The sequence below is a fragment of the Methylobacterium aerolatum genome (assembly GCF_022179085.1).
Taxonomy (GTDB): Bacteria; Pseudomonadota; Alphaproteobacteria; order Rhizobiales; family Beijerinckiaceae; genus Methylobacterium; species Methylobacterium aerolatum.
Map to the genome: position 1 here is coordinate 56,185 of NZ_BPQE01000017.1, position 113,893 is coordinate 170,077.

Sequence of the window (113,893 nt, forward strand, 5' to 3'; positions counted from 1 at the left end):
GACCGTGTCGCGCTCGGCGGAGTCGGCCTTGCCGGAGGAGGGCGCGCCGGGCCCACTCGGTCCGGCCACGGTCTGCGCATCGGCTGCCTGTGCGTCCCCGGCCGCGGCGGCTGTGCCGGCGCCCGGCCCGCCCGGGCCCGCTTCCCTCGGCGCGACGCGATCCTGCCCGCCCTTCTCCTGGCTACTCCCGGCGGCGCCGGTCCGGGCGTCCGCGCCCGTGGAGGCCGTGTCCTGGCTCGCCTGCGCTCCCGTCTTGGTGGGATCGGTCTTGGCGGGATCGGGCTTGGCGGGATCGGTCCTGGTGGAATCGGTCTCGGCAGCATCGGTCTTGGCGGGCGCGGTACCGCCATCGGCACGGGCGTCCTCGCGGGCCGCCGTGCCGGCGCGGTCGTCGGCCTTTCTCTCCGGCCGCTCGGGCCTTTCGCGGGATGTGCGCACGGCCGTGGTGCGGTCACGGGCGTCGTCGCGGCGGGCGGCGGTCGCGCTCGCCCGCTGCTCCGTGGCCCTCTGGTCCATCGCCCGCTGCTCCGCCCGCTGATCGGCGACCGGGCGCCTATCGGCGGCGGCCGCGGGCGGGGGCCGGGTGTCCTTCGCCTGGGACAGCATGGCGTCGAAGCGCGGCCGCGCCGCAACGGTCCCGCGCGGCGCATCCGCCAGCAGGCTGCGCGCGCTCCACGCCGCCGTCTTCACCTGATCCGTGCCGCCGAAAGCCATGCGAGCGCTCCTCGGCTTCGAGGGGAGCAAGGGACAAGCCACGGCGGAGCATGAATCAAGTATATGTAAGTAAATGTGTTTTTCGCTCGTAGGCTGCGGTCGCGGGGATCGCGGCGGGCGGATCCTGCCGTGCCCCCGGCAGGATCTGCCGGGTGACGGTTTCCACTGCGGCCCGCAACCGCTATAGACAGGCGCGCCGGTCCCGGCGGCCCCGATCCCGGTCGCTTGGCCCAGGCCGCCCGACGCTGCCCGCGATGAACGCCCTCGACCTTCCGAACCCTCCCCACCAGACGCGCGTCGTCGTCGCCATGTCCGGCGGCGTCGATTCCAGCGTGGTCGCCGGCCTCCTGAAGCGCCAGGGGTTCGACGTGGTCGGCGTGACCCTGCAGCTCTACGATCACGGCGCGGCGACGCACCGCCGGGGCGCCTGCTGCGCCGGCCAGGACATCAACGACGCCCGCGCCGCCGCCGACCACCTCGGCATCCCCCATTACGTCCTCGACTACGAGGACCGGTTCCGCGACGCGGTGATCGACAAGTTCGCCGAGAGCTACCTCGCGGGGGAGACCCCGATTCCCTGCGTCGAGTGCAATCGCACGGTGAAGTTCCGGGATCTCCTCGGCCTCGCCAGGGAACTCGGCGCCGACGCGCTCGCCACCGGGCACTACGTCGCCAGCCGCCCGCTTCCCGGCGGTGGCCGCGCCCTGCACCGGGCGAAGGACCCCGCCCGCGACCAGAGCTACTTCCTGTACGCGACGACCCCGGAGCAGCTCGCCTTCCTGCGCTTCCCCCTCGGCGAAATGGGCAAGGACGAGACGCGGGCGCTGGCCCGCGACCTCGGCCTCGCCATCTCCGAGAAGCCGGACAGCCAGGACATCTGCTTCGTGCCGCAGGGCCGCTACAGCGACGTGATCGCGCGGCTCCGCCCGGATGCCGCGAGGCCGGGGGAGATCGTGGACCTCGCGGGCCGGTCCCTGGGCCGCCACGAGGGGATCCTGCACTACACGGTCGGCCAGCGCCGGGGCCTCGGTCTGTCGGGCCGCGAGCCGCTCTACGTGGTGCGGCTCGAACCCGCCACCGCCCGGGTGGTCGTGGGTCCCCGCTCCGCCCTCGCCACGAGCCGGATCCGCCTCGACGGGTTGAACTGGCTCGGCGACGGCGCGCGCGGGGCCGTCCGCGACCTCCCGGTGGCGGTGCGCGTGCGCTCCACCCGCCCGCCGCGTCCGGCCCTGCTCACCCTCGACGCCGACGGCGCGGAGGTGGTCCTCGCAGAGGCTGAGGATGGTGTGTCCCCTGGTCAGGCCTGCGTCATCTACGAGGACGACGACCCCCGGTCGCGGGTGCTCGGCGGCGGCACCATCCGGCGCATCGACGCGTTGTCGGCCCGGCCCCCCGAAGCCGCCTAGCGTTCGCGTGTTCCTTCGCGTTCGCGTGTTCCTTGCCGCGCGGGGCGGCCTAGGTAAGCTGGGTGCCGCGCAAGGCGTGCGGCCCGAGCATCGAACTCCCTTCCCCCCTTCCAGGACCATCCCACAGCCATGTTGAGTGAGCCGCAGGTGGCCGGGCCGAGCACGGCCCTGATGCGCAAGGCCTATGCCCGCTGGGCCCCCGTCTACGACGTGGTCTACGACAAGCTCACCGAGCCCGCCGCGCGGGCGGCGGTGGAGGCGGCCTCGGTCCACGGACCGCGCATCCTAGAGGCCGGCGTCGGCACCGGGCTGGCGCTGGGCTACTACCCCAAGGGCAGCTTCGTCTGCGGGGTCGACCTGTCCGAGGACATGCTGAAGCGCGCCCGCGGCAAGGTTCACCGCAAGGGCCTGTCGCACGTGCGCGGCCTGCAGGTGATGGACGTCTGTCACCTCGGCTATGCCGATGCGAGCTTCGACGCGGTGGTGGCGCAGTTCCTCATCACCCTCGTGCCGGACCCTGAGGCGGCACTCTCCGAGTTCCTGCGGGTGGTGCGGCCGGGCGGCGGCATCGTGCTCGCCAACCATTTCGGGCAGGATTCGGGGCCGCTGGCCAAGGTGGAGGAGGTGGTCGCGCCCCTCTGTACCAAGATCGGCTGGTCCTCGGACTTCAAGGCCGCGCGGATCGAGGCCTGGGCCCGGCGTAACGGCGTCGAGGTCCAGGGGCTGAAGCCGACCTTCCCCGGCGGCTTCTTCAAGATCCTGCGGATGCGCAAGGCCGGGTGAGCGCGGCGGCGCCCCCGGAGAGCCGGTGGCGGCGCGTCCGGCGCTGGCTGCCCTTCCTCCTCCTGGCCACGATTACCGTGGCGGCCTTCGCCTCGGGGGCGGCGCACCTGTTCAGCATGGAGCGGCTCCTCGCCTCCCGGGCGTGGCTGCGCGCCTTCGTGGAGGAGGGCATGCTCCGGGCGATGGCGGCGGCCTTCCTCGTCTACCTCGCGGCGGTGATCGTCTCGCTGCCGGCGACCCTCATTCTGACGATGATCTGCGGCTTCCTGTTCGGCGTCGTGCCGGGGGCGCTGCTCGCCGTCTGCGCGGCGACGACGGGGGGCGCGCTGGTTTTCTCCGTGGGCCGTGGGCCGGGGGCGGACTTGGTCCGGCGCTTCGGGGGCGCACGGCTCGACCGGTTCGCCGCCGCCCTCCGGCGGAACGCCTTCGGCGTCATCGCGACCTTCCGGGTGGTGCCGCTGTTTCCCTTCGCGGTGACGAACCTCGTCCCGGCCGCCTGCGGCGTTCGCCTGCGGACCTTCGTGGCCGCCACCTTCCTCGGTCTCCTGCCGGGGGCCCTTGTCTACGCGACCGCCGGCGCCGGACTGGAGGACGTGGTCGCCGCCCACGAGGCGGCCCGCGCCGTCTGCGAGGCGGACGGCGGGGCCGCGTGCAGCCGCGCCCTCTCGCCCTCCGCCCTCCTCACGCCGAAGGCGCTCGCCGCCCTCGGGGCGCTCGGAGCCTTCGCGGTCCTCAGCCTCGCCCTCGGGCGCCGCCTGCGCCGGGATGCACCGGGGGTGGATTGATCGCCGGGTGCCGTCCACGACCCTCGACGCTGCCTATCCCCTTGGGCTATCGACCGGGGTTATGCCGACGGCACCGGGCCAACCCGCCCCGCGTGCGGGCTGAAGCCAGCCGAGGCGGTGCCGGAGTTGGAGGGGGAGAGCGAGTCGGGTGAGCGTCGTGACCGACAGGACGGTCGGAGTGGTTCGCGGGGCGCCGGACACGGCTGCGCGGACGGCCGCGCCCCGGCTCCGGGGTCTCGGCCTGTCCGGGCGGCTGTTCCTCGTCACGGTCGCCTTCGTGGTGGTGGCGGAGGTGCTGACCTTCGTGCCCGCGGTCGCGAACTACCGCCTCGAATGGATGGACGACCGCCTGGCTGCCGCACAGGTGGCCGCCCTCGTCCTCGACGGCCGCAGCGTCGAGCCCGTCTCGGAGGCTCTGGAGAGCCGCCTGCTCGCGGGGGTGAACGCCAGGGCCATCGCCGTGCGCGGCAACGGCGTGCAGCGCCTCCTGGCGATCGAGCCCACGCCCGAGGCCGTGGCCGACACCGTGGACCTCGCCCAGACCAGCACGTGGAACGCCCTGCGGGGCGCGTGGCGCACCCTGGTGGCGCCGGTCTCGGAGCCGATCCGCGTCACCGGCCGGGGCAAGGCGGGATTCTCGCAGGTCGAGATCCTCCTCGACGAGGCACCCCTGCGCACGGCGATGATCGACTATGCCCTGCGGCTCGCCGTCTCCTCGCTGATCATCGCCGCCGTCGCGGCCGGGCTGGTCTTCGTGGTGCTGCAGGTGCTGATCGTGCGGCCGGTCCGGCGGCTCGCCACCAACGTCACCGCCTTCGCGGACGCGCCTGAGGATGCCGGGCGGATCATCACGCCCACGGGCCGCACCGACGAGATCGGGCAGGCGGAGGAGGCGCTGGCGCGGATGCAGCGGGCGCTCGCCGACCAGCTCCGGCAGAAGCGGCGCCTCGCCGAACTCGGCCTCGCCGTCAGCAAGATCAGCCACGAGTTGCGCAACCTCCTCACGGGCGCGCAACTGCTCGGCGACAGGCTGGAGGCCACCGCCGACCCCTCGGTGCAGCGCATCGCGCCGCTCCTCGTCGGCACCCTGGCGCGGGCGATCCGCTTCTGCGAGGGCACGCTGGCCTATGGCCGGGCGACGGAGCCGGAGCCCGCCCTCGCCCCGACGCCGCTGCAACCGGTCTTCACCGACCTCGCCGACACGGCGGCGCTGGCGAGCCATCCGGTGCGGGTCGAGACGGAGGCGAGGGGGTTGTCGGTCCTCGCCGACGGCGAGCAGCTGTCGAGGGCGCTCGCCAACCTCGTGCGCAACGCCGTCCAGGCCCTCGACGGGGCGCAGGTGCCCGAGGGCGTGGTGCAGGTGAGCGCGCGGGCGGGGCCGGAGGAGAAGGTGACGATCCTCGTCTCCGACAACGGCCCCGGCCTGCCGCCGCGGGCACGGGACAACCTGTTCTCGCCCTTCCAGGGCTCGGGCAAGGCGGGCGGCACGGGCCTCGGCCTGCCGATCGCGGCGGAACTCGTTCAGATGAACGGCGGGACCCTCACCCTCGACGAGACGGCCATCGGCACCCGCTTCCGCATCGTGCTGCCGGCGGCGTAGGAGGTGTCCAAAGGACGCGTCCTTTGACGGGCGCGGGGGGAGCCTTTGCAGGGACCCAGGGGCCTTGCTCCTGGACCCCACCAAAGGGCTCGCCCTTTGGGATCCCCGTCTTACTCTGCCGCCGCCAGGACCGGCTCGGCCACGGGCACGCCGAGTTCGGCCAGCAGGGCCACGTCCGCGTCCTCGGCGGGGTTGGCGGTGGTGAGCAGGCGGTCGCCGTAGAAGATCGAGTTCGCCCCGGCGAGGAAGCACAGGGTCTGCGCCTCGCGGCTCAGGGCCCGGCGGCCGGCGCTGAGGCGCACCCGCGAGCGGGGCATCACGATGCGGGCGGTGGCGCACATGCGCACCATCTCGAAGGGATCGACCGGCGCGGCCGCGTCGCCGAGCGGGGTGCCCGCGACGGGGGCCAGCGCGTTGATCGGCACGCTCTCCGGGTGGGGGGCGTGGTTGGCGAGGACGTGCAGCATCGCCGCCCGGTCGTGGATCTCCTCGCCGAGCCCGATGATGCCGCCGCAGCACACGCCGATGCCGGCCGCGCGCACCCGGTCCAGGGTCGCCAGCCGGTCCTCGTAGGTCCGGGTCGAGACGACCTTGTCGTAGTAGCCGGGGCCGGTATCGAGGTTGTGGTTGTAGGCGGTGAGCCCAGCCTCGGCGAGGCGCCCGGCCTGGCTGTCGGTGAGCATCCCGAGGGTGACGCAGGCCTCCATGCCGAGACTGCGCACGCCGCGCACCATGGAGAGCACGGCGTCGAATTCCGGCCCATCCTTCGGCTGGCGCCACGCGGCGCCCATGCAGAAGCGGGTAGCCCCGGCGGCCTTGGCGGCGGCGGCCTCGTTCAGCACGGTCTCCACCGGCATCAGCCGCTGGCGGGCGAGGCCGGTCTCCTTGTGATGGGCGGATTGCGAGCAGTAGCCGCAATCCTCCGGGCAGCCGCCGGTCTTGATCGACAGCAGGGAGGCCCGCTGGATGTCGGCGGGGTCGTTGTAGCGGCGGTGGATCGTCGCCGCGCGGAATACGAGGTCCATCAGCGGCCCGTCGTGGATCGCGCGGATCTCCTCGACGGTCCAGTCGTGGCGGATGTCGTCTCGGGGGGGCATGGCGGCGTCGCTCATGGCTTTTCTTGCCGGGCTTGGCCGGAAAAAATCAAGCCCCGCCTCTCTGTCATTGCGAGCGGAGGGCTTCACGGGCCGCCCGGACCTTGCCGGGCAGGCTCTCAGGATGAGGACGGTTGAGGGGAGGAAGGGCTTTGAAGCCCGTCCCTTACGCCCGGGCCGCCGCCTGCGCCGTCCAGGCGTCGAAGGCGATGACCTTCTGGCGCTGCTCGCCCAGGCCCTCGATGCGCAGGACCATCTCGTCGCCCTCCTTGAGGTAGCGCGGCGGCTTCATGCCCAGGCCGACGCCTGGGGGCGTGCCGGTGGTGATGACGTCGCCGGGCTCCAGCAGCATGAAGTGCGAGCAATAGGCCACGATCTGCGGCACGTCGAAGATCATGGTCGCCGTCGAGCCGGTCTGGACGCGCTCGCCGTTCAGGTCGAGACTCATGGCCAGGGCCTTCAGGTCCTTGATCTCGTCGAGGGTCACGAGCCACGGGCCGAGGGGCCCGAAGGTCGGGGCGCTCTTGCCCTTGGTCCAGGTCGGCCCGCGGTTCATCTGCCAGTCCCGCTCGGAGACGTCGTTGCAGATGCAGGCGCCTGCCACGTAGTCGAGCGCCTCGTTGGCGTGGACGTAGCTCGCCGGGCGGCCGATCACGATAGCCAGCTCCACCTCCCAGTCGGTGCAGGAGGAACCCTTGGGCAGGATCACGGTGTCGTTCGGCCCGCACAGGCTGGAGGGGGCCTTGTTGAACACGATCGGCTCGGAGGGGATGGGCGAGCCGGTCTCGGCGGCGTGGTCGGCATAGTTGAGGCCGATGGCCACCACGTTGCGCGTGCCGCCGACGCAGGGGCCGAGCCGCGTGTCCGGCGGCAGCAGGGGTAGGGTCTCGGGATCGACGAGCTTCAGCCGGGCAAGGGATTCGGGCGACAGCGCCGGGCCGGTGATGTCCCGCACGAGGTGCGACAGGTTGCGGTAGCCGCCCTTGGCATCCACCAGGCCGGGTTTCTCGTCACCGGGTGCGCCGTGGCGGATCAGCTTCATCGTGCAACCTTTCGAGGGGCCCGTTCACAGCGCGCATCCTAGCGGCCCGGCGGGGAATGGGGGAGGGGTTCGGCGGCCCGCGACGGGCTTCCGTCCTTGCTTCGCTGGCGCTCGCGACGGCGGCGAGGGTGTCACGCCTCGCCGCGCCTCACGACGCTCAAGAGCGCATCCGCACGTAGGTCCCCGGCGCCGGGCCGAGGGAGGGCAGGGCGCCGCCGCCGGGCACGCGGGCCGGCACCCGCTCGGGCGCCTGCGATTCCAGCCAGTTGAGCCAGTACGGCCACCACGAGCCCGGATGCTCGGTCGCGGCGGCGACCCACTCCTCGAACTTTCCCTTCACCGGTCCCCCGGTCCAGAAACCGTATTTCGGCTTGGCGGGCGGGTTCACGACGCCGGCGATATGGCCGGAGCCGGCCATCACGTAATCGACCGGGCCGCCGAACCGCTTGGACCCCTTGTAGACGGAGACGGCGGGGGCGATGTGATCCTCGCGGGTGGCGAGGTTGAAGACCGGCACCTTCACCCGCTTCAGGTCGAGGCGCACGTTGCCGAGCACCATCTTCCCCTTGGCGAGGTTGTTCTCCAGGTAGCAGTTACGCAGGTAGTAGGAGTGGTTGGCCGCCGGCATCCGCGTGGCGTCCGAGTTCCAGTACAGCAGGTCGAAGGCCGAGGGCGCCTTGCCCTTGATGTAGTTGTTGACGACGTAGGGCCAGATCAGGTCGTTCGGCCGCAGCATGTTGAAGGCGTTGGCCATGCGCGCGCCCTCCAGGTAGCCGCGCTCCTGCATCCGGTCCTCGACCTGCCTGATCTGCTCCTCGTCCGCGAACACCTTCAGGTCGCCCGCATGGGTGAAGTCGACCTGCGTGGTCAGCAGGGTCGCGCTGGCGATCCGGCGGCGGCCGGTGGCGGCCTGCATCGCCAGGGTGACGGCGAGCAGCGTGCCGCCGACGCAGTAGCCCGCGGCGGCGACCTCGTTCTCGCCGGTGGCGGCGGCGATGGCGTCGATCGCCGCCTCGATCCCCTCGTTCATGTAGGACTCGAAGTCCTTGTCGGCGTGGCGCTCGTCCGGGTTCACCCACGAGATGCAGAACACCGTCAGGCCCTGCTCCACCATCCACTTGATGAAGCTCTTCTGCGGGTTGAGATCGAGGATGTAGAACTTGTTGATCCACGGGGGCACGATCAGGAGGGGGCGTTTGAACACCGTCTCCGTCGTCGGCGCGTACTGGATGAGCTCGATCAGGTCGTTGCGGAACACCACCTCGCCGGGCGACACCGCGATGTTGCGGCCGACCTCGAAGCCGCTCGGGTCGGTCTGGCGGACGCGCAGCGCCCCACCGCCGGCCTCCATGTCCTCCTCGTACATCTTGAGGCCGCGGACGAGGTTGGCGCCGTTCTCCGCCAGCGTGTGGCGGATCAGCTCCGGGTTCGTCGCCAGGAAGTTCGACGGCGAGAGCATGCTGGTCACCTGGCGCAGGTAGAACTGCGCCTTGTGCCGCGTGTGGTCGTCGATCCCGTCGGCCTCCTCCACGAGGTCCTCCGCCCACCGGGTGGCGATCAGGTAGCCCTGCTTCAGGAAGTCGAAATACGGGTTTTCCGACCAGTCGGGATGGGCGAAGCGGGTGTCGCGCTTCTCCGGGGCGGCCACCGGGGCGGCGGGCTGGCCCTGAAGCTTCAGGTAGGTCGAGCCCCACAGGTTCACGAATTCCTGGGACAGGCGCGTCTGCGCCTCCAGGGTGCGGTTGGGGTCGGAGAGCCAGGCTTCGGCCACGCGCCCGAGGGTGCGCACCATCTCGCCGACCTCCGTCGAGGGGCCGGGCGCGCCTTCGGGCTTGAGGTAGCGCGCGGCGCTCCTGCCCAGCGCCTCGACGAGCTGGCCGGCGTTGCGGGACATCGCCTCGATGTCGAGGGCGGCGGGTGCCGTCTCCGTCGGCGCGGCCTCGCGTGGGGCGGCGTCCGTCCTCGCTTGCCTCTGCTGCGGGCTCGTCAAAGCTGGCCTCCCTGTTCATGGCTGCCCGCTGCTGACGGCGAGCCTCGTTTCCGTCACATTAAGGAGCGAGCCGGAGGTTTCGCCACCCCGGGGCGGGTTTCCCCGCAACATCGGACCCATGTTCTCATCGCGTACCTACAACGCGCGCGGGCGGGTCGACCGTGCGCGGGAGTGCCTTCGGATGACGGTCGCCCTGCGCCGCTGCCTGCTGCCGAGCCTCGTGCTGATTCCCCTGGGTGGGTCCCTCGCGGCCTGCTCCGGCGATGCGGTGCGCACCCTCGCGACCAATTCCGGTTACGGCCCTCCGAAGGTGGAGGCGCCCGACTTCGTGACAAGTTCCCGCCCCAAGGAGGCGCCGGGTTACATGCCGGTGGGTGTCGATGCGCCGCGCCGCCCGAGCCGCCCCCGGTCGGAGGAGGGCCAGAAGGCCCTGGAGACGGAACTGGAGCAGGCCCGCGGCCGCAACACCGCCCGGGGCCATGCCGCCGAGAGCGCCGCCAAGGGCGTGGCGAAGGGCATGGCCCCCGCCGCCCCGGCGGCCGCGCCCTCGCCCAACTAGCCCTTTTTTCTGGGTCGGCGGACGCCGCGGCCTCTGCTATAGGTGGCGGTTCGCGCCCCTGAGGACCCTGACGGAGCGGGCGCGCCCATGGACATGCCGATGACCGACTTTCACCGCATCAAGCGCCTCCCGCCCTACGTGTTCGAGCAGGTGAACCGGATCAAGGCCGCGGCCCGAGCTAACGGCGCCGACATCATCGACCTCGGCATGGGCAACCCGGACCTCGACGCGCCCAGGCACGTCATCGCCAAGCTGGCCGAGACGGCGGGGCGCCCGCGGACCGACCGCTACTCCGCCTCCAAGGGCATCGCCGGCCTGCGCCGGGCCCAGGCCGGCTATTATGAGCGCCGCTTCGGCGTGAAGCTCAACCCCGACACGCAGGTCGTGGCGACGCTCGGCTCGAAGGAGGGTTTCGCCAACATGGCCCAGGCGATCACCGCCCCGGGCGATGTCGTGCTGGTGCCGAACCCGAGCTACCCGATCCACGCCTTCGGCTTCCTGATGGCGGGCGGCGTGATCCGCTCCGTGCCGGCCGAGCCGACGCCGGCCATGTTCCCCGCCCTGGAGCGGGCGATGCAGCACTCGATCCCGAAGCCGGTGGCGCTCGTGGTCTGCTACCCCTCGAACCCGACCGCCTACGTCGCCGGGCTCGACTTCTACCGGGACCTCGTGGCCTTCGCGAAGAAGCACGAGCTGATCCTGCTCTCCGACCTCGCCTATGCCGAGGTGTATTTCGACGGCGAGCCGCCGCCCTCGGTGCTGCAGGTGCCGGGCGCCATCGACTGCACGGTGGAGTTCACCTCCCTGTCGAAGACCTACTCCATGGCCGGCTGGCGCATGGGCTTCGCGGTGGGCAACGAGCGGCTGCTCGCGGCCCTTACGCGGGTGAAATCTTACCTCGATTACGGCGCCTTCACGCCGATCCAGGTGGCGGCCACCGCCGCGCTGAACGGGCCGGACGATTGCATCCACGAGATGCGGGCCGTCTACAAGAAGCGCCGGGACGCGCTGGTGGATTCGTTCGGCAAGGCGGGGTGGAAGATCCCGGCCCCGGCCGCCTCGATGTTCGCCTGGGTGCCGATCCCCGAGCGGTACCGCCCGCTGGGCAGCCTCGAATTCTCGAAGCTGCTGCTGGAGAAGTCCGACGTCGCGGTCGCCCCCGGCATCGGCTTCGGCGAGCACGGGGACGACTTCGTCCGCATCGCCCTCGTGGAGAACGAGCAGCGCATCCGGCAGGCCGCGCGCAACCTGCGCCGGTTCTTCGACGCGGCGGACAAGTCCCTGCACAACGTCGTGCCGATGGCCAAGGTCGGCTGAGCGATCGGCCGGGCCGGTCCCATCTCCTGTTGCCGCGAGGCGACAGGGCGCACGAAAGGGTTGTGGGCCGGTCCGGCGGCGCTTGCCAGGCGCCGCCGGGCTGCGCAGGGTTCCCACGGGGGTGTTCCGGTCCCCCTTGTGTCGAGAGCCGCATGCGCCGTCTGAAACTCATCGCCGCCCTGCTGCTCACCTCCGCGGCGGCGGCCTGTGCCCCGAATCCCATCATCGCGCGGGATCCCGTGCCCGCCCCCGGCCCGGCGGACGCCTATGCGTGCCAGTCCCGGCCGTTGCCGCTCAACGCCTTCACCACGGGCTGCCGCCCGATTCCGGCCGCCCCGCCGGTGGTGCTCCAGTCGCGCGGCTGACCCCGACAGGCCGGGTCGTCCCCGGAATCCTCCGCCGGACCGGGCACCGCCCGCCACCGGCGGATTTGCGGTAGGATGCCGGCGCCACCCGGCGATCCACAGTGACGGAGCCTCCCTTGCGCGTCTCGATCCTGCATACGGCGCTGATCGCCACCGGCGTCTCGGCCGTCCTGGCGGCCACCGGCGCCTCGGCCCAGTCCGTGCCGGTCCCGGTGCGGCCGGAGGGCTTCGTCTTCGCCGCGCCGGACGCGCTCTCGGTCCTCGACACCGCCGCGGTCAACCAGCCCGTCGCGCCGGCCTCCCGGCCCGACCTGCAGCGGCCCGCCGTGCCGGTCGCCCAGGTGATGAACGGCGGCGGCTTCGGCTACACCGGCTTCGACTATTTCCACGATCAGTATTCTGAGGGCCGCCTCGGCGACCGCCGCCGCCCGCGGGACTACGTGGTCGCCCCGGCCTACGTGACGCCGCCGCGCCGCTGATCGCGGGGCGTTTCGGGCGGGGAGGGGCGCCCCGTTCTCATGCCCGGCCGAAGGGCGGGCTTTTTCCGTGCCTGTCCTTATCCTCAGTGTCCGGCCGTAAAGGTCGTCGCTCCAGCCCCGCGCCCTCATCCCGAGGTGCGGCGTCAGCCGCCTCGACGGAGGGCTCCGGAAGGCTCCGCGATCCCAGAAGCCCTTCTTCGAGGCCTCCGCTGCACTCCGGCACCTCAGGATGAGGGCGCGGTGGGACAAGAAATGCCTTTCCGGCCAGACTCTCCGGATGGGGGGCGAGCTCCCTCAATCCTTGTGCGGATCGTGGCCCCAGTTCATCAGGGACAGGCGCCAGGGTGACTCGGGGTCCTTGCGGGCGTCGCCGCCCTGCTTGAGGTGGCGGTGGACGTAGCCGACGACCTTCTTCATCGCCGCGTAGTCGTCGTCGGTGAGGTCGGCCTTCTTCTTGTCCTTGATCTCCAGGATGCGGCGGCCCATCGCGTGGCCCGTGGACTCCCCACCGCCCTTCTTCTGGCCGACTTGCCTGCTCTCCTCGCTGTCGAGGTGCTTGCGCAGGGCCGCCGGGGTCATGTTGACCGCTTGCCTGAACTCGTCCCAGGTCGTCTCGTGATCGTCAGCCATTCGCGTCGCCCGTCAGCCTGCCGGATGTCGGCGGGCAACGTCCGGCAGGCGCAACGGTCGCCCGCGATAGGGCGACGCAGGGCCGGTCAGGCGGCCTCGCGGCGCTCTGGGTACAGGCCGAGCAGCCCCTCGGCGCTGGCTTCGCAGACCCCGCGCTCGGTGATGATGCCGGTGACGAGGCGCGAGGGCGTCACGTCGAAGGCCGGGTTGGCCACCGGACTGCCGGGGGAGACGACCTCGATCGTGGCGAAGCCCCCCTCCGCCGTGCGGCCGGTGAGGTGCGTCACCTCGCGGGCGTCGCGCTCCTCGATCGGGATCTCGGCGACGCCATCCCGCAGGGTCCAGTCGATCGTGGAGAAGGGCAGGGCGGCGTAGAAGGGCACGCCCGTGTCCCGGGCGGCCAGCGCCTTCAGGTAGGTGCCGATCTTGTTGCAGACGTCGCCCTCGGCGGTGGTGCGGTCCGAGCCGACGATGCAGAGGTCGACCTGCCCGTGCTGCATCAGATGGCCGCCGGCATTGTCGGCGATCACCGTATGGGGCACCCCGTGGCCGTTGAGTTCGAAGGCGGTGAGCGCCGCGCCCTGGTTGCGGGGCCTCGTCTCGTCCACCAGCACATGCACCGGCACGCCGCGCTCGTGGGCATCGTAGATCGGCGCCAGGGCGGTGCCCCAGTCGACGGTGGCGAGCCAGCCGGCATTGCAGTGGGTGAGGACGGTGACCGGACGGCCTGTCCGCTCATGAATGTCGGCGATGAGCCGGCCGCCATGGGCGCCGATCGCCCGGCAGCTCGCCACATCCTCCTCAGCGATCCGCCCGGCTTCCGCGAAGGCGCGGGCGAATCGCTCCTGCTGCGCGAGGGGACGGACGATGGCGGCCACCCGGTCCAGCGCCCAGCGCAGGTTGATCGCGGTGGGCCGCGTGGCGGCGAGCGTCGCGCAGGCCCGCTCCAGGCCCTCCGTCGAAGCATCCTCGCGCAGGCCCAGCGCCAGCCCGTAGGCGGCCGTGACACCGATCAGCGGGGCGCCGCGCACGATCATGGTGCGGATCGCCACCGCCGCATCGTCGAGGGTGGCCAGCCGCTTCAGGTCGAAGGCGAAGGGCAGCCGCGTCTGGTCGATCACCTGGACGCTGACGCCGTCGGCATCGGGGAAGATGGTGCGATAGGGCCGGCCGTCGATATTCATGGGCCGGATGTGCCACAACGGGACCGGGTTTGCACGCCCGGGGCCGTTCCGAAGCCCCGCCCCATCCCCGCAAGCCTTTCTCAACCTTAGCCGGTCGTTAAGGGCTGTCTGCCAGCGTCAGCGGCGAGTCCCTAGGTTTCGCGTCCGGTCCCGCATGCGCTCGCTCCGCCGTCCCGCATCGCCCTATGAGACCTTCGTCGACGGCGTGCGCCCGTTCCTGGGCAAGCGTCTGACGGAGCTCGGCGGCCTCGTGCTCTTTACGGCGGCCATCGCCCTGACGGTGGCGCTGGCCACGTGGTCGATCGACGATCCGAGCCTGAACCACGCCACCGAGCACCGGGCGCACAACGTCCTGGGGCAACCCGGCGCGGTGGTCTCCGACCTCGCCATGCAGATGCTCGGCCTCGGCTCCCTGGCCTTCGTGCTGCCGCCGGTCCTGTGGGGCGTGCGGCTGATGCGCGAGCGCGACCTGCCCGGCGGCGGGGCGCGGATCGCCCTGTGGATCATCGGGTTCTGTGCCGCGAGCGCGGTGGCGAGCGCCCTGCCGCCCACGGCCCGCTGGCCCCTGCCCACCGGCCTCGGCGGCGTCGCCGGGGACGGCCTCCTGTCCGTCGCAAAGGGGATGCTCGGTTCGGTGTTCTCCGGCCTCGCCCTCCTGGCGGGCCTCCTCTACGCGGCCATCGCCATCGTCTGCCTTACGGGCGCCTGCCGCTTCGCCGCCGTCGAGGAGGAGCTGCCCGAGGAGCCCTATCCGGCCCGGCGCCTGCCCGACCGGAGCCGGGACGAGCGCGAGGACGACGGCGGCGAGCCCGGCCTCGGCCTCGTCGGCATCGGCGCCGTGGCGCAGGGGTTGATGCGCGCCCGAGCCTCCGTGGCCGAGCGGGTGGAGACGTGGCGCGGCGGCAAGGCCGAGGAGTTCGATGGCGCCTCCCCGGCGCTCGCCGCCCGGCGGGCCTTCTCGGATGGCGACGTGCCGTGGGCGGATCATCGGCCCGCCGCAGAGCCGAACGCAGCGAAGCGGCGGGAACCGTCCTTCGATGCGCCACCCCGCACCGCGCCGGAGATGACATCGCCGATCCTGCACGACGAGGACGAGGGCGAGGCGTTCGACGATTCCGAGGTGTCCGCTCCGGCGGCGCCCTTCGTGGCCGCTCCCGCCCCGTCGCGGGTCGCCGCCCCGCCGGCGGGTCCGGCCCCCGCCCGTCGCCCGGCAGCCCCTTCGTCGCGCGAGCCGCACGCCTACGAGTTGCCCGCCCTCGACCTCCTGGCGGAGCCCCGCGGCCCGTCGCAGGCGAGCCAGATGTCGGCGGATGCCCTAGAGCAGAACGCCACCCTGCTTGAAGCGACGCTCGGCGATTTCGGCGTACGCGGCGACATCCTGGCCGTGCGGCCGGGCCCGGTCGTCACGCTCTACGAGCTGGAGCCCGCGCCGGGCACCAAGTCGAGCCGCGTCATCGCCCTGGCCGACGACATCGCCCGCTCCATGTCGGCGGTGTCGGCCCGCGTGGCCGTCGTGCCGGGGCGCAACGCCATCGGCATCGAATTGCCCAACACCCGCCGGGAGATGGTTTTCCTGCGCGAGCTCCTCGCCTCGGAGGACTTCGTCGACAGTAAGCACAAGCTGGCGCTGTGCCTCGGCAAGAACATCGGCGGCGAGCCGATCATCGCCGACCTCGCCCGGATGCCGCACCTGCTGGTGGCCGGCACCACCGGATCGGGCAAGTCGGTGGCCATCAACACGATGATCCTCAGCTTGCTCTACCGGCTGAAGCCGGAGGAGTGCCGCCTGATCATGGTCGATCCGAAGATGCTGGAACTGTCGGTCTACGACGGCATCCCGCACCTCCTCTCCCCCGTCGTGACGGACCCGAAGAAGGCGGTGATCGCCCTCAAGTGGGCCGTGCGCGAGATGGAGGAGCGCTACAAGAAGATGGCCAAGATCGCGGTCCGCAACATCGACGGCTACAACGCCCGCGTGGCCGAGGCGGCCGCCCGCGGCGAGGTGCTGACGCGGACCGTCCAGACCGGGTTCGACCGGCAGACGGGCGAGGCGGTCTACGAGGACGAGGAGATGGACCTTTCGGCCCTGCCCTACATCGTGATCGTGGTCGACGAGATGGCCGACCTGATGATGGTGGCGGGCAAGGACATCGAGGGCGCCATCCAGCGCCTCGCGCAGATGGCGCGGGCGGCGGGCATCCACCTGATCATGGCCACGCAGCGCCCGTCGGTGGACGTGATCACCGGCACGATCAAGGCGAACTTCCCGACCCGGATCAGCTTCCAGGTGACGAGCAAGATCGACAGCCGCACGATCCTCGGCGAGATGGGCGCGGAGCAACTGCTCGGCCAGGGCGACATGCTGTTCATGGCCGGCGGCGGGCGCACCACGCGCGTCCACGGCCCGTTCTGCTCCGACAGCGAGGTCGAGAGCGTGGTCGCCCACCTCAAGCGCCAGGGCCGCCCGAGCTACCTCGACGCCGTCACCGCCGACGACGAGGAGGGCGCGCCCGAGAAGGGGGCCAAGGGCAAGGGGGCGGCGGGCTCGGCCGACCTCGAGATCGACGGCGCGGTGTTCGATGCCGGGGCCTTCGGCGAGGCCGGCGGCGACCTGTACGATCAAGCCGTCCAGGTGGTGCTGCGGGACCAGAAGGCCTCCACCAGCTACATCCAGCGCCGCCTCCAGATCGGCTACAACCGCGCCGCCTCGCTCATGGAGCGCATGGAGACGGAGGGCCTCGTCGGCCCGGCCAACCATGCCGGCAAGCGCGAAATCCTGGTGGAAGGGGCGGCGGTATAGCGCCCCGACCGGCCGGGTCGGTTCGAGATGCCGCCTCCCCATCCTCCCTTGAGGCTACCGCTTCGCGGCGGCACCTGAGAAGCTGGCCGGAAAGCCCCTCCGTCCCCTCAAACCCCCTCATCCTGAGAGCCTGGCCGAGAAGGTCCTGGCGGCCCATGAAGCCTTCCTCGTCCTTGCGAGCGGAGCGAAGCAATCCAGGGCAGCGGGCCGATTCCGACCGTGGCGCATCCCTGGATTGCTTCGCTCCGCTCGCAAAGACGGAGGGGACAACGACCTTTCCGGCCAGACACTGAGGTGCGGCGGAGCAGCCTCGAAGGAGGGCTCCAGAAGGCTCCGCGATCCCTGGAGGGCTCCTTCGAGGCCTCCGCTGCGCTCCGGCGCCTCAGGATGAGGTCGCGATGAGGGAGGGCCATATTCCCGGCCAGACTTTCGGAATGACGGCGCGAGTGGGGGCGGCCTCCCTCGATTGACACCAACTCCCGATCACCCCGTCACGCGAACCCTCACCCGGTCTCCCCGCAGGCCGCCGCCACCGCGCGGAAGATGCGGTCGGGGGCGAAGGGCGTCGCCGTGAGCCGGGCGCCGGTGGCGTCGCGGATGGCGTTGCCGAGGGCCGCCGCCACCGGATTGAAGGGCGATTCGCTCATCGGCTTGGCGCCGAGCGGCCCGAACCGGTCGTGGGTGTCCGCGAAGAGCACCTGCGTGTCCGGCACGTCGGCGCAGGCGGGGATGTGGTAGTTGCGCAGGGTCTGCGTCTCGACCTCGCCCGTGGGGCCGATGCGGACATCCTCGTAGAGCGCGGCGCCGATGGCCTGGGCCACCCCGCCCTCCACCTGCCCCCGGCACTGTCCGGGATTGAGGACGGTGCCCGCGTCGGCGGCGTGGACGCTGCGCAGGATCCGCACCTCGCCGCTCACCGGATGGACCGCCACCCGGACGGCGTGGACGTTGAAGGCGACGGAGCGCGGGCTGCCCTCCGCCCGGCCCTCGGACGAGAGGGGGGCGAGCGCCGCGAGGGGCACGGGCCCGGCGGGGGTGTCCACCATGTCTCCCGCGAGGCGGCACATCTCGGGTGCCATACCTTGGCGTCCGGCCGCGAGGGCCAGGATCGTCCCGGCGAGGGCCTGGGCCGCCCGCAGGACGGCCATGCCCGCCACCACCGTCCCCGTGGAGCCGTAGGCGCCGGTATCGTGCCCGACCGCGTCCGTATCCGCGCCCGCGACCGACACGCGCTCCGGGGCGACGGCGAGGGTCTGCGCCGCGATCTGCCGGTGGACCGTGGCCGTGCCGTTGCCGAACTCGGCGGTGCCGACCTCGACGAGGTACGATCCGTCGGCCCGGAGGCTGACGCGTGCGTCGGCGAAGTGCCCGCCTGGCGGCGTCGTGTCGATCATGGCCATCGCCATGCCCGTTCCCGCCCGCCAGCCGGGCTCTGCGGCGGGGCCGGGATCGGCGGCGAGCGCGTCCTGGGCGAGGGTGAGGCACTGGTCGAGGCCGTAGCTGCCGAACTCCACGTCGTGCGGCGTCAGGCTGTGGGCGACCAGCGGGTCGCCGGGGCGCACCGCGTTCATCCGGCGGAGAGCGAAGGGATCGATGCCGAGGCGCCGGGCCACCTCGTCGAGGGCGGATTCGAGGGCGAAGATCGTCTGGCTGAGGCCGTAGCCGCGAAAGGCCCCCGCCGGGACGGTGTGGGTGAAGACGGCGCGGCCGTCGACCCGCTTGTTCGGGCAGGCATAGGCCGCCAGCACCTCGTTGCAGCCGTGGTGAAGCACGCCGCCCGCGTGGTTGCCGTAGGCGCCCGTCTCCGAGAGCACGTCGAGGGACAGCGCCGTGAGGCGCCCGTCGGCCTTGGCGCCCACCGTCACCCGCACCCGCATGGGATGGCGGGTGGTGGTGGCGATGAACTGCTCCTGGCGGGTCATCTCCCATTGCACCGGCCGGCCGGTCTTCAGAACGGCGAGCGCCACCAAATCCTCGGTCAGCATCTCCTGCTTGCCGCCGAATCCGCCGCCCACGCGCCCGCACAGCACCCTCACCTGGGCGCGGTCGAGGCCGAACAGGGTGCAGAGGGCATCCCGCGTGAGGAAGGGCACCTGGGTGCTGGAGCGGAGGGTGAGGCGGCCCGCCTCGTCCCGCCAGCCGAGGCAGCCGTGGGTCTCCAGGGCGACGTGCTGCAGGCGCTGCGAGCGAAACTCCTCCGTGTAGGTGAGGTCCGCCTGCCGCAGGCCGGCGGCCACGTCCCCGACCTCGCCGTGCACCTCCGCCGCGAGGTTGCCGCCCTCGTGGACCTGCGGCGCCTCCGGCTCCAGGGCGCGGTCGGCGTCCAGGAGGGCGGGGTGAACCTCGTAGGCCACGATGAGCGCCCGGGTGCCCGCCTCGGCGGCGGCCTCCGTCTCCGCCACCACCGCCGCCACCCGCTGGCCGACGAAGCGCAGCACCGGATCGAGCACCCGTGTGTCGGCGGCGTCGTCGCGCGGGTCCTCGTGCCGCCCTGTGGAGAAGCGCCCCGGCGGCGCGTCCGCGTGAGTCAGCACGGCGACGACGCCGGGGACCGCCAGGGCCGGGCCGGTGTCGATCGCCAGGATGTGGGCATGGGCGTGGGGCGAGCGCAGGACCTTGAGGTGCAGCAGCCCGGTCTCCGGCACGTCGAAGGTGAAGCGGGCCGCGCCCGCGACGACGAGGGGGGCGGCGGGGGCGGGCAGGCCGTCGTCGGCCGGGTCGCCGGATCCCGCCACCGCCTCGCGGATCGCCCGGTAGCCGGTGCAGCGGCACAGGTTGCCCTTGAGGGCCTCCCCGAGGTCGGCCCGGCGGCCCTGGTCGAGGGCGGCGGCGGTCATGATCTGGCCCGGCGTGCAGAAGCCGCACTGAAACCCGCGCGCGGCGAGGAAGGCCGCCTGCATCGGGTGCTCGGCGCGGGGGCCGTCGCCCGGGCGGCAGGGGCCGGACAGGCCCTCGATCGTCGTGACGCTGCGCCCCTCGGCCCGGAAGGCCGGGACGAGGCAGGAATGGACCGGCTCGCCGTCGAGGTGGACCGTGCAGGCGCCGCAATCGCCCGCGTCGCAGCCTTTCTTGACGCCGAACCAGCCGCCCGCCCGCAGGGCGGTGCGCAGGCATTGGCCGGGGCGGATCGCGATCTCCTGGGGCGAGCCGTTGACGGTGAGCCTCATGCGCCTGCCTCCGCCAGTTCGTGCCGGATCTCGTCCGCGAGATGCCGGGTCATGTGACGCCGCCAGTCCGGATGGCCGTGGACGTCGTCGTAGACGAGGCTGTCGGGGATCGCCGCGTCGAGGGCGCGGCGCAGGCCGTCCCGGTCGGGCAGGTCCGGAAAGTCGAGGTGGACCGGGCGCCGCACCGAGGCGGTCACGGTGAGGCGGAAGGCGCCGTCCCCGGCCAGCGTGCCGATGAGCAGGGCGCCGGAGCGCCCGCCGGGGCTGAGGCTCGCCCGGCGGAAGGCGGCCCGGCGGGCCAGGGCGGCGGCGGGCAGGTGCAGGCTGCGCAGGATCTCGCCGGGGGCCAGCGCCGTGCGCTGGGGGCCGAGGACGACCTCGCGGGCGGGCAGGGTCCGCTCGCCCCCGTCCGGGGTCCAGAGGAGGCAGGTTCCCTCCATCGCCACGGCGAGCGCGATCATCGGCCCCGCCGGCAGGGCGAGGCAGAGGTTGCCGCCCACCGTCGCGACGTGGCGGATCTTGAAGGAGCCGAGGAGCGCCCGGCAGCACAGCCCGACCACCGGGGCGGCGCGCCAGGCGGCGGGCCAATCGAGGGCCTCCAGCGTGCCGAGCGTGCAGGTGGCCGCGAGGGTGAGGCCGTCCTCCGCGAGGCGGTGCGGGGGCCAGCCGAGGGAGGCGAGGTCCACGAGCCGCCGCAGGTCCGGCTGCGGCTCCGAGAACAGCCACGTCCCGCCTCCGAGCCAGGCATCGCCCGCCCGCCAGGGCGGAAGATCCCCCCGGTCGCCGGGCCGCATCACCGTCTCGATCGTCGAAAGGTCCATCGCACCCCCAGGGACACCGTTGAGGGACCTGAGGCAAGTCGCTTGCCGGAGCGCGCGCGCGGCGGTGTTTTCGTCAGCCGCCCGTGAACAGGCGCACCAGCATCATGGTGAGCCCCGCCATGGAGACCACGTAGGCGAAGGTCCGCCAGCCCTTCACGCCGGTGAGGTAGAGGGGCAGGTAGACGATGCGTGCCGCGAGCCAGATCCAGGCCCCCGCCGCGCCGACGCCGCCCGTACGGCCGGTGGCGGCGAGCGCCAGGGCCAGGGCGATGAGGGCGGGCCATGTCTCCTTGTAGTTGTCGAGCGCCCGCTGCGCCCGCCCGGCGAGGGGGCCGAGCGGCGGCTCCTGCCCGTCGCGCGCGCCCATGTTCCATTCCCTGCCCCGCTCCTTCGTGACGGCGAAGGCCTGGATCTGGATGTGGACGACGAGCAGCACGATTGCGGCGGCGAGGACGACGATCTCGGTCGGCAGCACGGTGACTTCTTCTCCAGCGTGACCACGGCAAAGCACGCGGCCAACCTACAACGCCAAGACACGATCCGTCCCGGCAGGGTCAACCTGCGACGAGGCCGGACTTGCCCGGCGGCGGGCTCGTCCGGCATCCTGGCCGCGTGACCGGATCCGCCCGTCCGCTCCGCGCGAGCCGCGCCACGGAGAGAGGCGGACCGGTCCCGGAATCGGCCGGGGGGTACCCATGCGGCGGTTGCTCAAGTTCCTCCACACGATGGGCTCCATCGGCCTGATGGGAGCGATGGCCGCCCTTCTCGTGCTGTTCGCGAGCCTGCCGCCGCCCGCCTCGCTTCAGGGCTATGCCCTGATGCGCGGCGCGATGGGCGCCATCGCGACTTGGATCTTCCTGCCCTCCTTGGCCCTCGTGCTGGTGGCCGGGCTGCTCTCGATGGCGGTTCATCGGGGCTTCCGGGAGGCCGGCTGGGCCTGGATCAAGCTCGCCACCGGCGTGCTGATGTTCGAGGGCGGGTTCGTCTACATCCAGGGCCCGATGCAGCGGGAGGCCGAGCGAAGCGCCGCCGCGCTCGCCGGGCGCCTCGACCCGGCGACGCTGGCGACGACGATCGGGCCCGAGCGCAACACCCTGTGGCTCCTGCTCGCGGTGGCGGCGGTCAACGTCGCCCTCGGCATCTGGCGCCCGAAGATCCTGAGGCTGCCGACCACCTGACGATCGGGCTCCGCCATGGTGACCGGGCCGGCTCCCGTCGAGGGGACCGGCCCGTCGCCTCACGGGGCTGGGGTAGGGCGCTTCACCGGTTAATCGCCGACGGTTACTTGCCGCCGCCGCTGCTGCCCGAACCGATGCGGGAGGGCTGATCCTCGTTGCCGGCCGCCGCCGAGTCGGTGGCGATCCCGTCCGCGGCGCGGCCGGTCGGGGAGTAGGTCGCGGCGCCCGGAGCACCGGTGGAGCCGATCTGGCGCGTCTCGACGCCCGGTGCGCCGGGCGGCACCACGACCGTGGAGGACGTCGGGGTCTCGACCACCGTCGCTTGGGCGAAGGCCGGAGCGGACACGGCGGCGAGGAGGCCGGCGGCGAGGAGAAGTTGCTTCATGGGCGGGGATCCTGTCGGGGGCGGCGGTCATGCGCTGCCCTGGGACCCCGACAACTTGGGTTGTGCACCAATGATCCGCGCGCGGGACCATTTGTCCCGCTCATGTGCGCCATCACACCTTATCGGTGGGATGATCCCGGTTCGCTCAACGTGCTGTTACCAGCAGGCGCGGGGTAGGCGGGCCTTCCAGCGCTGACCAGCCGGCAGCGAGGCACGATTTCCCCGCTCCAGGCGCGACGTGGGCCGGGCCGCCGAGCCCGAGGGCAACTCGGTCCGCGCGGATTGCGCCGGCGCGGGGGTCGCCACCGGCGCAGGGGGCGGGGCGGCGGGCGGGAAGGCGATCGGGCTGGCCAGCGCGGGCTTCTGGATCGCCGCCGGGGCCGGGCTCGCTGCCCGCGGCTTTACCCGCCGCACGCGAGGCAGGCGCGTCTCTGCGGGGGGCGCCGTCTCGGCGTCGGCATCCACCGGTGCCGGCTCATCGGGCACGAGCAGGTTCGGCAGGATGCGCCGCGGGGCCGTGATCGGCTCCGGCGGCGCGGTCACCGCCGCCCAGGGATCGAAGAGGGGGGCGCTGGCCCGCGCGGCGGGCTTCGCCGCGGCATCGGAGGCCGGCTGGATCCGCTTGGGGATCGCGATGGAACCACCGTCGCGACCGGTTCCCCGGGACTCGACGATGAACGGACGCCGCACGCGAGGGTGGCGCATGGACAGGATGATCTCGAATGGTCGGAGTTGACAATCGCGCCGTGGCGGCGCGGGGCGCCGCGTTTCGAACCGGCGACCTAGTCAAACAGTGCAGTACTGTTATTGCGAAATCAAGTGGTATTTGCTCAAGGATTTCAAAACCCACCACTTTTGCACCGTTGCGGAAAGCCCGGCGCACATGTGGAGCCGTTCTTGCGAGCCGAAGCGAAGATTGTGTGGTGTCCCCCGGAGAGGTCCCGCCCGTCGACGGATCAGAAACGATGGGGCTTCGAGGGCGACTTGCGCGGCCCTTATAGCTTCGAGGGCGTGCGCGGGTCGGGGCATTTGCGCCGCAACACTTGTCGTTGCCTCGCGAAGCAGCAGCCACGTCGGCCGACGTCCTGTCTGGGCGGCCGGGGATTCCCCCGCCTCCGCATCCGGTGACTCAGTGCAGCGTGCCGTTGCCCGACCGGTCCGGCGGATCGGCGATCAGGGCTTCCGAGAGGGGAAATTCCAGGACGACATCCTGGGAGTCGTCGGTGACGTAGAGGACGGCCCGGATCAGGTCCGGATCGGCGTCGGCGCCCTGGAGGAGTTGCAGGGCCAGGGTCCGCGTCGCCTCCCACGCGGCGTCCGCATCGTCGAGTTCCCGGCCGTCGGGATCGAGGATCACGTCGTCGCCGATATGCGTGTGAAAGAAGTAGCGCGGCATTGGTCTACGCCCCCCGACGGTTCGTCCGATCCCGGCTGGCGCCGCTTTGTGTGTGAGACGTCGACCGGCGTGGCAGCCCTTGGTTCCCCGTGAACGCCGTGGCCCGGCCATCTCTTCCCGTCGCCCGCGGGCGCCGCGCGATCCCGGCGGACGAGCCGGCGACGTGGCCCGTGCGATGCCCCGCGGGCATCGTCGTCGCGCCACCGTTACATCGTGATGTTTGAGGCACGAACCGATCCCCCTCGTCGGGTCGGGATCAGGTTGGTGCGGCCAAGAGGACTCGAACCTCCACCCCTCGCGGGACTAGCACCTCAAGCTAGCGCGTCTACCAATTCCGCCATGGCCGCATTGGACGTCGTTGACGACGGTCCGAAACCGTCCCCGAGCGCCCCGTGGGGCGCCGTTTCGTCCGGCGCGGCAGGCGATAACAGATCGCTCCCGCGCCGACAAGCCACCCGTCGCCGTTTCCGTTCACGCCGACAGGGAGCCGGCATCCAGGATGGCGGCGGCTCCCTCGCCGATGGTGACGGTGGGATCGACGATGGAGGCTTCCTTGCGGATCAGCTCGGTCACCTCCACCGAGATGCGGTCGCCGGTGACGACGATCTGCCCCCGGGCGACGGGATGGTCGTTCGCCAGGATCTCGACCATGTCGGCCTCGGAGGCATCGAGCGCGATCACCGCGCCGCGGCCCATGCGCAGGAGCATGTGCAGCGGCATCCGGGTCCGCCCGAGAACCACCGTCAGATCGACCTTCAACGTCTCGAACACGCCCACCTGTGCGACCTGCCTTGCCAGCATCCCCCGGGATGGTCATGAGACCATCCTCGCTCGATGGTGAAGTCTTGGTAAACGCCACCCGCCTCGCGGTCTCGCCCGATGCCTTCCTGCCCCGGCCCGGCTCGCCGCCGGTGGCTTGGCGCGTAAGCGAGGGCCTCGTGGACTACGGGGAGGCGGTCGCCTGGATGGAGGCGCGGGCGGCGGAGATCGCCGCCGGGCGGGCGCCCGAATGCGTGTGGCTGCTGGAGCATCCGCCCCTCTACACGGCGGGCACCTCCGCCCGGGCGGAGGATCTCGTCGCGCCCGGGCGCTTTCCCGTCCACCCTTCGGGCCGGGGCGGGCAGTACACCTATCACGGCCCCGGCCAGCGGGTGGCCTACGTCCTGCTGGATCTCTCCCGCCGCCGGGCCGACCTGCGGGCCTACGTGGCGAGCCTGGAGGCATGGCTGATCGCGACCCTCGATGCCTTCAACGTCCGCGCCGAGCGGCGGGAGGACCGGGTCGGCGTCTGGGTGCGCCGCCCGGAGAAGGGCGGGGGCGCCGAGGACAAGATCGCCGCCATCGGCATCCGCGTGCGCCGCTGGGTGAGCTTCCACGGCATCAGCCTCAACGTGGACCCGGACCTCGCCCACTTCGCCGGCATCGTCCCCTGCGGCGTGCGCGACCATGGGGTCACGAGCCTCGTGGACCTCGGCCTGCCGGTGAGCCTCGCCGAGGTCGACATGCAGCTCCGCGCGGCGTTCGAGGAGGTTTTCGGGGGGACGGTTCCGGAGGTAGAGGATCGATAGACGGCTTAGCGAAGCAGTTCGATTTCGATACCGATCTCCCGCGGAAGGCGCGCCCAGGCCCTATCGGCGCTGAGTGCCGCCGTGCCCCGCAAGGCGGCGGTTGCAAGGCAGGCGCGGTCGCCGAGGGATAGGCCGACGGCACGGGTGACGGGACGAAGACGCGACGCCTTCTGAGCATGGGCCTCATCGAACGAAATGACGGCGAGTTGCAGGTCCTCGAGAATCGCCACGATCGTCGCCTCCGGCATTCCGAGGTCGAGGAGCTTGGCCAGGACTTCGGCCAGATTGACGGCTGAAATCCCGGCGCCTGGGATGTAGGCTGCAACGCGGTCGGCTCCGACCTCATCGAAGATGACGGCGAGCACGGCCGAGGCATCGAGCACGGGACCTGACACGGATCGTCCCCTACTCCTCGGCGGCCTCGGAGCGCCGCTCGGCGATGAAGTCGTCCACGACCGACCCCGATCTTCTCCGGAAGGGTGCGGCGAGCGCTCTCACACGCTGAAGCGTGTGCTCGGCGGTTGTCAGATGAATGCCGGTCTCGTCCTGCGTCAGGACGATCCGTCCGGCGCCACTCAGTCCGAGGAGGCGGCGAATATCGGCGGGAAGGCTCATCACCCCGTCCTCTGCCACCTGGATAGTTCGGCGCTGAGACATCGCCGCCCTCATCTCCCGACCGGTCACCCAGATCGTCATGATGACAGCGGATCCCGCTCCTGTCACGGCAGACGGAGTCCCGCGCAAGAAAGCGCGGTGCCCTCAGAAATCCGCGTGCAACCGCGACGCGAAGAAGTGCGCCGGCCCGCGGTCGCGGTTGTATCCGGGATTGTCGATGAACTGGTAGTCGAAGGTCAGGGTCACGAACTTCGTGAGGTTGAGGGCGTAGTAGGTCTCGACCGCCCGCTCGGTGCCGTAGCGGAGCTGCCCGTCCCCGATCAGCAGTCCGTAGTAGCCGTTGGCGAAGGCGGCGCGGTGGGAGGGCGAGAGCCCGTTGAGGGCGGCGCCCAGGCCCACCGTGTCGTCCGGCCTGTTCCAGGCGGCGCCCTTGAGGGAGAGGCCGCCGGAGAAGCTCCGGTCGATGTCGGTGAAGGAGATGTTCTCGGTGCGTCCGTCGCCCACGCTGGCGCGGGCGAAGAGGCCGAGTTCCGGCGTCAGGGCCTGTTCCAGGTTGATGTAGCCGCCGCTCTTGCGCCGGGGGCGGCGGGTGGCGGCCACGGCTTCGTTGATGTCGGCGAAGGCGCCCGCTTGCGTGAGCGTCACCACGTCCCGGTAGTTCGCGGACGTGCCCTCGTTCGAGAAGAAGCCGATGCGCACCTTGCCCGGCTGGTCGAGGACCGGGAGGACGTGCCGCTCCTCGAACTCGATGTTGAACCCGGCCCGGCGGAACACGCGCGGGTCGAGGACGTCGCTGGAGGGCTCCTTCGGCACCTGAGTGTAGGCGGCGCGGATGGCAAATTCCGGCCGGTTGTACTCGGCGTAGACGCCTTGCGTGAAGCCGGGGAGGTTCGCCGGGAAGTCCCAGGCCGAGGCGGCCCAGAGGGACCAGTTGAAGAAGTCCACCCGCGGGTCGTGGGCGTAGACGTTGCCGTCGAAGAAGTCGCCGAGCGCGAACTTGCCGGCGATGAGGGTGATCCGCTCCGCATCGTAGCGGGTCGCCACTTGGTTCGGCCCGTCCGGCACCTCGACGGTCTCGCCGCCGAGCCCGAAGGTCTGCTTGATGTAGTAGCGGTTGGAGCGCAGCTTCGGGAACGGGGCGCCGGCCTTCTGCGCCTCGCCGTTGACGAAGCCCGCGACGCCGAGCGTCCGCGACAGGCCGAAGCCCTGGCTGAATTCCGGGTTGTAGTAGAGTTCCGTCCCCTCCGCGAGCTTGAAGCCGAGGAAGATCGTCGCCGTCGTGGTCTGGCGGGCTTGGTGCGGAATCAGGCTCTGGTCGCCCTGATAGGGCGAGCGGAAGCCCGGCACGCCCTGGGCGATGAGGGTGGTCTGCCCGTGCAGGGAGAAGCGGTCCGACGTGGCGGTGTCGGGATCGTGCGGCGCGGCCTCCGCCGGGTCCGGCGGCACGCCCAGGCCGCCCGGAAACCACAGGAGCCGCAGGAACATCTGGTTGGAGGTGAAGCTCGCCCGGCTCACCGCCGGCCCGAGGCCCGGCACGGCGCCCAGCGAGAACCGGCGGCCTTCGCCGAGATCGCTGTAGCGGTAGTCGATCCCCAGGGCGAGGGAGTCGGTGAGCGCGTATTGCACGCCCGCGCCCAGGGTGAAGCCGAGATAGCCGAGGCTGGCCTTCGCGGTGGCGACGGCACCCGGGCCGGGATCGGGATAGGTGCCGATCACCCGCGCGTTGGCCCCGGCGAGGCCGAAGGTGGCGTAGACGAGGTAGCGCTCGAAGCTGTAGCCGAGCCGCGCCCTCAGGGTGCCGTAGACGTCGGTCTTGACGCGGATCAGGTCGAAGGCCGGATCGATGCCCTCGGTGCCGAAGCCGCCGATCGTCGAGGGGACCGGCCGCTTGAGGTTGGCGGCGTCGAGGGCGGCCTCCACCCCGTAGAGCCAGGGGCCCGTCTGCCAGTTCCAGCCGCCGGCCACCCCGCCCACCGCCGTGGTCGCGTCGCGGCCCCGGTCGCTCCGTCCCGTCGAATCGCCGCTCGTGAAATTCGGCACAGGGCGCCCGCCCACGGTGGACGGGCCGAACGTGTACTGCCCGTAGGATCCGCCGGCGCTGCCCTCCAGGACGAGATAGCCCCCGGACCAATCGGTGAAGGACAATGCGGGATCCGCGCTCCGCGTGGCCGGATCGCCGGCGGCGGCGGCCTCGGGCAGACCGGCGACGAGGAGGCTGGCGAGAATCAGGTCGCGGCACAGGCCGGCCGTCGCGTTCCTCTTTACCTTACGGGTCCGCACGATGCCCGCTCCCCCGACACACGATCGTCCACACGAATATAGCAACTGCTATATTCCTCATCCCTAGCCGCGACGGCGCCGCGCGGCAAGCGGCGCCCGCCGGTATCCCCAATCGGGGCCACCATCGTCGCATCGTCGCGACAGTCCCATGACGGTTCGAGGACACGACTGGCAGGCAGGCGGGGTCAGTGACCGCGTGCCACGGGCGTGCCGGCTTGGCTATTCACAGCTTCGCTAGACGGAAAGTATTGAGCAATTCCAATCTGTGCATGGGAACATCTTGCGCAGCGCTCTTCTTTAGAACTGTTATGATTTGATAGTGGCGCAGTGGGTCTTTGAAGTTCGGCTGAACCGGCTTATGTGGCGAAGCCATGCGCGCCACCGTTCCCCCACGTCTCGCTTTCGCCCTCGCCGTCCCGGCCCTGTCGCTGGGCGTCTCCCTGGCCGTGGCCAAGGAAGTGCCGATCGGGCCGCACGTGAACAAGAACGGCCTGGAGGTGGCGGCGGTCTACCTCCAGCCCATCGAGATGGACCCGCCGGACATGATGCGCCCGGCCGCCCAGTCGGACATCCACCTCGAAACCGATATTCGCGCCGCGAAGGACAACCGCAACGGTTTCGCCGAGGGCGACTTCGTGCCGTCCCTCGACGTGCGCTTCACCCTGGTGAAGCTCGACGGCGACAAGCCCACCGACCAGAAGGTCACCGGCATGTTGATGCCGATGGTCGCCAACGACGGGCCGCATTACGGCGATAACGTCAAGCTCTCGGGCCCCGGCCGCTACCGCATCACCGTCACGGTCGCGCCGCCGGGCAAGGGCAGCCATTTCGGCCGCCACGTCGACAAGGAGACCGGCGTCGGTCCCTGGTTCGAGCCCTTCGACGTGACCCAGGACTTCACCTTCGCCGGCACCGGCAAGAAGGGCTCCTACTGATCCCGCCTCCGCGAGGACCGCATCGCAACGAACGGACACCGCCCGTGATCTCGCGCCTCTCCCTCTCCGCCCTCCTCCTGCTCTCCCTCGGCGCGGTCGCGCGCGCCGACGACATGCCGGTGATCAAGGTGGAGATGCGGGACGGCGTCATCGTCCCGGCGGTGATCGAGGTCCCGGCCAACGCCCGCTTCAAGCTGGAGATCTCCAACACCGGCCAGTCGCCGGTGGAGTTCGAAAGCCTCGAACTGAAGCGGGAGAAGGCGCTCGCGGCCGGCTCCACGTCGGCGATCGTCTTCCGCACCGTCGATCCGGGCACCTACGACGTCTTCGACGACTTCCACCCGGAGGCGAAGGCCAAGATCGTCGCCAAATGACCGCCCGCGTGACCGGCCCATGAGCGGAGGCTCAACCCTGGCGACCCACGCCCCCGGCCTCGAGTCGGCCCTGCCGCGCCGTTCGGCCCTCGACGTGCGGGTGGCCCGCCTGGGGGATTGGCTGCGCGCCCATGCCGGCGCCATCCGCGCGGTGCAGTGGGCCGTGGTGGCGGTCTATGCCGTGCTCGTGGCGGTCCCGGCCTTCCTGCCCCTGCCCGACAACACGCAGCACCTCTGGACCAACCTGACGCTGGCCGCGCAATTCGCCTTCTGGGGCATCTGGTGGCCCTTCGTGCTGGTGAGCATGGTCCTCGTCGGCCGGGTGTGGTGCGGGGTGTTCTGCCCCGAGGGCGCGCTCACCGAGGCCGCCAGCCGCTGGAGCCGGGGCTACGCGGTGCCCCGCTGGATCACGTGGAGCGGCTGGCCCTTCCTCGCCTTCGCCGGCACCACGGTCTACGGGCAGATGACGAGCGTCTACGGCTATCCGAAGCCGGTGCTCGCGGTGCTCGGCGGCTCGACCCTCGCGGCCATCGTCGTCGGCCTGCTCTATGGCCGCAACAAGCGGGTGTGGTGCCGCTACCTCTGCCCGGTCAACGGCGTGTTCGCCGTGCTGTCGAAGCTCGCCCCGCTGAGCTTCCAGGTGGACCGTGGGGCCTGGGCCGCCTCGCCCAAGCCCGCCCAGGGCGCGGCCAGCTTCAACTGCGCGCCCCTCGTGCCGGTGAAGACCATGCGCGGCGCCGGGGCCTGCCACATGTGCGGGCGCTGCTCCGGCCACCGGGGCGCGGTCCGCCTCGCGCTGCGCTCGCCCAACAGCGAGATCGTCCACGTCGCGGGCGATCAGCCCTCCTGGGAGCAGACGAGCCTGATCCTGTTCGGGATGCTCGGGCTCGCGGTGGGCGCGTTTCAGTGGTCGTCGAGCCCATGGTTCCTCGACATGAAGCAGGCGGCGGCGACGTGGCTGATCGAGCGTGGCACCACGTGGCCGCTGGAAGCCTCGGCGCCCTGGTTCATCCTGACGAACTACCCCGACAAGAACGACGTGATGACCCTCCTCGATGGGGCCGTCCTGCTCGCTTATATCGGCGCCGCCACGGTGATCCTGGGGCTCGGCCTCGCCGCCCTCGTGGCCCTCGCGGCCCGGATGCTCGGCCCCTTCTCGCTGCGCCGCTTCCACCACCTCACCCAGACGCTGATCCCGATCGCCGGGTGCGGCGTCTTCCTCGGCCTGTCGGCCCTCACCGTCACCTTCCTGCGGGGGGACGGGTTCGTGGTGCCCTACGTCGCCGAGATCCGCGGCGCCCTCCTCGGCGGGGCCGCCCTGTGGAGCGCGTGGCTCGCGTGGCGGGTCGCCGGGCTCTCGGCGGGGGGGCTTCGCCGGGCGCTCGCCTGTGCCTGCATCGCCTGCGCGGCGGCGGTCTCCGTCGCCAACTGGGTGCTGCTGTTCTGGATCTGGTAGCGCGGGTTCCGCGCGACCGACGTCATCGACCGCCTGTTCCCCGCGCACGGCCGTGTCCGCTCCGCGCGGGGATGTTCTGAATTCGGGAAGACCGCAACATGATCGGTGCCTTCGTCATCGCCTTCCGCGAGGTCATCGAGGCGGGCCTCATCATCTCCATCGTCCTCGCGGCGACGCGGGGCATCCCCGGCCGGATGCGATGGGTGCTGCTGGGCGTGGCCGGTGGGCTGGCGGGGGCGACCGTGGTCGCCCTCTTCGCGGAGAGGATCTCCGACGCCTTCGAGGGCAGCGGGCAGGATATCCTCAACGCGGCGGTGCTGATCGTCGCGGTGCTGCTGCTGATCTGGCACAACACCTGGATGAGCAAGCACGGCCGCGAACTCGCGGGCGAGTTGAAGGCCGCCGGGGAGGCCGTGCGCAGCGGCCAGCGGGAGGCCGCCGCCCTCTCCATCGTCGTGGGCGCCGCGATCCTGCGGGAGGGCGCGGAGCTGGTGCTGTTCCTCTACGGCCTCGTCGCCTCGGGCACGTCGGGGGCCGACATCCAGTTCGGTGCCATGGCGGGCGTCGGCGCGGGCGTGCTCCTTTCGGCCGTGAGCTATCTCGGCCTCGCCTCGATCCCCTCGCGCTACGTCTTCAGCGTCACGAGCGTGCTGATCACTTTCCTGGCGGCGGGCCTCGCCGCGCAGGCGGCGCAGTTCCTGGCCAATGCGGGCGTCATCGACGTGCTTGGCCGGACCGTGTGGAACAGCTCCGCCCTGATCGCGGAATCCTCCTGGCCGGGCCGGGTGCTGCACGCCCTGGTCGGCTACACCGACCGCCCCACGGCTTTGCAACTCACGGTCTACGTCGGCACCGTCGTGGTGATGGTGGCCCTGATGCAGTGGGTCGCCGCCGACAAGCGGCGCGCTGTGCGGACGGCGTAAGCGGTCGTCCGACGGGATCCAGGGTCCTCTTGCCTTTCGAGCAGGCTTGTTTGCAAAATTATTGCAGGCAATTCGGCCTCGAAGGCACTAAGGCGTGGCAAAAATATTTGTCGGCATCGTTATTTATGAAAATTCAATATTTCAGATCGAGCGATTGATTAGATCAATCGCTTATCAGTCTGATTGTAATGACAGCGTAACGATCCAATTCCGAGCGAATGATTCGCGGGATTACACCGAAAGTTTAAATGCGATCGCGAAAAATATCAAAAGTTGCAATAATATACAGATCGCTTCACCGATTTCCGGGAAAAATATCGGTTTTGGCGCGGCGCACAACAATCTCGCCAGCATCGCCCTCTCTGCCGGGGCGGACCTCTATCTGGGGCTGAATCCGGACGGAATGCTCCATCATCGTGCGATCCACGAGTTGTTGCTAGCCTGGTCGGCCGCACCGTCCGACACACTTTTGGAGCTGCGACAGTTCCCTGAGGAGCATCCCAAGGTCTACGACTGTGTGACTGGAGAGACCGCGTGGTGCTCCGGTGCAGCCTTCGCGATGGCGCCGAACCGCTTCATCGATCTGGGAGGCTTCGACGAACGTCTCTTCATGTATTGCGAGGATGTCGATTTGTCCTGGCGGGTTCGGGCCTCCGGCGGGCATTGCCGCGTCGCGTATAGCTCCTTGTTCCTGCACGATCTTTCCGACGGCCGCACCTCCACCAAGACCAGGATCCAGATGCTCCGGAGCGGACGTTTTCTGGGATGGAAATGGAGGATCGGAGAGCTGGAGCGGTCCTGCGACGAACAGATGCGGACTCTGGGATTTCATGATCCGACGGCCTCGGACCTGTCTGACGAGACGTGGCGTGTCGGATACGAGCGGTCCGTTATCGACAGGGTCTGCAAGCATCGTTCGGCATTCGATTTTTCGGTCATGAGGTGGTGAGAGCCATGAGCGGGGACCTGAATGCCGTCACGGTGCTTACGCGCTTTCACACTATCCAAAGACTTGATCTCCTCGACGAGGCCCTGTTCTCCCTGCTTGGACAGAATGGTGTCCATGTCCGCTCCCGCATCCTGTGCCAGAGCCTTGAGGAGGGTGAGTTCGCGCGCGTCGTTGCGATGTGCCAAGTCTATGAAAAGCTTGGCTTGGATGTTTCGGCGACGAACGAGCACTTCGACGACGATGCCGATCATCGCTCCGAATTGCTCAATCGCGGCATGGCGCGCCTCGAGACGCGATATCTCGCGTTTCTCGATTGCGACGACGTGGTGTACCCATCCTGCTACATCCGTCTGATCGAGCGGATCGAAGCGACCGGTTCAGCGCTAGCTTTCACAGGTGTCAAAATTTGTGAATATTTCCGAGAATCCAAGAACGTATTTGCAAAGTCGAAATATTTAGGATTCGGTAATGCGCCGAAGGCCCAATTTTTTATTCAGAATCAGTATCCGATCCACTCATTTGTTGTCGATGTGTCGCGCGTCGATCCGGTGGATCTCTATTTTGATACGGACGCCGCGAGGAATGAAGATTACGCCTTTTTATTCAGGCTTCTCAGAAAATATCAATTCGACACAAACGAGTTTAATAGGCCAAACTGCGAGTACCGGCTAAATATTGATGGGGACAATACGGTTTCAGTCTTCGATGTCGCTAGCGACTCGAGTAAAAACGGCGTGACGCAGAAAAATATATGGATCGCGTCCGGTCGGAGCAACCCATCGCGATCGACTTCGAGGATCTCGCGGATCTCATCTCGTATCACGCGAATCTTTCCGCGCAGGAAGCGCAGACAAAGCTTGCCGAGGAAGAGGGCCGAATCGCGCAATACGCCCTGGTTCGCCGGATTGCGTCACCGGAAAACGGACGGCTGAAGTATCATCTTGACCGCATCATCAAGCGCGCCGACGGCGATTATATCGTCGATGGCTGGTGTGCCGGTGGACCGCATCGTCCGCTGGCGCTCGTCGTCTTCAACGCCTTCAAGGATCCTTCCGGCTTCCGTGCAAGCTTCAACGGGCGAGAGGATGTAGCCCGGATGCTGAAGAGCGACGAGCTGAATTTCGGCTTCTCCGTACCGGTGAAGGGCGCTGCAAGCATCGGCCTCATCGCTCTCTGCTCGGACGGAAACATCTATCAGTCCGACACCATCTCCCTCATCGACGACCCGCGGGCGCCTACGCCGCGTCCCGGCCTGCGGACCTCGCTCGGACGGACACTCCGCCGTCATTTACCAGTGTGAGGCAGGGGCTCGCGCCGCTCTCACCCCCTCTCCACCGGCCGGTCCGTGTCCGCGCCCCATTCCGCCCACGAGCCGTCGTAGAGGCTCCGCGCGGGATGGCCCATCGTCTCCAGGGCGAGGGAAATGATCGCCGCCGTTACGCCCGATCCGCAGGTGGTGACGACCGGGCGGCGGGGATCGACGCCCGCCGCGGCGAAGACCTCCGCCAACTCCTCCGGGCTCTTCAGGCGGCCGTCCCGCTGGAGCGCGGCGTAGTGCAGGTTCTTCGCCCCCGGCATGTGGCCAGGGCGCACGCCGGGGCGGGGCTCCTCCTCCTCGCCGCGGAAGCGGGGACCGGAACGGGCATCGACCACCTGCGTGCTCTCGCCCGCCAGGGCGCGGGCGACGTCGTCGGCATCCGCCACCGCCCCACGGTCGAGGCGCGCGGTGAAGTGGCGCCGCTCCCTCGTCCTCCCCTCGCCCTCCTCGGTCGGGTAGCCCGCCGCCACCCAGGCGGGCAGGCCACCGTCGAGGACGAGGGCGTCGCGCATCCCGAAGGTCTTCAGCATCCACCAGACGCGGGGGGCCGAGAACAGGCCCATGCCGTCGTAGACCACGACCTGCTGCCCGTCGCCGACGCCGAGCGCGCGCATCCGCGAGGCGAAGACCTCCGGCCGGGGCATCATGTGCGGCAGCGGGGACTCCGTGTCGCTCATCGCGTCGAGGTCGAACCGGATCGCCCCGGGGATGTGCGCCGCGCGGTATTCCGCCTCCGGCTCGCGCTTGGCGGCGGGCAGGTACCACGAGGCGTCGAGCACCACGATGTCCGGCGCCGAGAGGCGTTCGTGGAGCCAGGCGGGGGTGACGAGGGGCGAGTGCGCCATGATCCGATCCGTGTGAAGCCGCGCGCAGCAAATCACAGGGCGCCGCGCAATGCACGGGGGCAATGCCGAAGCGGCGACGGCGAGGGCAGCCCGGCCCATGGACCGGTCAGCTACGCATTTGCCACGTTGGTCAATTGCGCTGGGCGCAACCCGTACTTGTTTTCACGGCGCTGCACCCCAGCTACGACAGAACCATGACATCCCCGCGCCGGCGTGATTCCGGCCTCGTACGGTCTTCACCGGCCAGCGTCGCCTCCGCGTCGCCCAGTGTCGCTTTACGGTTTCGGGATATTCCTCACTCGTAGCCAACGGGGAGCCTGCGCGGCGACCTTCGGAATCCGACCCATGAACCAACTCGTCCGCATGTCGCAGGTCGGCGAAGCCGAGAGCATCAAGGAGCCCTCGCCCGAGTTCCGCGTGCCCTTCGCCCAGTCCGGCGCCTTCGTCTGCAAGTACATCATCGGTGAGCCGAGCGATCAGGCGATCTGCTGCGGCGCGCCCGTGTCCGACGGCAAGAGCTGGTGCGCCTTCCACCGCCGCATCGTCTTCGAGCCCGCCCGGCCCGGCCGCATCCGCTGAGCGCCGCGCGCGGGTTCCTGCCAAGGGCCCGTCGCACCGTTGCCAGCCCGTGCCGCGCCGCAGCATGATCGCGGGGCGCCCGGCCGCACCGAATCGGCGGCGGTCGCGAAGGAGATCGAGACGGTGACGTTGTCCAACCCCCGCAAAGCCGACCACGCGATCGATCCGCTCTTCCTCGAGCGGCACTCCCCCCGCGCCTTCACCGGCGAGGCCGTGCCGGAGGCGGAGCTGATGCGCATGATCGAGGCGGCGCGCTGGTCGCCCTCCGGCTACAATTCCCAGCCCTGGCGCTTCCTCTACGCCCTGAGGGACGACGCCCATTGGCAGACGTTCTTCGATCTGCTGGTGCCCGGCAACCAGAAGTGGGTGTCCGGTACCGGCGCGATCCTCTTCCTCGTCTCCAACGCGCGGATGCGGGTGGGTGACGAGCTGAAGCCCTCCTACAGCCACTCCTTCGATACCGGCGCCGCGTCCCTCGCCTTCCAGCTCCAGGCCGTCCGGCAAGGGTGGCATGCCCACGGCATGACCGGTTTCGACCATGCCCGGGCGCCCGAGGTGCTGCGCCTGCCGGAGCACCATCGGATCGAGGCCGCCTTCGCGGTGGGCCGCAAGGTGGCCGAGGCCGACCTCACCGAGGAGCAGCGCCCCAAGGAGACGCCGAACGGCCGCCGGCCGATCACCGATTTCGTGATCGCCGGGCCGTTCTCGCCGCAGGCGGAGTGAACCCGCCCGCGCCGCTTTTCCGTTCCACCCGCCCCGTCGGAGTGCCGCGATGATGCCGTTCGGTGAAACCGGAACGAGGGACGACGGCGAGGGGCCGGACGAAGCCTCCGGCTTGCAGAAGGTCGCCGAGCGGCACGAGGTGAGCCTGGAGGCGGTGCGACACGTCCTCCGGGCCCTGGAGCGCGGCTACGGCCGTATGGCGCAGTTCGATCACCCCGATCTCGGCGGGATGGGCCAGTGGAGTGCGGGCGGCATGACGATGGTCGGCCGCATGTTCGATGACGGGCTGCGCGCCCGGGTCGCCGCCCTGTGCACCGAGCTGGCGGCGCGCCTGCCGGCGGAGGGCTTTTCCGCTCCGGGCCACTCCGGCGGCGTCGAACCCTGGTGGCCGGGCGACCTCGGCCGCCCGTCCTCGACGGGGTCGCAGAACGGGATGCGCTACGCCTACTTCCCCGAGAGCCGCCGCCTCGCCATCGAGGAGGGCTCCGGCGTCTCGGTGTACGACACGGGCGATCACGCGATCTCCGGCGTTTCGCAGGCGAACGGCCTCCTGACCTTCACGGGGTCGGCGGGCGCCGTCGCCCTCGACCGCCTGCGGCGCGTCGAGGGTGGGGCCACCCCGTCCCCGGAGCCGGCCCGCGCCGCGCCGGCGGATCCGGCTCACGGTGCGCCGCCTCAAGCCGCGCCGGTGAAGGCCTTCGTCCCTCCGCCCGTGGCGCCGCCGAAGCCTTCGCACGCCCCGTCCCATGGGGCCGACGACGTGCTCACGACGATCGAGCGCTTGGCCGACCTGCACAAGCGCGGCGTGCTGACGGATCAGGAGTTTCAGGCCAAGAAAGCCGAGTTGCTGGCGCGGCTCTGAGCGCGCCACACCGCTGTCGTTGCGCGCGCAACGACAGCGTCGTCTCAGCGCGAACGGAGTGCCGCCTCAGGCGATCCCGGCCCGCAGCAGGTCGTGGACGTGGAGGATGCCGACCGGCTTGCCGTCCTGCACGGCGAAGACCGCCGTGATCAGCTTGCGGTTCATCAGCTCCAGGGCGGCGCTGGCGAACTTGTGCGGCTCCACGGTGATCGGGTCGCGGGTCATGACCCGGTGGACCGGCAGGTCGAGGATCTGCGGGCCCATGTGGCGGCGAAGGTCGCCGTCGGTGACGATGCCGACAAGGCGCCCGTCCGGGCCGGTGACGCCGACGCAGCCGTAGCGGCGGGCGGCCATCTCGATCAGCACCCCGGACATCAGCGCGTCCTCGGTCACGAGGGGCATCTCCGCGCCGCCGTGCATGAGGTGCTGCACGGTCTTCAGGCGGGCGGCCAGCGTCCCGCCGGGGTGGAGAGTGTGGAAGCGGGCGGAGGTGAAGCCCCGCCGCTCCAGCAGCGTCACCGCCAGGGCGTCGCCGAGGGCGAGCTGAATCAGGCTGGAGGAGGTCGGCGCGAGGTCGTGCGGGCAGGATTCGCGCACGCGGGGCAGTTCCAGCACCACGTCGGCGGCCTTGCCGAGCGTGCTCGCGGCGTTGCGCGTCACGCCGATCAGCGGAATGGAGTGGCGGCGGGAGAAGCCCACGAGGTCGGAGAGTTCCGCCGTCTCGCCCGACCAGGACAGGGCGAGGATCACGTCGTCCGGGGCGATCATGCCGAGGTCGCCGTGGCTCGCCTCGGTCGGGTGGACGAAGAAGGCATGGGTGCCGGTGGAGGCGAGCGTCGCCGCGAGCTTGCGCCCCACATGGCCGCTCTTGCCGATGCCGCTGACGATCACCCGGCCCTCGACCCCGAGGATCACGTCCACCGCCCGCTCGAAGGCGGTGCCCAGGGGCCCGTCGAAGGCGGCGATCACCTCCTGCAGGGCGCTGACGCCGAGGTTCAGGCTGCGCAGGCCGAGGTGCCGCACCGCGTCCGCGCGGGGGGCGATGGCCGGGGCGAAGGTCTCGTCGAGGAGGGCGGGCGCGGCCGAGGGGGTCATGGCGTTCCGTATCGCATCGGGGCGCTCTCCGGCGTCACGCACGATTGCCCCGTTGCCTGCGACGCTTAAGAGCGGGCCGTGGCCGGATTATGACCCGGTTCCCACCGTTGCCCCGCCCCCCGGACGGGGTGCATGATGGCGCCACGCCCGATCACCTCGCGCACCGAGGGACACCCATGACGATCCGCTTTCCCGATCCCGATCCCAAGATCCTCGCCCGCCGGGACGAGATCCTCGCCGGCCTCGCGCCCCTCGTGGCGGAGGAGGCGCTGATCGTCTCCGAGGACGAGCGCCGGGCCTTCGAGACGGACGGACTCACCGCCTACCGGCAGATGCCGCTCGCCGTCGTGCTGCCCTCCACCACCGAGGAGGTGTCGAAGGTCATGGCCTATTGCCACGCCCAGGGCGTGCGGGTGGTGCCGCGCGGCGCCGGCACGTCGCTGGCCGGCGGGGCGATCGCGCAGGGGGATGCGATCATCCTCGGCACCGCCAAGATGACGAAGATCCTCGACATCGACTTCGCCGACCGTGTGGCGCGGGTGCAGAGCGGCATCACCAACCTCGCCATCTCCGGCGCGGTGGCCCACGAGGGCTTCTTCTACGCGCCCGATCCGTCGAGTCAGCTCGCCTGCACCATCGCCGGCAATATCGCCATGAATTCCGGCGGCGCGCACTGCCTGAAATACGGCGTGACCACCAACAATCTGCTGGGCGTCACCCTGGTGATGAACGACGGGACCGTGGTCGAGCTCGGCGGCGACCACCTCGACGCGGCGGGCTACGACCTCCTCGGCCTCGTCTGCGGCTCGGAGGGCCAGCTTGGCATCGTCACCGAGGCGACGGTGCGCATCCTTCGGGCCGCCGAGGGGGCGCGGCCGGTGCTCGTCGGCTTCTCGAAGGTCGAGGATGCGGGCGATTGCGTCGCCGCGATCATCGCCGCCGGCATCATCCCCGTGGCGATCGAGTACATGGACCGCAACGCCATCCTCATCACCGAGGACTTCGCCAAGGCCGGCTATCCCCGCGACGCCGAGGCGATGCTGATCATCGAGGTCGAGGGCTCGCAGGCCGAGTGCGACGCCATGCTCGCCCGGATCGAGGCGATCGCCAAGGACTTCCGGCCGACCAGCATCCGCGTCTCGCGCTCCGAGGCGGAATCCGCCGCCATCTGGAAGGGCCGCAAATCCGCCTTCGGCGCCACCGGCCGCATCTCCGACTACATCTGCATGGACGGCACCATCCCCACCGGCCAGCTCGGGCCGGTGCTGGAGCGGATCGAGGCGATCTGCGCCGGCCACGGCCTTCGCGTCGCCAACGTCTTCCACGCGGGCGACGGCAACCTGCACCCGCTGATCCTGTTCGACATCAACACGCCCGGCGAGTTGCAGAAGGCGGAGGCTGCGGGCGACGAGATCCTCAAGCTCTGCGTCGAGGTCGGCGGCTGCCTCACCGGCGAGCACGGCGTCGGCATCGAGAAGCGCGACCTCATGCGCTTCCAGTACAATCAGGAGGATCTGGAGCAGCAGATGCGGGTAAAGGGCGTGTTCGATCCGGACTGGATGCTCAATCCCGCCAAGGTCTTCCCGCTGGACGGGCGGATCGCCGCCTGAGACGCGGCGGGATCCGCCCGCCACTTCAACCTCGAATTGTCTTCGCTGCGCCGGACCGGCCACGGTCCGAGTGGCACGCGACCCCCCCGCGATCCGCGCGGCAGAGGGGCTCCACTGTCGCACGAGAAGACGGGATCCGGTCCGCCATCGCCCCGGCGGGGCAGGCGGACGGATGATCGGTTCCGGTCCCGGCGAGCCTGCGGCGCCGGTCGCCATGGTGCGACCGGCGGGTTCTGCTTGCCTGAGCGGGGGGGCGGCGGCTGTTCGACTGCGAAAGACTGTTCCGCTGTCGGCGGGCGGCGGGAAAGCCTTCGCCTGATCTGGCGGTCGGCGGCCGGGGCTGACCCCGGCGTCCGCCGTCGTCTTACTCGGCGTCCGCCGTCTTGCGGCTGGAGCGGCCCTTGGCGGCGGAGGCGTCGGCCTTCCGGCGACCACCACGGGGGGCCGGAGCCTCGTCGTCCTCGACGTCGTCGATCGCGTCCGCGCCGGTTCCCGTGCGGCCCGGCTGACCGAGGCCCAGGCTCTTGGCGAGGGCGGAGCGCTGCGCGGAGTAGTTGGCGGAGGTCGTGGGATAGTCGGCGGGCAGGCCGTAGCGCTCACGGTAGGTGTGCGGATCCAGGCCGTGCTTCGTCAGGTGCCGCTTCAGGGTCTTGTACGACTTGCCGTCGATGAAGCTAATCAGGCCATCGGGGCGGATCGACTTGCGGATCTGCGCCGGCGAGGGCTTGTCGAAGGCTTCCGCGGTCTGGGCGACCGGGCCGGTGCCGACCCGGTTCAGGGCCTCGTGCACGCTGGCGATCAGCGCCGGAAGCTCGGTGATGGGCACCGAGTTGTTGGACACATAAGCCGCGACCACGTCGACGGTCCGTTCAATATATTCCAGTTGCGATGTCGGCGCGGTTTCAGACATCCAAGGTCCCTCGTTGCTTTCTTGTCAAAATGGCCCCTCGACGCGGAGTTATGGGTCTGAGGGAAAAATGCAAGGTGTTTTCTATTAATGTGAGATGGTCGGCTGATAGTTTACACACCGTTCATTGCCGCAACGGTGTCCCATCATAATGCCCGAAGGATCAGGGACGATATTTCCGTTTCCACGAGGAGGCGAATGCTCGCGCAGGATCGGATAAGGTTTTCCTTGAGAACTGAGACTGTTACCATTGCCGGATGCCGACACGCACAATGGTATCCGAAGCGTAAAATCCACTACAAGTTGCAACGTTGTGCTGGACAATCGCGCGCAACCGGATTGACCCCAGCGCGGGCCGCCGGCTGCGTCAATTCGGCTCGATTCGACGCGCGATCGTGACCGGCCGGCGCGCCTCGCGGCGTCAGGCGAAGGTCTTGCGGGGGTCGAAGGCGTCGCGCACGGCCTCGCCCGCGAAGACGAGGAGGCTCAGCATCGCGGCGATGACCACGAAGCCCGTGAGCCCGAGCCACGGCGCCGTCAGGTTGTCCTTCCCCTGGGCCAGCAACTCACCGAGGGAGGGCGAGCCGGGAGGCAGGCCGAAGCCGAGGAAGTCCAGGGAGGTGAGCGTGGTGATCGAGCCGTTGAGGATGAAGGGCAGGAAGGTCAGCGTCGCCACCATGGCGTTCGGCAGCAGATGGACCCGCATGATCCGGAAGTTCGAGAGGCCGAGCGCCCGGGCGGCGCGGACGTATTCGAAGTTCCGGGCGCGCAGGAACTCCGCCCGAACGACGCTGACCAGGGCGACCCACGAGAACAGCAGCATGATCCCGAGCAGCACGAAGAAGCCGGGGGCGATGAAGGCCGAGATGATGATGATCAGGTACAGGGTCGGGATGCCGCCCCAGACCTCGATGAAGCGCTGGAACGCGAGGTCCACCCAGCCGCCGAAATAGCCCTGCACGGCACCCGCGACGACGCCGATGGCGGAGGAGACCGCCGCCAGGATCAGCCCGAACAGCACGGAGATGCGGAAGCCGTAGATCACCCGCGCCAGCACGTCGCGCGTGGTGTTGTCGGTGCCGAGCCAGTGCCACGGAATGTCGGCGCAGCCCTTGCCGCCCAGCCGCTCGGCCACGGGCTGGCATTGGGCGTCGGTGAGCATCCAGGTCGGCGGGGACGGGGAGGGGGTCGGCAGGTTCTCGTTGATCGTGTCGTAGGAGAAGGGGATCGGCGGCCAGATCGCCCAGCCGTTCTCCGCGATCTCCTTGCGGATCTCCGGCGAGCGGTAATCCGTGACGGCGAGGAAGCCTCCGAACTTCTCCTCGGGGTAATCGACCAGCACCGGCACCAGCCATTCGCCCTTGTAGGAGACGAGGAGCGGCCGGTCGTTGGCGATGAACTCGGCGAAGAGGCTGACGACGAAGAGAAGGGCGAAGACCGCGAAGGACCAGTAGCCCAGCCGGTTGGCCCGGAAGTTGGCGAGCCGCCGCCGGTTGAGCGGCGACAGGCCGCCGCGGATGACCGGCGCTCCCGGCGGCACCGGCTCCGGCCCCGGCGAGGGCCGCTCGTCCGGGCGCAGCGGCATCGGCTGCGCCCCGGGCAGAGGCGTGGCGACGGTGGTGCCGTGCAGTGGCGGGGAGGCCTCGTTCATACCCTGGGACTTGCCGGGGCCGCGGTCGAAGTCAAGGGATCCCACAGGGCGAGCCCTTTGGCGGGGTCCAGGGGTAACGCCCCTGAGGATGCAGGGCTCGACCCTGCATCCGCCAGAGGGGTCGCCCTCCGGACACCCGCATTCACCCGGAGATGCGGGTGGCGGTGCCCTCGATCTCGGTGGGGCGGACGCTGCCGCTGCGCTCCAGCCAGCGGCGGAGCAGGCGGACATTGCGGCGGTTCGCCTTGAAGGCGGCGTCGAAGATGTCGCCCGCCAGCGGTACCGCGCCGACGAGGCCGTCGAAGGCAACGTTGAGCGCCATGCGGCCGATCAGCCAGCGTGGGGCTCCGAGGCGGCGCGCCTCGTAGACGATGAAGGACGAGATCACCATGCCGGCCACGTCTCCGATCACCGGCACGAGGCCGATCAGCGCGTCGAAGCCCACCCGCCGGTTGATGCCGGGGATGACGAAGGCGGTGTCCATCAGGTGCGCCAGCGTTTCGAGGCGCGCGAGGCTAGCCTCGCGGCCGAGGTCGAGGGCCGCGAAGGCCGCGTCGGCCGGACGGGGGCCGGCCTTGTGCGGGAAATCCCGCGGGGGAAAGGTCTCGAAGGTCATCGTCATGGACGACGATGTGGCCGCGCCCCTGGTTCCCCGCAAGGACCCCACAAACCCGGTTTCACGCGGCCTGCCGCGCGACCCCGGCCATCCGGTCGAGGGCCGCATCCAGGGTGCCGTCGGCCTTGGCGAAGCACAGGCGGACGAGGTGACGCATCCCTCCGTCCGGATAGAAGGCGCTCACCGGAATCGCCGCGACGCCGTGGCGGGTCACCAGCGCCTCGCAGAAGGCGACGTCGTCGGTGGCCCCGAGGGGCCGGATGTCGATGTTGAGGAACCACGTCGCCGCCGCGGGCAGCACTGTGAAGCCTCGCACGGCCAGCCCGGCGGCCAGCCGGTCGCGGGAGCGGGCATAGCCGGCGCGCATCGCCTCGAACCACGCTTCGTCCTTGGCGAGCCCGGAGGCCACGGCCGCCTGGAGGTTCGGCGGGGTGGTGAAGGTGAGGAACTGATGCGCCTTGGCGAGGACCCGCATCAGCCGGGCCTCGGCGGTGACGAAGCCGACCTTCCAGCCGGTCAGCGAGAAAATCTTGCCCGCCGAGCCGATCTTCACCGTGCGCTCGCGCATCCCGGGGAAGGCCATCAACGGTAGGTGCCGGGCGCCGTCGAACACCACGTGCTCCCACACCTCATCGCACAGGGCGATCACCTCGTGGCGGCAGCAGAACCGGGCGAGGAGGGCGAGGTCGTCCCGGCCGAACAGCGTCGCGCTCGGGTTGAGCGGATTGTTGAGGAGGACGAGCTTCGTCCGGTCGGAGAAGGCTTGGGCCAGCGCCGCCTCGTCCAGGCGGAAGGCGGGGGGCGCGAGGTTGACGATCCGCGGTACGCCGCCCGCCCGCCGCACCAGCGGCAGGTAGGCATCGTACATGGGCGCGAACAGCACCACCTCGTCGCCGGGTTCGATCAGCGCCAGCAGGGCGCCGGCCAGCGCCTCCGTGGCGCCCGAGGTCACCATCACCTCCGTGTCGGGGTCGAGGGCGAGGCCCTGATGGCGGGCGTAATGCGCGGCGATCGCGTGGCGCAGCGCCGGCAGGCCCATCATCGGCGGGTACTGGTTCGGCCCGTCCACGAGCGCGCGTGCCGCAGCCTCGCGGACGTCGGCGGGGCCGGGATCGTCGGGGAAGCCCTGGCCGAGATTGATCGCGCCGTGCGCCTGCGCGAGGCGCGACATCGTCTCGAAGACGGTGGTGGGGAGGGCGTCGAAGACCGGGTTCATGCCGGCACGCGTCGGGGGCTCACGAGCATCGGCGGCGTCTAGCACGAACGGGGAAAGCGACGGAATGTGCGGTCGCGCACAGTCCCGCGCCGCCGGCCGGGCCGAACGACTGACGATTGTTGACATTCATCACACGGGGAATAGGTTCGACCCATGGCCGGGACGCAGAACGCGGTTGGCGGGGCTCTGCCCCCTCGCTCCGCCCACGGCGTTCGCAGTCTCGGTCAAAGGTGAGGGCCACCGGCTGAAGAAGCCGGTGGCCCTTTCCCTGTCCGGCGGCTAGAGCGGCGTCCCATGCCCGGGAGACCCGGGGGAGGTCCGTTACCGTGACGCGCGCCGTGCTCCTCGCCGCCCTCTTCGCCGGTCTCGGCCTCGCGCTCCGGGTGGCCAATCCGCCGCTGCCGACGGATGAGGCGTTTCGCGACGTCCTGCGTTTCTACGGCGCCGAGGTCAGCAATACCCGCGAAACGTCCTCGCCCTAGAGGTGGCTCAATGGAAGCCTAGCTCTTTGGGCTTCGATCTTCGCCGCTGAGGGCGGCGCGGAATGAGGGACGGTCCACCGTCGTCGCGGCGTCGCTGCGGATGGGCGGAATGACCGGGATGTGCTTGAGTCTGGCATGAACGAGAGTTCGCCGATCCGAACCGACACCGCTCGCGCCTACGAGCCGGGGCCCGCCCCGTCTCCGGTGCGCACACGGCGTCGCTTCCGCCCGATTCGCTGGCTGATCCTGCTGGTCGCCCTCGCGGCGGTGGGCGCCGTGGCGCATCGCTGGTACGACGCCCGCAGCCAGAAGTCCGAGCAGCAGGCGGCCGGCCCCGGCGGCGGCCGCCACGGCGGCAAGCGCGGCGGGTTCGACATGCCCCAGGCGGTGGGCATCGCCACCGTCACGACCGGCGACATGCCGGTGGTGCTCCAGGGCCTCGGCACCGTGACGCCCTTGGCCACGGTCACGGTGAAGTCGCAGATCAGCGGCTACCTCACCGAGATCAAGTTCCGCGAGGGCCAGATGGTCAAGGCGGGCGATCCCCTCGTGCAGATCGACTCCCGCCCCTACGAGGCGCTGCTCGCCCAGTACCAGGGGCAGCTCGCCCGGGATCAGGCGCTGCTCCAGAACTCGAAGCTCGACCTCCAGCGCTACCAGACCCTGAACCGCCAGGATTCGATTTCGAAGCAGAACGTCGACACGCAGGCGGCCCTGGTGAAGCAGAACGAGGGGACCGTCGCCGCCGACCAGGCGCTGGTCGACCAGCAGAAGCTTAACATCGCCTACACCCGCATCACCTCGCCGGTGGACGGCCGGGTCGGCCTGCGTCAGGTGGACCAGGGCAACTACATCTCCGCCGCCTCCACGGCGATCGTGGTGGTGACGCAGCTGCACCCGATCTCGGTGGTGTTCACCCTGCCGGAGGACGACGTCGCCCGGGTCATGCGCCGGGTGCGGGCGGGGGCGAGCCTCGCGGTGAAGGCCTACGACCGGGGCGACGCCCACGAGATCGCCACCGGCAAGCTCGACACGGTGGACAACCAGATCGACACGACCACCGGCACGGTGAAGCTCCGCGCCCTGTTCGACAACGGCGACGAGGAGTTGTTTCCGAACCAGTTCGTCAACGCCAAGCTCACCGTCGACACGATCAGGGGCGCGACCCTGGTGCCGAACGGCGGCATCCTCCACGGCAGCCCCGGCGCCTACGTCTACCTGATGGACGGGGACGAGAAGGTTTCGGTCCGGCCGATCAAGACCGGCGAGACGGACGGCACCAGCACGGTGGTGCTCTCGGGCCTCAACCCCGGCGACCGGGTGGTGACGGACGGGACCGACCGGCTGAAGGACGGCGCCAAGGTGCGCGTCACGGAAGGGGCGCAGGCCGCCAACGCGGACGGCAAGGCGGCCCAGGCCGCGAGCCCCTCCGGACCCGGCTCCGAGGCGGCGGGCAAGGACGCGGCTCCCGAAGGCGCTTCGCAGCAGGGCGGGCGCAGGCGGCACCGGCAGTCGCAGTGATGGGCGGGTTTGGAACGCTCCATCAGCGCTCCCCGTCATTGCGAGCGGCAGCGAAGCAATCCTGGGCAGCACGCCGTTCGGTGATGTCCCGCGTCCCTGGATTGCTTCGCTTCGCTCGCAATGACGAGCTGGGGCCAGCGCGGGCGCGCCACCCATGAACCCCTCCCGTCTCTTCATCCTTCGCCCGGTCGCCACCACGCTCCTGATGCTGGCGATCCTGATCGTCGGCGGGGTGTCGTACCTGAACCTGCCGGTTTCGGCCCTGCCGTCGGTCGATTACCCGACGATCCAGATCCAGACCTTCTATCCGGGCGCCTCGCCGGAGGTGATGACCTCCTCGGTCACGGCGCCGCTGGAGCGGCAGTTCGGCCAGCTCGCCAACCTCAACCAGATGACCTCGCAATCCTCGGCGGGCGCCTCGGTCATCACCCTCCAGTTCAACCTGAACCTCCCCCTCGACATCGCCGAGCAGCAGGTCCAGGCCGCGATCAACGCGGCGGGCAACCTGCTGCCGTCCGACCTTCCGGCGCCCCCGGTCTACGCCAAGGTGAACCCCGCCGACGCGCCCGTGCTCACGCTGGCGCTCACCTCCAAGACCCTGCCGCTGACGCAGGTGCGCGACCTGTCCGAGACGCGCCTCGCCCAGAAGATCAGCCAGGTGGCGGGCGTCGGCCTCGTCAGCATCTCCGGCGGCCAGCGCCCGGCCGTGCGGGTGCGGTTCAACTCCCGCCAGCTCGCGGCCTACGGCCTCAACATCGACGACCTGCGCACGACGATCACCAACCTGAACGTCAACACGCCCAAGGGCACGATCGACGGGCCGAAGCAGTCCTACGCGATCAACGCCAACGACCAGATCCGCGACCCGAAGGCCTACGACCAGGCGATCATCGCCTACCGCAACGGCGCCCCCGTGCGCCTGTCCGACGTCGCGGACGTGGTGGACGCGCCCGAGAACACCAAGCTCGGCGCCTGGGCCGACGAGACGCCCGCCGTCATCCTCAACATCCAGCGCCAGCCGGGGGCGAACGTCATCGCCACCGTGGACAAGATCAAGCAATTGCTGCCGCAGTTGCAGGCGAGCCTGCCCCAGGCGGTGAGCGTCGTCCCGCTCACCGATCGCACCACCACCATCCGCGCCTCGGTGGAGGACGTGCAATTCGAACTCGGCCTCGCCATCGCGCTCGTCGTGCTCGTGATCTTCCTGTTCCTGCGCAGCCTCTCGGCGACGCTGATCCCGAGCCTGTCGGTGCCGCTCTCGCTGATCGGCGCCCTCTCGGTGATGGACCTCTACGGCTTCTCCCTCGACAACCTGTCCCTGATGGCGCTCACCATCGCCACGGGCTTCGTGGTGGACGACGCCATCGTAGTGATCGAGAACATCGCCCGCCACGTCGAGGACGGGGATTCACCCCTGGAGGCGGCCCTGAAGGGCTCCCGCGAGATCGGCTTCACCATCATCTCGCTCACCGTCTCGCTGATCGCGGTGCTGATCCCCTTGCTGTTCATGGGCGACGTGGTCGGCCGCCTGTTCCACGAATTCGCGATCACGCTCGCCGCCACCATCGTCATCTCGGCCGTGGTGTCGCTGACCCTGGTGCCGATGCTCTGCGCCCGGCTGCTGAAGCACGTCCCCGAGGCGGCACGCGGCGCGCGCCGGGAGGGGCCGCTGTCGCGGATGGGCCGCCGGGCCATCGAGGGCACGATCGAGGCCTACGGCCGGGCGCTGAACGTGGTGCTCGACCACCAGGGCCTGACGCTCCTCGTGACCCTCGGCACCGTGGCGCTCACCGCCTACCTGTTCGTCGTCATTCCGAAGGGGTTCTTCCCCGTGCAAGATACGGGGGTGATCCAGGGCATCACCCAGGCCGACCAGTCGGTCTCCTACGGGGCCATGGCCGAGCGGCAGCAGCGGCTCGCCGCGATCATCGTGAAGGACCCGGACGTGGCGAGCCTGTCCTCCTTCATCGGAGTCGACGGCCAGAACGTCACGCTGAATTCCGGCCGGATGCTCATCAACCTCAAGCCCCGGGCCGAGCGCACGGCCACGGCGAGCGAGATCATCCGGCGGATCGGCGCCGCGACCGCCTCCGAGCCGGGCATCCGGCTCTACATGCAGCCGGTCCAGGACCTGACCATCGACACCGCCGTCTCGGCGACGCAGTACCAGGTGATCCTGGAAAGCCCGAACCTCGAGGATTTCGAGACCTGGGTGCCGCGCTTCACGGCGGCGCTCGCCGCCTCTCCGGCGGTGGCCGACGTGACGAGCGACCACCAGGGCCAGGGGCTCGCCGCCTACGTCACCATCGACCGGCCGACGGCGGGCCGCTACGGCATCACGCCCGCCACCATCGACAACGCCCTCTACGACGCCTTCGGCCAGCGCATCATCTCGACGATCTTCACCCAGTCCAACCAGTACCGGGTGATCCTCGAAGCGGACCCCGACCTGCACAGGACGCTGGAGAGCCTGAACGGCATCTACCTGCCCTCCTCCACGGCGACGAACGGGCAGGTGCCGCTGGCCTCCGTCGCCCGGGTGACGGAGAGGCGGGCGCCGCTGCTCATCTCCCACCTCGGCCAGTTCCCGGCCACCACCGTGTCCTTCAACCTCGCCCCCGGCGCAGCCTTGGGCCAGGCGGTGGAGGCGATCGACGCCGCCAAGGCCGCGATCAACCTGCCGCCGTCGTTCCGGGTGGTGCCGCAGGGCTCGGTCTTCGCCTTCCAGTCGGCGCTGGGGAACGAGCTGTTCCTGGTGATGGCCGCCATCGTGACGGTCTACATCGTGCTCGGCGTGCTCTACGAGAGCTTCATCCACCCCATCACGATCCTCTCGACCCTGCCCTCGGCCGGGATCGGGGCGCTGCTCGGGCTGATGCTGTTCGGGCTGTCGCTGGACATCATCGCGATCATCGGCATCGTGCTGCTCATCGGCATCGTGAAGAAGAACGCGATCATGATGATCGACTTCGCGCTCCAGGCCGAGCGCGAGGACGGCATGGCGCCGCGCGAGGCGATCTTCCAGGCGTGCCTGCTCCGCTTCCGGCCGATCCTGATGACGACGCTGGCCGCCCTGTTCGCGGCGGTGCCGCTGATCGTCGGCACGGGGGTGGGCTCGGAACTGCGCCAGCCGCTCGGCATCTGCATCGCGGGAGGCCTGATCGTCAGTCAAGTGCTGACCCTGTTCACCACCCCGGTCATCTACCTCGCCTTCGACCGCCTGGAGCGCCGCCTCGCCGGGCGGGGGCGGGGGCGGGGGCGTGGGCTTGAGGGTGGGGAGGTGGTGCGGTGAGGGAGCACCACGCCCTCCCTCCCCCCTCTGCGGGGGAGGGTGGCCCCCGAAGGGGGGCGGGAGAGGGGAACCCGGTTTCCGGACCTGGCTCTGCCCGTCCTGCCGGACGCCGCTTCGAGCCCGTTTCGCCACGCCTGCGCGATTTTGCAAAGGCCCAGCGCCGGGAACGGACGAAGGCGGAAGATCTGTTCTGGCAGCAGGTCCGCGCCGGGCGGTTTCACGGGTTAAAGTTCCGCCGGCAGGCCCCGATCCCGCCGTTCATCGCGGATTTCCTGTGTCCCTCCGCGCGTCTGATCGTCGAACTCGACGGTGAGCCCCATGAGACGGAGGAGCGCCGTCGGCGTGATGCCAAGCGTGATGCGTGGCTGAAGGCTCAAGGGTTCGAAGTCCTGCGCTTTCCCAACGAGCAAGTGCTGATGAACCTCGGCGCTGTGCTCGATAGGGTCGGGAAGGCCGTCGATGCGCGGCTCGGCCGCGATCCTTCCGGCACCGTCGCTCCCCTCTCCCGACCCCTGCTGACGCAAGGGCCACCCTCCCCCGCAGAGGGGGGAGGGAAGGGAGGTCGCGTGTGAACATCTCGGCCCCCTTCATCCGCCGCCCCATCGCGACGACGCTGCTCACCATCGGCGTGCTGCTGGCCGGGATCTTCGCGTTCCTGCGGTTGCCGGTGGCGCCGCTGCCGCAGATCGACTTTCCGGTCATCCTCGTCCAGGCGCAGATGGCCGGGGCGTCGCCTGAGACCATGGCGCAGACGGTGGCCGCGCCGTTGGAGCGGCGGCTCGGCGTCATCGCCGACGTCAACGAGATGACGTCCACGAGTTCGCTCGGCACGGTGCGCATCGTCCTGCTGTTCGGCCTGAACCGCGACATCGACGGCGCCGCCCGCGACGTGCAGGCGGCGATCAATGCCGCCCGGGCCGACCTGCCCACCGCGCTCCGCCAGAACCCGACCTACCGGAAGTTCAACCCCGCCGAGACGCCGATCATCATCCTCGGCATGACCTCGGACACCCTGACCCGGGGGCAGGTCTACGATTCCGCCGCGACCGTGGTGCAGCAGAAGCTGTCGCAGCTGCCGGGCGTGGGCAACGTGGACGTCGGCGGCTCGTCCCTGCCGGCGGTGCGGGTGGAGCTCGATCCGACGGCCCTGTTCAACTACGGCATCGGCCTGGAGGGCATCCGCGCGGCGCTCGCCTCGGCCAACGCCAACTCGCCCAAGGGCGAGATCGACGTCGGGCCCCGGCGCTACCAGCTCTACGCCAACGACCAGGGCCGCAAGGCCGCCGACTACAAGGACATCGTGGTCGCCTACCGCAACGGCGCGGCGGTGAAGCTCACCGATGTCGGCCAAGTGCTCGACGGGGTGGAGGACAAGCGCAACCTCGGCATCGTCAACGGCAAGCCCGGCGTGCTGCTGTTCGTCTACAAGCAGCCCGGCGCCAACGTCATCGACACGATCAACGGGGTGAAGGCCGCCCTGCCGCAGATCACGGCGGCGCTGCCCGGCGGCATCGACATCAAGCTCACGGGCGACCGCAGCCGCACCATCCGCGCCTCGCTCGCGGCCACGGAGGAGACGCTCCTCGTCGCGGTGGGCCTCGTGATCCTCGTGGTCTACGGCTTCCTGCGCTCGGGCCGGGCGACGCTCATCCCCGCCGTGGCGGTGCCGATCTCCATCGTCGGCACCTTCTCGGTGATGTACCTCCTGAACTACTCCCTCAACATCCTGTCGCTGATGGCGCTCATCATCGGCACGGGCTTCGTGGTGGACGACGCCATCGTCGTGCTGGAGAACATCCAGCGCCATGTGGAGGAGGGCAAACCCCGGCTCCAGGCGGCGCTGATCGGCGCGCGGGAGGTGGGTTTCACCGTCATCTCCATGAGCCTGTCGCTCATCGCGGTGTTCCTGCCGATCCTGCTGATGGGCGGCCTCGTCGGGCGCATCTTCCAGGAATTCGCCGTCACCCTGTCGCTGGCGATCCTGATCTCGCTGGTCCTGTCGCTCACCACCACGCCGATGATGTGCGCGCGGCTCCTCAAGCGCGAGGGGCATGGCGCGGGCGGCGAGGCGAAGCGGCGCAACATCCTGGTGCGCGCCCTGGAGGGCGGGTTCGAGGCGATGCTCTCGGCCTATGCCCGCACGCTGGACATCGCCCTGCGCCACCCGCGCCTCGTGCTCCTGAGCCTCCTCGCGACGGTGGGGCTCAACGTCTACCTCTACATCATCGTACCCAAGGGCTTCTTCCCCGAGCAGGACACGGGGCAGATGATGGGCGGCATCCAGGCCGACCAGCGCATCTCCTTCCAGTCCATGGAGAAGAAGCTGACCGAGGCGACGCGGATCGTCGGCGCCGACCCGGCGGTGGAGAGCGTCGTCGGCTTCACCGGCGGGCGGGGGACCAACTCGGCCAACGTCTTCATCGGCCTCAAGCCCCTCGGGCAGCGGGATTCGATGAGCACGGTGACGGGCCGCCTGCGGCCGAAGCTCGCCCGGGTCGCCGGGGCGCGGCTCTACGTCTTCCCCCGGCAGGACCTGCAGATGGGCGGGCGCCAGAGCTTCGCGCAGTATCAATACACCTTGCAGGGCGACACCCCGGAGGAGCTGAACGCCGCCGCGCCGAAGCTGCTCGCGGCCCTGCAGAAGGACCCGACCTTCGCCGACGTCACCTCCGACCAGCAGGACGGGGGCCTGGAGAGCCGCATCGTCATCGACCGGGCGACGGCCTTCCGCTACGGCATCACCCCCGACAAGATCGACCAGACCCTCTACGACGCCTTCGGCCAGCGGCAGGTCTCGACCATCTACAACCCGCTCAACCAGTACCACGTCGTGATGGAGATCGCGCCGCGCTACCTGGAGACGCCGGAGACGATCAAGCGGATCTTCGTCTCGACCTCCGGGGGCAACGCCAAGGGCTCGGCCACCACCAACGCCGTGGCCGGGACGGTCTCGGCGGGCGGGACGGTCAACACCAACGCCGCCGCCGGCGGCACCGCCACGGCGGGCGCCGCCTCGGGGTCCGGCGCCGTCGGGAGCGGCACGGCGGGAGCGCTCGCGGCGGCCACCGCCGCCACCTCCACCGCCAGCACGGATGCCAGCGCGAACGCGGCGGCCATCGCCTCGGATTCCGCCCGCAACGCCTCCTCCAACGCGCTGGCCGCCTCCAAGGGCGGCGCCTCGTCGAGCGCGCCGGTCTCGTCGGCCAAGGAGACGATGGTTCCGCTTTCGGCCTTCGCCCGGTTCGAGACGGGCAGCGCCCCGGTGCAGATCAGCCACCAGGGCCTGTTCGTGGCCACCACGATCTCGTTCAACCTCGCCCCCGGCAAGAGCCTGTCCGACGCCACGGCGGCCATCGAGAAGGCCATGTCGGACCTGCGCTTGCCCGCGAGCGTCCACGGAGAGTATGCCGGCGCGGCCAAGAACTACGTGGCCTCCGCGTCGCGCCAGCCCCTCCTGATCCTCGCCGCGATCCTGGCGGTCTACGCGGTGCTCGGGATCCTCTACGAGAGCTTCGTGCACCCCCTCACCATCCTCTCGACCCTGCCGTCGGCCGGCGTCGGCGCGGTGCTCGCGCTCCTCGTCACGGGCACGGAGTTCACCATCATCGCCCTCATCGCCGTGTTCCTGCTCATCGGCATCGTGAAGAAGAACGCGATCATGATGGTCGACGTCGCCATCGACGCGCAGCGCACCCGCGCCGCGAATCCGGTGGATGCGATCCGCGAGGCCTGTCTCCTGCGCTTCCGGCCGATCATGATGACGACGCTCGCGGCCCTGCTCGGCGCCGTCCCGCTCATCGTCTCGACGGGGGAGGGGGCGGAGCTGCGCCAGCCGCTGGGCATCGCCATCGCCGGCGGCCTGATCGTGAGCCAGATCCTGACCCTCTACACCACCCCCGTCGTGTACCTCTCCCTCGACCGCCTGCGCCAACGGTGGCAGGCGCGCCGCGACCGGCGCGGGGGCGCCGTGGCGCTGCCGGCGGGCGAGTGATGCGGGTGGACATTTTGGACACGTTGATCGGTGCCGCCGCATCCCCCTCTCCCCGCTCGCGGGGAGAGGGGGATGCGTCCCGCCTGCCCGCCATCCTCTCCATCCTCGCCGTCGCCGCCACCCTCACCGGCTGCGTCGTCGGCCCCGACTATTCCCGTCCCTCGGTGGAAACGCCGCTCGCCTACAAGCAGGGCGGCGTGCGCGAGGACAGCCCCGGCTACGTCGCCGCCCGGAAGAAGGGCTGGCGCGAGGCGCGGCCCGCCGACGACGTCGAGCGGGGCGATTGGTGGCGGGTCTTCCGCGATCCGGCCCTCGACCGGCTGATCCGCCTCGTGGATGTGGACAACCAGTCGCTGCGGCAGGCGGTGGCGAACTATCGCCAGGCCCGCGCCCTGGTCGCCTCGGCGCAGGCGGCGCTCTATCCCACCGTGATCGGCGCGCCCTCGATCACCCGGGCCCGCACCGGCGGGGCCGAGCGGACCAGTATCTCCCTCCAGGGGCAGGCGAGCTGGGAGCTCGACCTGTTCGGCGGCACCCGCCGCAACATCGAGAGCGAGACGGCGCTCGCCCAATCGGACGCCGCGACCATCGCCCTGACCCGGCTCGCGATCCAGGCCGAGGTGGCGGCCAACTACTTCTCCGTGCGCTACGCCGACTCCCTTCAGAAGGTGCTCGACGAGAACGTCGAGAACTTCCGCAAGACCCTGAAGATCACCGAGAACCAGTACGCCGCCGGCGTCGCCGCGCGCTCCGACGTGATCACCGCGCAGACGCAGGTGGACACGATCCAGGCGCAGGCCATCTCCGTGCGCCTCACCCGCGTCCAGTTCGTGAACGCCCTCGCGACGCTGATCGGGCGCCCGCCCTCCGAGGTGGCCATCGCCATGGGCGGGCTGGCCCGGACCCCGCCGCAGGTGCCTGTCGGGATCCCCGCCGACCTGCTGGAGCGGCGGCCCGACATCGCCCAGGCCGAACGCCTCGTGCAGGCGCAGAGCGAGCGGATCGGCGTCGCGGTGGCGGCCTTCTTCCCCACCGTGACCATCTCGGCCTCCGGCGGCCTCTCCGGCCTCACGCGCAACGGCATCCTGTCGCCGCTCAACCAGGTCTGGGCGGTGACGGCGGCGGGCAGCGAGGTGCTGTTCGACGGCGGCGCCCGGATCGCGGCCGTGCGGGCGACCCAGGCCGCCTACGACGCAGCGGTGGCCAACTACCGGCAGGTGGTGCTGGCCGCCTTCGCGGAGGTCGAGACCCAGATGGCCGCCCAGCGCATCCTGCGCGAACAGCAGGGCGCCCAGGACGCCGCCGTGGCCTCGTCCCGCCGGGCCGTCGAGATCACCCTCAACGAGTACCGGGCCGGCACGCAGAACTTCACCACGGTGGTGACCGCCCAAGGCCTGCTCGTGAACAACGAGGTCGCCGCGCTCCAGGTGCTCCTGAACCGCTACACCGCCGCCATCACCCTGATCCGCGGCCTCGGCGGCGGCTGGGACGCCCGCTCCCTGCCGAGCGACTCCGAACTGAAGGGCCCGAGCCTGCCGATCGACACCCAGGGCCAGGCGGCGCGCCCCGACGAGTAGGGGCCGGGATCTGCGGCGGCGCGGACCTTGCGATGACGACGCGGTGATCGCCGGAACGCGCCCCCGCACACCGGGTTGACCCGCCGATTTCGCTGCGGTGCCGCAGCCGGAAGGGATCCCCGATGCCGCACACAACGCCCCTGAAGGACAAGGCCGCCTGCGGGACGAAGCCCGCCCCGCCCTGCACCCTCGTCATCTTCGGCGCGGGCGGCGACCTGACCAAGCGCCTGCTCATGCCCTCACTCTACAACCTCGCGGGCGCGGGGCTCCTGCCCGAGGGCTTCTCGATCCTCGGCGTCGATCACGGCGACGGCACGGACGAGACCCTGCGCGACGGCCTCACCCGGACGATGGAGGAGTTCAGCAAGGACCCGACCTCCGAGTTCCACGCGGCGAGCATCGACCGTAAGAGCTGGGGCTTCATCCGCGACCGGCTGCATTACCTGAAGGGCGACTTCGAGAAGCCCGAGACCTTCCAGGCGGTGAAGGAGGCCGTGAAGGGCAGCGCCGTGTTCTACTGCGCCGTGGCCGCCCGGTTCTTCGGCACCATCGTCGACGGGCTGGGCGAGGCGGGCCTCCTGAAACAGGAGGAGGGCACCTTCCGCCGGGTGGTGATCGAGAAGCCCTTCGGTTCCGATCTCGCCTCGGCGCGGGAGTTGAACGCCCGCATCCTCCGCCAAGCCGACGAGAGCCAGTTCTACCGGATCGATCACTTCCTGGGGAAGGACACGGTCCAGTCGATCATGGCCTTCCGCTTCGCCAACGGGCTCCTGGAGCCGGTCTGGCGGCGGGAATACATCGACAGCGTCCAGATCACCGCCGCCGAGACGGTGGGGGTGGAGGAGCGCGGCGGCTTCTACGAGCCCACTGGCGCACTCAGGGACATGGTGCCCAACCACATGTTCCAGCTGCTCTGCATGGTCGCCATGGAGCCGCCGAACTCCTTCGAGGCCGAGGCCGTGCGCTCGGAGAAGGCCAAGCTGGCCGAGGCCGTGACGCCGATCCCGCCGGAGGATGCGGTGCGGGGCCAATACACGGCGGGCACCTCCGAAGGGCGGCAGGTGCCCGGCTACCGGGACGAGCCGCACGTCGCCGAGGACTCGCGGACCGAGACTTACATCGCCCTCAAGCTCCACATCGAGAACTGGCGCTGGGCGGGCGTGCCCTTCTACATCCGCACCGGTAAGCGGATGACCGGGCGGCGCACGGAGATCGCGGTGCTGTTCAAGCCCGCGCCGTTCAAGCTGTTCGAGGAGACGCCTACCGACGACCTCCGTCCCACGGTGATGCGCATCACCATCGACCCCGAGCACGGGATCAGCACGGAGTACAACGTGAAGGTGCCGGGGCCGGAGATGAAGATCGGCCGGGTGCGAACGGCGTTCAAGTACAGCGACTTCTTCGCCGATACGCCGAATGTCGGCTACGAGACCCTGCTCTACGATTGCATGATCGGAGACGCGACGCTGTTCCAGCGCGCCGACAACATCGAGGCGGGCTGGGCGGCGGTGGACCCGCTGCTCTCGGGCTGGCCGCAGGCGACCCCCGCCCCCTACGCCGCCGGCAGCGCCGGCCCGAAGGAAGCCGACGACCTCCTGGCCCGCGACGGGCGCCACTGGCTCGGAATCGACGGGACGACGGATTGAGCGTCAGCGTCTCTGCGAGCGCGGCGACGCCGTCCCGGGCTGCGCCGGGTTCGGAGGCGCCCCCCGCCAACCCTGGGGCGCCTCGCTGCCGCTCGCAATGAGGGGGCGAGAGGGATCGGCCGTGCCGACCCTCCGCCCGCCGGCGGACTACTGCCCGCGGCTCGCGCCGGGGACGATGCTGGTGCCCGAGCCCGAGCCGAAGGGCTCGTAGCGGGTGAGGCCGCGGAAGAGCTGGCTGAGGAAGGCGCGATCCTGGCCGCTCGTCGGCGTCGTGCGCTCGATGAAGTCGAACACCCGCCCGTCCTGCAGGCCATAGAGCGCCACGCGCTCGACCTTGAAGCCGGTGGTGAAGTAGACGGCGATGACCTTTTGGTCCTGGACGGTCTCGCCGAGGAACATCACCGGGCGGGTGGTGTTCTGGGAGATGTAGTACCAGGACTTGTTGCCCACCGTGGAGACCGTGGAGGGCGTGCCGAGGATCTGGAGCACCTGCTCCGGCGCCATGCCGGGCCTGACCGTGGCCAGCGCCGCCTGATCCACCTGGTAGCCGTGGCGCAGCTCTTCGCCCATGCAGCCGGACAGCCCCGCGCCGACGAGGCCCACGAAGGCCAGGCGCGCGAAAGACGAGACGAGACGGCGCCGCATCGGCCCCCCAGGATCGTTGTTGACGGCCAGCGCGGCGCGGATCGACCACACGGAAATGCGGCCACGCTTGCGCCCTGGACGGCGATTGGCCTACCGCGAGGATATGGCTTTGACAAGGCAAGCGTGGCCACACTCCCGGTGTGACGTGAGGCCCGTGCAGCGGGAGGCGCGGCACTAATGTGGGGATTCTTCCGGCGCGGCGGGGCGCGCCGCCGCCTGATCGTGGGCCTGCACGGCGCGATCTCGGACGCCGCCCGGCATCCGGCCCTCTATACCGGACTGCACGTGCCGGACACGGTGGAGGGGCGTTTCGAGTCCCTCAGCCTCCACGTCTACCTCGTGCTGCGGCGCCTCGACCGGTTGCCCCCGCCGGCCGCCGATGTGGCCCAGGAACTCGTCGACTCGATCTTCGCGGAGCTCGATGCCAGCCTCAGGGAGCTCGGCGTGAGCGACATGGGCGTCGGCAAGCGGATGAAGAAGCTCGGCGCCTCCTTCTACGGGCGGGTTTCGGGCTACGACGAGGCCATGAAGGCGCAGGCCGGGGGCGACGCGGCGCTGCGCCACGCCCTCGCCCGCAACATCCTGGGCGCGGCCGGGGCGGGGGAGGAGGATCTGGCGGCGGCGCCGCTGGCCCGGTATGTGCGCGCAGCCGAGGCCGCGCTGGCACGGGCCGACCTCGACGCCCTGCTGACGGCCGGGCCGCCCTTCCCCGATCCGGGCGCCTTCGCGGGCGCCCCCCTGACCGAAGACCGACCGGCATGAGTCCTCGCCCCGCCTCCCCCCTGTCGCGCCCGGTGGATGTCGGACGCCTGCCCCGCGGCCGCGCCGAGGTGACCGTGGAGGCGACGCCGGAGGAATGCGCGACGCTGGCCGCGGATTTCGGCATCCCGGCGTTGCGCGACCTCGTGGGGCGCTTCGTCCTGTCGGGCACGACGACCCGCCTCACCGTCACCGGCACCGTGGAGGCGCGGGTGACGCAGGTCTGCACCGTGACCCTCGAACCCTTCGAGTCGTCGGTGCGCGAGCCGGTGGAGGTGGTCTACAGCGACGTGCCGCCCTCCGAGGAGCCGGAGGAGGACGCGGCCGAGAACGCCCCCGAGCCGCCCGACCCGATCGTGAACGGGCGGATCGACCTCGGCGCCCTCACCGCCGAGTTCCTCGCGCTCGGCCTCGATCCCTATCCGCGCAAGCCCGGCGTCGCCTTCGAGCCCGTCGCCTCCGGCGAGGAGAGCGGCGCCTTCGCGGCCCTCGGCCGCCTGCGGAACGGGCAGGACTGACGCGTCGTCCGGCACGCGACGAACCATTCGGCCGCCGATTTCGTTTGCCCGCGCGGCGGGCATCGCTATGGTCCGCCGCGCCCGGCCGCCCCTCGGTCGCCGGGTTCCTTCCCGCCGAGGCCGCGAACACCAAACCGATGTCCGACCGCGTCCGCATCTCGCTCGACGCCATGGGAGGCGATCACGGCCCCGCGACGGTGGTGCCCGCCGCCGCCCTGGCCCGTGAGCGCCACCCCGGCATGACCTTCCTGCTCTTCGGCGACGAGGCCGTGCTGGCGCCGCTGGTGGCGGCCGAGCCGCGTCTCAAGGATTGCGTCGAGATCCGCCACACCACGGTCTCCGTCGCCATGGACGACAAGCCGAGCCAGGCCGTGCGCCAGGGGCGCGGCAAGTCCTCCATGTGGCAGGCGATCCAGGCCGTGCGCGACGGCCAGGCCGCGGCCTGCGTCTCCGCCGGCAACACCGGCGCGCTGATGGCGATGTCCAAGATCTGCCTGAAGACCATGTCCGGCATCGAGCGCCCGGCCATCGCCTGCCTGTGGCCGACGGTGCGGGGCGAGAGCGTCGTCCTCGACGTCGGCGCCACCATCGGCACCGATGCCGAGCATCTGGTGGAGATGGCGGTGATGGGCTCGGCCATGGCCCGCATCGTCTTCGACCTCGACCGGCCGACGGTGGGCCTGCTCAACGTCGGCACCGAGGAGATGAAGGGCAACGAGGCGGTGAAGGAAGCCGCCCGGATGCTGCGCGAGATGGAGGCCGGGGGCCTGACCTACCACGGCTTCGTGGAGGGCACGGACCTCGGCAAGGGCACCGTGGACGTCGTCGTCACCGAAGGCTTCACCGGTAACATCGCCCTCAAGACGGCGGAGGGCACCGCCAAGCAGATCGGGGCCTACCTGCGGGCCGCGATGACCCGGACGCTGTCGGCCAAGATCGGCGCCTTCTTTGCCCGCCACGCCTTCAAGGCGCTGAAGGACAAGATGAATCCCAGCCGGTCCAACGGCGGCGTGTTCCTCGGCCTCGAGGGCATCGTCGTGAAGAGCCACGGCTCGGAGAACGCGGCCGGCTTCGCGGCGGCCATCGATCTCGCGCACGACATGGCCCGCCAGGACATGATCCGCACCATCCGCGAGATGCTGGACCAGACGCCCGCCCTGGCCCCGGCCTGAACGGCGCATCGGAGAGGGGCGGGCCGGACGAGGGGCCCGCCGAAAAAGGACCAAGCCATGTCAGCTCTGGCCAAGCCAGCCCTGCGTTCCGTCGTCGTCGGCACCGGATCCTGCCTTCCCGGCCGGGCGGTGACCAATGCGATGCTCGCCGAGCGGGTCGAGACCTCGGACGAGTGGATCGTCCAGCGCACCGGCATCCGCCAGCGGCACATCGCGGGGGAGGGCGAGACCACCGTCAGCCTCGGCACGCAGGCGGCCCGCGCCGCCCTCGACGCGGCGGGGCTCGGCCCCGAGGCGATCGACCTCGTGATCTGCGCCACCTCCACCCCGGACCACACTTTCCCCGCCGCCGCCACGGAGATCCAGGCGGCCCTGGGCATCGGCCGGGGCGCGGCCTTCGACCTCCAGGCGGTCTGCGCCGGCTTCGTCTTCGCGCTCACCACCGCCGACAAGTTCCTCTCCACCGGCGCCGCGAAGCGCGCGCTGGTGATCGGCGCCGAGACCTTCTCCCGCATCGTCGATTGGGAGGACCGCACGACCTGCGTGCTGTTCGGCGACGGGGCGGGCGCCGTGGTGCTCGAGGCCCGGGAGGAGGGTGAACGGGGGGTTCTGTCCTCCTCGCTCCGCTCGGACGGGCGGCACCGGGACAAGCTCTACGTCGATGGCGGCCCCGGCTCCACCGGCACCACGGGGCACCTGCGCATGGAGGGCAAGGACGTCTTCCGATTCGCCGTCGGCCAGGTGACCGACGTGATCGTGGACGCCTTCGAGAAGGCGGGCCTGACCGCCGACGACCTCGATTGGTTCGTGCCCCACCAAGCCAACCGCCGGATCATCGAAGCCTCCGCCGACAAGCTCGGCATCGCCCGCGAGAAGATCGTCATGACGGTGGACCGGCACGGCAACACCTCCGCCGCCTCGATCCCGCTCGCCCTCGACGTCGCCGCCCGGGACGGGCGCCTCAAGCCGGGCGACCTCGTGATGATCGAGGCGATCGGCGGCGGGTTCAGCTGGGGCGCGGCCCTGATCCGCTGGTGAGCCGGAGGGGAATGTTGGGCCCAGGCGCAGGCTGCGGTTGACCACGCAGACGCGGCGGATTAGCGTGCGGGATCATAGAGATAAACCCCGAACGGCGCGGCAGCCCAGGCTGCCCGCGGTCGTTTTTCGGGTGGATTCGAGCCGGTGAGGGGACGAGGCATGGCAGGCAAGACGGTGACGCGCGCCGATCTGAGCGAGGCCGTCTACCATCAGGTCGGGCTGTCGCGGACCGAGTCCGCCGCCCTCGTCGAGACCGTCCTGTCGGAGATCTGTACCTGCCTCGCCAACGGGGAGACGGTGAAGCTCTCCTCGTTCGGCTCCTTCGTGGTGCGCAGCAAGGGCCGCCGGGTCGGCCGCAACCCCAAAACCGGCGTGGAGGTGGCGATCGAGCCCCGGCAGGTCATGGTGTTCAAGCCCTCGAACGTCCTGAAGGCCCGGATCAACGGGCAGGCCGACGGCGCCCTCGACGACGACGAGTGAGGCCCCTGCCGCTGCGATGAGGCTTGAGCGGCGCCGGTCCTGACGCCAAGATCGACCGCGAACACGGATTTCAGCCGAATCACGATGCCCCACGCCCTCGCCGCCCTCGACGAACCCTCCGCGGCCCCGGAGAAGAGCGCGGGCGCCTTCCGCACGATCGGCGAGGTGGCCGAGACCCTGGACGTGCCGCAGCACGTCCTCCGCTTCTGGGAGAGCCGGTTCGGTCAGATCCGCCCCATGAAGCGGGCGGGCGGACGCCGCTACTACCGGCCCGACGACGTGGACCTCGTGGCCGGCATCCGGCACCTCCTCCACGTGCAGCGCTACACGATCAAGGGCGCGCAACGGGTCATCCGGGAGAACGGCGTCCGGTTCGTCCAGGCCGTGGGCCGGGGCGAGGTCGTCGCCGGCCCCCCGCTGGTGCAGGATCTCGACGCGGGCCAGGAGGCGGGGATCGACGCCCTGCCGCCCTACGACCCCGCCACGGCGCCCCTGCCCGCCACCGATCAGGCGGCCCTGGAGGACGCCCTCGGGGAACTGCGCGCCTGCCGCGCCCTGCTCGACGCGGTGCGATTTCCGCCGGAGTGACAGGTCCGGGCTGCTCGAGCCTGGGCCTCGGTCCCCGGCTTGGCGCTCGATCGCAGGCTTGGCCCTTGGTCGCGGTTCGTGCCCTGCGGAGGGTTCGTCCTGCCGTAGCCCTGAACTTCGCGGCGAGCCCGGCGTTAGAGGCCGCATGGCAGCGCCCCGCCCGAAGCTGACCCCGAGTCAGGAGTTGATGACCCGCCTGTTGCGGATCGTCCGCGCCTGCCCGGAGGCGGCCGCCGAGGTGCTCGAACTGATCACCCTGGTAAGCCAGGTCGAGGCGGCGACGGCGGTGGATCCCCGCTACCGCGACGCCCGCCGGGTCATTGCACGGCTGCGCACGCCCCTGTGGGACATGGGGCCGGCCGACCGGGAGACCCTGCGCGCCGCCGCCGAGACGATTCGCCGGGTCTGCCGGCTGAAGGAGGACGACATCCCGGCCTCCCCCACCGCCGATGCCGGAGAACGGGAGCGAATCAGCGAGCGCCTCGCGGCGGCGCTTGGCGGCGAACTCTCGCCGACGCAGCTCGCGCGGGTCACCGGGGTGGTGGCCGCCGCGCTGCAGGAGTGAGGGGCCACCGCCGTCGCGGGCATCCCTCCGTCCGCGCGGGCGGCGCGGGCCTCGGCCCGTTCGCCCCGAGGTGACGCGTCCCCCTCGACGCGGCCTTCCCACGTCCCCACATCACCCTCGTGCGTCCGCCCCGACGGACGCGACTGGAGAGATGACGCCGTGACGATCGCTTCCGCCCTTCCCTTCGGTCGCGCCGCGGCGCTCGCCGGGGCCCTGCTGATGGCCGGACCGGCCTCCGCCCAGACAACCGTGACCCGGTCCAAGTCGGTGGCGGCGGGCCAGACGGTGCGCCTTGAGATCGCCCCCAACCTCAAGAAGGATTGCAGCCCCGGCCCGATGCCGGAGTTCAAGGTGTCCGGCGCGCCCAAGAACGGCTCGGTGATCACCAAGGTGGGCAAGCTGAAGACCCCGGCGAGCTACCGCTGCCCGAACAAGGAGGCCGCTGTTCAGGCCTTGTTCTACCAAGCGAATTCCGGTTTTACCGGTACTGACGAGGTGACGTTCGAAGTCAAGACTTCCGACGGACAGGTGCAGACGCAGACGATCAAGATCACCGTCGGCGGCGCCAATGCCAAGCCGGGGACCGATGCCAAGAAAGAGGGCACCGATCTCTGAACGAGAGGCAATCGAAACCCTGCCATGCATCGTTTTTCGGCGACACACGCCGCGTTTAACGATGACAACCTGCGCGGTCGTTCCCCTAGCCTGATATTCAGGCCGAAGAGTGTTGCACGCAATCACCATGATTGCGGCGTCTTCGCCGCGCTGCGACAAATGGCGGGCGTGTCGGTTGCATCCGAGCCGGGACAGGATGAAGCTGTCCCGGTCTGAGAGGGTGACGCGAATGCCTATGCAAGCGACGAACGACCTCTTCCAGAGCTTCGCCCGCGGCTACGAAGCGCGCCGCGACACGGAGATGAGCCTCTCCGAGTTCCTCGAAGCCTGCCGCGACGAGCCCCTGATGTACGCGTCGGCGGCGGAGCGCATCCTGGCGGCGATCGGCGAGCCCGAGTTCGTGGACACCGCCAAGGATTCGCGGCTGGGCCGCATCTTCATGAACCGGACGATCCGGACCTACCCGGCCTTCCGGGAATTCTACGGCATGGAGGAGACGATCGAGCGGATCGTTTCCTTCTTCCGCCACGCGGCGCAGGGGTTGGAGGAGCGCAAGCAGATCCTCTACCTGCTCGGGCCCGTGGGCGGCGGCAAGTCCTCCCTCGCGGAGCGGCTGAAGCTGCTGATGGAGGTCCACCCCATCTACGTGCTCAAGGCGGGCGACGAGGTGTCCCCGGTCTTCGAGAGCCCCCTCGGCCTCTTCGACCCCGAGGTGATGGGCGAGGAGATCCAGCGCCGCTACGGCATCCCGCGCCGCCGCCTCACCGGCCTGATGAGCCCCTGGGCGCTGAAGCGCCTGGACGAGTTCGAGGGCGACATCTCCCGGTTCAAGGTCATCAAGGTGCGCCCCTCGCGCCTGCGGCAGATCGGCATCGCCAAGACGGAGCCGGGCGACGAGAACAACCAGGACATCTCCAGCCTCGTCGGCAAGGTCGATATCCGCCGCCTGGAGACCCTCTCCCAGGCGGACCCGGACGCCTACTCCTATTCCGGCGGCCTCAACCGGGCGAACCAGGGCGTCCTCGAATTCGTCGAGATGTTCAAGGCGCCGATCAAGATGCTCCACCCGCTGCTGACGGCGACGCAGGAGGGCAACTACGTCGGCACCGAGAACATCGGCGCGATCCCGTTTACGGGCGTGATCCTGGCCCACTCGAACGAGGCCGAGTGGCAGACCTTCAAGACGAACAAGAACAACGAAGCCTTCATCGACCGCATCTACGTCATCAAGGTGCCCTACTGCCTCCGCGTGACGGAGGAGCAGAAGATCTACGACAAGCTGATCTCCGGCTCGGAGCTCTCGACCGCGGCCTGCGCCCCGGGCACCCTGGAGATGCTGGCCCGGTTCGCGGTGCTCTCGCGCCTGCGCGACCACGCCAACTCGAACCTGTTCTCGAAGATGCGGGTCTACGACGGCGAGTCGCTCCGCGAGGTCGATCCCCGCGCCCGCTCCATGCAGGAATACAAGGACTCGGCGGGCGTCGACGAGGGCATGGACGGGATCTCGACCCGCTTCGCCTTCAAGGTGCTGGCCGCGACCTTCAACCACGACACCACCGAGGTGTCCGCCGACCCCGTGCACCTCATGTACGTGCTGGAGCAGTCGCTCCGCCGGGAGCAGCTGCCCCCGGAAACCGAGAAGAAGTACCTGGAATTCATCAAGACGGAGCTCGCGCCCCGTTACGCCGAGTTCATCGGCCACGAGATCCAGAAGGCCTACCTCGAATCGTATCACGATTACGGCCAGAACCTGTTCGACCGCTACATCGACTACGCCGACGCCTGGATCGAGGACCAGGACTTCAAGGATTCCGAGACCGGGCAGCTCATGAACCGGGAGCTCCTGAACCAGGAGCTGACCAAGATCGAGAAGCCGGCCGGGATCGCCAACCCCAAGGATTTCCGCAACGAGGTGGTGAAGTTCGCCCTGCGCTCCCGGGCGCAGCACGGCGGCCGCAACCCGAGTTGGACGAGCTACGAGAAGCTGCGCGAGGTGATCGAGCGCCGGATGTTCTCGCAGGTCGAGGAGTTGCTGCCGGTCATCTCCTTCGGCTCCAAGAAGGACGGCGAGACCGAGAAGAAGCACGGCGAGTTCGTCGATCGCATGGTCGATCGCGGCTACACCGAGCGGCAGGTCCGCCGCCTGGTGGAATGGTACATGCGGGTGAAGCAGGCAGGGTGAGGCGCGACGCGCCGAGCCCTCAGCCGCCACAGTTTCGGACGACCGGCAGGAGAGACTCCTCTCCGGCCGGACATGCGGGCGAGGGTTCAGGCACCTGATGCATATCGTCGACCGACGCCTCAATCCCGGGGGCAAGAGCCTCCCGAACCGTCAGCGCTTCCTGCGCCGCGTCAAGGACGTGGCGCAGCGGGCGGTGCGCGAATCGGCCCGGGAGAACGACATCAAGAACCTCGGCAAGGACGGCCGCGTCACGGTGCCGGCGGATGGGGTGCGCGAGCCGCGCTTCAGCCGCCAGCCGGGCAGCGGACGTCACGACCACATCCTGCCGGGCAACAAGACCTACGTGGAAGGCGACACGATCGAGCGCCCGCCGGGCGGCGGCGGGGGTGGCGGCGGCTCCGGCGAGGGGGGCGACGGCAGCGAGAACAGCGAGGACGCCTTCCAGTTCGTCCTGACCCGCGACGAGTTCCTGGAACTGTTCCTGGAGGATCTGGAACTGCCGGACCTCGCCAAGCGCCGCCTGTCCATCGTCGAGACGGAGGGAATGCGCCGGGCGGGCTACACCATTACCGGCTCGCCCGCGAACCTCGCGCTGACCCGCACGCTGCGCAACTCCATGTCCCGGCGCATCGCCCTCAAGCGGCCGAAGCCCGAGGAGGTCGAGGCCCTGGAGGCGCGCGTCGCCGCCCTCCACGAGGGGGACCCCGCCCGGGCCGACCTCGAGCAATCCCTGGCGATGCTGCGGGAGCGCTCCAAGCGAATCCCCTACGTCGATCCCATCGACCTGCGCTTCCGCCGGTTCGAGCCCTACCCGCGCCCCATCGCCCAGGCCGTGATGTTTTGCCTGATGGACGTCTCGGGCTCGATGACCGAGCACATGAAGGACCTCGCCAAGCGGTTCTACATCCTGCTTCACATCTTTCTCACCCGGCGCTACCGCCACGTGGAGATCGTGTTCATCCGCCACACCGACCGGGCGACGGAGGTGGACGAGGAGACCTTCTTCGGCTCCCGCGAAACCGGCGGCACGCTGGTCTCCTCGGCGCTGATCGAGATGAAGCGGGTCATCGCCGAGCGCTACGACCCGAACGATTGGAACATCTACGCGGCCCAGGCCTCCGACGGCGACAACGTGTCGAGCGACGGGCCCACCGCCACCGACCTGCTGCGCGCCGACATCCTGCCCGCCTGCCAGCACTTCGCCTATCTGGAGGTGGGCGACGAGAACGGCCCCCGGGCCGGCTTCGTGGAGCACCGCACCACCCTGTGGCGGACCTACGAGGCCATCGCCAAGGCGGGCGGCCCCATCGCCATGCGCAAGGTCAACCACCGCCGGGAGATCTACCCCGTGTTCCGGGAGCTGTTCAGCCGCAAGGACAAGGCGGAGGCGTGAAAGTCACGCCCCCTCCTCCCCCTTGTGGGGAGGAGCCGGAGGTGGGGGTGGTTCAGGAGGCACCGTTGCGGTCTTTCCGGCACCACCCCCACCCCTACCCCTCCCCACAAGGGGGAGGGTGACGCGTTGAGGAAGAGGGTGCCATGGTCGCCTCCACGATCGGATCGAAGACCAAGCCGGTGATCCGCGCCGACAAACCCCTGTTCACCGGCAACGACTGGGATTTCGACACCATCCGCCGCATCCACGATGCCTGCGAGGAGCAGGCCCGGCTGCTCGGACTGTCGTGGTATCCGAACCAGATCGAGATCATCACCGCCGAACAGATGCTGGATGCCTACGCGTCCATCGGCATGCCGCTGTTCTACAAGCACTGGTCCTTCGGCAAGCATTTCGCCCAGCATGAATCCGGCTATCGCCGGGGCCTGATGGGGCTCGCCTACGAGATCGTCATCAACTCCGACCCGTGCATCTCCTACGTGATGGAGGAGAACTCGGCGACCATGCAGACGCTCGTCATCGCGCACGCCGCCTTCGGGCATAACCACTTCTTCAAGAACAACTATCTGTTCCGGCAGTGGACCGACGCCGAGGGCATTCTCGACTATCTGGACTTCGCCAAGGGCTTCATCGCCCGCTGCGAGGAGCGCTACGGCCACCAGGCGGTGGAGCAGATGCTCGACGCCGCCCACGCCCTGATGAGCCAGGGCGTCCACCGCTACCCGCGCAAGAAGCGGCCCGATCTCGCCTCCGAGCAGCGCCGGGAGCGGGAGCGGGTGGAGCACGGCGAGCAGATCTACAACGACCTCTGGCGCACCCTGCCGACCAAGCCCGGCGCCGCGCCCTCCGACATGGCCGCCGAGCGCCGCAAGGCCCTCCTGGAACTGCCGCAGGAGAACATCCTCTACTTCCTGGAGAAGGTGGCGCCGCGCCTGCGGCCCTGGCAGCGGGAGATCCTGCGGATCGTGCGACTCGTGGCGCAGTATTTCTACCCGCAGCGCCAGACCAAGGTGATGAACGAGGGCTGCGCCACCTACGTCCACTACCGGATCATGAACGCCCTCTCCGAGACCGGCCAGATCACCGAGGCCGCCTATCTCGAATTCCTGCAATCCCACACCAACGTCATCCGTCAGCCCAACTACGACGACCGGTCCTATGGCGGGCACAACCCCTACGCGATCGGCTTCGCGATGATGCAGGACATCGCCCGCATCGCGGAATATCCCACGGCCGAGGACCGGGAGTGGTTCCCCGACATCGCCGGCCGGGGCGACGGCATGGAGATCCTGCGCGACTGCTGGGAGAACTACCGCGACGAGAGCTTCATCGCGCAGTTCCTCTCGCCGAAGCTGATGCGCGACCTGCGCCTGTTCCACGTGATCGACGATCCCGAGGAGGATGCCTTGCGGGTGGAATCGATCCACGACGAGCGCGGCTACCGGCGGCTGCGCCGCTCCTTCGCCCGGCAATACGACGTGGCGTGGCTCGACCCCGACATCGAGGTGGTGGACGTGGACCTCGAGGGCGACCGCCGCCTGATCCTGCACCACAAGACCCTGAACAAGATCACCCTGCAGAAGGATGACGCCAAGCGCGTGCTCCAGCACCTCGCCGACCTCTGGGGCTACGACGTGGTGCTGAAGGAGGTGGAGCCCGCCACCGGCACGGTGCTGAGCGAGATGAGCGCGAGCGCGCGGCCGATCTTTTTTTAGGGATGTCGACCGCGCGGGGAGAATCGGTCCACCGACGTCGAGTCCCTCCGTCATTGCGAGCGCAGCGCAGCAATTCAGGGACGGAGGACCGCTTCACGACGTTGGCGCATCCCTGGATTGCTTCGCTGCGCTCGCAATGACGGCGAGGGTGGCAATACCCATTGCCCCACCCTCCGCAACCGTGCTGCATGAGCCCATGACGACGCTCATGACGCTCACCGAGACCCAGGACTTCCTGGACCGCGAGTTTCCGCAGATGCAGGCGGGGGGGCGGGCCTATCACTTGGAGGCGGTGGGGCCGCTCAGCGCGCGGATGCGCCTCGAAGCCCATGAGCGCTTCCTGCGGCCGGGCGCCACCGTCTCGGGCCCTGCCATGATGGCGCTGGCCGATTACGCGCTCTATGCGGCGATCCTCGCCAATATCGGCCCCGTGGCGCTGGCGGTGACGACGAACCTCGCCTTCAACTTCCTGCGCAAGCCCGCCTCGGGCGACCTCGTGGCCGAGTGCCGTCTCCTCAAGCTCGGACGGCGGCTCGCCGTCGGCGAGGTGGCGATCACGGCCTTGGGCAACCCCGATCTCGTCTGCCACGCGACGGGGACCTATTCGATCCCGCCGCGATAGCCATCGTCATTGCGAGCGAACGCGAAGCCATCCAGCAGCGCCACGTCTTCAGGCGTCCCGCAGCCCTGGATTGCTTCGCTGCGCTCGCAAGGACGGGAGAGCTTAACCCCGCGCCTCGGAGAGTCGCGCGGCGTAGCGCGCGATCAGGTCCACCTCGAGATTCACCCGGTCCCCCGCCCGGCGGTCGCCCCACGTGGTGACCTGTAGCGTGTGCGGGATGAGCAGCACCGAGAACAGGTCGTCCGCGACGGTGTTGACGGTGAGCGAGGTGCCATCGAGGCAGACCGAACCCTTCTCGGCGATGAACCGGGCCAGCGCGGCGGGAGCCCGCAGGGTGAAGCGTTCGCTCGGACCCCAGGCCCCATCCGTGACGGTCTCGTGGGTGACGATCTCGGCCACCCCGTCCACATGGCCGGTGACGAGATGGCCGCCGAGTTCGTCGCCGATCTTCAGGGAGCGTTCGAGGTTGATGCGGCGGCCGGGGGCCCACTCCCCGACAGTGGTCCGCGCCAGGGTTTCGGCCGCCGCATCGACGTGGAAGACGCAGCCGCCCTCGGTCGGCGCGATGGCGACGGCCGTGAGGCACGGGCCGGAACAGGCGATGGAGGCACCGAGCGCGATGCCGGCGGGATCGTAGGCGCAGCGGATCGCGATGCGCCGGAGGTCTCCCTCCCCCTCCACCGAGAGAACCGTGCCGACGTCGCTGACGAGACCCGTGAACATGCCTCAAAGGCTCCGTTCGTAAGTGATGGCCCGGTCGCGGCCGAGGACCCGGTCCTCGGCGACGGCGAACCCGCCGATCCGGCGGGCCAGCGCGGCTCCCACGGCCGGCAGGCCGCCTGCCGGCCCGGCCGGGTCCGGCCCGGTCATGAGGGTGACCGTGTCGATCAGATCGGCCTCGGCCAGCGCCTCCGCAAGGCGGGGGCCGCCCTCGGTGCACAGGCGGGTCAGCCCGCGCTCACCGAGCCGGGCGAGGGCGGCGGGCAGATCGATGCGGCCGCTCGCCTCGGCGGGGACCGGCATCACCTCGACGCCCAGGGATTCCAGGGCCCGGCGGGCATGGGCCGGGGCCGAGCGGGTGGTGAGCACCAGCACCGGGACGTCCCGGGCGGTGCGGGCCAGCACGCTGGCGGGAGAGAGGCGCAGCGCCGAATCGAGGACGATCCTCAGGGGCGAGCGCCCGGCGAGCCCGGGCAGGCGCACCGTGAGCGAGGGGTCGTCCGCCCGCGCCGTGCCGATCCCGACGAGGATGGCGTCGGCATGAGCGCGCCAGAGGTGGACCGCCCCGTCCGCCACGGGGCCGGTGATGCGCAGCCGCTCCGTGCCGGCCCCGGCGGCGAAGCCATCGGACGTGCGCGCGAGCTTGAGGTGGACCATGGGCCGCCCGAGGGTCATTCGGGTGACGTGGCCGCGATGGTCGCGGGCCGCCTCCTCCCGGCGCAGCCCGGTCTCGACGGCCACGCCCGCCGCCCGGAGGTTCGCGTGGCCCCGCCCGGCGACGCGGGGATCCGGATCGTCCAGGGCGGTGACGACGCGGGCGATCCCGGCGGTGACGATGGCATCGCAACAGGGCGGCGTCCGGCCGTGATGCGAGCAGGGCTCCAGCGTGACGAAGAGCGTCGCGCCACGGGCCGCAGCCCCGGCCTGGGCGATGGCCTGGGGCTCGGCATGGGGACGCCCGCCCGGCGCGGTGGCGGCGGCGCCGAGGATGGTGCCGGTCTCCGGTGCGACGACCACTGCGCCGACGGCGGGGTTGGGCCACGTCGTGCCGAGCGCCCGGCGGCCGAGGGCGAGCGCGAGGCCCATCGTGTTCGCGTCGCGCGTCATGGTTTGCCCGTCCGGCGTTTCGGCGGCGGTGCCGGCTCGGGCGCGGGCGACTCCGGCGGCGGATCGGCGGAGCCTGCCAGCGTGCCGCCCAGCGTCCCGAGCAGATCCTCGAAGTCCTTGGCCTCGCGGAAGTTCTTGTAGACCGAGGCGAAGCGCACATAGGCGATGTCGTCGAGGCCCTTCAGCCCCGCCATCACCAGTTCGCCCACCGCCTCTGAGGAGACCTCCGCCTCGCCGGAACTCTCCAGTTGGCGGGTGATGCCGCTGACGAGCCGCTCGATCCGCTCCGGGTCAACGGCGCGCTTGCGCAGCGCCACGTCGATGGACCGCTGGAGCTTGTCCCGGTCGAACGGAACCCGCTTCCCCGAGCGCTTGACCACGGTGAGTTCGCGCAGTTGCACCCGCTCGAAGGTGGTGAAGCGCCCCGCGCAATCCGGGCAGACCCGGCGGCGCCGGATGGCCGCGCCGTCCTCGGAGGGGCGCGAATCCTTCACCTGGGTGTCGGACCCGCCGCAATAGGGACACCGCATCGGGCGGGTACTCTCGCGAAAAACGAAAACGGCCGCGGACCACAGCGATCCACGGCCGTCTCGTAACAAAGGGTCGGGGTGCCGGGAAGGGCGGCGCGATCCTGCTATCCACGCCGTCATCGCGAACGAAGTGGAGCGACCCAGGGCTGCGGGCCGCTACCATGAGTGGCGCCGCCCTGGATTGCTTCGCTCCGCTCGCAATGACGGCGGAGCGGTGGACGTTTAGCCGTAGATCGGGAAGCGGTCGGTCAGGGCGTGGACCTTCTGCTTCACGCTCTCCTCGACGGCGCTGTCACCGGCCTCGCCCTTGGCGGCGAGCCCGTCCAGCACCTCGACGATGAAGCCGCCGATCTGCTTGAACTCGGCGACGCCGAAGCCGCGCGAGGTGCCGGCCGGGGTGCCGAGGCGGATGCCCGACGTGATGGTCGGCTTCTGCGGATCGAAGGGAACGCCGTTCTTGTTGCAGGTGATATGCGCCCGCGACAGGGCCGCTTCCGCCGCCTTGCCGGTCAGGCCCTTCCGCTGGAGATCGACCAGCATCAGGTGATTGTCGGTGCCGCCCGACGTGATGTCGTAGCCGCCGGAGATCAGCGTGTCGGCGAGCGCCTTGGCGTTCTCGACGATCTGCCGGGCGTAGATCTTGAACTCGGGCTTCAGCGCCTCACCGAAGGCCACGGCCTTGCCGGCGATCACGTGCATCAGCGGGCCGCCCTGGATGCCCGGGAAGATCGCCGAGTTGAACTTCTTCGCCAGGGCCTCGTCGTTGGTGAGGATCATGCCGCCGCGCGGGCCGCGCAGGGTCTTGTGCGTGGTGGTGGTGGCGACGTGGGCGTGCGGGAACGGCGACGGATGGACGCCGGCCGCCACGAGGCCCGCGAAGTGGGCCATGTCCACCATGAAGTAGGCGCCCACGGAATCGGCGATCTCGCGGAACTTCGCGAAGTCCCAATGGCGCGGGTAGCCCGAGCCGCCGGCGATGATCACCTTCGGCTTGTGCTCCTGCGCGAGCTGGGCGACCTGCTCCATGTCGATGCGCTGGTCCTCGCGGCGCACGGTGTAGGACACCGGCTTGAACCACTTGCCCGAGACGTTCGGCGGGGCGCCGTGCGTCAGGTGGCCGCCGGCCGCGAGATCGAGGCCGAGGAAGGTATCGCCCGGCTGCATCAGCGCCAGGAACACGCCCTGGTTGGCCTGGGAGCCGGAATTCGGCTGAACGTTGGCGAAGCCGCAATCGAACAGGCGCTTGGCGCGGTCGATGGCGAGATCCTCGGCGATGTCCACGAACTGGCAGCCGCCATAGTAGCGGCGGCCCGGATAGCCCTCCGCGTACTTGTTGGTGAGCACCGACCCCTGGGCTTCCAGGACCGCGCGGGACACGATGTTCTCCGAGGCGATCAGCTCGATCTCGTGCTGCTGGCGGCCGAGCTCCTGCTCGATGGCGCGGGCGAGCTCCGGATCGGTCTCCGTCAGCGGCGCGGCGAAGAAGCTGTTCGACAGGTGATTGGTGGCGGCGGTGCCGGCGCTCATGGCGTGCCTCTGTGTCTCTTGGGATCCCCGCGTTCGTTGCGAGCACGGGCGGGCGTTTCTAACCGCGAGTCCTACACGCGGCGCCCGCCGAGGCCAAGCGCAGGCATTTTTCGGAACGGGTGAGAAAAATTGAAAGGGGCACCCCGGTCCACCGTGCGGGAGCGGCCTCGCCCCCGCCGGCCGGGTCGCGATGCCTCAGGCGCCCTCACCGGGACGTCCGCGCCTGGCGCGCGGGGCCGGGCGCGGCTCGCGGGGAGCGGGGCCGGGCCTCGGAGCGGCGCTGGCGCGGGCGCTCGCTTCGCCGGCGGGCGTGACGGGCTTCGCCCCCGCGCCCGGCCAGAACGCCTCGAACAGCTGTTGCATCGCCTTGAGGTTCTGTTCCTGCACCTCGGCGCCGGTGCGGAGCATCTGGCTGAGCATGTCGGCGCCACCCTCGGTGTCCGGCGCCTCGGGCTGCGGGGGCGGAGGCGCCGCCACCTGCGGGCGGCTCGGCGGCGGTGCGGCCTCCGGGCGGGGCGCGGGGGAGGCCGGGGCGGGCGGCGGCGTCATGAAGGCGCGGGCCATGTCGGTCCAGAGGGCGACGAAGGGCAGCGCCGACGCGGCGGCGGCCGGCGGGGGGGCGGGCGCCGCCGGGCGGGCCGGCTCGGCCTGCGGCTGATTCAGCACCACGTGGACGATGCTCGCCACCACCGCGCCCGCCATCATCGGCAGCATCTGCCGCAGCACCTGCGACTGCACGCCGCTCGCGGCGGAGGCCTGCTGAAGCACCGCCTGCATCAGTTGCGCGGAGCCGAACATCTGTCCGAGGGCATCGAGCCCCTGCGGCGCGGCGGCGCGGGCCATGTCGGGGGCCGTGAACATCCGAGCGAGGCCCGTGGGATCGAGCCCCGAGCCGCGCTGCAGCCCCAGCGTCAGGGCCGGCATCAACGCCTGGAAGGCCCGCTGCGTCTGCTCGACCGTCAGGCCGAACTGACGGGCCATGGCCTGCATCTCGGGCCCGCCCGCGGCCTGAACCATGTCGAGGGGAGTGAACATGACGCCTCGATCCTGCCGCCATCCGTCGGCGGCGGTCACATGCTGTCCGCCAAGGCCGAGTGCCGGGACGGCTGAGCTATCCGCGGGAGGAAGGCGAGGCCGCCCGCTCGGCCGCCCCGCTCATCCCTTGCGGGTATCGTGGCCCGCCCCGTGCGGAAACGCCAGTTCCCGGGTGACAATCCCTGTCGATCCCTTTCCCCCGGTACCCGTTTCCGGTGATCCCCGTCCGGGCGGCCGCGACCCGAAGGGCTCGGCGGTGGCCGCCGCCCCGTGTCCGGCGGCCCGGTCCGCGAGGCGGGAGACCGTCCTGCGGGCCAGCACCACGCCCGCGAGGCCGAAGACCAGCGAGCCGACCCCCATGCCGATCAGGATGCCCTTCGGCCCGTAGAGGGCACTGCCGAGATAGGCGGGCGGCACGGTGCCGACGGTCGCGCGGCCCCAGTTCAGCAGGGTCGAGCGCAGGGGAAAGCCCAGGTTGTTGAAGGCGGCGTTGCCGAGGAACAGCAGCCCGTTGAAGAACCACATCGCCCCGCCGACGAGGCAGAAGAAGGTGAACAGCTCCGCCGCGAGGCCCTTCAGCTGGAACAGCGCCGCGAGCTCGCTCCGCAGGAGGATCAGCCCCAGCCACACCACCGCCGCGTAGATCAGCACCGTGCGCACGCAGGCGCTCAGGGTCGCGCCCATCCGGTCGAAGCGCGAGGCGCCCCAGTTCTGCGCCAGGATCGGCCCCACCGCCCCCGAGAGGGCGAAGAGGCCGCCGAAGGCCACCGGGGTCAGCCGGTCGATCACGGCGGCGGCGGCGATGGCGTCGGGTCCATAGCCGGCGAAGAGATGAGTGAGGAAGGCGCTCGCGACGGAGGGCGCGAGGTTGGTGGCCACCGCCGGCCCGGCGATGGCGGCCATGGCGGGGGCATCCTCCACCACCTCCCGCAGGCGGGGCCTGCGCAGCATCCCGTGCCGCCGCAGCCCGTACCAGCCGATGGCGACGAAGGTCGCGCGGGCGACGCAGACGGTGATCGCCGCCCCCTCCACGCCGAGCCCGGCGGCGAAGATCAGGAGGGGATCGAGGAAGGCGGTGACGATGGCTCCGCCGAGGGTCACCCACATCGCCCGGCCGGCCTCGCCGATCGCCCGCAGCAGGCCGGTGAACAACATGCCCAGCGCCAGTAGGGCGTTGGAGGGCAGGGTGATCCTCAGGAACAGGTCGGCGACGGCGAGGGCCTCGTCCTTGGCGCCGATGGCCGCGAGCATCGGCTTGGCGAAGGGCAGCATCGCCGCCGAGAGCAGCCCCGCGACGAGGACGCCGAGCGCCATCGCGGAGGCCGAGAGGCGCCGGGCGAGCACCCGGTCCCGGGCGCCGACCGCCCGGGCCACGAGGGCGCCCGCCGCGATCATCAGCCCGATGTTCACGGCAGTGGCGAAGAACTGCACCACCGACGCGAGACCCACGGCGGCGGTGAGCGCCGGGTCGCCGAGGCGCGAGACGTAGAGCAGCGAGAGCAGGTCGACGACGAAGATCGCCATGAGGCCGACGGAGCCCGTGGCGCTCATCACGAGGACGTGGCGCAGCACCGGACCGGTGACGAAGCGACCCTGATCCTCCGGTACCGGTCCCTCCGGGTGACCGGGGAGGTCAGTCATCGCGTCCGTTGCCCTCGGTCTCGAGTTCCGCCTCGGCGGAAGGCTCGTCCTCGTCCGCCGGACGGAGAACGGGCTTGGCGAGGATTCGCTCCGCCGCCTCCTTCCGGTCCTGGCCGAGCAGGTCCCGCGTCTCGGTGTTCAGGACGCGGGCGGGGCGGACGGGCGCGGTGAGCGGTTCGGGACGGACCTCCGCCGCCTCCGTGCCCCCGAGCCACGCCGAGCCGTCCGGCAGGGCGCCCGCCTGCTGAAGGACGAGGCGCGCGATGTCGCGCTTGCGCACATCCTCCGCCCGGGCGGCGGCGGCCTCCGGCGAGAGGCCCAGGCCCTCCAGGGCCGCGCGGCCGAAGGCGAGGGCCGACTCGGAGGTCTCGCGGATCTGGAAGTCCACGTCGCGGTTCATCAGTTCCACGGCGTGGAGCCGGTCGTAGGCCCGCACGAAGGTGCGGACGGAGGCGAACTCCTCGTGGACGATGTCCACGATCTTGAGGGCGCCCTCCCGGTCGTCCACGCAGATGCAGACGAGCTCCGCCTTGCCGATGCCGGCGGCGCGCAGCACGTCGAGCCGCGTGCCGTCGCCGTAGTAGATGCGGAAGCCGAAGCGGGTCGCGGCACGCAGCTGCTCGACGTCCTTGTCGATCACCGTCACCGCCACGCCCTCGGCAAGCAGCACCTGCGTCAGGATCTGGCCGAACCGCCCGAAGCCGATCACCAGCACCCGCGCCTCCGTGCCGACCTCGGCGAGGTCGGCGGGCGAGTCCGCCCCGGCATTGGCCTGCTTCGAGAGGCGCGCGTCGATCAGCCGGTCGAGGCCCTTGGCGAGGATCGGGCCGATCAGCATCGTCAGGGCGGCGAGGGCCACGGCGAAGCGGGTCGCCGTGGGGCCGGTGAGGCCGAGGTCGGCGGCCTGCGGCAGCAGCACGAAGGCAAACTCGCCCGCCGGCGCCAGCACCGCCGCCCCCCGCAGGGCGCTCAGCGTATCGGAGCCGAACAGGCGGAACAGGCCCGCCACGAGGGCGACCTTCACGAAGATCGCGGCGAAGGTCGCGCCGAACAGGGCCGGCCAGACGGCTCTCACGAGGCCGCCGTCGATCGACATGCCGACGCTCATGAAGAACAGGCCGAGCAACATGCCGCGGAACGGCTCGATGTCGGCCTCCAGCTGGTGCCGGAAGTTCGATTCCGCCAGCAGGATGCCCGCCAGGAAGGCGCCCATGGCCATCGACAGGCCGACTTGCTCCATCAGCAGAGCCGTGCCCAGCACCACGAGGAGGGCAGCCGCCGTCATCACCTCGCGGGCACCGCTCGCCGCGAGCAGGCGGAAGAACGGGTTCAGGCCGTAGCGCCCCACCAGCACCACGGCGCCGATGGCAGCGAGCACCCGGCCCGTCGAGGACGCCGCCTCACCGAGCCAGGGCCCGCCCGATCCCTGGCCGGCCGAGGCCGCCAGCGGCATCAGGGCGAGGATGCCGACGACGCTCAGGTCCTGAAAGAGCAGCACCGCGAAGGCCCGGGAGCCGTAGGGGCTGCCGAGGTCTCCGCGCTCCTCCAGCAGTTGCAGGGCCACCGCCGTGGCGGACAGGGCGAGCGCGATCCCCACCACCGCCGCCGCCGCCAGGGGCTGGCCCGCCAGGATCCCGGCCCCACCGAGGACCAGGGCGCACAGCACGAGCTGCGCGGTGCCGAGGCCGAAGATGTCCCGCCGCATCGAGACGAGCTGCGACAGGTGCAACTCGAGCCCGACGATGAAGAGAAGCAGCACCACGCCGATCTCGGCGACGCTCGCGGCGGTCTCGGGCTCGGCGATGAGCGACAGGCCGGACGGGCCGATCAGCACCCCGGCCACGAGGTAGCCGAGCACGGCGCTCTGCCCGAGCCACCGGAACACCGGCACCCCGACGACGGCGGCCGCCAGGAAGGTCAGGACCGGGGGCAGAAAGCTCGCGTGTTCGCCGGGGCTCGCCATGCCGCTCCGTGGGGGCTTTCGGAGGAGACTGTCCGCTTAACGCGGGCAGGCCGGGGAAGCGAGCGTGGCCGCGTGACAATCGGCACGCGGGGGCTCGGCCGCTGGCGGTGCCTCCCGTCTCCCCGTCTTGCGGGGGAGGGGAGGCGCACCCGGCGCCGCTCACAACCCCACAGGATCCACCGCCACCGCCCGCGGCGGCGGCTGGTCCTGCGAGCCCGTGCCCAGGGCGCATTGCACCATCACGCTGTCGGTCCAGCGGCCGTACTTGTAGCCCACCGCCGGGAGGTAGCCGACGCGTTCGAAGCCGCAGGCCTCGTGCAGGCGCAGCGACGGGCCGTTGGCGGCGTCGATGTAACCGATCATCTGGCGGTAGCCGCCGGCCGCGCAGGCCTCGATCAGGGCGGGCAGCAGCCGCCGGCCGATGCCCGCGTGGAGGTGGGCGTGGTGGACGTAGATCGAGTGCTTGAGGGTGTAGCGGTAGGCGGGCCGCTTGCGGAACGGCACCGCGTAGGCATAGCCCGCCACCTCGCCGTCGAGCTCCGCGACGAGGTGAGGCAGGCGCTTCTTGCGCATGGTCTTGCGGCGGCGCTTCAGGTCGTCGGGGAGCAGGCGCTCCTCCTCGAAGTCGCCGGTGTCGCCGACGCCCTTGGCGATATGGTGCTCGTAGATGGCGATCATCGCCGCCACGTCCGCATCCGAGGACGGCCGGATCACGATCTCGGGCCAGGAGGCGGGATGGGCCGGCGCGGGCTCCATCAGGCCCCCTCGCGCAGGACGTAGGTGTGGAAGCGGATGCGCCCGTCCGGATCGACCTCGCGGTAGACGCCCTGGATCTCGGCCTCGAAGCCGGGGAACAGGTTGGCGGAGGCCTCGAACATCTTGAAGTAGTCGAGCATGGGCTTGGCCCGCTCGTCCAGGCGCTCGCCCGGAAGCACGGTGCCGATGCCCGGCGGGTAGACCAGCATCAGGGTGGTGGCGATCCGGCCCTCGGCCTCCGCGATGGGCACGTAATCGACCTTGTTGCGGGTCAGCATCTGCGAGGCGTGCTTGGGGGGCATGACCATCTCCGGCAGGTGCTCCGGCATGAACTGCTTGCGCTGGAGCGCGGAGGTGTTGTGCTCCCGGTGGAAGGCGTGGAAGTCGGCGCAGAGGTCGCGCAGGCGCACGCCCCGGTAGCGGTTGGGCCGCCTTCCGACGAATTGCGGCATGGCCTCCTCCAGGAGCACGTTGTCGTCGTGCAGGCGCTTGAAGGCGACGAGGCCCGAGATCAGCGTGCCCGCCTTCGAGGACTCGACGCCCGGCGTCAGCAGGAAGAGCAGCGAGTTCAGGTCGTTCTTCTCCGCGACGATCCGGTTCTCACGCAGGTATTGCGCCACGATGGGCGCGGGCACGCCGTGCTCGGCATAGGCCCCGGTCTTCCGGTCGAAGCCGGGGGTGAGGACGGTGAGCTTGTTCGGATCGGTCATGGCGTAGCCCGGCGCGACCCGGGTGAAGCCGTGCCACGCGGCGCCGGGGGCGAGCTCCCAGAAGCGCGCATCCGAGGCGAGCAGGTCGGTGGGCACGCTCTCCCAGGTCTGTTCGCCCTCCGGGCCGTGGACGCGGTCCGGCACGAAGGGGTCGAAGAACCAGCGCCGGGCCGGATCGGCCTCGTTCTCCTCGAACTCGCGGCGGATGGCGCGGACCTTCTTGCGCCACTCGATGCCGAGCCGGATCGTGTCGTCCCACAGGATCATGCCGGAGCGGCCCTTCATCATCTGGGCGCCGACATCGAGGGAGGCGAAGAGCGGGTAGAAGGGCGAGGTCGAGGCGTGGACGAGGAAGCTCTCGTTCAGCCGCTTGTGCTCCACCCGCCGGGTCTGGCCGCGCAGGTGGCTGTCCTTGGTGTGGATCTGCGAGGCTTGGCTGAAGCTCGCGAGCTGCTTGTGGGTCGATTGCGTGGCCACGATCCCCGGCGAGGTCTCGTCGAGGCCGGTCAGCCCCATGGCGTAGCGGCCCTGGAACAGCGGGTGGAACTTCATGAAGCCCGCCCAGGCCTCGTCGAACAGGATGTAGTCGCAGAGGTGGCCGATCTTCTGCACGATCATCCGCGCGTCGTAGATCGTGCCGTCGTAGGTGCATTGCTCGATCACCGCGACGCGGAACGGCCGCTCCCGGCGCCACGCCTCGGGATCCTTCACCAGCGGGTTCTGTCGGATCTTGTCCCGGATGCGCCCTTCGTTTAGCGCCTCGTGGCAGATGGGACCGATGAGCCCGAAGGCGTTGCGGTCGGTCTCCAGGAAGATCGGGATGCCGCCGCCGAGGAACAGGGCACCGTGGTGGGCGGCCTTGTGGTTGTTGCGGTCGAACAGGACGAGGTCGTCCTCGGCCACCAGGGACGAGAGCACGATCTTGTTGGAGGCCGAGGTGCCGTTGAGGACGAAATAGGTCTTCTCGGCGCCGAAGATGGCGGCGGCCTCCTTCTGCGCCTTCAGCGCCGGGCCCTCGTGGGTCAGGAGGTCGCCGAGGTCGAGGACCGAGTTGTCGAGGTCGTCGCGAAAGATCGCCTCGCCGAGATGCTCGACGAAGATCCGGCCGATGGGCGAGCGGTTGTAGAAGATACCGCCGTTGTGGCCGGGGCAGGTCCAGAGCTGGTTGCCCTTCTCGGCGTAGTCCACCAGCGCGCCGAAGAAGGGCGTCTTCAGGGTCTCGGCGTATTGCGTCACCCGGCTGACGAGGCCGCGGGCGATGAATTCCGGCGTCTCCTCCGCGAGGAAGATGTAGCCGTCGATGAAGTCCAGCAGCTCGACCGGGATGTCCTCCAGCCGCTTACGGCGGACCATGATGACGATGGGCATCTCCAGCCCGCGCCGCCGCATCATGTCGATGAGGGCGGCGGCCTTGCCGTCGAGGCCGCGCTTGCCCCAATCGACCACGAGGCAGCCCACCGCCGCGTCGGTCTGCACGGCGATGGCCGCGTCCTCGACGCGCCGGGCCCGCACCACCTCGAAGCCCCGCTGCTCCACCGCCGCGACGATCTGGTTGACGCGCGCGCCCTCCAGATCGTCCGGATCGAAGGCCGGGGTGCACATCAGGACGGTGAAACGGCGGTGGAAGTCCATGCCGGAAGGCCTCTGCCAGACGGATCGTCCCGTGCCTTGGCGGACTGTCTGTGACCGTTCGATGACCAAACCGACGGTTGTCCGGCCGTCGCGGCATTTCAGAGCGGCAGGCGCACCCTGTCAGAGCGGCAGGCGTACCCTGGCCCGGTGGGAGCCGTCGATGAACTCGAAGGCGCCCGCCGCGCTGTAGGTGTGCAGGCGCGTGCCCGGCCAATCCGCCCCCGCCGCGAGGCGGGTCTCCAGCCGCTGCACGAAGCCGTCCTCGTCGAGGCGCATGATGCGCGCGAGCCCGAGGGCGGAGCCGTAGCCGCCGCGGCAATCCTGCACCGGCCGGATCAGCATCCCGTCCCGCGAGACCACGGGACCGGCGGGGCGGGCGGTGGCGACGTCGATCAGCACGGGGTTGCGCGGGTGGGCGGTCCAGGGGCCGCGGAAGTCGTCCGCGAACCAGAGGTGCAGCGAGTCGGAGTAGGAGCCGCCCTCGCGGACGGTGGCGAAGAGCCACCAGCGGCCGCCGTGGCGCAGCAGGGTCGGGTCGCTCGCCACCACGTTGGGGATGAGGACCGCCTCGTGCCGCCAGCCGCCGGGGAAGCGCTCGGCCCGGTAGAGGTCGATCGAGCGGGTGCCGCAGGATTCGGGGATCATCCACACCTCCCCGTCGGCTTCGAACACGAAGGGGTAGGAGAGGTGCGTGTCGAGTTCCAGCACCGCCTCCGGCCGCCCGACGGGGCCGTCCTGGCCGAAGGGCACCGCCGAGATCACGCCCTTGCCCCGGGCATAGTCGTATTCCTCCACGAACAGCGTCACCGCGCCGTTGCGGGAGACCGCGAAGGGGTCGGCGTAGAAGCTGCGGCCGTTGTCCGGCAGGTCGGTCCATCCCCCCGCCGGGTGGCGGCGCAGGTCGATGAGGTCGGGCCCGACGGTCCGGCGCCAGCCGACCCGCCAGCGCTCGCGGTGGAAGCAGGTGGTGTAGAGCCTGCGGGCGACCCGCCGGGCGAGCCCCTTCAGGGCCCGCTGCCGGGCGGCCATGGCGCCGATGTCGAAGGCGACGTGGGCGAGGGCCGGGGGCGCGGTCCCGTCGGGCATCTGGCGGGAGGCGCCGCCGGAGAGGGCGGCCTCGATCAGGGTGATGGTGCGGGCGAGGTAGTCCTCGAAGGCGATCAGCATCACCGAATGGGATTCGGCGCCGAAGCGGCCGGTGGCGATGGGCGCGTCCGATCCGTCGCGCAGGGCGGCGACGGGCTCCACCCGGTCGAAGAGCGCCACCAGCAGGCCGGTCTCGCCGGGGATGCCGTCGTAGTCGAGGCGCCAGGTCTCCACGCCGGGGAGCGATCCGGTCTCCGCGCCGCTGAGGTCGATCACGAGGTCCGGCGCCGTCCGGTCCAGGCGGCCGTAGGGCGCCAGCGCGAGGGGTTCGGCGGGGGTCGAGAGGCCGGGCCGGGGAACGCCGTGGACCGTCGCCTCCAGGCGGAACAGCAGTTCCACGTTCGGCGGCAGGCCCGCGCCGGTGGCCTGCACCGCGTCGATTTGTAGCCGGCAATCCGGCCGCTGGTTCAGCCGTTCGAGCAGGCGCAGGTGCCAGCCGCGCAGGGTCGTCCGGTCGAGGCGCACGCGGACCGTGCGCACGGCCGTCCCTGCGGCGGCCATCGTCGTCCGGCCCGGCTGGGCAGGGCGCGTCCGCTTCTCGGTCTCGACCAACGCCGTCATGAGATCGTCCGAACCGCGCGCCCCCATCGGCGCCGGGCTCGGCCGAAGGCGGGGCAAAGAAGGGCAGCTTCCGCGAAGGGGAACGGACGCCGAATCGGCAGCTGGACTTTGGCGAATTCTGAAAGCTGCTTGCGGGGCGAAGCTTCCGGACGCCAATGCGACCAATACCGACCGGAAACACTCTATTGGTAAGTTCTTTCGCGGGCGTTACGGGGGCGTCTCTCCAGGTGAACCGGCGCGGCAAACCTGTTACACGGGTCCCTCGCGGTCCAGAACATGCCCGGTTCGGCGGTCGCGACCGTTGACAGGACGGCCCTGCCCTCGCCACATCGCCCCCATGAACGCGCAACCGACTTCCCCCGCGTCCGGCCAGGTCGCAGACCAAGCGGCCAAGCCGCCGCTCAACATCCTGCTGTGCGCGCCCCGCGGCTTCTGTGCCGGCGTGGTGCGTGCGATCGACGTGGTGGAGCGCGCCCTCGCGATCCACGGCCCGCCCGTCTACGTGCGCCATGAGATCGTCCACAATAAGTACGTGGTCGAGAGCCTGAAGCGAAAGGGCGCGGTCTTCGTGCGCGAGCTCGACGAGGTGCCGGACGGCGATGCCCCGGTCATCTTCTCGGCCCACGGCGTGGCGAAGACGGTGCCGGCCAACGCCGATTCGCGTGGCCTCACCACCATCGACGCCACCTGCCCGCTGGTGACCAAGGTCCACCGCGAGGCGGAGATCCACCACAAGCGCGGGCGCCACGTCCTCCTCGTCGGCCATTCCGGCCACCCGGAGGTGGTGGGCACGATGGGGCAGTTGCCCAAAGGCTCGATCACGCTCGTCGAGGACGTCGACCAGATCGAGGCGCTGACGCCCGAGGATCCGAACAACCTCGCCTGGGTGACGCAGACCACCCTGTCCGTGGACGACACCCGTCACGTGGTCGAGGCGCTCAAGCGCAAGTTCCCGACCATCACCGGGCCGCACAAGGACGACATCTGCTACGCCACCACCAACCGCCAGGAGGCGGTGAAGCAGGTGGCGCCGCTGGTGGACGCCCTGATCGTCGTCGGCTCCTCGAATTCCTCGAACTCGCAGCGCCTGCGCGAGGTCGCCGAGCGCGTCGGCTGCCCGATCACCCGTCTCCTGAACCGGGCCGAGGAGATCGACTGGCCGGCCTTCGAGGGCATCGCGAAGCTCGGCCTCACCGCCGGCGCCTCGGCCCCCGAGGTGCTGGTGGAGGAGATCATCGACGCCTTCGCCGCCCGCTACGACGTGACCGTCGACACGGTCTCCACCGTCGTCGAGGACATGGTGTTCCCCCTCCCGCGCGAGTTGCGCAGCGAGGCGGCGGAGTAGGGCCGGCTTCCGGGCCGCCTTCAGGCGGCCCGTCCCATCTCCGCCCTCATCCTGAGGGTCTGGCCGGACAATCGCCCCTATTCCCTCACGTGACCTCACCTCGAGGCGCCGAAGCGAAGCGTAGGCCTCGAAGGAGGCCTCCGGATTGCTCTGCGATGTCTCGAAACCTCCTTCGAGGTGGCTTCTCCGCACCTCAGGATGGGGGAGGAGGGTGGGCGCGAGCGGCTTTCGGCCAAGCGCCGAGGTGCCCGCGTCTCGCGGGCCTCGAAGGAGGCGGCTTGCGCGACACCTCAGGATGAGGTTTGAGGGCGGGAATTCCTCATCTCAAGAGATTCCGAGCGCGCGACGTGGCCGTCTACACCGAGGTATCCGACGCCGCGCTCGCCGAGTTCCTGGCGGCCTACGACATCGGCACCCTGCTCTCCTGCAAGGGCATCGCCGAGGGGGTCGAGAACTCGAACTTCTTCCTGCACACGACCGGCGGCTCGTTCATCCTCACCCTCTACGAGAAGCGGGTGCGCGAGGAGGACCTGCCCTTCTTCGTCGGGCTGATGGACCATCTGGCGAAGGCCGGCCTCGCCTGCCCGCAGCCGATCCGCGACCGCGGCGGCACCGCCCTCGGGCGCCTGTGCGGGCGTCCCGCCGCCCTGGTGAGCTTCCTGGAGGGCGTCTCCCTGTCCTCGCCGGGGCCGGAGCATTGCCGGGAGGTCGGCGTCGCCCTGGCCCGCCTGCACGCGGCGGGACGGGATTTCCCGATGGTGCGGGCGAACAACCTCTCCGTGGCGTCCTGGCGCCCGCTCTTCGAACAGGCCGGGGGCCAAGCGGACAGCGTCGCGCCCGGCCTGACCGAGCGCACGCTCGCCGACCTCGCCGTGCTGGAGGCGGGCTGGCCGCAGGGCCTGCCGGGCGGCGTCATCCATGCCGACCTCTTCACCGACAACGTGTTCTTCATCGGCGACGACCTGTCAGGCCTGATCGACTTCTACTTCGCCTGCACCGACGCCTTCGCCTACGACCTCGCCGTCTGCCTCAACGCGTGGTGCTTCGACGCCCTCGGCGCCTTCCACCGCGAGATGGCCACTGCAATGATCGCCGGCTACGAATCGGAGCGCCCTCTGGAGCCCGCCGAAGTCGAGGCCCTGCCGATCCTGTGCCGGGGCGCGGCCCTGCGCTTCATGCTGACCCGGCTGGTCGATTGGCTGAACGTGCCGCCCGGCGCCCTGGTGAGGCCGAAGGATCCGCTGGAATACGACCGGCGCCTTACCTTCCACCGGCGCGCCCGCAGCGCGGCCGATTACGGGCGCGCGGCATGAGCGAGGAAGGCCGGGTCAAGATCTACACGGACGGGGCGTGCTCCGGGAATCCGGGGCCCGGCGGCTGGGGCGCCATCCTGATCTACGGCGAGGTGCAGAAGGAGCTGTCGGGCGGCGAGGCCCACACCACCAACAACCGCATGGAGCTGCTCGCCGCCATCGAGGCGCTGGAGGCGCTGAAGCGGCCCTGCCGCGTCGATCTCTTCACCGACTCCCAATACCTCCGGCAGGGCGTGACCGGCTGGATCCACAACTGGAAGGCCCGGGGCTGGCGCACCGCCGACAAGAAGCCCGTGAAGAACGAAGACCTCTGGCGCCGGGTCGATGCCGCCCGGGACCGTCACGAGGTCGAGTGGCACTGGGTCAAGGGCCATGCCAGCGACCCGCTCAACAACCGCGTCGATGCGCTGGCGGTCGCGGCGATGGCGCCGTTCAAGCGGCGGTAGCGTCCCGCGCGCGCGTCATCGCGAGCCGCAGCGAAGCGATCCAGGGATGCGCGCCGGTCGGAGACATCCTACGGCCCGGGACGGCTTCGGCTCGCGCTCGCCCTGGCGAGGGGCGGTCCCTCACTCCACCACCGCAGCCACCACCTCCGCCGGCTCCCGGAACAGGTGGTCCGGCTCCGTCGCCGCCAGCGCCTGCGCGTCGGTGTAGCCCCAGGCCACCGCGCCGAAGGCGCAGCCCACCGCCCGGGCCGCCTCCGCATCCCGGATCTCGTCACCGAGGCAGAGCACCCGCTCCGGCGGCAGGCGCGAGGCGGCCACGAGCCCGCGCAGGCGGCGCGCCTTGCCGAAGATCGAGGCGCCACAGGACCATACGGCGATCCGGCCCGCGCTCTCCGGCCCCAGCACGCGCCGCACCACGTCCTCCCGGTTCGAGGACAACACGGCGAGGGACACGCCCGCCCCGTCGAGATCCGCGAGCATCGCGGCGATGCCGGGGAAGGGCCGCAGCCGCCCGGCGTCCCGCGCTGCGAGGCCGTGCATGTGGCGGGCGATGAGGGGCACCTTCCAGCGGGGGATGCCGAGACGCGTCAGGATCTCCCGGGCGCCGAGGCGGCGCAGGCCCTCGACCTCCTCCTCCGCCACCCGGCGGAAGCGGTAGCGGTCGGCGACGCCGCCGAGCACCGAACTGAACCAGGCGAAGGTGTCGGCGAGGGTTCCGTCGAAATCGAGGACGACGAGGCCGTAGGCGGCGGGTCCTCGCGCCCCGTCCGCGGAGGCGGCCGGCTCCCGGAAGGCCGCCACCCGCGGTCAGAACCGGAGGTTCGCCACCGGCACGTCGAGGCGCATCACGAGGCCGCCGGGGGCCCAGTCGTGCTCCAGCAGGCCGTCGAGCTGGCCGGCGACGCTGCGCTCGGCGAGCACCGTGCCGAACCCCTTGCGGGTCGGGGATCGTGTGACTTCCGGCCCGCCGGTCTCGGCCCAGGTCAAGGTGTAGCGCCCGTCGCGGCGGTCGCCGGTGAGCGTCACCTGCCCCCCGGTGCGGGAGAGGCCACCGTACTTCACGGCGTTGGTGGCCTGTTCGTGCATGATGAGGGCCAGCGCCGTGGCCGTGCGCTCGCCGATCTCCACGTCGTCCCCGGTGATCGCCACGCGCTCCCGGCCGTCCTCCACATAGGCCGCCATGAGCAGACGCATCAGGCCGAGCACCGTCTGCCCGGCGACGGCGGGCGCTGAGTCGGGCGAGTGCGGGCGGACGTATTCGTGGGCGCGGGCGAGGGCGCCCAGGCGCTCCCGGAAGGCCGCCGCGAAGGGCTTCGCGGCCGGATCACTCCGGGCGGTCAGGGCGGCGAGGCCGCCGACGACGGCGAAGATGTTCTTGATCCGGTGGGACAATTCGCGGATCAGCAGGTCGCGGGCCTCCTCGGACCGCTTGGCCTCCCGCAGGTCGCGAGTGACGGTGGCGTAGCCGGCGGCGGCCCCTGTCGCATCGCGGATCGGGAAGATTGCGTAGAGGACGGCGATGGCCTCGCCCGTGCCGAAATGCCGGAAGGCCAGCTCGCCCTCCCACCAGCCGTCGCGCGCCACCGCCGGCATCACCGTGTCGGCGAGGATCATCCGGCTCTCGGGCGTGAAGAAATCCGCCATGGCCAGGGCGCGGGCCGCAGCGAGATCGGGCAAGCCGACGAGGGCGAGCGCCGCCTCGTTGAGGTGATCGACCCGTCCGTCGAGCCCTGCGAGGCCGATGAAGTCCTTCGAGGCCTCCACGATGGCGGCGAGCTGGCGGGCCTCGCCCTCGGCGCGCTTCAGGTCGTTGATGTCGGTGCAGGTGCCGAACCAGCGCTCGATCCTGCCCTCCGCGTCGCGGATCGGCATGGCGCGGCCCAGGGTCCACCGGTAGTCGCCGTTGTGATGGCGCAGGCGGTACTCGATCTCGTAGGGCTCGCCCGTCGCGATGCAGTGCCGCCAGCGCGCCCACGCCCGCTCTTGGTCGTCCGGGTGGAACACCCCGTTCCAGCCTTCGCCATCCGTCGAGCCGTAGGGAACGCCGGTGAACTCGTACCAGCGGTCGTTGTAGTAGTCGTGGAATCCGTCCGGCAGAGTGGTCCAGACCATCTGTGGCATGGCCGAGGTCATCACCCGGAACCGCCGCTCGCTCGCGGCGAGCTCGGCCTCGCGGTCGGCGATGCGCGCCATGGTCCGGCGGTGCTCGAACAGGGTGGAGACCTGCCGGGCCAGGGCCGCCAGGGTGGCCCTCTGGGCCGCGTCGAGCCCCTCCGGCCGGGGCACGCGGTCGAGGACGCAGACGGCGCCCAGCGGAGTGCCCTCCTGCCCGCGGATCGCCGCGCCCGCGTAGAAGCGGAAGCCGTCCTGCGTCACGAGGGGGCTTCCGGCGGTGCGGGGATCCTCCGCCAAGTCGGGGATGATCAATTCGCCGCCCGAAGCCACCGTGTGCGTGCAGATGGTCCGTTCCGGCCCGAGTTCCCTCTTGCCGAGGCCGATCTCGGCCTTGAACCACTGCCGCGAGGTGTCGAGGAGGCTGATGAGCGCCACCGGCGCTCCGCACACATGGGCGGCCACGGCGGCGAGGTCGTCATAGGACCGCTCGGGCGCCGTATCGAGGATGCCGAGCTCGCACAGCTCCGCCGCGCGGTCCGCAGCTTCCCCCTGGGAGACGGACGTGTCGGCAAGGGCGCAGGCGCCGGGCGACGGCTCACACATGATGCGCCACCCACATAGCGGCGGCCCCGCCCGCTGCCTAGACCGTGCGCCCGAAAAGCAGTGATCACGCCGGGATTAAGCAGTCGCGGACGTGGATGACGGTCGCACCGCCCCGCTGGCGGGGCGGTGCGACCGGCGTCGTCACGCAGCGGAGGCGGGCGCCCTCAGGCGGCCTTCTGCTGCTCCAGTGTCGGGTAGTCGACGTAGCCCTCGGGGCCCTGCGAGTACCAGGTCTGGGCGTTGTCCTTGGTGAGAGGTGCGCCCTTGGCGAAACGCTCGGGCAGGTCGGGGTTGGCGATGAAGGTCCGGCCGTAGGCGATGGCGTCGGCCTCGTTTCGGTCGAGGGCCTCCTGGCCGCTCTTCCCGTCGTAGTCGGCGTTGAGGATCAGCGGCGCGCGGAAGACCTTGCGCATCGCCGGGGCGATGGGCGGATGGTCGGCCTTGCCGAAGGTGCCCTCGTAGCCCGGCTCGCGCATCTCCAGGAAAGCGATGCCGAGGGCGTCCAGCGCCTTGGCGGCGGCGACGAAGAGCGGCTCGGGGTTCGAGTCGTTGGTGCCCTGGATCGCGCCGTTGGGCGACAGGCGCACGCCGGTGCGCTCGGCTCCCGCCACCTTCACCACAGCCTGCGTCACCTCGCGGAGCAGCCGCACGCGGTTGTCGATGGAGCCGCCGTACTCGTCGGTGCGCAGGTTGGTGCCGTCGCGGAGGAATTCGTCGATCAGATAGCCGTTGGCCGCGTGGATCTGCACGCCGTCGAAGCCGGCGGCGAGCGCGTTGGCGGTGGCCTTCTCGTAGTCGGCCAGCAGGCGCGGGATCTCCGCGATCTCCAGGGCCCGGGCCTGGGAGTAGGGCTTCTTGCCCTCGTAGGTGTGGGCTTGGTCGGGCGCCGTGGTGGCCGAGGACGAGACCGGGGGCTTGCCGCCGAGGAAGTCCGAATGGACCATCCGGCCCATGTGCCAGATCTGGCAGACGATCTTGCCGCCATGGTCATGGACCGCCTTCACCACCGGGCGCCACGCATCGACCTGCGCGTCCGACCAGATGCCGGGCGCGAAGGGCCAGCCGAGCCCTTCCTGCGAAATGCCGGTGGCCTCTGTGAGGATCAGCCCGGCGCCCGCGCGCTGCGTGTAGTACTGCGCCATGATCGGCGTGGGCACGTGCTCGCGGGTCGCCCGGCCCCGGGTGAGGGGCGCCATGAAGATCCGGTTCTTGGCCTCGATGGCGCCGATGCGGATCGGATCGAACAGAGATGGCATGGCAATCGTCTCGTTGCTGGGCGGCCGCGGAGGGCCGGCCTGGGAAGGGGAATAGGGTCGAGATGGTGCGGCGCCGGGGCCGCGCCAGGGTGCAGTGCACAAAGGGCGCACCCGCGCGGCCACCGCGGCCCTCGCCGTCACGCCCGGATCCGATTATTGTAGCGGCCGTTACGGATGCCATATCTGTAGCGGACGCTACACTGCGTCAAGCCGAAGGGAGCGGGTCCGGCCCAAGGCCGTCCGTCCGATGTGCGCGACGACACACGAGGGAGAGATGGGCACGATCACGCCGGTCCGGGCCAAGGGGCGGCCCCGCAGCTTCGACCGTACCCGCGCGCTCCACCGGGCGCTGGAGGTGTTCTGGACGCGCGGCTACGGCCCGGCGACGGTGGCGGAACTCTGCACGGCGATGGGCATCAACCCGCCGAGCCTCTACGCCGCCTTCGGCAACAAGGATGCCCTCTTCCTCGAAGCCCTGAGGCACTACGAGGAGACCTATTGGGCCGCGCCGTGGCAGGCCCTCGGCGGCGCGCCGGACCTGCGCGGCGGGCTGGAGCGCTTCTTCGCCGAGGCGGCGGCGATCCTGTCCTCACGCGATGTCCCCTGCGGCTGCCTCGTGGTGCAGACCTCCGGCAGCGTGGCCACGGAATCCGAGGCGGTGCGCGAGGCCCTGCGGGACCTCCGTGAGGCGAGCCGGATGGGTTTTCTCGCCCGGTTCGAGCGCGCCCGCGCCTCCGGCGATCTGCCGCCGGACGCCGATGTCGCGGCCCTGGCCGCCGCCTTCGCGGCCGTGCTCCAGGGCATGTCGGCCCAGGCACGGGACGGCGCCTCGCGGGAGACGCTGGAGCGCCTCGCCGTGGTTTCGTTGGCGATGTTGCCAGGGTGAGAGAAGCTTCCTGCGCCGTCTTTGCGAGCGCCGGCGAAGCAATCCAGGGATGCGCCGCGCTCTGACGCTTCCGTCTGCCCTGGATCGCGTCGCTTCGCCAGCGATCACGGTGGTGACGAAAGGACACCCGGCGCGGCAGGCCGCGCCGGGCCATCGCGGCTACGCGTGCGACAGCACCGCCAGCAGCAGCAGGGCGATGATGTTGGTGATCTTGATCGCCGGATTCACGGCAGGGCCGGCGGTGTCCTTGTAGGGGTCGCCCACGGTGTCGCCGGTCACGGCGGCCTTGTGGGCGTCCGAGCCCTTGCCGCCGTGGTGGCCGTCCTCGATGAACTTCTTGGCGTTGTCCCAGGCGCCGCCGCCCGAGGTCATCGAGATCGCCACGTAGAGGCCGGTGATGATGACGCCGAGCAGCATCGCGCCCACCGTGGCGAAGGCCTGGGACTTGCCCGCGATCGGCTGGATCACGAAGAACAGGACGATCGGCGACAGCACCGGCAGGAGCGAGGGGACGATCATCTCCTTGATCGCGGCGCGGGTCAGCATGTCGACCGCCCGGCCGTAATCGGGCCGGTCGATCCCCTGCATGATGCCGGGCTTCTCCCGGAACTGGCGGCGGACCTCCTCCACCACCGCCGCGGCGGCGCGGCCGACGGCGGTCATGGCGATGCCGCCGAACAGGTAGGGGATCAGGCCGCCGAGCAGCAGGCCGACGACGACGTAGGGGTTCGAGAGCGAAAAATCGACGCTCACCCCCTGGAAGAAGCGGTACTGCGTCGGGCTCGCATTGGCGATGAAGTAGTTCAGGTCCGAGGTGTAGGCCGCGAACAGCACCAGGGCGCCGAGGCCCGCCGAGCCGATGGCGTAGCCCTTGGTCACCGCCTTCGTGGTGTTGCCCACCGCGTCCAGCGCGTCGGTGGACTTGCGCACCTCCGAGGGCAGACCCGCCATCTCCGCGATGCCGCCCGCGTTGTCCGTCACCGGGCCGAAGGCATCGAGCGCCACCACGAAGCCCGCCAGCGCCAGCATGGCGGTGACGGCGATGGCGATGCCGAACAGGCCGGCCAGCGCATAGGTGGCGATGATGCCGGCCACAATCACGATGGCCGGCAGCGCGGTCGATTCCAGCGAGATCGCCAGCCCCTGGATCACGTTGGTGCCGTGGCCCGTCACCGAGGCGTCGGCGATGGACTTCACCGGCCGGTAGTTCGTGCCGGTGTAGTATTCGGTGATCACGACGATCAACGCCGTGATGGCGAGCCCGATCACCGCGCAGCCGAACAGGCCGCCCGAGGTGAAGGTGACGCCGGTGGAGGTGGTGAACGCGGTCGAGAACCCGCCGAAGAGGGCGAAGGTCACCGCCGCGATGGCGACGATGGAGAGCGCGCCCGCCGCGATCAGCCCCTTGTAGAGGGCGCCCATGATCGACTGGTTGGCCGAGAGCCGCACCGCGTAGGTGCCGGCGATGGAGGTGACGATGCAGGCCGCGCCGATGGCGAGGGGATAGAGCATCATCGGCTCCAGCGCCGCCCGTCCGCTGCCGGTGGGGCCGGAGAAGAAGATCGCCGCCAGCACCATCGTGGCGACGACGGTCACGGCGTAGGTCTCGAACAGGTCGGCGGCCATGCCGGCGCAGTCGCCGACGTTGTCTCCCACGTTGTCCGCGATGGTGGCGGGGTTGCGCGGATCGTCCTCGGGGATCCCGGCCTCGACCTTGCCGACGAGGTCGCCGCCCACATCCGCGCCCTTGGTGAAGATGCCACCGCCGAGGCGGGCGAAGATCGAGATCAGCGAGGCGCCGAAGCCCAGCGCCACCAGCGCGTCGATCACCTCGCGGCTCGACGGATCGAGCCCGGCGCCGCGGGTCAGCACGAGGTAGTAGAGGGCGACGCCGAGCAGGGCGAGGCCCGCCACCAGCATCCCCGTCACCGCCCCGGACTTGAAGGCCACGTCGAGGCCCGCGCCCAGCGAGAAGGACGAGGCCTGCGCCGTGCGCACGTTCGCCCGCACCGACACGTTCATGCCGATGAACCCCGCCGCCCCGGAGAGCACGGCGCCGATCAGGAAGCCGATGGCGACCTTGAGACCGAGGAACACGGCCAGCGCCACGAACAGCACGATCCCAACGACGCCGATGGTGAGGTACTGGCGCTTCAGGTAGGCCTGCGCGCCCTCGGCGATCGCCCCCGCGATCTCCTGCATGCGCTGGGTCCCCGCGTCCCGTTTCATCACGTCCGAAATCGTGACGATGCCGTAGACGATGGCGCAGAGCCCGCCCACGATGATCAGAATCAGCGAAAGCATTCGACCGTCCTTGCGTTTCGGGTGCCTGGCTGGGGCTTCTCGTTGACGAGCTCGGCCGCGCGGGCCGTGGGACGTGACGCTCGGATTCGGGCTTTCCTTCCCAGAACCATGCATTGATTGCCAAACTTCGCCGCACGACGCAAACGAGACCTTCGGGTTATCGGTGTTTATGGTGCGATGCGAAATAAAACCCCTTAACTTGCGCGATGTCTTCGCAGGTGCGACGGGTGAGAACTTGGGGGGAGATGAGGGCGCCGGTCGCGACATCGCGCCGTCATTGCGAGCGACCGCGAAGCAATCCAGAGACGGCGGGCCGATGTCCGGCGATGGCGCTGCCCTGGATTGCTTCGCTTCACTCGCAATGACGGTGAAGCGCCCTCAGAAGTGGCTGAACGATCCCGCCGCGAAGGTGCGTCGCGTGCCGTCCGGCAGGACGAAGTCCGGCGGGTGATCGCCGGCGGTCACCGTGCCGATCGCGGTCATCGGGATGCCGGTCGCGGCGCAGTCGGCCAGGAGGGCGTCGAGGGCGTCCGGCGGCACGGCGCAGAGGATCTCGTAGTCGTCGCCCCCGGTCAGGATCGGGTCGATCAGCGACGGATCGGAGGCCAGCGCGGTCCGCGCGGCGGCGGAGAGGGGAACCGTCCCGGCGTCGATGACGGCGCTGCGCCCATCGCCCAGCATCTTGGCGAGGTCGCCCGCGAGCCCATCCGACACGTCCATCGACGCCCGCGCGTGGCGGCGCAGGAGTGGCGCGAGGGACAGGCGCGGGCGAGGGTGCAGGTAGCGGTCGGCGAGGTGGTCGCGGCTCGCGTCGTCCAGGGCGGCGGCCCAGGCCGGGTCCCGCCGCAGGATCAGGCCGAGGGCCCCGTCGCCCACCGTGCCGCTGACGCAGAGCCGGTGGCCGACCCGCGCGCCGGTGCGGCGGACGATCCCGCCGGTGGGCACCTCGCCGAAGGCCGTGACGCCGATCAGCGCCGGCCCGGCTGAGCGGACCGTGTCGCCGCCGAGCAGCGGGCAGCCGGCCGCGCGCGACGCCCCGCCGAGCCCCTCCGTGAAGGCGGCGAGCCACTCCTCCGTCCAGTCGTCGGGCAGGGCGAGGGTCAGCAGGAAGCCGCGCGGCACCGCGCCCTTGGCGGCGATGTCCGACAGGTTCACCCCCAGCGCCTTGCGGGCGATGGAGGCGGGCGGATCCCCGGGAAAGTAGTGGACGCCCGCCACGATGGCGTCGGCCGTCACCACGAGGTCGCAGCCGGGGGAGGGGGTGAGGGTGGCGGCGTCGTCCCGCATCCCGTCGGCGCCCGGCCCGGCGAGGGGGGCGAAGTAGCGGGCGATCAGCCCGTCCTCGCTCGGGCGGGGCGCCCCCCTGTCCACGGCCTCAGGCCCGCTTCGGGCCGGGCTTGCCCGTCGCCACCTTCTCGACGACCTCGGCGGGCCGGACCTTCCGGGCGATGCGGTCGAGGACGGCGTTCACGAGACCCGGCTCGTCGGCGTCGTAGAAGGAGTGGGTGACGTCCATGTACTGGGAGATCGCCGCCCGGGCCGGCACGTCGGGGCGATACATCAGCTCGTAGGCCCCCGCCCGGAGGATCGCCCGCAGCACCGTCTCGATCCGGCGGAGCGGCCAGCCCTCGCTGAGGGCGCCGTCGAGCTGCTGGTCGATCGCCCGCTGCTCGTCCACGACGCCGCGCAGCAGGTCGCGGAAAAAGGACGTCTCCGCCGGGGGATGCTCGATGCCGTCGACCTCCCGGCCGATCCAGTAGGCCTCGAACTCGGCCACGGCGTCGAGGACGCCCTTGCCCGAGATGTCCATCTCGTAGAGCGCCTGCACCACGGCGAGCCGCGCCCCGCTGCGGGGGTTGATCGCCGGCTTCTTGGTCTCGGAGGGGTTGCCCTCCGGCGGGGTCCCGGCCTCGGCCATGCGGTTCTCCGTCATCGCACCGCCCGCTTGATGGCGAGGACGGCCAGCGCCGCCTCGGCCGCGCCGCCGCCCTTGTCCTGCTCGGAGACGCGGGCGCGCGCCCAGGCCTGCTCCTCGGTTTCGACGGTGAGGATGCCGTTGCCCAGCGGAATCGTCCGGTTCACCGACAGATCCATGAGGGCGCGGGCGCTCTCGCCGGCGACGATGTCGTAATGGCCGGTTTCGCCCCGGATCACGCAGCCGAGGGTCACCACCGCGTCGTAGGTGCCCGTCTCGAACAGGATCGCCACGGCGGCGGGGATTTCCAGCGCGCCGGGCACGGTGACGACCTCGGCCGTCGCCCCAGCCGCCGCGATGGCGGCGCGGGCGCCCTTGAGGAGTTCGTCTGCCAGCGCGTCGTAGTAGCGGGCCTCGACGACGAGGATGCGGGCTCCAGCGACCCGCGGGTCGGGCTCTCGGCGCGCCGGTTCGGCGCGGGTATGGGCGACCATGACTCTCGTCCGGGCGGAAAGGGGATGGCGGGGGTTAGACCGATCCCGCCGCTACCACAAGCGGGATCCCGCACGGTGTGCGGCCTTGCCCTTCACGGCACCAGCGGCGGCAGGGGGCGGGGCGCGCCCTCCGGCAGGGCGGTGCGGGCGACGTTCATCGTCATGGCGAGCAGGGCGTAGTAGCCGTTGATGCCGGTGAGATCGATTGCTCCCTGCTCGCCGAAGCGGGCGACGAGGGCCGCATAGGTGGCATCGCTCACCCCCCGGTGGCGCTGCAACTCGATCGAGAAGTCGTAGGCCAGCGTCTCGTCCTCGCTCATCGTCGTCGGGCGGCGGCCCTCCGCGACAGCCTGCGCCGTCTCCGGCGCGACGCCGGCCTTGAGGGCGATGGGATGGTGGATATGCCATTCCACCTGCTGGCTCCATTCCCGCGCGACCACGAGGATGGCGAACTCGCTGATCCGCAGGGGCAGCACGCTGTTGTAGCGCAGGTAGAGCCCCATCCGGCTCGCGCACTGCATCATCTCGGGGCTGCGCAGCAGCGGCGTGAACGGCCCGAAGACCGGCACGCCCCGCTCGGCCTGGAAGGCCGCGGCGGCTTGCCGTTGCGCGTCGGTGAGGGCGTCGGCCGGGAGGTCCGGCATGCGGTCGGTCGTCATCCTCGCCCTTTCGTCATTGCAAACGCAGTGTCGCAAACCAGGGACACGCCACATCCGCGAACGTCCCGCTGCCCTGAATCGCTTCGCTTCGCTCGCGATGACGGCGCGGGCCAGCCTCACTCCCCCGCGTGCGAAAAATGCCGCGCGAGCACCGCCTTCACCTGGGCCACCATGTCCAGCTCCGGACAGGAGAACTGGGCCGGGCGGGCGGCCTTCCACTCGGCGTTGCTCGCGATGCCCTCGGCGGCGCGGGCGCCCTCGATCAGGTCCTTGATCTGGACCTCGCCCGCCAGGCGCTCGTTCGAGCCCTGGATGACGGCGACCGGCGCCTTGCGGCGGTCGGCGTATTTCATCTGGGCCTTCATGCCGGCGGTGCCGAGATAGAGCTCGGCCTTGATCCCGTCCGCCCGCAGCAGGGTCACGAGGCGCTGGTAGTCCGCCATGTTCTCGCGGTCGAGGACGAGGACCACCACCGGGCCGGGGGCTTCCGCGCCGGCGAGGAGCGGGCTTTTGGTGAGCTGCAGCGCCGAGAACAGGCGCGACACGCCGATGGAGAAGCCCGTCGCCGGGACCGGCTCGGACCGGAAGCGCCCGACGAGCCCGTCGTAGCGCCCGCCGCCCGCCACGGAGCCGAAGCGGACGGTCTGGCCGTCCTCGTTGGTGACGGGGAAGGTCAGCTCGGCCTCGTAGACTGGGCCGGTGTAGTATTCGAGGCCGCGCACCACGCTCGGATCGGCGCGGATGACGTCGTGGCCGTACCCCGCCGCGCCGCAGAGGCGCATCATGGCGTGCAATTCGGCAATGCCCTCGCGCCCGGTCTCGGACGCGCCCACCGCCGCGTGCCAGCCCTCGAAGAAGCGCTCCCAGAAGGCGACGCGGTCGGCGCCCTCGCCCGGATCGGCCTGGAGGCCGACATAGGCGAGGATGCGCTCGGCCGCCGCCTCGTCGAGCCCGGCGCCCTTGGTGAAGTCGCCGCTCTCGTCCTTCCGGCCCGGGCCGAGGAGGGCGCGGACGCCATCGACGCCGAGGCGGTCGAGCTTGTCGATGGCGCGCAGCACGGTGAGGCGCTGGGCGGCCTTGTCCGCCCCCGCAAGGCCCGCCGCCTCCATCACGCCGTCGAGCACCTTGCGGTTGTTGACCTTCACCACGAACCGCCCGGCGAGGCCGAGGCGGTTCAGGGTGTCGGCCATCAGCATGCAGACCTCGGCATCCGCCGCCACGGTCGGCGCGCCGACGATGTCCGCGTCGAACTGCATGAACTGGCGGAAGCGGCCGGGCCCCGGCTTCTCGTTGCGGAAGACGTAGCCGGCGCGGAAGCTGCGGTAGGGCTTGGGCAGGGAATCGAAGTGCTCGGCCACGAACCGCGCGAGCGGGGCGGTCAGGTCGTAGCGGAGCGACAGCCACGCTTCGTCGTCGTCCTGGAAGGAGAAGACGCCGGCATTCGGCCGGTCGAGGTCGGGCAGGAACTTGCCGAGCGACTCGGTGTACTCGACGAAGGGCGTCTCCAGCGCCTCGAAGCCGTAGAGCTCGAAGCTCTGGCGGATCGTCTCCAGCATCCGGTGCTGCGCCGCGATCTCCCCGGCGCGCCGGTCGATGAAGCCGCGGGGCAGGCGGGGCTTCAGGGTCTCGGGTCGGCTCTCGGCCCGGTTCTCGGCCTTCGACATGACGGCAATCGTTTTCTGTTCGCGGGCGTCCCCTCGGGAGGCGGCCGCATCCGGGGGGGCGACCCGGCCGGATCGCCCTCGCCGGGCTGTAACGCAGCGTATCGGGAGGCGGCAAGCCGAGGGGCCGGGGAGGGCGGCCTCAGTAGGGGGCGTTGAGCTTGATCCAGAGCAGCACGGCGAGGCTCACGATCGCCAGCGGCATCTGAATCGGGCGCAGCCTCGCATGGGCCAGGGGGACGCCCCCGGTCCGCGCCTGGAGAGGATCGAGGACGGCGACCAGCAGATAGCCGAGGATCAGCATCGCGAGGCTCGGCACCGCCTTGCCCATCGCCGCCGCCAGCAGGCTGCCGAGGCCGAGGCCGTACAGCACAAGCATCGTCACCAACTGCGACAGGCGCGGGCCGCCCTCCGTGCGGAAGCTGACGCCCCGGTGGACGCCCGCCAGGAAACACAGGATCGAGGCCGCGTAGAACTGGGTGGCGAGGGCCACGAGGTAGTCGAGGGGCTGTCCCTGGAGCCACCACGCCGTCGCGGCGCCCGCCACGATGGGCAGCATCGGCCCGAAGCCGAACACGAGGTCGAGCCAGGGAATCCGGCGCGGTTCGTGGGCCAGGATCGTGCGGCCGGTGGCATCGTCTCGCATGAACGGAATCTCGGTTGCGCTGCGGCGCGGTGAACGGGACGGGCAACGGGCCTGCCTTGCCCCGGTTCCACCCGCGCTCCGAGCGGTCCAACCCCCGGACGGCGTTGAGAGACCCCGGGCGGGTCAGTTTTCGGGATCCCCTTGAGCCCGTCGGCGAAACGCTGTATGGAACATGGGCCCGCCCCACAAGGTCCGCGCCGCAGCGCGCCCGTGGGCTGCCAGGGTCCTGCCAAACGGTTCGCCAACAGTCGATGTTCGGGCTCCGCACCGCGGCCCAGCCCGCCCTCCGGCGCCCCTCCCCGGGAGCTTGGCGCGAAACCGACCTCCCCATCCCGCCCTCGTCGGTCAGAATACTCCATGACGCCAGACTCCGACGCCCTCGCCGACCTCGAGACCGTTGAGCCGACCGAGGTCACCGTGGCCGCCCTCGCGGGAATGCGCGAGGTCAAGCTCTCCGACCTCAAGGCCAAGACGCCCACCGACCTCATCGCCTTCGCGGAGGAGGTCGAGGTCGAGAACGCCTCGACCATGCGCAAGCAGGAGTTGATGTTCGCCATCCTGAAGCAGCTCGCTTCCAAGGAGGTGGAGATCATCGGCGCCGGCACCGTCGAGGTGCTGCAGGACGGCTTCGGCTTCCTGCGCTCAAACGATTCGAACTACCTGCCGGGTCCGGACGACATCTACATCTCGCCGACCCAGATCCGCCGCTTCGGCCTGCGGACCGGCGACACCGTCGAGGGGCCGATCCGCGGCCCGAAGGACGGCGAGCGCTACTTCGCGCTCCTGAAGGTCAACACGATCAATTTCGAGAACCCGGAAAAGATCAAGCACAAGGTCCACTTCGACAACCTGACGCCGCTGTTCCCCACGAAGCGGTTCAAGCTGGAGTTGGACAACCCGACCAAGAAGGACTTCAGTCCGCGAATCATCGACATCGTGGCGCCGATCGGCAAGGGCCAGCGCGCCCTGATCGTGGCGCCGCCGCGCACGGGTAAGACCGTGCTGATGCAGAACATCGCGCAATCGATCACCCTCAATCACCCCGAATGCTACCTCATCGTGCTGCTCATCGACGAGCGGCCGGAGGAGGTGACCGACATGCAGCGCTCGGTGAAGGGCGAAGTCATCGCCTCGACCTTCGACGAGCCGGCCACCCGCCACGTGCAGGTGGCGGAGATGGTGATCGAGAAGGCCAAGCGCCTCGTCGAGCACGGCCGCGACGTGGTGATTCTCCTCGATTCGATCACCCGGCTCGGCCGCGCCTACAACACCGTGGTGCCGTCCTCCGGCAAGGTGCTCACCGGCGGCGTGGACGCCAACGCCCTCCAGCGGCCGAAGCGCTTCTTCGGCGCCGCCCGCAACATCGAGGAGGGCGGCTCGCTCTCGATCATCGCCACCGCGCTGATCGATACGGGCTCGCGCATGGACGAGGTGATCTTCGAAGAGTTCAAGGGCACCGGCAATTCGGAAATCATTCTGGACCGTAAGGTGTCCGATAAGAGGATCTTCCCCGCGATCGACATTACTCGCTCGGGTACTCGCAAGGAAGAGCTGCTGGTTCCGCCGGATTCCCTCAAGAAGACTTACGTCCTGCGGCGCATCCTCAACCCGATGGGCGTCACGGACGCGATCGAATTCTTGCTGGATAAGCTCCGGCAGACCAAAACGAATTCAGATTTCTTCGATTCGATGAACACCTGATCGCTCGGCCTTTGACTTATGTCCAATGGAAAATGGCGGCGGTCGACTGCATAAGTGATTGACGCCTGGTCTGTCAGGCGCAAGAGCAGTGCATGGCCGCCACCGTCTCCAGTTCGACCTCCGCTCTTGTCGCCGCCGGCGTCGTCGGCGAATGGATGATCGATGCGGTCGACCGGACGGTGACGCTCGACACCGCCGGCGCAAGGTTCATCTACGACAACGAGGAACTCGGGGGCGTGCCGCTCCCGATCCTTGAAGGCGTGGAAGTGGTCCACGAGGACGATCGCGCGGCGGCTCTCTCCCGTTGCTGGAAAATCCTGGCCACGGGTGGTCCAACGCTCTCGGAGGTTCGGGTCACGTCGAAGGGCGGCACCTATCGGTGGGCGGAGTTCCGAGGCTATTTCGCCTGGGATGAACGCGGTCGCATGACGGGCCGCGGTCTCATCTTGGACACCACGGACTATCATCAGCCGACCGCCCATTTCCCTGCCCCTGCCTCACAGCGCGCGGACGATCACGGCCTCGTTCGCGAGGATCCACTGGCCGAGGCGGCAGCATTGGGGATCGAGGTGCGCACCGCCCTTGGCCGCAGCGGTCACGGCGCCTTGCGCCTTGCCGCCGACCTGCTCCTGTTCGAAATCAACACTGCGCTCGCGGCGCGGACCACAGTGAGCGGCAAGCCCGGCCCGACGCGGAAGTAGCGCCTCGTTGACCTTCGGCTAACCGTTTGCTGCCAAGGTGTCTTCAGGGGTCACGTCGCGTATCGACCCCAGCGACAGCCCTGCCGTGCGTAGAGTCGACGGCAGGGCGCGTCGCACGCTTCGCGCGATCGACCGAGCCCGCGCGGCCCGGCCGTTGCAAGATGCCGGCCGGGCGGATACTCCCTCGCGCCATGCATTCGCCCTGGACCGCCGCGGCGCCACTCCTCCTCGCCTCCACCAGCCCGACCCGGCGCCTCCTGCTGGAGAGCGCCGCGTTGCCCGTGGAGACCCACGCCCCCGGCGTCGATGAGCGCGCGGTCGAAGCCGCGGCGGAGGGGCTGTCGCCCGTCGCCCTGGCCGAGGCCCTGGCGCGGGCGAAGGCCGAGGCCGTGGCCCGGCGCCATCCGGACCGGGTGGTGATCGGCGCGGATCAGGTGCTCGCCCTGGGGGCGGAGATCTTCCACAAGCCGGCCGACCTCGACGGGGCGCGGGCGCATCTCGCCCGGCTCGCGGGCCGCACCCACGCCCTCCATTCCGCCGTGGCCCTCGTCCGGGACGGGACGACGGAGGTCTTCGTCGAGACGGCGCGGATGACGATGCGTCCCCTCAATGCGGCGGCCATCGACGCCTATCTCGCCTGCGCCGGGCGTGAGCACGTCTGCACCAGCGTCGGCGGCTACCAACTCGAAGGTCCGGGCATCCACCTGTTCGAGCGGGTCGAGGGCGACCACAGCACGGTGCTGGGCCTGCCCCTGCTGCCGCTCCTGGCCCGCCTGCGCGCCGCTGGCCTGCTCCGGTTCTAGCCCCATAAAGGGTGTCCGGCGGGCGAGCCCTCCGGCCGGTGCAGGGCAGCGCCCTGCCTTCCCAGGGGCCTTGCCCCTGGACCCCACCGAAGGGATGATCCCTTTGGAATCCCGGACCTTGGCCGCAGAGGGTGCGCAGCGTGAGCGGACACAGCCACTCCCACGGGAGCCATCCTCACGGCGGCCATGGCCATGATCACGGTCACGATCACGGTCACGGCGGCCACAACCACGCGCCGAAGCACTTCGGCACCGCCTTCGCCGTGGGCATCGCCCTCAACACGGCCTTCGTCGTGGTGGAGGCAGGCTACGGCTACGCCGCCAACGCCATGTCCCTCGTGGCCGATGCCGGGCACAACCTCTCCGACGTGCTCGGTTTGGTGGCGGCGTGGGTGGCCTCAGTCCTCGTGCGGCGCCAGCGGACGGCGCGGTTCACCTACGGCTATCGCGGCTCCTCGATCCTGGCGGCCCTGTTCAACGCGGTCTTCCTCCTCGTCGCCATGGGGGCGGTGATCTGGGAGGCGGCTGTGCGCCTCGTCCATCCCGAGCCGGTGGCGGGCGTCACGGTGATGGTGGTGGCCGCCATCGGCATCCTCGTGAACGGGTTCACGGCCTGGCTCTTCGCCAGCGGCGCCAAGGGCGACATCAACATCCGCGGCGCCTACCTGCACATGGCGGCCGATGCCGCCGTCTCGGCGGGGGTGGTGGGCGCGGGACTCGTCATCTGGGCGACGGGCCTCGAATGGATCGACCCCGCCGTGAGCCTCGTGGTCGCCGGGCTCGTGGTCTGGGCCACCTGGGGGCTCCTGCGCGACAGCGTGGCCATGTCCCTGGACGCCGTGCCGCCGGACATCTCGCCCCAGGCCGTCGATGGCTTCCTGAGGGAGCGCCCCGGCGTCGCCGCGCTGCACGATCTCCATATCTGGCCGATGAGCACCACCAGCGTCGCCCTCACCGCCCACCTCGTGATGGAGGCCGGCCACCCCGGCAACGCCTTCCTCATCGCCACCGCCGACGGCCTGCGCGACCGGTTCGGCATCGGCCATGCCACCCTGCAGATCGAGGAGGCCGGCGGGCCCGATTGCCGTCTCGCCGGAGCGTGCGGCGCATGATCAGGGCCTTCGTCGTCGGGCATCCCATCGCCCATTCCCGCTCGCCGCTGATCCACGGCCACTGGCTCGCGGAGCACGGCATCGCCGGGTCCTACGAGCGCCTCGACGTGGCGCCGGAGGCCTTCGCGGAGTTCCTGCGCGGCCTGCCAACCTCGGGTTTCGCCGGCGGCAACGTCACCATCCCGCACAAGGAGGCGGCCTTCGCGCTCGCCGACGACGTCACCGAGCGGGCGCGGGCGATCGGCGCCGTCAACACCCTCGTGGTGGGGGAGGGCGGTCGCGTGCGGGGCGACAACACCGACGCGCCCGGCTTCTGCGCCCATCTCGACCAGAGCCTGGGGCCGGATTGGCCGGCGCGGGGCGAGGCGGTGATCCTCGGGGCGGGGGGCGCGGCGCGGGCCCTCGTGGTGGGCCTCGCGGAGCGGGGCGTGGCGCGCATCCGCGTCGCCAACCGCACGCGCGAGCGGGCCGAGGCGGTCGCGGCCCTCGCGCCCGGCGTCGCGGAGGCCCTCGCCTGGGCCGACCTGCCGGCGGCGATGGAGGGGGCGGGCCTCCTCGTGAACACGACCTCCCTCGGCATGAAGGGGCAGCCGCCCCTGACCCTCGACCTCGCGCCCCTCCCGGCGGGGGCGGCGGTGGCGGACATTGTTTACGCGCCGCTGGAAACCGACCTCCTCGCGGCGGCGCGCCGCCGGGGGCTCGCGGCGGTGGACGGGCTCGGGATGCTGCTGCATCAGGCGGTGCCCGGCTTCGCGGCGTGGTTCGGCACCCGGCCCGCGGTGACGGCGGCCCTGCGCGAGACCATCGTCGCGGACCTCGCCCGGTGAGTGGGAAGACACCCTTCGTCCTCGGGCTCACCGGCTCGATCGGCATGGGCAAATCCGCCACGGCGGCGATGTTCCGGGCGCGCGGCGTGCCGGTGCACGATGCCGATGCCGCCGTCCATGCCCTCTACGGGCCGGGCGGCGCGGCGGCCGAGGCCATCGGGCGGGCGTTTCCCGGTGTGCTCGACGCAGACGGCGGGGTCGATCGGACGGCCCTGCGCCACGCCGTGCTCGGCGCGCCGGAGCGGATGGCCGCCCTCGAAGCCCTGGTCCACCCCCTGGTGCGGGCGCAGGCCGACGCCTTCGTCGCCGACCACGCGGGCGCCCCCCTCGTCGTGCTCGACATCCCCCTGCTCTACGAGACCGGCGGCGAGGCCCGCTGCGATGCCGTCGCGGTGGTGAGCGCCCCGGCGGAGACCCAGCGCCAGCGTGTCCTCGCCCGGCCCGGCATGACCGGGGAGACCTTCGCGGCGATCCTCGCCAAGCAGATGCCGGATGCGGAGAAGCGGGCGCGGGCGGATTACGTCATCGACACCGGTCGCGGCTTTGCCGTCGCGGAGGCCGAGGTGGCGCGGATCGTCGAGGCGCTGACCTGAGCGGCGGCCCGGGAGGGCTCCTCCGGCTCCCGCCGTCATCGCGAGCGAAGGCGAAGCGATCGAGAGGCGCGCCACGGCCGGAGACGTGCCGCTGCCCGGGATCGCTTCACTGCGTTCGCGATGACGGTGAGGGTGCGGCTCCCTCGCGGGAGCGAACGCGGCCGGAGCCATTCATGCGGGAGGCCGCGCCCCCGCCCGCTTACTCTCGGGTCCGGAACGGCGTAGGCTCACCGCCCCCGGATCGGCAGGGCCCGACACAATGCTGCGCGAGATCGTCCTCGACACCGAGACCACCGGCACGGACGCCAAGACCGGCGACCGGCTCATCGAGATCGGGGCGGTGGAGCTGTTCAACCACATCCCCACCGGCCGGACCTACCATTGCTACGTCAACCCGGAGCGCGCCGTCTCCGAGGGGGCCTTCGCCGTCCATGGGCTGTCCGACGCGTTCCTGGCGGACAAGCCGGTCTTCAAGGCGGTCGTCGGGGAATTCCTCGACTTCCTGGGGGACGCCCGCCTCGTGATCCACAACGCGCCCTTCGACGTGGGCTTCCTCAACATGGAGTTTGCCCGCCTCGGGGCGGGGGGGCCGAAGCCCATCGCGCTCGACGACGTGGTCGACACCCTGCCCATGGCGCGGCGGAAACACCCCGGCGCGGCCAACAACCTCGATGCCCTCTGCTCCCGCTACGGCATCGACAATTCCCGCCGCACCAAGCACGGCGCCCTCCTCGACGCGCAGATCCTGGCGGAGGTCTATGTCGAGCTGCTCGGCGGCAAGCAGACGAGCCTCGGCCTCCTCGTGGCCGAGGCCGCCGCCCCCGCGGGCGCGGTCCTGCCCGGTGCCGGGGCGGCCGCCGTCCGCACCTATCGCAGCCGCCTGAGCGACGCCGAGCGGGAGCGGCACGACGCGTTCCGGGCGAGCCTCGGGGCGTCCGCCATCTGGGCCGACTACATCCCGGCGCCCGAAGCCTGAGGGCGGGTGCGCGATTTCGCATTGCAATAAATTCTGTTGCAATGCGAAATCGACCCTCTATATGCCATCCATACGGATGGTGGGACGGTCGATGGCGCACAGTCAGGGAATGCCGGTCACGCGGGTGCCGGACAGCGAGAAGATCACGATCAACCTCGGCCACGTGGACCTCGGCTACGTCGATCTCCTCGTGTCGGAGGGTGTCTATGCCAATCGTAGCGACTTCATCCGCACCGCGATCCGCAACCAGATCGACCGCCACGCCGACATCACCCGGCAATCGGTGGTGCGGCGCAGCGTCGAACTCGGCCTGTGCCGGATCGGCCGGGCGGATCTGGAAGCCGCCCGCGCCGAGGGGCGGATGCTCGACATCTCCGTCCTCGGCCTCGCGACGATCGGGGCCGACGTCACCCCCGAACTCGCCCGCGAGACGATCGGTACCCTGACCGTCCTCGGCAGCCTGCAGGCGAGCCCGGCCGTCCGGGCCGCCCTCGCCGACCGCCTCCGCTGACGCCCCCTCCCGAGACGAGGTTCCCCATGTCCGATCACTTCGGCAAGCACGACCCGACGTCCGGCTCCCGGTCGCCCGGCGATCCCCTGGCCGACATGGCCGAGGCCACGCGGCTCACGGGCCTCGGCCGCCTGGAGGAGGCGACCGCCCTCATCCAGCGCAGCCTCCTCGGACGGGGGGCGGCATCGCCCCGCCAGGGTGGCGAGGCGTCTCCGGGCCAGCGCGTCCGCGAGGTGATGGACACGGTGGTGAAAGGCATCGCCCCCGTCCTGAAGGGGCTGGGCCAGCCGTTGCGCGCGCCGCAGGGGGCGCCCCAGCGCGGCGCCACGAGCGGATCTTCCGGCAAGGCGGGCGCCACGGGGAGCGCCGCGGGCGGCGCCTTCCTGGCGCGCACCTATTCCGGCCCCACCGGGGCGCGGGACTACAAGCTGTTCGTGCCCTCCCGCCCGCAGGCGCCCGCCGCCCTGGTGGTCATGCTGCACGGCTGCACCCAGAACCCCGACGACTTCGCCGCCGGCACGGGCATGAACGTCCTGGCGGAACGTGCGGGCCTCTACGTGGCCTATCCCGCCCAGAGCCGGTCGGCCCACCCGCAGAAGTGCTGGAACTGGTACGATCCCGGCGACCAGGGCCGCGAGTCCGGCGAGGCGGCGATCATCGCCGGCATCACCCGGTCGGTCTTGGAGGCGTACCCGGTCGATCCGGCGCAGGTCTACATCGCGGGCATGTCGGCGGGCGGCGCGGCGGCGATGAACATCGCCCACGCCTATCCCGACCTCTACGCGGCGGTGGGCGTGCATTCCGGCCTCGCGGCGGGGTGCGCCCGGGACCTCGGCTCGGCGCTGATGGCGATGCAGGTCGGCGCGCCGGGTTTCGGCACCGGTCCGCATTTCGGCGCGCCGGTTACGCCCAAGCGCATCCCGACCATCGTCTTCCACGGCACCGACGACGGGACGGTGAGCGTGCGCAACGCGGACCAGATCCTCACCCAGGCGGAAGCCTCCGGCCTGACGGCGATCGCGGAATCCGTCGAGGCGACGGCCGGGGGATACCCCTACCAGCGGACGCGCTACGCCGACCGGAACGGCCGGGTCGTCATCGAGGATTGGCGCATCCGGGGCGTCGGCCATGCGTGGTCGGGCGGGCGGCCGGAGGGCAGCTACACCGATTCCGGCGGACCCGACGCCTCGCGGGCGATGCTCGACTTCTTCGCCGAGCACCGCCTCGCCAAGGCGACGTGAGCGCAATCGCCTCCCGCGAGGACAGCCGGAGGGTCTGACCGACGCCGTCCAGGCCCTCCCACGCTCGTTCTCATCCTGATAATCGACCGAGAAACCGACCCATCCCGTCGATTCCCTCATCCTGAGGTGCGGCGAAGCCGCCTCGAAGGAGGGCTCCGCTGCGCTCCGGCGCCTCAGGATGGGGGCGCGAGGGTGAGGGGTGCGGCCTTCTTCGAACCAGAGACCACCGATGACCGCACGCATCCCCACCTTGACCGGATTCTCCGACATCGCCGAGGGCCACGACCTCATCCTCTGCGACGTGTGGGGCGTGCTCCACGACGGGCAGAAGGCCCATGTCGCGGCGGGCGAGGCGCTGATGCGGTTCCGTGCCCTGCCGGGGTCCCGGCGCCGCCGGGTGGTGCTGGTCTCGAACGCGCCCCGGCCGGGGGAGGGCGTGGGCCGGATCCTCGACAGGTTCGGCGTGCCGCGGGAGGCCTACGACGCGATTCTGACCTCCGGCGACCTCACCCGCGGCCTGATCGCCGAACGGCCCGGCGCCCGCATCCGGCACCTCGGCCCCGAGCGGGACCTCGGCATCTTCTCCGGCCTCGACCTCACCCTGGTGCCGGAGGAGGAGGCCGACCTCGTCGTCTGCACCGGCCTGTTCGACGACCGCGCCGAGACGCCCGACGATTATCGCGAAGAATTGAGCCGCCTCGCCCGGCGGGGCGTGCCGATGATCTGCGCCAACCCCGACCTCGTGGTCGAGAGCGGCAATCGCCTGATCCCCTGCGCCGGCCTCCTGGCGGCGGCCTACGAGGATCTCGGGGGCGCGACGATCTACGCGGGCAAGCCGCACCGTCCGGTCTACGAGGCGGCGCTCGCGAAGGCCGCCGCCCTGGACGGCGGCCCCCCGGACGACGGGGCGCGGGTGATCGCGGTGGGCGACGCCATCCGCACGGACATCGCCGGGGCGAGCGGCTTCGGCATCGCGAGCCTCCTCGTGGCCCGGGGCATTCATGCGGAGGAACTCGGCGTCTCGGCCGAGCACCATCGCCTCGGCGATGTGGCCGCGTGGCTGGCCGCCCAGCCCGTCAGGCCGACGGCGGTGATCGAACGCCTGTCGTGGTAGGGTTCCCGCGCGCGGCGGCGAGTCCGAAGAACCGGCCGAATAGGGGCACGGTGAACGTTTTCGAGCCTGAGCAATTATGTTTCGGTCAATCATGACCGTGTCCAAGTCGCCAACCCTAGAATTTATCGGGTGACGTCTTCACCTCGTTTTAGTCTCCGAATGGTCTAACGACTCCCGGTCGCCCATCAGTCCGGCCTGCCCGGGGCAGGACGCGAGGATCGGGTGGCCTGCAAAGCGGGATGGTCGGCGGGATCCCTCCGCGCCGGCCCGGCTTCGGCGGGAGACCGTGATGACCAAGGCGACGATCAAGCAGTGGCAAAAGGGCGAGCTGTACGAGACCCTGTGCCTGCTCCTGATCGGCGCCGGAATCTGGTTCGTCGGGATCGCGCTCGGCTCCTTCGACGTCCTGCACGAGGTGGTGCAGACCTATAGGCTCGGGGAGTTCATGATCCTCGGCGCCTGCATGGGCGTCGCGATCTGCGGCGCGAGCATCCGCAAGTCGATCATCATGCGCCGCCTCATGCTGGAGCGGGACGCCGCCGCCGCCCAGGCCGAGGCGATCGCCCGCCACGACGGGCTGACCGGCCTCGCCAACCGCCGCCGCTTCCTGGAGGAGGTCGAGCGCGTGCGCCTGCTGGCCGGCCCCGAGCTCTCGGCGGTCCTGCTCATCGACCTCGACCGGTTCAAGCCGGTCAACGACCTCTACGGCCATGCGGCGGGCAACGCGGTGCTCTGCGCCGTGGCCGACCGCCTCAACGCCCTCCTGCCCCCCGGCGGCGTCGCCGCCCGCCTCGGCGGCGACGAGTTCGCGCTGCTCGTCCCGCTCTCCCACGGCACGGAGGGCCTGTCCCGCCTCGCGCAGAGCGTGATCGCCTCCATCGCGGCGCCGATCCACTGGAGCCAGAACGAATTGAAGGTCGGGGCGACGGTGGGCGTCGCGGCGGTGACCCGCGACTACGTCGATGCCGACGCCATCCTCCACGCCGCCGACCTCGCCATGTACCAGGGCAAGAAGGAGGGGCGCGGCACCTACCGCTTCTTCCGCAGCGCCATGGACGAGGAACTGCGCGCCCGCGCCCGCCTGGAGGCGGAGCTGCGCACGGCCATCGAATGCGGGGCGATCGAGCCCTTCTACCAGCCCGTGGTCGCGCTGCCGGGGAAGGCCATCGTCGGCGTCGAGGTCCTGGCCCGCTGGCGCCACCCGGAGCGGGGCCTCATTCCCCCGACCGAGTTCATCCCCGTCGCCGAGGAGACGGGCATGATCTCCGAACTGAGCTACAGCCTGATCCGCCGCGCCTGCCTCGATGCCCGCGACTGGCCCGCCCACCTCGTGCTCGCGGTCAACATCGCGCCCCACCAGTTCCAGGACGTGTGGCTGGCCGAGCGGATTCTCGCGATCCTCACCGAGACCGGCTTCCCGCCGGGCCGCCTGGAGGTGGAGATCACCGAGAGCGCGCTGATCCAGGATCTGGAGGCGACCCGCGCGACCCTCACCTCGCTGCAGCGCCTCGGCGTACGCATCGCGCTGGACGATTTCGGCACGGGCTATTCCAGCCTGTACCACCTGCGCGAACTGAAGTTCGACAAGCTCAAGATCGACCGCAGCTACGTGGACGCGATCACCATGAGCGACGAGCGCGCCAAGCTCGTGGACGCCATCATCAAGCTCGGCTCCAGCCTCGGCCTCGCGACGACCGCCGAGGGGATCGAGACGGATGCCAGCGTGGATTGGCTCTCCGATCAGGGCTGCGATTACGGCCAGGGCTACCTGTTCGGCCGGGCCATGCCCAAGTCGGAGATGGACGTGATCCTGGCGGAGATCGGGGCGGAGGCCCCCCTCCGCGACGGACCGGTGCGGGAGATCGACATCGCCCGGCTCGATCTCGCGGACAGCTCCATCGCCCTCGCCCGCGCCTCCTGAGCCGGGGCGCGACCTCTCCCCTGCCGCGCCCTGCCGCCCGAAGACGGGGGTGGCGCGGCGGGACGATCAGTGCGCCTCGCTCACCCGCTGGGTGGCCTTCTGCTCCTTCTTGTAGGCGGTGATCGCCGAGGCGCAGTCGGAGGACAGGTTCTTCATGTTGGCGCGGAAGCACGCTTCGACCTCGGGCCCGCCCGGCGCGTAGGCGCTGCAATGCTCCATGTAGTCGCCGGTGCAGGCCCGCTTCAGGGCCTCCCGCGCGGGCGACTGCTCGGCCAGCGCGGCCGCGGGGACCAGGCCGAGGGCGAGGGCCAGAACGGCCGCCTTGGGTGCGGTCGGCGTGGACGCCTTGGACTTCGACATTGAACTTCCCTTCTCTCCGTCGCCGCCGGGGCCGGACCCCTTGCGACGGGCGACCGGATGGACCCCGAGGATGGCGTGATCGTGGCGCGGGGCTCGGGCGGAAAATACGCAGCGCCATGCGCCGGCCGCCGGTGAGGAAGCGTGGCGATTGTCACCGGATCGTCACCCTCGCCCCACAGTCATGCCGGGTTTCAGGCTCACTCTGCCGGATGTGCCCGCTTCCGGGCCGCACCGTCGCGGAGCTTGCCCGTGTTCAAGACCGTCCTCGCGCTCCTCACCGTCCTGGCCGTCGTGGCCATCGGCGGCTTGGTGAAGCTGCCGCTGCTGCCGTTCCGCTTCGCCCGCGGCCTCCTGCGCCGACCGTCCGCCGCCGCCTGACGGGCGAACGGGGCCCTTCGGCGGGGACCGGTGCGGGCTGCGGCCTGTCGGCCCGTCCGGCGATCTGCTATGGCCGGGCCTTTCCCGCCGCGCGCTGGCTCGTTGCCTGAGTGCCCATAGGAGGACGGGGCGCCCCTGGGACGCTCCGGGACAGGATGCGTCTGATCGTCGGCCTCGGAAATCCGGGCCCCCGTTATGCCGCCAACCGGCACAATATCGGCTTCCTCGCCATCGACGAGATCGCCCGCGTCCACCGGGCGGCCCCGTTCCGGCGGCGCTTCCAAGGGGAGGCGGCGGAGGTGACGCTCGGGCTCGAACGCGCCATCCTCCTGAAGCCACAGACCTTCATGAACGAGTCCGGCCGCGCCGTCGCGGAGGCGCAGCGCTTCTACAAGATCGCGCTGGCCGACGTGATCGTGCTCCACGACGAGCTCGACCTGCCCCCCGCCAAGCTCCGGGTGAAGCTCGGCGGCGGCAATGCCGGGCACAACGGCCTGCGCTCCATCACCGCCCAGTGCGGGAACGAGTATCGCCGGGTCCGCCTCGGCATCGGCCATCCCGGCGACAAGGCGCTGGTGCATGCCTACGTGCTCAACGATTTCGGCAAGGCCGAGATGCCGTGGGTCGAGGACCTGTGCCGGGCGGTCGCCGACCACGCCGCCGTGCTGGCCGCCGGCGAGGATGCGAGCTTCCAGAATAAGGTCCACCTCGCCATGGCCGGGCGCGGCTGGGATGAGGTGAAGACGCTCGGTGCCAAAAATTGACTCGTGTCGGCGGGGGCACGATATCGTGGGCGGCGGAGCCTGAAACGATGCAGACCATCACCGTGAGCTTGGACGACGTGGTGCTTCAGCGCGCGCAGGAGGATGCGGCCCGCGAGGGAAAAAGCCTGTCGGAATTCATCGCCAAGACGGTCGAGCAGCGCGTCGGGCGTCCGGTGCTTTCTCAAAGGGAGGCGATGGAGCGGTTTCTCGCCGGCCCGCCGCTGCACGTCCTTGATGAGAACGGGAAGGCCCCGACCCGTGATCAGATCTATGAGGCCGACTGAGTTGGTCTTTGTCGATACGAACGTCTTCCTGTACGCCCGAGACGATCGCGAACCTTCAAAACAAGCTGCCGCGGTGCGCTGGCTTTCCGTGCTGGCAAACCGGGGCATCTTGGTCGTGAGCCCCCAAGTGCTCGGCGAGTTCCTCCACGTCACGCTCAGGGGAAAGTTGCCGATTACGGCGGATGAGGCCCGGCGGGCCACTCTCGCGTTCGAGACCTACTCGCAAGGCGCCGTCGATCTTGAATTGATCCGCATCGCGTGGTCACTCCGGCAGGAGACTGCCTACCAATGGTGGGATTGCGCCATCCTTGGAGCGGCGGTCCGCGCCGGGTGCCGGTACCTGCTGACCGAGGACCTTCAGCGCGGTCGCACGCTTCACGGCATCACGATCCTCAACCCCTTCACTGTCGGCCCTGAAGCCGTCGGCGCAGATCACTAGGACACGTCATGGGCTTCAAATGCGGCATCGTCGGCCTGCCGAACGTCGGCAAGTCGACCCTCTTCAACGCGCTGACGCAGACGGCGGCGGCGCAGGCGGCGAACTATCCGTTCTGCACCATCGAGCCCAACGTCGGCGAGGTGGCGGTGCCGGATCCGCGCCTGGATGACCTCGCCCGCATCGCCTCCTCCAAGGAGATCATCCCGACGCGGCTGACCTTCGTGGACATCGCCGGGCTGGTGCGCGGCGCCTCGAAGGGGGAGGGGCTCGGCAACCAGTTCCTCGCCAACATCCGCGAGGTCGATGCCATCGCCCACGTGGTGCGCTGCTTCGAGGACGGCGACGTGACCCATGTCGAGGGCAAGGTCGATCCGGCCGCCGACATCGAGACCATCGAGACCGAGCTGATGCTCGCCGACCTCGACAGCCTGGAGCGCCGGGCGGTGGCCCTGGAGAAGAAGGCCAAGGGGTCCGACAAGGAGGCCAAGGAGGCGCTGGACCTCGTCAACCGCGCCCTGCCGCTCCTGCGCGACGGCAAGCCCGCCCGCCTCGTGGAGCGCAAGCCCGAGGAGGAGCGCCTGTTCCAGTCGCTCGGCCTGATGACCGCCAAGCCCGTGCTCTACGTCTGCAACGTGGACGAGGGCGACGCCGACCAGGGCAACGCCCACTCGCAGGCGGTCTTCGCCCGCGCCAAGGCGGAGGGCGCCGTGGCGGTGGTGGTCTCGGCCAAGATCGAGAGCGAGATCGCGGTGATGCCGCAGGCCGACCAGGCCGAGTTCCTGGAGGCGGTGGGACTCACCGAGCCGGGCCTCAACCGGGTGATCCGCGCGGGCTACGACCTCCTCGGCCTCGTCACCTACTTCACCGTCGGCCCGAAGGAGGCCCGGGCCTGGACCATCACCAAGGGCACCCGCGCGCCGGGCGCGGCCGGGGTAATCCACTCGGATTTCGAGAAGGGCTTCATCCGCGCCGAGACCATCGCCTTCAAGGACTACACGACGCTCAACGGCGAGGCCGGGGCGCGGGACGCGGGGAAACTCAGGCTTGAGGGCAAGGATTACGTGGTGCAGGACGGCGACGTGCTGCATTTCCGCTTCGCCAACTGACGATCCATCCAGCCCGGAGACCCAATGCCGGACCTCGCCCTTGAGGACTTCTCGGTCGGTGACGTCCTGACCGGCGAGCCGGTGACGGTGACCCGCGACGCGATCGTCACCTTCGCCAAAGCCTTCGACTTCCAGCCCTTCCATACCGACGAGGCGGCGGCGGGGGCGACCTTCGCCGGGCGGCTCATCGCGTCGGGCTGGCACACGGCCTCCCTCGGGATGCGTCTGCTTCAGGCGGGGCCGTTCCGGGGCGGGTCGTCGCTCGGGGCGCCGGGCATCGACGAGCTGCGCTGGCTCGCCCCCGTCCTGCCGGGCGACAGCCTGTGCGTGCGTCTCACGATCACGAGCCTACGCGATTCCGCTTCGAAGCCCGGCCTCGGATTCGTCGGTACCACGTTGGCGCTGGAGAACGGCCGCGGCGAGACGGTGATGACCCAGCGCTTCACCTTCATGCTCGCCCGCCGGGGCACCGACCCCCTGCCGCCGCGCCCCGTCACCATCGGCGCGCCGCAGCCGCTGCCCGAGCCCGACGACGCCGAGATCCTGCCCTTCCTGGGGCAGGCGGAGATCGGCCTCACCCGGCAGCTCGGGCCTTACAGCTTCGATGCGGAGGCCATCGTCGCCTTCGCGCGGGCCTACGATCCGCAAGCATTCCACCTCGACGACGCGGCGGCGAGGCGGACGCATTTCGGCGGCCTCTGCGCCTCGGGCTGGCACACCGCCTCGGCCTACATGAACCGCCTGCTCACCACCCGCGCCCGGGACCGGGCCTTCACCGCCGCCCGGGGACCGGTGCCGGAGATGGGCCCCTCGCCCGGCTTCTCGAACATGCGCTGGATCCGGCCGGTCTATGCCGGCGACACGATCCGCTTCGCCACGCGGCTCACCGACAAGCGGGCTTCCGCCTCGCGCCCCGGCTGGGGCCTCGCCTTCGCCCGCAACACGGGCGTGAACCAGAGCGACGAACCGGTCTTCGCCTTCGACAGCACCGTGTTCATGCAGTGGGGGCCGGCGGCGTAGCGCCCGCCGTCGCGCCGGAGCCGGGCCGGCCAAGGCCGCGCTTCCCTCGAAAG

The 113,893-nt window shown here is 70.5% G+C and carries 105 protein-coding genes, 1 tRNA gene and 1 pseudogene (1 of these 107 cut by a window edge); 62 read left to right on the forward strand and 45 right to left on the reverse strand.

Annotated features, from left to right (window positions below):
• A protein-coding gene (locus MFF06_RS12170; protein WP_238204123.1) for a flagellar hook-length control protein FliK crosses the window boundary here: on the reverse strand, positions 1-714 show its 5' portion. The gene continues 903 nt to the left of window position 1, outside the view; only the first 714 of its 1,617 coding nucleotides appear in the window; its start codon is at positions 712-714; the stop codon falls past the left edge of the window.
• Between the two features lie 254 nt (positions 715-968).
• Between MFF06_RS12170 and mnmA the strand changes: the two genes are divergently transcribed.
• From mnmA to MFF06_RS12190, 4 genes are all read left to right on the forward strand, one after another.
• Positions 969-2,120, forward strand: coding sequence for a tRNA 2-thiouridine(34) synthase MnmA (mnmA, locus tag MFF06_RS12175; protein ID WP_238204124.1), 1,152 nt, complete (start codon positions 969-971; stop codon positions 2,118-2,120).
• A 129-nt stretch (positions 2,121-2,249) separates the two neighbouring features.
• Complete coding sequence (locus MFF06_RS12180; protein WP_238204126.1) at positions 2,250-2,903, forward strand: class I SAM-dependent methyltransferase; 654 nt, start codon at positions 2,250-2,252, stop codon at positions 2,901-2,903.
• Positions 2,900-3,688, forward strand: a complete 789-nt coding sequence (locus tag MFF06_RS12185; RefSeq protein ID WP_238204128.1) for a TVP38/TMEM64 family protein — start codon at positions 2,900-2,902, stop codon at positions 3,686-3,688. Before MFF06_RS12180 ends, MFF06_RS12185 begins: the two co-directional genes overlap by 4 nt.
• Positions 3,689-3,836: 148 nt before the next feature.
• Positions 3,837-5,288 carry a sensor histidine kinase gene (locus tag MFF06_RS12190; RefSeq protein WP_370876525.1) on the forward strand — a complete coding sequence of 484 codons (1,452 nt, stop codon included), beginning with the start codon at positions 3,837-3,839 and terminating at the stop codon, positions 5,286-5,288.
• A 110-nt stretch (positions 5,289-5,398) separates the two neighbouring features.
• Here MFF06_RS12190 and bioB read toward each other — a convergent pair whose 3' ends face one another.
• The 3 genes from bioB to MFF06_RS12205 form a co-directional block, all read right to left on the reverse strand.
• Entirely contained in the window at positions 5,399-6,400 is a 1,002-nt protein-coding gene (gene bioB / locus MFF06_RS12195) for a biotin synthase BioB (protein ID WP_238204130.1), read from the reverse strand.
• 148 nt (positions 6,401-6,548) lie between these two features.
• The gene (locus MFF06_RS12200) at positions 6,549-7,424 is read right to left on the reverse strand and encodes a fumarylacetoacetate hydrolase family protein (RefSeq protein ID WP_238204132.1); all 876 of its coding nucleotides are present in this window, start codon (positions 7,422-7,424) and stop codon (positions 6,549-6,551) included.
• A gap of 157 nt (positions 7,425-7,581) precedes the next feature.
• Complete coding sequence (locus MFF06_RS12205) at positions 7,582-9,318, reverse strand: PHA/PHB synthase family protein (protein WP_238204458.1); 1,737 nt, start codon at positions 9,316-9,318, stop codon at positions 7,582-7,584.
• A gap of 277 nt (positions 9,319-9,595) precedes the next feature.
• Between MFF06_RS12205 and MFF06_RS12210 the strand changes: the two genes are divergently transcribed.
• The 4 genes from MFF06_RS12210 (at position 9,596) to MFF06_RS12225 (ending at position 12,134) form a co-directional block, all read left to right on the forward strand.
• Positions 9,596-9,973 (forward strand): hypothetical protein, encoded by a 378-nt coding sequence (locus tag MFF06_RS12210; protein WP_238204134.1) that lies wholly within the window; start codon positions 9,596-9,598, stop codon positions 9,971-9,973.
• 99 nt (positions 9,974-10,072) lie between these two features.
• Entirely contained in the window at positions 10,073-11,290 is a 1,218-nt protein-coding gene (locus MFF06_RS12215; protein ID WP_238204136.1) for an LL-diaminopimelate aminotransferase, read from the forward strand.
• Positions 11,291-11,442: 152 nt separating this feature from the next.
• The gene (locus tag MFF06_RS12220) at positions 11,443-11,655 is read left to right on the forward strand and encodes a hypothetical protein (protein ID WP_238204138.1); all 213 of its coding nucleotides are present in this window, start codon (positions 11,443-11,445) and stop codon (positions 11,653-11,655) included.
• 116 nt (positions 11,656-11,771) lie between these two features.
• On the forward strand, positions 11,772-12,134 hold the full coding sequence (locus MFF06_RS12225) for a hypothetical protein (RefSeq protein ID WP_238204140.1): 363 nt from the start codon (positions 11,772-11,774) through the stop codon (positions 12,132-12,134).
• Between the two features lie 294 nt (positions 12,135-12,428).
• Here MFF06_RS12225 and MFF06_RS12230 read toward each other — a convergent pair whose 3' ends face one another.
• Positions 12,429-12,764, reverse strand: a complete 336-nt coding sequence (locus MFF06_RS12230; protein ID WP_238204142.1) for a DUF3140 domain-containing protein — start codon at positions 12,762-12,764, stop codon at positions 12,429-12,431.
• A gap of 86 nt (positions 12,765-12,850) precedes the next feature.
• Positions 12,851-13,948 (reverse strand): S-methyl-5-thioribose-1-phosphate isomerase, encoded by a 1,098-nt coding sequence (gene mtnA / locus MFF06_RS12235; protein WP_238204144.1) that lies wholly within the window; start codon positions 13,946-13,948, stop codon positions 12,851-12,853.
• Positions 13,949-14,102: 154 nt separating this feature from the next.
• On the opposite strand from mtnA, the gene MFF06_RS12240 reads away from it, so the two are divergent.
• A complete protein-coding gene (locus MFF06_RS12240) occupies positions 14,103-16,748 on the forward strand; it encodes a DNA translocase FtsK (RefSeq protein WP_238204146.1) in 2,646 nt (881 codons plus the stop codon).
• Between the two features lie 503 nt (positions 16,749-17,251).
• On the opposite strand, the gene MFF06_RS12245 is transcribed toward MFF06_RS12240, so the two are convergent.
• The 3 genes from MFF06_RS12245 to MFF06_RS12255 all read right to left on the reverse strand — a co-directional run bounded on the left by MFF06_RS12245 (position 17,252) and on the right by MFF06_RS12255 (position 21,211).
• Complete coding sequence (locus MFF06_RS12245; protein ID WP_238204148.1) at positions 17,252-19,915, reverse strand: molybdopterin-dependent oxidoreductase; 2,664 nt, start codon at positions 19,913-19,915, stop codon at positions 17,252-17,254.
• Positions 19,912-20,736, reverse strand: coding sequence for an FAD binding domain-containing protein (locus MFF06_RS12250; protein WP_238204150.1), 825 nt, complete (start codon positions 20,734-20,736; stop codon positions 19,912-19,914). The genes MFF06_RS12245 and MFF06_RS12250 overlap by 4 nt, the downstream gene beginning before the upstream one ends.
• A gap of 73 nt (positions 20,737-20,809) precedes the next feature.
• Complete coding sequence (locus MFF06_RS12255; RefSeq protein WP_238204152.1) at positions 20,810-21,211, reverse strand: MAPEG family protein; 402 nt, start codon at positions 21,209-21,211, stop codon at positions 20,810-20,812.
• 220 nt (positions 21,212-21,431) lie between these two features.
• Between MFF06_RS12255 and MFF06_RS12260 the strand changes: the two genes are divergently transcribed.
• Positions 21,432-21,914 carry a hypothetical protein gene (locus tag MFF06_RS12260; RefSeq protein ID WP_238204154.1) on the forward strand — a complete coding sequence of 161 codons (483 nt, stop codon included), beginning with the start codon at positions 21,432-21,434 and terminating at the stop codon, positions 21,912-21,914.
• Positions 21,915-22,017: 103 nt separating this feature from the next.
• Here the strand turns inward: MFF06_RS12260 and MFF06_RS12265 are convergent, their stop codons facing one another.
• From MFF06_RS12265 to MFF06_RS12285, 5 genes are all read right to left on the reverse strand, one after another.
• Complete coding sequence (locus MFF06_RS12265; protein ID WP_238204156.1) at positions 22,018-22,299, reverse strand: hypothetical protein; 282 nt, start codon at positions 22,297-22,299, stop codon at positions 22,018-22,020.
• A gap of 156 nt (positions 22,300-22,455) precedes the next feature.
• Positions 22,456-23,004 (reverse strand): hypothetical protein, encoded by a 549-nt coding sequence (locus MFF06_RS22665; RefSeq protein WP_283207267.1) that lies wholly within the window; start codon positions 23,002-23,004, stop codon positions 22,456-22,458.
• A 424-nt stretch (positions 23,005-23,428) separates the two neighbouring features.
• Complete coding sequence (locus MFF06_RS12275; RefSeq protein WP_238204157.1) at positions 23,429-23,695, reverse strand: DUF6894 family protein; 267 nt, start codon at positions 23,693-23,695, stop codon at positions 23,429-23,431.
• Between the two features lie 262 nt (positions 23,696-23,957).
• Positions 23,958-24,042: transfer RNA gene (locus MFF06_RS12280), tRNA-Leu, on the reverse strand.
• 124 nt (positions 24,043-24,166) lie between these two features.
• Positions 24,167-24,496: a FliM/FliN family flagellar motor switch protein gene (locus MFF06_RS12285; protein WP_370876526.1), complete on the reverse strand. Its 330-nt coding sequence runs from the start codon at positions 24,494-24,496 to the stop codon at positions 24,167-24,169.
• Positions 24,497-24,540: 44 nt separating this feature from the next.
• Here MFF06_RS12285 and lipB point away from each other — a divergent pair, with 44 nt between their 5' ends.
• A complete protein-coding gene (lipB, locus tag MFF06_RS12290; protein WP_238204460.1) occupies positions 24,541-25,263 on the forward strand; it encodes a lipoyl(octanoyl) transferase LipB in 723 nt (240 codons plus the stop codon).
• Positions 25,264-25,268: 5 nt separating this feature from the next.
• On the opposite strand, the gene MFF06_RS12295 is transcribed toward lipB, so the two are convergent.
• The 3 genes from MFF06_RS12295 to MFF06_RS12305 all read right to left on the reverse strand — a co-directional run bounded on the left by MFF06_RS12295 (position 25,269) and on the right by MFF06_RS12305 (position 28,158).
• A complete protein-coding gene (locus MFF06_RS12295; protein ID WP_238204159.1) occupies positions 25,269-25,646 on the reverse strand; it encodes a type II toxin-antitoxin system VapC family toxin in 378 nt (125 codons plus the stop codon).
• Positions 25,647-25,668: 22 nt separating this feature from the next.
• Positions 25,669-25,959, reverse strand: a complete 291-nt coding sequence (locus MFF06_RS12300) for an AbrB/MazE/SpoVT family DNA-binding domain-containing protein (RefSeq protein WP_238204161.1) — start codon at positions 25,957-25,959, stop codon at positions 25,669-25,671.
• A gap of 63 nt (positions 25,960-26,022) precedes the next feature.
• Complete coding sequence (locus MFF06_RS12305) at positions 26,023-28,158, reverse strand: carbohydrate porin (RefSeq protein WP_370876528.1); 2,136 nt, start codon at positions 28,156-28,158, stop codon at positions 26,023-26,025.
• A 371-nt stretch (positions 28,159-28,529) separates the two neighbouring features.
• On the opposite strand from MFF06_RS12305, the gene MFF06_RS12310 reads away from it, so the two are divergent.
• The 7 genes and pseudogenes from MFF06_RS12310 to MFF06_RS12335 all read left to right on the forward strand — a co-directional run bounded on the left by MFF06_RS12310 (position 28,530) and on the right by MFF06_RS12335 (position 34,095).
• Positions 28,530-29,093 carry an iron transporter gene (locus tag MFF06_RS12310; RefSeq protein WP_238204163.1) on the forward strand — a complete coding sequence of 188 codons (564 nt, stop codon included), beginning with the start codon at positions 28,530-28,532 and terminating at the stop codon, positions 29,091-29,093.
• A 47-nt stretch (positions 29,094-29,140) separates the two neighbouring features.
• On the forward strand, positions 29,141-29,467 hold the full coding sequence (locus MFF06_RS12315; RefSeq protein ID WP_238204463.1) for a cupredoxin domain-containing protein: 327 nt from the start codon (positions 29,141-29,143) through the stop codon (positions 29,465-29,467).
• Positions 29,468-29,486: 19 nt separating this feature from the next.
• Entirely contained in the window at positions 29,487-30,923 is a 1,437-nt protein-coding gene (locus MFF06_RS12320; protein ID WP_238204165.1) for a 4Fe-4S binding protein, read from the forward strand.
• 98 nt (positions 30,924-31,021) lie between these two features.
• Complete coding sequence (locus MFF06_RS12325) at positions 31,022-31,846, forward strand: FTR1 family iron permease (RefSeq protein ID WP_238204167.1); 825 nt, start codon at positions 31,022-31,024, stop codon at positions 31,844-31,846.
• A 94-nt stretch (positions 31,847-31,940) separates the two neighbouring features.
• Entirely contained in the window at positions 31,941-32,795 is an 855-nt protein-coding gene (locus MFF06_RS12330; RefSeq protein WP_238204169.1) for a glycosyltransferase family protein, read from the forward strand.
• 275 nt (positions 32,796-33,070) lie between these two features.
• A pseudogene (locus MFF06_RS22800) lies at positions 33,071-33,196 on the forward strand (hypothetical protein); the annotation flags it as partial.
• A gap of 350 nt (positions 33,197-33,546) precedes the next feature.
• On the forward strand, positions 33,547-34,095 hold the full coding sequence (locus tag MFF06_RS12335; RefSeq protein ID WP_238204171.1) for a hypothetical protein: 549 nt from the start codon (positions 33,547-33,549) through the stop codon (positions 34,093-34,095).
• Positions 34,096-34,115: 20 nt separating this feature from the next.
• Here the strand turns inward: MFF06_RS12335 and sseA are convergent, their stop codons facing one another.
• Positions 34,116-34,958: a 3-mercaptopyruvate sulfurtransferase gene (gene sseA, locus MFF06_RS12340; RefSeq protein ID WP_238204173.1), complete on the reverse strand. Its 843-nt coding sequence runs from the start codon at positions 34,956-34,958 to the stop codon at positions 34,116-34,118.
• A gap of 345 nt (positions 34,959-35,303) precedes the next feature.
• On the opposite strand from sseA, the gene MFF06_RS12345 reads away from it, so the two are divergent.
• From MFF06_RS12345 to MFF06_RS12355, 3 genes are all read left to right on the forward strand, one after another.
• Entirely contained in the window at positions 35,304-35,537 is a 234-nt protein-coding gene (locus MFF06_RS12345; protein WP_238204175.1) for a GcrA family cell cycle regulator, read from the forward strand.
• 123 nt (positions 35,538-35,660) lie between these two features.
• Positions 35,661-36,260 (forward strand): nitroreductase family protein, encoded by a 600-nt coding sequence (locus MFF06_RS12350; RefSeq protein WP_238204177.1) that lies wholly within the window; start codon positions 35,661-35,663, stop codon positions 36,258-36,260.
• Between the two features lie 49 nt (positions 36,261-36,309).
• Entirely contained in the window at positions 36,310-37,122 is an 813-nt protein-coding gene (locus MFF06_RS12355; RefSeq protein WP_370876529.1) for an SHOCT domain-containing protein, read from the forward strand.
• Positions 37,123-37,188: 66 nt separating this feature from the next.
• Here the strand turns inward: MFF06_RS12355 and MFF06_RS12360 are convergent, their stop codons facing one another.
• Complete coding sequence (locus MFF06_RS12360; protein WP_238204179.1) at positions 37,189-38,217, reverse strand: KpsF/GutQ family sugar-phosphate isomerase; 1,029 nt, start codon at positions 38,215-38,217, stop codon at positions 37,189-37,191.
• A 176-nt stretch (positions 38,218-38,393) separates the two neighbouring features.
• On the opposite strand from MFF06_RS12360, the gene MFF06_RS12365 reads away from it, so the two are divergent.
• Positions 38,394-39,827, forward strand: a complete 1,434-nt coding sequence (locus tag MFF06_RS12365; protein WP_238204181.1) for an FAD-linked oxidase C-terminal domain-containing protein — start codon at positions 38,394-38,396, stop codon at positions 39,825-39,827.
• Between the two features lie 364 nt (positions 39,828-40,191).
• Here the strand turns inward: MFF06_RS12365 and MFF06_RS12370 are convergent, their stop codons facing one another.
• The 4 genes from MFF06_RS12370 to MFF06_RS12385 all read right to left on the reverse strand — a co-directional run bounded on the left by MFF06_RS12370 (position 40,192) and on the right by MFF06_RS12385 (position 44,217).
• Positions 40,192-40,737, reverse strand: coding sequence for a Ros/MucR family transcriptional regulator (locus tag MFF06_RS12370; protein WP_238204183.1), 546 nt, complete (start codon positions 40,735-40,737; stop codon positions 40,192-40,194).
• A 418-nt stretch (positions 40,738-41,155) separates the two neighbouring features.
• Positions 41,156-42,319 (reverse strand): ABC transporter permease, encoded by a 1,164-nt coding sequence (locus MFF06_RS12375; RefSeq protein WP_370876551.1) that lies wholly within the window; start codon positions 42,317-42,319, stop codon positions 41,156-41,158.
• Positions 42,320-42,527: 208 nt separating this feature from the next.
• Positions 42,528-43,007, reverse strand: a complete 480-nt coding sequence (locus MFF06_RS12380) for a DUF4112 domain-containing protein (RefSeq protein WP_238204187.1) — start codon at positions 43,005-43,007, stop codon at positions 42,528-42,530.
• A gap of 55 nt (positions 43,008-43,062) precedes the next feature.
• The gene (locus MFF06_RS12385; RefSeq protein WP_238204188.1) at positions 43,063-44,217 is read right to left on the reverse strand and encodes an aminotransferase; all 1,155 of its coding nucleotides are present in this window, start codon (positions 44,215-44,217) and stop codon (positions 43,063-43,065) included.
• A 326-nt stretch (positions 44,218-44,543) separates the two neighbouring features.
• On the opposite strand from MFF06_RS12385, the gene MFF06_RS12390 reads away from it, so the two are divergent.
• The 7 genes from MFF06_RS12390 to zwf all read left to right on the forward strand — a co-directional run bounded on the left by MFF06_RS12390 (position 44,544) and on the right by zwf (position 56,726).
• Positions 44,544-44,699, forward strand: coding sequence for a hypothetical protein (locus MFF06_RS12390; RefSeq protein ID WP_238204190.1), 156 nt, complete (start codon positions 44,544-44,546; stop codon positions 44,697-44,699).
• 135 nt (positions 44,700-44,834) lie between these two features.
• Entirely contained in the window at positions 44,835-46,220 is a 1,386-nt protein-coding gene (locus MFF06_RS12395; RefSeq protein WP_238204199.1) for an MdtA/MuxA family multidrug efflux RND transporter periplasmic adaptor subunit, read from the forward strand.
• Between the two features lie 154 nt (positions 46,221-46,374).
• Positions 46,375-49,512, forward strand: coding sequence for an MdtB/MuxB family multidrug efflux RND transporter permease subunit (locus tag MFF06_RS12400; protein WP_238204201.1), 3,138 nt, complete (start codon positions 46,375-46,377; stop codon positions 49,510-49,512).
• Positions 49,509-50,084, forward strand: coding sequence for an endonuclease domain-containing protein (locus MFF06_RS12405; protein WP_238204203.1), 576 nt, complete (start codon positions 49,509-49,511; stop codon positions 50,082-50,084). Before MFF06_RS12400 ends, MFF06_RS12405 begins: the two co-directional genes overlap by 4 nt.
• The gene (locus tag MFF06_RS12410; RefSeq protein ID WP_238204205.1) at positions 50,081-53,503 is read left to right on the forward strand and encodes an efflux RND transporter permease subunit; all 3,423 of its coding nucleotides are present in this window, start codon (positions 50,081-50,083) and stop codon (positions 53,501-53,503) included. Before MFF06_RS12405 ends, MFF06_RS12410 begins: the two co-directional genes overlap by 4 nt.
• Before the next feature lie 83 nt (positions 53,504-53,586).
• Positions 53,587-55,080, forward strand: a complete 1,494-nt coding sequence (locus MFF06_RS12415; RefSeq protein WP_238204467.1) for an efflux transporter outer membrane subunit — start codon at positions 53,587-53,589, stop codon at positions 55,078-55,080.
• 122 nt (positions 55,081-55,202) lie between these two features.
• Entirely contained in the window at positions 55,203-56,726 is a 1,524-nt protein-coding gene (gene zwf, locus MFF06_RS12420; protein ID WP_238204207.1) for a glucose-6-phosphate dehydrogenase, read from the forward strand.
• Between the two features lie 147 nt (positions 56,727-56,873).
• Here the strand turns inward: zwf and MFF06_RS12425 are convergent, their stop codons facing one another.
• Complete coding sequence (locus MFF06_RS12425; RefSeq protein WP_238204209.1) at positions 56,874-57,371, reverse strand: outer membrane protein assembly factor BamE; 498 nt, start codon at positions 57,369-57,371, stop codon at positions 56,874-56,876.
• A gap of 177 nt (positions 57,372-57,548) precedes the next feature.
• On the opposite strand from MFF06_RS12425, the gene MFF06_RS12430 reads away from it, so the two are divergent.
• From MFF06_RS12430 to MFF06_RS12485, 12 genes are all read left to right on the forward strand, one after another.
• Positions 57,549-58,133 carry a ubiquinol-cytochrome C chaperone family protein gene (locus tag MFF06_RS12430; protein WP_238204211.1) on the forward strand — a complete coding sequence of 195 codons (585 nt, stop codon included), beginning with the start codon at positions 57,549-57,551 and terminating at the stop codon, positions 58,131-58,133.
• On the forward strand, positions 58,130-58,648 hold the full coding sequence (locus MFF06_RS12435; RefSeq protein ID WP_238204213.1) for a YceD family protein: 519 nt from the start codon (positions 58,130-58,132) through the stop codon (positions 58,646-58,648). Before MFF06_RS12430 ends, MFF06_RS12435 begins: the two co-directional genes overlap by 4 nt.
• 137 nt (positions 58,649-58,785) lie before the next feature.
• Positions 58,786-59,820, forward strand: a complete 1,035-nt coding sequence (gene plsX, locus MFF06_RS12440) for a phosphate acyltransferase PlsX (protein ID WP_238204217.1) — start codon at positions 58,786-58,788, stop codon at positions 59,818-59,820.
• A gap of 57 nt (positions 59,821-59,877) precedes the next feature.
• On the forward strand, positions 59,878-60,858 hold the full coding sequence (locus MFF06_RS12445) for a beta-ketoacyl-ACP synthase III (protein WP_238204219.1): 981 nt from the start codon (positions 59,878-59,880) through the stop codon (positions 60,856-60,858).
• A 159-nt stretch (positions 60,859-61,017) separates the two neighbouring features.
• Entirely contained in the window at positions 61,018-61,338 is a 321-nt protein-coding gene (locus MFF06_RS12450) for an integration host factor subunit alpha (protein ID WP_238204221.1), read from the forward strand.
• Positions 61,339-61,422: 84 nt separating this feature from the next.
• Complete coding sequence (locus tag MFF06_RS12455) at positions 61,423-61,926, forward strand: MerR family transcriptional regulator (protein WP_238204224.1); 504 nt, start codon at positions 61,423-61,425, stop codon at positions 61,924-61,926.
• A gap of 145 nt (positions 61,927-62,071) precedes the next feature.
• Complete coding sequence (locus MFF06_RS12460) at positions 62,072-62,491, forward strand: hypothetical protein (protein ID WP_238204226.1); 420 nt, start codon at positions 62,072-62,074, stop codon at positions 62,489-62,491.
• Positions 62,492-62,710: 219 nt separating this feature from the next.
• The gene (locus MFF06_RS12465) at positions 62,711-63,106 is read left to right on the forward strand and encodes an Ig-like domain-containing protein (RefSeq protein WP_238204469.1); all 396 of its coding nucleotides are present in this window, start codon (positions 62,711-62,713) and stop codon (positions 63,104-63,106) included.
• Positions 63,107-63,335: 229 nt separating this feature from the next.
• The gene (locus MFF06_RS12470) at positions 63,336-65,288 is read left to right on the forward strand and encodes a PrkA family serine protein kinase (RefSeq protein ID WP_238204227.1); all 1,953 of its coding nucleotides are present in this window, start codon (positions 63,336-63,338) and stop codon (positions 65,286-65,288) included.
• Between the two features lie 97 nt (positions 65,289-65,385).
• Positions 65,386-66,681 (forward strand): YeaH/YhbH family protein, encoded by a 1,296-nt coding sequence (locus MFF06_RS12475; protein WP_238204228.1) that lies wholly within the window; start codon positions 65,386-65,388, stop codon positions 66,679-66,681.
• Positions 66,682-66,824: 143 nt separating this feature from the next.
• Positions 66,825-68,396 carry a SpoVR family protein gene (locus MFF06_RS12480; protein ID WP_238204229.1) on the forward strand — a complete coding sequence of 524 codons (1,572 nt, stop codon included), beginning with the start codon at positions 66,825-66,827 and terminating at the stop codon, positions 68,394-68,396.
• A gap of 196 nt (positions 68,397-68,592) precedes the next feature.
• Entirely contained in the window at positions 68,593-69,018 is a 426-nt protein-coding gene (locus tag MFF06_RS12485; protein ID WP_238204230.1) for a PaaI family thioesterase, read from the forward strand.
• A gap of 102 nt (positions 69,019-69,120) precedes the next feature.
• Here MFF06_RS12485 and MFF06_RS12490 read toward each other — a convergent pair whose 3' ends face one another.
• The 10 genes from MFF06_RS12490 to MFF06_RS12535 form a co-directional block, all read right to left on the reverse strand.
• Complete coding sequence (locus tag MFF06_RS12490; RefSeq protein WP_238204231.1) at positions 69,121-69,741, reverse strand: riboflavin synthase; 621 nt, start codon at positions 69,739-69,741, stop codon at positions 69,121-69,123.
• A gap of 3 nt (positions 69,742-69,744) precedes the next feature.
• A complete protein-coding gene (ribD, locus tag MFF06_RS12495; RefSeq protein WP_238204233.1) occupies positions 69,745-70,845 on the reverse strand; it encodes a bifunctional diaminohydroxyphosphoribosylaminopyrimidine deaminase/5-amino-6-(5-phosphoribosylamino)uracil reductase RibD in 1,101 nt (366 codons plus the stop codon).
• Positions 70,842-71,375 (reverse strand): transcriptional regulator NrdR, encoded by a 534-nt coding sequence (gene nrdR / locus MFF06_RS12500; protein ID WP_238204235.1) that lies wholly within the window; start codon positions 71,373-71,375, stop codon positions 70,842-70,844. Before nrdR ends, ribD begins: the two co-directional genes overlap by 4 nt.
• Positions 71,376-71,597: 222 nt before the next feature.
• Positions 71,598-72,902 (reverse strand): serine hydroxymethyltransferase, encoded by a 1,305-nt coding sequence (gene glyA, locus MFF06_RS12505; RefSeq protein WP_238204237.1) that lies wholly within the window; start codon positions 72,900-72,902, stop codon positions 71,598-71,600.
• 195 nt (positions 72,903-73,097) lie between these two features.
• Complete coding sequence (locus MFF06_RS12510) at positions 73,098-73,937, reverse strand: DUF937 domain-containing protein (protein ID WP_238204238.1); 840 nt, start codon at positions 73,935-73,937, stop codon at positions 73,098-73,100.
• A 120-nt stretch (positions 73,938-74,057) separates the two neighbouring features.
• A complete protein-coding gene (locus tag MFF06_RS12515) occupies positions 74,058-75,578 on the reverse strand; it encodes an MATE family efflux transporter (protein ID WP_238204240.1) in 1,521 nt (506 codons plus the stop codon).
• Positions 75,571-77,541, reverse strand: coding sequence for a monovalent cation:proton antiporter-2 (CPA2) family protein (locus MFF06_RS12520; protein ID WP_238204243.1), 1,971 nt, complete (start codon positions 77,539-77,541; stop codon positions 75,571-75,573). Before MFF06_RS12520 ends, MFF06_RS12515 begins: the two co-directional genes overlap by 8 nt.
• A 159-nt stretch (positions 77,542-77,700) precedes the next feature.
• Entirely contained in the window at positions 77,701-78,297 is a 597-nt protein-coding gene (locus tag MFF06_RS12525) for a GNAT family N-acetyltransferase (RefSeq protein WP_238204245.1), read from the reverse strand.
• Positions 78,297-80,639, reverse strand: a complete 2,343-nt coding sequence (locus MFF06_RS12530; protein ID WP_238204246.1) for an Orn/Lys/Arg family decarboxylase — start codon at positions 80,637-80,639, stop codon at positions 78,297-78,299. Before MFF06_RS12530 ends, MFF06_RS12525 begins: the two co-directional genes overlap by 1 nt.
• Positions 80,640-80,759: 120 nt before the next feature.
• On the reverse strand, positions 80,760-82,346 hold the full coding sequence (locus MFF06_RS12535; RefSeq protein WP_370876530.1) for a glucosamine inositolphosphorylceramide transferase family protein: 1,587 nt from the start codon (positions 82,344-82,346) through the stop codon (positions 80,760-80,762).
• A 337-nt stretch (positions 82,347-82,683) separates the two neighbouring features.
• On the opposite strand from MFF06_RS12535, the gene ispH reads away from it, so the two are divergent.
• The 3 genes from ispH to rnhA all read left to right on the forward strand — a co-directional run bounded on the left by ispH (position 82,684) and on the right by rnhA (position 85,450).
• On the forward strand, positions 82,684-83,691 hold the full coding sequence (gene ispH / locus MFF06_RS12540) for a 4-hydroxy-3-methylbut-2-enyl diphosphate reductase (protein WP_238204249.1): 1,008 nt from the start codon (positions 82,684-82,686) through the stop codon (positions 83,689-83,691).
• Positions 83,692-84,038: 347 nt separating this feature from the next.
• Complete coding sequence (locus tag MFF06_RS12545; RefSeq protein ID WP_238204251.1) at positions 84,039-85,004, forward strand: homoserine kinase; 966 nt, start codon at positions 84,039-84,041, stop codon at positions 85,002-85,004.
• Entirely contained in the window at positions 85,001-85,450 is a 450-nt protein-coding gene (gene rnhA / locus MFF06_RS12550; RefSeq protein ID WP_238204252.1) for a ribonuclease HI, read from the forward strand. The genes MFF06_RS12545 and rnhA overlap by 4 nt, the downstream gene beginning before the upstream one ends.
• Before the next feature lie 120 nt (positions 85,451-85,570).
• On the opposite strand, the gene MFF06_RS12555 is transcribed toward rnhA, so the two are convergent.
• The 3 genes from MFF06_RS12555 to MFF06_RS12565 form a co-directional block, all read right to left on the reverse strand.
• The gene (locus MFF06_RS12555; protein ID WP_238204255.1) at positions 85,571-86,251 is read right to left on the reverse strand and encodes an HAD hydrolase-like protein; all 681 of its coding nucleotides are present in this window, start codon (positions 86,249-86,251) and stop codon (positions 85,571-85,573) included.
• A 6-nt stretch (positions 86,252-86,257) separates the two neighbouring features.
• Entirely contained in the window at positions 86,258-88,168 is a 1,911-nt protein-coding gene (locus MFF06_RS12560; RefSeq protein ID WP_238204257.1) for a PAS domain S-box protein, read from the reverse strand.
• 164 nt (positions 88,169-88,332) lie between these two features.
• Entirely contained in the window at positions 88,333-89,424 is a 1,092-nt protein-coding gene (locus MFF06_RS12565) for an alkene reductase (RefSeq protein ID WP_238204259.1), read from the reverse strand.
• 274 nt (positions 89,425-89,698) lie between these two features.
• On the opposite strand from MFF06_RS12565, the gene MFF06_RS12570 reads away from it, so the two are divergent.
• Positions 89,699-90,310: a TetR/AcrR family transcriptional regulator gene (locus MFF06_RS12570; RefSeq protein WP_238204260.1), complete on the forward strand. Its 612-nt coding sequence runs from the start codon at positions 89,699-89,701 to the stop codon at positions 90,308-90,310.
• A 159-nt stretch (positions 90,311-90,469) separates the two neighbouring features.
• Here MFF06_RS12570 and MFF06_RS12575 read toward each other — a convergent pair whose 3' ends face one another.
• The 7 genes from MFF06_RS12575 to MFF06_RS12605 form a co-directional block, all read right to left on the reverse strand.
• Positions 90,470-92,614 (reverse strand): sodium-translocating pyrophosphatase, encoded by a 2,145-nt coding sequence (locus MFF06_RS12575; RefSeq protein WP_238204262.1) that lies wholly within the window; start codon positions 92,612-92,614, stop codon positions 90,470-90,472.
• A 378-nt stretch (positions 92,615-92,992) separates the two neighbouring features.
• Entirely contained in the window at positions 92,993-93,985 is a 993-nt protein-coding gene (gene thiL / locus MFF06_RS12580; protein ID WP_238204264.1) for a thiamine-phosphate kinase, read from the reverse strand.
• Positions 93,986-93,989: 4 nt separating this feature from the next.
• Positions 93,990-94,532, reverse strand: a complete 543-nt coding sequence (nusB, locus tag MFF06_RS12585) for a transcription antitermination factor NusB (protein WP_283207268.1) — start codon at positions 94,530-94,532, stop codon at positions 93,990-93,992.
• An 11-nt stretch (positions 94,533-94,543) separates the two neighbouring features.
• Positions 94,544-95,023 carry a 6,7-dimethyl-8-ribityllumazine synthase gene (ribH, locus tag MFF06_RS12590; RefSeq protein ID WP_238204266.1) on the reverse strand — a complete coding sequence of 160 codons (480 nt, stop codon included), beginning with the start codon at positions 95,021-95,023 and terminating at the stop codon, positions 94,544-94,546.
• 92 nt (positions 95,024-95,115) lie between these two features.
• On the reverse strand, positions 95,116-95,682 hold the full coding sequence (locus tag MFF06_RS12595; RefSeq protein WP_238204269.1) for a carboxymuconolactone decarboxylase family protein: 567 nt from the start codon (positions 95,680-95,682) through the stop codon (positions 95,116-95,118).
• Positions 95,683-95,798: 116 nt separating this feature from the next.
• A complete protein-coding gene (gene hisS / locus MFF06_RS12600; protein ID WP_238204271.1) occupies positions 95,799-97,346 on the reverse strand; it encodes a histidine--tRNA ligase in 1,548 nt (515 codons plus the stop codon).
• A gap of 139 nt (positions 97,347-97,485) precedes the next feature.
• Positions 97,486-97,989: a DUF3429 domain-containing protein gene (locus MFF06_RS12605; protein ID WP_238204273.1), complete on the reverse strand. Its 504-nt coding sequence runs from the start codon at positions 97,987-97,989 to the stop codon at positions 97,486-97,488.
• A gap of 357 nt (positions 97,990-98,346) precedes the next feature.
• Between MFF06_RS12605 and rho the strand changes: the two genes are divergently transcribed.
• From rho to MFF06_RS12660, 11 genes are all read left to right on the forward strand, one after another.
• The gene (gene rho, locus MFF06_RS12610; RefSeq protein WP_238204275.1) at positions 98,347-99,690 is read left to right on the forward strand and encodes a transcription termination factor Rho; all 1,344 of its coding nucleotides are present in this window, start codon (positions 98,347-98,349) and stop codon (positions 99,688-99,690) included.
• 92 nt (positions 99,691-99,782) lie between these two features.
• The gene (locus MFF06_RS12615; protein ID WP_238204277.1) at positions 99,783-100,391 is read left to right on the forward strand and encodes a PAS domain-containing protein; all 609 of its coding nucleotides are present in this window, start codon (positions 99,783-99,785) and stop codon (positions 100,389-100,391) included.
• A 191-nt stretch (positions 100,392-100,582) separates the two neighbouring features.
• Positions 100,583-101,194 carry a Maf family protein gene (locus MFF06_RS12620; protein ID WP_238204279.1) on the forward strand — a complete coding sequence of 204 codons (612 nt, stop codon included), beginning with the start codon at positions 100,583-100,585 and terminating at the stop codon, positions 101,192-101,194.
• Positions 101,195-101,334: 140 nt separating this feature from the next.
• On the forward strand, positions 101,335-102,306 hold the full coding sequence (locus MFF06_RS12625; protein ID WP_238204281.1) for a cation diffusion facilitator family transporter: 972 nt from the start codon (positions 101,335-101,337) through the stop codon (positions 102,304-102,306).
• Positions 102,303-103,133: a shikimate dehydrogenase gene (locus MFF06_RS12630; RefSeq protein WP_238204283.1), complete on the forward strand. Its 831-nt coding sequence runs from the start codon at positions 102,303-102,305 to the stop codon at positions 103,131-103,133. The genes MFF06_RS12625 and MFF06_RS12630 overlap by 4 nt, the downstream gene beginning before the upstream one ends.
• Positions 103,130-103,726, forward strand: a complete 597-nt coding sequence (gene coaE / locus MFF06_RS12635) for a dephospho-CoA kinase (protein ID WP_283207269.1) — start codon at positions 103,130-103,132, stop codon at positions 103,724-103,726. Before MFF06_RS12630 ends, coaE begins: the two co-directional genes overlap by 4 nt.
• Positions 103,727-103,985: 259 nt before the next feature.
• Positions 103,986-104,702, forward strand: a complete 717-nt coding sequence (dnaQ, locus tag MFF06_RS12640) for a DNA polymerase III subunit epsilon (protein WP_238204286.1) — start codon at positions 103,986-103,988, stop codon at positions 104,700-104,702.
• Between the two features lie 91 nt (positions 104,703-104,793).
• Positions 104,794-105,213, forward strand: coding sequence for a ribbon-helix-helix domain-containing protein (locus MFF06_RS12645; protein WP_238204288.1), 420 nt, complete (start codon positions 104,794-104,796; stop codon positions 105,211-105,213).
• A 26-nt stretch (positions 105,214-105,239) separates the two neighbouring features.
• Positions 105,240-106,454, forward strand: a complete 1,215-nt coding sequence (locus MFF06_RS12650) for an extracellular catalytic domain type 1 short-chain-length polyhydroxyalkanoate depolymerase (protein ID WP_238204290.1) — start codon at positions 105,240-105,242, stop codon at positions 106,452-106,454.
• A gap of 229 nt (positions 106,455-106,683) precedes the next feature.
• A complete protein-coding gene (locus MFF06_RS12655) occupies positions 106,684-107,568 on the forward strand; it encodes a TIGR01459 family HAD-type hydrolase (protein WP_238204292.1) in 885 nt (294 codons plus the stop codon).
• Positions 107,569-107,857: 289 nt separating this feature from the next.
• On the forward strand, positions 107,858-109,489 hold the full coding sequence (locus MFF06_RS12660) for a putative bifunctional diguanylate cyclase/phosphodiesterase (RefSeq protein ID WP_238204294.1): 1,632 nt from the start codon (positions 107,858-107,860) through the stop codon (positions 109,487-109,489).
• 66 nt (positions 109,490-109,555) lie between these two features.
• Here MFF06_RS12660 and MFF06_RS12665 read toward each other — a convergent pair whose 3' ends face one another.
• On the reverse strand, positions 109,556-109,849 hold the full coding sequence (locus tag MFF06_RS12665) for a hypothetical protein (RefSeq protein WP_238204295.1): 294 nt from the start codon (positions 109,847-109,849) through the stop codon (positions 109,556-109,558).
• 249 nt (positions 109,850-110,098) lie between these two features.
• On the opposite strand from MFF06_RS12665, the gene MFF06_RS22670 reads away from it, so the two are divergent.
• The 6 genes from MFF06_RS22670 to MFF06_RS12690 all read left to right on the forward strand — a co-directional run bounded on the left by MFF06_RS22670 (position 110,099) and on the right by MFF06_RS12690 (position 113,840).
• Positions 110,099-110,227, forward strand: a complete 129-nt coding sequence (locus tag MFF06_RS22670) for a hypothetical protein (protein ID WP_283207270.1) — start codon at positions 110,099-110,101, stop codon at positions 110,225-110,227.
• Positions 110,228-110,382: 155 nt separating this feature from the next.
• On the forward strand, positions 110,383-110,991 hold the full coding sequence (gene pth, locus MFF06_RS12670) for an aminoacyl-tRNA hydrolase (protein ID WP_238204297.1): 609 nt from the start codon (positions 110,383-110,385) through the stop codon (positions 110,989-110,991).
• Positions 110,992-111,038: 47 nt separating this feature from the next.
• The gene (locus MFF06_RS12675) at positions 111,039-111,275 is read left to right on the forward strand and encodes a hypothetical protein (RefSeq protein WP_238204299.1); all 237 of its coding nucleotides are present in this window, start codon (positions 111,039-111,041) and stop codon (positions 111,273-111,275) included.
• Between the two features lies 1 nt (position 111,276).
• Positions 111,277-111,714: a PIN domain-containing protein gene (locus MFF06_RS12680; RefSeq protein ID WP_238204302.1), complete on the forward strand. Its 438-nt coding sequence runs from the start codon at positions 111,277-111,279 to the stop codon at positions 111,712-111,714.
• Positions 111,715-111,722: 8 nt separating this feature from the next.
• Positions 111,723-112,820, forward strand: a complete 1,098-nt coding sequence (gene ychF, locus MFF06_RS12685) for a redox-regulated ATPase YchF (RefSeq protein ID WP_238204312.1) — start codon at positions 111,723-111,725, stop codon at positions 112,818-112,820.
• Between the two features lie 24 nt (positions 112,821-112,844).
• Entirely contained in the window at positions 112,845-113,840 is a 996-nt protein-coding gene (locus MFF06_RS12690; protein ID WP_238204314.1) for a MaoC/PaaZ C-terminal domain-containing protein, read from the forward strand.
• The last annotated feature ends 53 nt before the right edge of the window (positions 113,841-113,893 follow it).

Coding starts and splice junctions, on each gene's coding strand:
- MFF06_RS12595 (WP_238204269.1), bottom strand. CDS start 95,682: ATGACGACCGACCGCATGCCGGACCTCCCGGCCGACGCCCTCACCGAC.
- MFF06_RS12535 (WP_370876530.1), bottom strand. CDS start 82,346: ATGACGGCGTTGGTCGAGACCGAGAAGCGGACGCGCCCTGCCCAGCCG.
- MFF06_RS22665 (WP_283207267.1), bottom strand. CDS start 23,004: ATGCGCCACCCTCGCGTGCGGCGTCCGTTCATCGTCGAGTCCCGGGGA.
- MFF06_RS12265 (WP_238204156.1), bottom strand. CDS start 22,299: ATGAAGCAACTTCTCCTCGCCGCCGGCCTCCTCGCCGCCGTGTCCGCT.
- MFF06_RS12335 (WP_238204171.1), top strand. CDS start 33,547: ATGGATCGCGTCCGGTCGGAGCAACCCATCGCGATCGACTTCGAGGAT.
- MFF06_RS12205 (WP_238204458.1), bottom strand. CDS start 9,318: ATGTCCCGCAACGCCGGCCAGCTCGTCGAGGCGCTGGGCAGGAGCGCC.
- rnhA (WP_238204252.1), top strand. CDS start 85,001: ATGAGCGAGGAAGGCCGGGTCAAGATCTACACGGACGGGGCGTGCTCC.
- MFF06_RS12355 (WP_370876529.1), top strand. CDS start 36,310: ATGATGCCGTTCGGTGAAACCGGAACGAGGGACGACGGCGAGGGGCCG.
- MFF06_RS12275 (WP_238204157.1), bottom strand. CDS start 23,695: ATGCCGCGCTACTTCTTTCACACGCATATCGGCGACGACGTGATCCTC.
- MFF06_RS12665 (WP_238204295.1), bottom strand. CDS start 109,849: ATGTCGAAGTCCAAGGCGTCCACGCCGACCGCACCCAAGGCGGCCGTT.
- ribH (WP_238204266.1), bottom strand. CDS start 95,023: ATGGTCGCCCATACCCGCGCCGAACCGGCGCGCCGAGAGCCCGACCCG.
- MFF06_RS12365 (WP_238204181.1), top strand. CDS start 38,394: ATGACGATCCGCTTTCCCGATCCCGATCCCAAGATCCTCGCCCGCCGG.
- MFF06_RS12430 (WP_238204211.1), top strand. CDS start 57,549: ATGTGGGGATTCTTCCGGCGCGGCGGGGCGCGCCGCCGCCTGATCGTG.
- MFF06_RS12675 (WP_238204299.1), top strand. CDS start 111,039: ATGCAGACCATCACCGTGAGCTTGGACGACGTGGTGCTTCAGCGCGCG.
- MFF06_RS12565 (WP_238204259.1), bottom strand. CDS start 89,424: ATGCCATCTCTGTTCGATCCGATCCGCATCGGCGCCATCGAGGCCAAG.
- MFF06_RS12630 (WP_238204283.1), top strand. CDS start 102,303: ATGATCAGGGCCTTCGTCGTCGGGCATCCCATCGCCCATTCCCGCTCG.
- nusB (WP_283207268.1), bottom strand. CDS start 94,532: ATGGCCGAGGCCGGGACCCCGCCGGAGGGCAACCCCTCCGAGACCAAG.
- MFF06_RS12465 (WP_238204469.1), top strand. CDS start 62,711: ATGGCCGGACCGGCCTCCGCCCAGACAACCGTGACCCGGTCCAAGTCG.
- MFF06_RS12530 (WP_238204246.1), bottom strand. CDS start 80,639: ATGGACTTCCACCGCCGTTTCACCGTCCTGATGTGCACCCCGGCCTTC.
- MFF06_RS12230 (WP_238204142.1), bottom strand. CDS start 12,764: ATGGCTGACGATCACGAGACGACCTGGGACGAGTTCAGGCAAGCGGTC.
- MFF06_RS12655 (WP_238204292.1), top strand. CDS start 106,684: ATGACCGCACGCATCCCCACCTTGACCGGATTCTCCGACATCGCCGAG.
- ispH (WP_238204249.1), top strand. CDS start 82,684: ATGAACGCGCAACCGACTTCCCCCGCGTCCGGCCAGGTCGCAGACCAA.
- MFF06_RS12560 (WP_238204257.1), bottom strand. CDS start 88,168: ATGTGTGAGCCGTCGCCCGGCGCCTGCGCCCTTGCCGACACGTCCGTC.
- MFF06_RS12210 (WP_238204134.1), top strand. CDS start 9,596: ATGACGGTCGCCCTGCGCCGCTGCCTGCTGCCGAGCCTCGTGCTGATT.
- MFF06_RS12485 (WP_238204230.1), top strand. CDS start 68,593: ATGACGACGCTCATGACGCTCACCGAGACCCAGGACTTCCTGGACCGC.
- hisS (WP_238204271.1), bottom strand. CDS start 97,346: ATGTCGAAGGCCGAGAACCGGGCCGAGAGCCGACCCGAGACCCTGAAG.
- glyA (WP_238204237.1), bottom strand. CDS start 72,902: ATGAGCGCCGGCACCGCCGCCACCAATCACCTGTCGAACAGCTTCTTC.
- MFF06_RS12260 (WP_238204154.1), top strand. CDS start 21,432: ATGCGGCGGTTGCTCAAGTTCCTCCACACGATGGGCTCCATCGGCCTG.
- MFF06_RS12475 (WP_238204228.1), top strand. CDS start 65,386: ATGCATATCGTCGACCGACGCCTCAATCCCGGGGGCAAGAGCCTCCCG.
- MFF06_RS12455 (WP_238204224.1), top strand. CDS start 61,423: ATGCCCCACGCCCTCGCCGCCCTCGACGAACCCTCCGCGGCCCCGGAG.
- MFF06_RS12385 (WP_238204188.1), bottom strand. CDS start 44,217: ATGAACCCGGTCTTCGACGCCCTCCCCACCACCGTCTTCGAGACGATG.
- MFF06_RS12300 (WP_238204161.1), bottom strand. CDS start 25,959: ATGACGATCTGGGTGACCGGTCGGGAGATGAGGGCGGCGATGTCTCAG.
- MFF06_RS12245 (WP_238204148.1), bottom strand. CDS start 19,915: ATGAGGCTCACCGTCAACGGCTCGCCCCAGGAGATCGCGATCCGCCCC.
- MFF06_RS12525 (WP_238204245.1), bottom strand. CDS start 78,297: ATGGAGCCCGCGCCGGCCCATCCCGCCTCCTGGCCCGAGATCGTGATC.
- rho (WP_238204275.1), top strand. CDS start 98,347: ATGACGCCAGACTCCGACGCCCTCGCCGACCTCGAGACCGTTGAGCCG.
- MFF06_RS12690 (WP_238204314.1), top strand. CDS start 112,845: ATGCCGGACCTCGCCCTTGAGGACTTCTCGGTCGGTGACGTCCTGACC.
- MFF06_RS12660 (WP_238204294.1), top strand. CDS start 107,858: ATGACCAAGGCGACGATCAAGCAGTGGCAAAAGGGCGAGCTGTACGAG.
- MFF06_RS12615 (WP_238204277.1), top strand. CDS start 99,783: ATGGCCGCCACCGTCTCCAGTTCGACCTCCGCTCTTGTCGCCGCCGGC.
- dnaQ (WP_238204286.1), top strand. CDS start 103,986: ATGCTGCGCGAGATCGTCCTCGACACCGAGACCACCGGCACGGACGCC.
- ribD (WP_238204233.1), bottom strand. CDS start 70,845: ATGACGCGCGACGCGAACACGATGGGCCTCGCGCTCGCCCTCGGCCGC.
- MFF06_RS12435 (WP_238204213.1), top strand. CDS start 58,130: ATGAGTCCTCGCCCCGCCTCCCCCCTGTCGCGCCCGGTGGATGTCGGA.
- mnmA (WP_238204124.1), top strand. CDS start 969: ATGAACGCCCTCGACCTTCCGAACCCTCCCCACCAGACGCGCGTCGTC.
- MFF06_RS12180 (WP_238204126.1), top strand. CDS start 2,250: ATGTTGAGTGAGCCGCAGGTGGCCGGGCCGAGCACGGCCCTGATGCGC.
- MFF06_RS12200 (WP_238204132.1), bottom strand. CDS start 7,424: ATGAAGCTGATCCGCCACGGCGCACCCGGTGACGAGAAACCCGGCCTG.
- MFF06_RS12310 (WP_238204163.1), top strand. CDS start 28,530: ATGCGCGCCACCGTTCCCCCACGTCTCGCTTTCGCCCTCGCCGTCCCG.
- plsX (WP_238204217.1), top strand. CDS start 58,786: ATGTCCGACCGCGTCCGCATCTCGCTCGACGCCATGGGAGGCGATCAC.
- MFF06_RS12320 (WP_238204165.1), top strand. CDS start 29,487: ATGAGCGGAGGCTCAACCCTGGCGACCCACGCCCCCGGCCTCGAGTCG.
- MFF06_RS12215 (WP_238204136.1), top strand. CDS start 10,073: ATGACCGACTTTCACCGCATCAAGCGCCTCCCGCCCTACGTGTTCGAG.
- MFF06_RS12490 (WP_238204231.1), bottom strand. CDS start 69,741: ATGTTCACGGGTCTCGTCAGCGACGTCGGCACGGTTCTCTCGGTGGAG.
- MFF06_RS12285 (WP_370876526.1), bottom strand. CDS start 24,496: ATGCTGGCAAGGCAGGTCGCACAGGTGGGCGTGTTCGAGACGTTGAAG.
- MFF06_RS12470 (WP_238204227.1), top strand. CDS start 63,336: ATGCCTATGCAAGCGACGAACGACCTCTTCCAGAGCTTCGCCCGCGGC.
- MFF06_RS12360 (WP_238204179.1), bottom strand. CDS start 38,217: ATGACCCCCTCGGCCGCGCCCGCCCTCCTCGACGAGACCTTCGCCCCG.
- MFF06_RS12345 (WP_238204175.1), top strand. CDS start 35,304: ATGAACCAACTCGTCCGCATGTCGCAGGTCGGCGAAGCCGAGAGCATC.
- MFF06_RS12620 (WP_238204279.1), top strand. CDS start 100,583: ATGCATTCGCCCTGGACCGCCGCGGCGCCACTCCTCCTCGCCTCCACC.
- MFF06_RS12460 (WP_238204226.1), top strand. CDS start 62,072: ATGGCAGCGCCCCGCCCGAAGCTGACCCCGAGTCAGGAGTTGATGACC.
- MFF06_RS12380 (WP_238204187.1), bottom strand. CDS start 43,007: ATGACGATGACCTTCGAGACCTTTCCCCCGCGGGATTTCCCGCACAAG.
- MFF06_RS12480 (WP_238204229.1), top strand. CDS start 66,825: ATGGTCGCCTCCACGATCGGATCGAAGACCAAGCCGGTGATCCGCGCC.
- MFF06_RS12250 (WP_238204150.1), bottom strand. CDS start 20,736: ATGGACCTTTCGACGATCGAGACGGTGATGCGGCCCGGCGACCGGGGG.
- MFF06_RS12645 (WP_238204288.1), top strand. CDS start 104,794: ATGGCGCACAGTCAGGGAATGCCGGTCACGCGGGTGCCGGACAGCGAG.
- mtnA (WP_238204144.1), bottom strand. CDS start 13,948: ATGAATATCGACGGCCGGCCCTATCGCACCATCTTCCCCGATGCCGAC.
- ychF (WP_238204312.1), top strand. CDS start 111,723: ATGGGCTTCAAATGCGGCATCGTCGGCCTGCCGAACGTCGGCAAGTCG.
- bioB (WP_238204130.1), bottom strand. CDS start 6,400: ATGAGCGACGCCGCCATGCCCCCCCGAGACGACATCCGCCACGACTGG.
- MFF06_RS12445 (WP_238204219.1), top strand. CDS start 59,878: ATGTCAGCTCTGGCCAAGCCAGCCCTGCGTTCCGTCGTCGTCGGCACC.
- MFF06_RS12570 (WP_238204260.1), top strand. CDS start 89,699: ATGGGCACGATCACGCCGGTCCGGGCCAAGGGGCGGCCCCGCAGCTTC.
- MFF06_RS12575 (WP_238204262.1), bottom strand. CDS start 92,614: ATGCTTTCGCTGATTCTGATCATCGTGGGCGGGCTCTGCGCCATCGTC.
- MFF06_RS12520 (WP_238204243.1), bottom strand. CDS start 77,541: ATGGCGAGCCCCGGCGAACACGCGAGCTTTCTGCCCCCGGTCCTGACC.
- nrdR (WP_238204235.1), bottom strand. CDS start 71,375: ATGCGGTGTCCCTATTGCGGCGGGTCCGACACCCAGGTGAAGGATTCG.
- MFF06_RS12370 (WP_238204183.1), bottom strand. CDS start 40,737: ATGTCTGAAACCGCGCCGACATCGCAACTGGAATATATTGAACGGACC.
- MFF06_RS12425 (WP_238204209.1), bottom strand. CDS start 57,371: ATGCGGCGCCGTCTCGTCTCGTCTTTCGCGCGCCTGGCCTTCGTGGGC.
- MFF06_RS12375 (WP_370876551.1), bottom strand. CDS start 42,319: ATGCCGCTGCGCCCGGACGAGCGGCCCTCGCCGGGGCCGGAGCCGGTG.
- MFF06_RS12395 (WP_238204199.1), top strand. CDS start 44,835: ATGAACGAGAGTTCGCCGATCCGAACCGACACCGCTCGCGCCTACGAG.
- MFF06_RS12650 (WP_238204290.1), top strand. CDS start 105,240: ATGTCCGATCACTTCGGCAAGCACGACCCGACGTCCGGCTCCCGGTCG.
- zwf (WP_238204207.1), top strand. CDS start 55,203: ATGCCGCACACAACGCCCCTGAAGGACAAGGCCGCCTGCGGGACGAAG.
- MFF06_RS12400 (WP_238204201.1), top strand. CDS start 46,375: ATGAACCCCTCCCGTCTCTTCATCCTTCGCCCGGTCGCCACCACGCTC.
- MFF06_RS12605 (WP_238204273.1), bottom strand. CDS start 97,989: ATGCGAGACGATGCCACCGGCCGCACGATCCTGGCCCACGAACCGCGC.
- MFF06_RS12510 (WP_238204238.1), bottom strand. CDS start 73,937: ATGTTCACTCCCCTCGACATGGTTCAGGCCGCGGGCGGGCCCGAGATG.
- MFF06_RS12220 (WP_238204138.1), top strand. CDS start 11,443: ATGCGCCGTCTGAAACTCATCGCCGCCCTGCTGCTCACCTCCGCGGCG.
- sseA (WP_238204173.1), bottom strand. CDS start 34,958: ATGGCGCACTCGCCCCTCGTCACCCCCGCCTGGCTCCACGAACGCCTC.
- MFF06_RS12240 (WP_238204146.1), top strand. CDS start 14,103: ATGCGCTCGCTCCGCCGTCCCGCATCGCCCTATGAGACCTTCGTCGAC.
- MFF06_RS12515 (WP_238204240.1), bottom strand. CDS start 75,578: ATGACTGACCTCCCCGGTCACCCGGAGGGACCGGTACCGGAGGATCAG.
- MFF06_RS12325 (WP_238204167.1), top strand. CDS start 31,022: ATGATCGGTGCCTTCGTCATCGCCTTCCGCGAGGTCATCGAGGCGGGC.
- MFF06_RS12450 (WP_238204221.1), top strand. CDS start 61,018: ATGGCAGGCAAGACGGTGACGCGCGCCGATCTGAGCGAGGCCGTCTAC.
- pth (WP_238204297.1), top strand. CDS start 110,383: ATGCGTCTGATCGTCGGCCTCGGAAATCCGGGCCCCCGTTATGCCGCC.